Source organism: Dyadobacter sp. SRI_021 (assembly GCF_057586235.1).
This window is the reverse complement of the sequence record NZ_JBYCZM010000003.1, coordinates 115,344-230,686: the sequence shown is the minus strand read 5'-3', so window position 1 is coordinate 230,686 and position 115,343 is coordinate 115,344. Positions and strand designations below refer to the sequence as shown.

Here is a 115,343-nt window from a genome sequence, read left to right as displayed (position 1 = left end):
GTTCGCGAATTTCAAGTAGCGGAGTTTGTTGTAAAGCAATACAAAATCCACCTTTCCGGTAACTCCCCGCTCGCGGCTGTTACGGATAATATCCCCGAACGGCAGCCCCGTCGTATCTTTCAGGTTCAATGCGTTGGCCTGGTAGTTGTAGCCTATGGAATGCTTGTAGTCTGCCGACATCCAGTCCAACACCGGAATTTTGTCGAGCGGCAAGCGGTATGTCAGGTCAATTTTCTGGTCGAAATTTTTGATACGGCCCAGCTTTTTGAAATTACTCCAAAGCGAATCCTTCTTGGCGCCGGTGTTGATATCTCCCTCCGGTTCGTCGATGATCGAATTAGCGGTGGCGGCGTAGGTCAACGTCATGTTTCGCGTCAGATTCCAGCCGAAATCATAATAGCGGTTGAACCAGAAATACTTTTCATATAGCGGCTGGATACCGTCGGTCGTGAGGTCGGCATTGCGCAACTGGGTTTTCAGGAAACGGCGGTCCACATCGGTACGCAGTGAAACCATGTTCGGCAGCAACGTCACATTGAATTCCTTGATGAACTCCGCCCAACGCCCTGTTGCTTTCCATTTCTTGAATGGTTCTATGGCCTTCGGCTGGCTGGCATACATATACGAAATACCGGCCCGGTACGCACGCTGATTGTACTCTTGCGTCAGGATATTCCTCCGCTTGTCGTCACTGAATGCATAGCTGAACGCGAAGTTCTCAAAGTCGAAGAAATGGTTTTTCGCACCCGGCTTGGTCTTGATCTTTCGGACGTTCGAGAAGTTAAACCCTCGCTTGACGCCATTTTCCTCTACCATGCGCCTGTATCCGTCCCGTTCCTCATCCGTTCGGAGGTTATCCAGCGAGGTGCTCAATGGCGTATCCGGATCAAGCGGGTCGAAATGCGGTTTTACATTTCGGCGGTCATAGCTTACAAACAGCGGTATTTGGAAGCCCCAGTTGGCAGGCAACAGTTTATCCAATGCAATATTGGAAGAGAATCCATATTCCGAAGTAAAGTTTCTTGTGCGCTCACCAATACGCTGCTGCACGGTACCGAAACCGAACGTTTCAATCCGGCCGGAGGCTGTCAATGTCGCGAAATCGGCCAGCTTCGCATTCAACTGCGCGATGGCCGCCATACCGCCGGTATCGTCGAAACCTTCGACGTGCATTTCATCCACCCAGATACAAAACGTCTTCGCGCGCTCATCCACCGATTTCGGGTTGCGGACACCGATCATCATCACTTTCACAGCACTCAAATCCGGGTTACCGACTACGGTCAGTTTGTATCTTCTGTCGGAGCTCAGCACGGTGAAAGGCACACTGAGGTTTTTATCGATTTGCCGGTTGCGCTGCGCTTTGGCGTCAATCAGATCCGCCAACGCGATATTGATTTCGTTACTTTCCGGCCAGATCTCTTCCCGCGATTTAGGCCCCGGACCAGTCGATTTCAAAGCTGACAAATCAATCTCATAGTAGTTTTGAGTAAGGTCGGTACCGATACGCATGAACGTACCCACCATATTATCCTCGTTCTGCTCGTTCTGCATGTGTACGTACATGCGGAGGCGCTTGCGGAAAAGCAAATCGAGGTTCACATTTTTGAAAACCGCACGGGAATCTCCGTCACGAAGATCGGTCACACAAAGGCTCATGGATTGCTCGTTAAGCAACAACGGCGGACGCTGGGTATTGTCCTGATCGCGTATCCAGCCCGGAGGAATATCGTATTTATATTTGTCGTTGTTAGCCTGGCTGTTCTCTTCAATACTCACAGTACCAACAGTAAATTTCGCGTCGTAAGGTTCCGGCACTTCTTGTAGGCCGGGCGCGTCGAGGTTATAGGTATATTTCCGGTATTGCTGGCCTACCATTTGCAGTTGGGCGAAACGCAATACAACCGGCTGCTGGAAATCAGTGAGGTACATCCGCATGAAACGTATCGACTTGAAGCCATTCATACTCCCTACCATTCCTGTAAACTCCTTGATGGGAACGCGGAAAAGGTACCAGCTCTGGCCGTCATCGGCATTCACTGTTTTGTCAACAATATAACCATTCCCCACGGCAAGCTGCCCCGGTTTCAGGTCTATCTCATATTCGTAATAGGATTCATTGTCGTTGATGGTGTTATCGACGTTCATATCCTCGCCGTCGGGAATATTCGTCGACGCCGGCGTCACATCCACAGACCTCCCCTGGCTTTCGGGAGAGTTGTTCTCCATCCCGATGTAATTTTTGTAGCGTTCCAGCACTTTCTTGTCCTCCGCATCAAGGTCGGCGCCCAGGAAGAACTGGAAATCGTCGCCCGAGGGGTCGGCCAGGATTTTCGCACGTGCTTCGGCGGTGAGGTTAGCGGGCAGACGATCGATGAAGGTTTTGAAGAAAGCACGTTCTTCCTCGTTGGTCAAACCATCCAGACCGACATCCTGCTTCTGGCGCGCACCATCCTCATTACTGAATGCATTGATCAGGTATTGCGATTTGGTAGCATAGCCCCAGGCCGTTGAGTCAACATTGACTCCTACCTGCTTTGGTACAAGCGGCAGCCCATTTTCAAAGTTATAGCGCTCATCCGGGATTACATCTTCTGAAATATCCCCCAGGTTAAATACCAGCTTTCCACCGGTAGTATTGGATTGTTCAGAAAAACCATCCCTGATATGGCTTTTTTCAGTGCCATCATTGATGAAAGGATCGAGCATCCAGAATTCGATGCTTTCGATATTGGCGTTATCAAAATCGTTATCCGACGTAATCGCACGGCTCAATGCCCCGAAGTTATTCCTCGGGTTTTTCATACGGCCGTCGGGATTGAGATCGGTATTGTAGTTATACATTCCGCGCTCACTTGGATAATAGGCAATATCCAGTACCTGTTGCGGATATGTCACCAGCCCCGCAATAGGGCGGTTCGGGAAAATCTGGTTAGGCAGGTAAAGTCGTTCGTAATAGTTTTTGCGATCCTTGTCATCGAAGTTGGTAGGCGGCTGGTATCCTCCTCCGAGTCCCTGCGCCCCGCCGAAGATGTTATCGACGGTATAAGCCGAAATCTTGGCGCGTTTATAGCCGTAATTCAGGTCTTTACCCGTAAATCCATCCCTGAACTTGGTCGGTACCGCCGCCACGCGCCATTTCTGAGGCTGACGTGACAGATCATACACTGTACGCGCAGCCTCGAAGTCGTCCACCAGCGAACGGTTGTTCACGTCTTTCGAAACACCGGGAAGCAATTTGGCAAATTCCCCCTTGAACTGGATCGACGACATTTCTTTGGTTTGGATCAGCGGCAATGCGTCCAGCCATTTGGTCAGGAATGGTGCGTCCTTGCGGAAGTTTACGTCAAACCCGAGCATGGTGTTATTCACAGGTTCGTTGCCGATGGAAACCCTTGAGAGGAAACCGGCAGTACGCTCCTTGTACTTCATGGCCGTCAAACCGACACTCAGGTTGCGGTTGACCATATAGTCAAGACGTGTTCCTACCAGAGTCCTGATCTGGTTCTGGAACATATCCGGGCGCTCGTACTCGATCACGATCTCGCGCCCCGAAGCCAGCACGCTGGAATTCAAAATCCGCACGCGGCCGATCTGCGCTTCCACGATGTAATCCGAACCCGGAGAAAGCGGGACGCCGCCCGAGGTCACGGTTACAGAAGTTTCCAGCACGCCGAATGGCAGCTGCACCTCAGCTCCCCCACTCGACTGATAAGCACCTTTGATGAAAAACTTGTTACGCTCCGAAACCTGCTGCGCATCGATCATCGTCGTGCGGTACAGTTCGTTGAACACATATTTGTTACGATAGACATCCTCACCGGGACCAAATTTTTTGGACAGGTTGCTACCAAATGGTTCCAGTACCGGGAAAATAATGCGCCCCGTCTTGCTGTCCATCGTGATACCATCCACAAAGTCGAAGTTACCATCGGGTTGCAGGTCATTGACCGGATTCAGGCGATCGAGGCCGGAGAGGCGGATCAGGGGGATATTGGCTATGCTACTTTCCTGCAAGTTCGGGTTATCGATACCGGTCTGGTCGTCTTTGTAAATCACTCTTAACTGGAACCCCTGCTTGTCGATCTGGCTTGTACCGAGCGAATAGATGTTTTTCATCATCAGATCCCACATCGGCAACTTGGTGTTGTTCCGTATAGTCGACGATTTCAACAATTTCAGCGCGATTACTTCATTATCCTTTCTCGCCTGATAATCCTCGGTAAGTTCCCCCACCTTGAAAGCACGGCCATTCAGGGTATATTCATAAGAAACCGCAAGGACTTCGTCGTTGCGGAGTGCGTTGGTCAGGGAGATATAGCCGAGCTGCGGATGGAATGTATAGTCGCGATCGAGGATCAGCCGTTTCGCTCCCCGCAGCAATTCATAGTCAATGGTTTTTTCAAGACCGAGGCCCGCAATGGCGGTATTGGTATTGTCGACCTGGCGAAAAGCCGTGTTATCCGATAGTTTCTTGTAAAGGCCGTTGGCGTCGTTGCTCGCGGGCGAAGTGGAACGCACCGGTTGTAAGTTAGGGTTACCAGCACGGTAAGGAGCAGGCTCACCCAAATCGGCAAAACCTACAATGTTCCTTAGCGACTCGGTAGTGGTTGTCCGGTTGGTCACATATACTTCGAGACGCGTCACGGTCACACCGGAAGTGATTGTCGGCGTGTTTTGCAACGAACTTTCGTAAATGTTCCGGAAATACTGGGAAAGAAAGAAGTTACGGTTCTCGTCGTAAGTATCGGCCCGCAATTCAAAATCACGGCTTTGGGCTCCGCCCCGCAGTGTGATCCGTTCTTTGCTGGATTTCTGTTGTGAAGCTACAAAAGTGGCGTTCAAACGTCCGAACTGAAACTCAGTTTTCAAACCAAACAAATTCTGAACACCGGGGATCAGCTGGCTATTGATGGCCCAGTTGATATTACCCGCCTCGATTTTCCGGATAAAGCTTTCTTCCGGGTTTTTATAGTTCAACTTGATCGCATTCTCGAAGTTGAAGTTGGCTTTGGTGTCAAAGTTCGTCTGAAACCCGAGCTGATCACCAAGTTTGGCGTCAAAGTTGATATTGATCTGCTCATTGAAAATGAACTGCGTATTTTTCCGCTGACGGATCGGAATAGCAGGGTTATCCAGGAACTGGTGCATCAGCCCGAGATCCAGTGATACGAAGCCAGTGGGTTTGAAATTCACGAAGTCATCCCCGAGCAGTTTGGTTAATCCCGGCGGCAGGTCCAGCTTGGGCAGCAAGCCCCGCGCACCCATGGCGCTGTTGCCGTCCTGCCTGCTCGCGTACTCGCGTAGGAGGCTTTTAAATGCACGGTCTTCCTGGATCTTGTTGTAAGTTTCAAGATCCATGCGCTCAGGATATCGGTAATTCAGTGTACCACCCGGCATAGCAACGCCCGGCGTAGGCATGCCGGATGCCGCAGTGCCCGGTGTAGCGACACCCGGTGTGGCGACACCCGGTGCGGCAACACCCGGTGCGGCGGCACCCGGAGTCTGGATTTTCTCGGTCACTGCAACTTTCCCTGCACTGTCGAGCGTAATGTTGGTGGAGATGTTATTAGGTTCCCGCAGGTAGAACGGCGAACGCGGCCGCGGTTCTGTGATGCGATTGGAATAGTAATCCTTCCATCGCATGATGAGCTGAGAGCCCGATCTGTCGATGTTTTTTTTGGTGGTATCTTCTTTAAGCGTGTCTGCAAGTATGGCCCATTCCTGCGCTTGCTCCGAATATGGCTCATCCTTGCCGCCCGAAACGTTTACCAGTAACGCCGCTCCAGCCGAAATGCTTAATACCTTAAAAAGAAATGAGTAAATCGTTGATGACAAGGTAATATACTTATTTAGAGAAGGTTGTATTTACAAACAAATCCATCAACACGATTTTACGGTTGTAAAATTTTTCACCAAATATCATTGCAGTTCCGGTTAACGTAACGCTAGTTTGATCAGATTTTCAACGCTAATGGATTGCCCCTCACGCTTGATGATGGCATCCAGACTTTTCTCCGCCGTCGGTTTGGGAATACCCAAAGTGACGAGCGCAGCCAACGCTTCACTCCGGAGAGTGTTTGACGACGTTTCAGCAGATTTGGTACCTGTTGAAACGAGTTCTTCCTTTCGAATTTTGTCTCTTAGTTCGAGGATTACGCGTTGAGCAGTCTTGGACCCTATGCCTTTGATCGACTGGATCAGGCGCAGGTCTTCATCCATGATTCCCTGGCGGATTTCCGAGGAAGATAAAGAGGAAAGCATTACGAGCGCTGTTGATGGCCCGATTCCTGAAATGCTTGTCAGATCCAGGAAAAGTTTCTTCTCATCATTCCCCCAAAACCCGTAAAGGACGTGGGCATCTTCCCGTATATTGAGAAACGTTACCAGCTTGCACCGGGCACCAATGTCTGGGAGCGAAGTGTAGGTCTGTAATGATATCCTGACCTCATAACCTACTCCGTTGACATCGATGATAGCGTACGCTGGATCTTTATAAGTTACAATCCCGTTAACGTAGGCAATCATAAAAATAGTATGTGTATGTTGAAGCGTTAATTTCTAGGTTGAAATGATCAGTTTTTGACCAGGCTTGATCGAGTTGCCCCTGATCTTGTTCCGTTTTTTCAACTGACCGATTTCCAGACCGTATCGCTGCGAAATAATCCATAATGTATCTCCTTTTTGTACGGTATGATAACGTTTCCGGGTGTGACGCTGCTGCTTTGCCACCTGCTCTTCATCCAGCTGCGGTCTTGCTTTGGCTGCGATACGGGTTGCCGGTACAGTTTCCTTAACCTCTTTGTAGATCACGAGGCGCTGCCCTCGGCGGATATTGTTCCGGCGGATGTGGTTCCATTTGCGGACCGAAGCTACCGATACACCATATTTCCGTGCAATGCCAGCGACATTGTCGCCGCGGCGGACGGTGTACGATACGCGTTTGGTACGGCTGCGTTGGATTGTTTCTTCTTCGCCTTCTTCATCATAATTTTCATCATCCGATACATTCTGCACGTTCGATGCGAGTACATAAGGGAATGAGCCGCTGCCACCCAATGAATCCGTTCTGGTGCTGTCGGCTTTCGCCACCATTACACCGGAAGATAGGTATTTCCGGGTGCAGGAATCCATGATCGCCGCACGGTTGCTCATCAGGTAAGTGAACCGCACGCTGGGTACTTTCAACACGAAGTCGCGCGTCTGGTCCGGGAGGATCGTTTTGGTGATCTGCGGATTCAGCTTTTTAAGCACGTCAAAATCAATGCTGGCATTGCTGCAAAAAGTTGCGAGATCGATGTAACCGTTGATGTGGATGGTATCGTTGGGGATCTGGAACTCGGTGTTTTCAGGAAAAATGCCGTGGTCGTAACCGTAGTTCATCATGTAGTTCATCGCTACATATTGCGGGACATACGAGCGGGTTTCGCGGGGAAGTACGTTGTAGATCGTCCAGAAGGTAGTCCCGCGTGAGCGGCGCATGGCGCGTTTCACATTGCCTGGTCCTGTATTATATGAAGCCAGCGCAAGTTCCCAGTCGCCGAAGATATTGTAAAGCTGTTTGAGATAGAGACAAGCTGCTTCGGTCGCCTTCACGGGCTCGAAGCGTTCGTCAATGTATTTATCCTGATAAAGACCGAATTCCCGTCCGGTAGCCGGCATAAACTGCCAGAGGCCTCCTGCACGTGCGTGGGAAATAACCGTTGGGTTCAGCCCCGACTCGATCATCGAAAGGTACTTCAGTTCGGTCGGCAACCCGTGTTTGGCAAGTGCCTTTTCGAAAAGGGGAAAATAGAGCGGCATACGCTCCATCATCGTCTGCGTGAATTTTGCTTTTTTGTAGATAAAGTATTCTACAAATTCATGCGAAGATTTGTGGTAGGTAAGCGGAATCGATTTTTCAAGCTTCGCAAACCGTTCTTTCAAAAGTTCTTGCGGTACTGCCGGGTTGGGCCCGATTTCCTCGACTTCCGGGAGTGACGGCATCAAATCATCTTCTTCCTGAGCAATAGTCTCAACTGTATCCTGCCCGGACGTCAAACTCACCTGTGGAACCATCGCCATCACAGGCGCATTCCAAAACCCTGCACACATGGCTCCGAGCCACAATACTCTTTTCGAAATCCTCATTAATAAATGTTTTTTGAAGGTTAATCAATTCACGGTTTTCAATGGCTTATACCTGTTGATGATTTACTTACAGATAGAAGAGTCCTTTTGGGTTTGAATTGGCCAGATGAATCAGAATAATCTCTAATACATTTTTAAATATTCACACAATATCTTCATTCAGAATAACGTAACATGGTCGCCGGTTATTCTGGCACGATAATTTCTTTAATACACTGGTTATCAATACAGCGCTCGCATTCAAATGCCAGGCCCTACGCCACGGCCTCTTCCTTATTCAACTCGGTAAGGTAGTGGGCGAATGCCAGCATTTTTTCCTCTCCGAAGTAAGGGGCCATAATCTGAATCCCGATTGGCATCCCCTGGTCGTCCAGCCCGTTTGGAATGGATACCGCAGGGTTACCCACGACATTCGCCTGCACAGTGAAAATGTCGGCCAGATACATTTGTAACGGATCTTCCGTCTTTTCACCAATCGTAAAAGCTGTGGTAGGTGTTACCGGAGAAATCAGGAAATCGAACTGCTCAAAAAACCGGTTCGTTTCCTCCCGCACCAATCTTCTAACGCGTTGCGCCTTGGTATAGTATGCATCATAATAATTTGCACTTAATACGAAAGTACCCAATAGTATTCTTCTCCTTACCTCATCTCCAAAACCTTCTGTACGAGTTTTTTTGTACATGCTTTCCAGATCCACTGATTCGGGGCTGCGGTAACCGTACCGCACGCCATCGAAACGCGACAGGTTCGAACTCGCCTCAGCGGTGGTCAGAATATAATAGGTAGGTAATAGCGAGTCCAGCAAAGGCATATCGATGCCGATCACTTCATGCCCTTCCGCGCGCAGGCGGTTGAGCACTTCGGATGTCTGCCGACGGATCTCAGGAGCAATCGCTTCATTCTCCACCGCGCTCCGGATATACCCAATTTTTGCTTTACCCTTCCATTCCAGGTTCGCCGTGTAAGCAGGAACCGGGCGTTCCGAAACCGTGCTGTCGAAATCATCGGCACCCGACATTACTTCCAGCAGCAATGCAGCATCGGCCACGCTTTTGGTAATGGGGCCAATGCAATCGAATGACGAAGCATAGGCAATGAGCCCGTAGCGTGAAACGCGGCCATAGGAAGGCTTCACGCCGATCACCCCGCAGAATGCTGCTGGCTGGCGCACCGAACCGCCGGTATCGCTTCCCAGCGAAGCATGGCAAAGCCCGGCCTGAACGGCTACTGCCGAACCGCCCGACGACCCGCCCGGAACTTTGGCATTGTTAACGGCATTCAGCACCGGCCCGAACGAAGAGTTTTCATTCGAAGAACCCATCGCAAACTCGTCGCAGTTTTGCCGCCCGATGATGATCGCGTCTTCATCGATAAGCCGCTGCACGGCGGTTGCGGTATAGGGTGCCGTATAATTTTGAAGGATCTGGCTTCCGGCCTGCAAACCGTGGCCAGTGAGTGAAAGCACATCTTTAAGACCGATCACCATACCTGCCAACTTCCCGGCAGTACCATTGGCGATCTTCGCATCTACGGCCAGGGCGGCCTTTTTTGCTTCCTCGGTATATACTTCAACGAAAGCGTTGAGATGCTTGTTAGCCTCTATTTTTTCCAAATAGTGGTCAACCAACTTGACGCACGTCAAACCTTCTTCACGTAAATCTCTCTGAATTTCGGCCAGCGTCAGATACTCTTTCAAGGCAATTTTTTTGTGGGGTTGTAAATAAAGAATCAGAGCCGTTAAGTGGTAGCTTAATGGCTCTGGATCAAACCTTCGATAAGATGGAAGCGTTATTTGGGGTCTTCCATGCTTTTTTCAATATTTTCCTTAACGTCTTTAGTAGCGTTCTTGAACTCATTGATACCCTGCCCCAAACCGCGCATAAGTTCTGGGATTTTCTTTGCTCCGAAGAAAAGCAACACGAACAGAGCAACCAGGAAGATCTCCTGTCCGCCCAACCCCATAATTCCTAAAACGGTTATTGATTCCATATCTGTTTCTTTTATTAATGTTTACAAAAATAACTATTCTTTTTAATAACAACCAGACCTGCCGTGACTTTTATCCGATATTAATTGTCTTCGTCGCCTTCTCCCAATCCGCAAATTTCCGGATATCCTCTCCCAGCGTCTTGATGAGCCACACCACCAGGGCCACGTCGTCGGTGATACCGATAACCGGCAGGAAGTCAGGAATAAGATCTATGGGGGATACGAAATAAATGAGCACAGCGACTATCGATACCAGACTTTTCCATGGAAGCTCCTTATATTCGCCGGAAGCGTAGGCTTTCACCATGCGGAGCAGCAGCTGGACACTCGACTGGAATTCGGCAAGGTTTCCCTTGAAGCCTACCGTCTGGAGTTTTCCCAGCACCTCTTTGGCAAGCTCAAACAAGCGGGTAGAATTTCTGGCGTAACGTCCTGCTTTCCCTTTGGCATTCCTAAAAAATATCGACTGTAAAATCCGCGAAATCATTGACTCGTCCTTCATGGTACAAAGCAGGGAAAAGTGGTTTATAAAGCCATTATAACTATCAATTTACCGAAAAAATTGCGTTCCGGATGGCGGCCCGAGGTTTTGCGGCAAAAAATCAATTTCCGCTTGGTTTAAACAAATTATGTATCATACTTTTAGGAAAAAATATAAAAAGCATCAATTTCTATACAATTAACCATATTTCCCTATGAAGATTACTGTTGTAGGTGCGGGTGCGGTAGGCGCAACCACTGCCGATAATATCATTCGTCGTGAGCTGGCTGAAGAAGTGGTGTTGCTGGATATCAAAGAAGGCGTCAGCGAAGGTAAGTCACTGGATATGTACCAGACAGCCGCTTTGCTGGGATTCAACACCAAGCCCATCGGCTCGACCAATGATTACGAGAAGACCAAGGGCTCTGATGTGGTAGTAATCACTTCCGGACTGCCTCGTAAGCCGGGGATGACCCGCGAAGAGCTGATCGGCATCAATGCAGGAATCGTAAAGGGAGTTACAGAAAACCTTTTGAAATATTCGCCGAAAGCGATCGTGATCGTGGTTTCCAACCCGATGGACACGATGACCTACCTGGCGCTGAAAGATTCCGGTATCCCTAAAAAACGCCTGATCGGTATGGGCGGCGCATTGGATAGCGCACGCTTCAAAACCTACCTCGCAATGGCTATGGACGTTTCGCCGCTCGACATCCACGGAATGGTAATCGGCGGGCACGGTGATACTACGATGATCCCGCTGACGCGTCTGGCTACCTACAATGGTATCCCGGTAAGCCGCTTCCTCTCGGCCGACCAGCTCGAAAAAGTGGCTGCCGACACGATGGTAGGCGGTGCTACCCTCACCAAACTCATCGGCACTTCGGCATGGTACGCGCCGGGCGCAGCCACGATGATGCTCGTGGAAAGCATTGTCCGCAACCAGAAGCGCATTGTGCCTTGCAGCGTTTACCTGAATGGAGAGTACGGCCAGAAGGACATTTGTATGGGTGTGCCGGTAGTTTTGGGTCGCGGAGGCTGGGAAAAGATCATCAATCTGCGCCTGAGCGATGCCGAAAAAGCGGCGTTTGAAAAGTCAGCAGAGGCCGTTCGGTCAATGAATGCCGCTTTGAACTTGTAAGCGAAACTTAAATAACTAAAATACAGGCCGGTCCGGGTTTCCGGGCCGGCTTTTTCTTTGCATTACCATTTGGTTTTGGCATCGACTTATTTTAACTTATGATTAAATAGTATAATAAATTGATAATTTAATACTATTTATCTATCAACAAACATTTCACTCTTTAAACACACAGTCTATGAAAAAAACACTATTACTTCTGCTTTTTATCTCCGCTTCACTTGGCTCCCTGGCGCAGTCCGTAAAAGGGAAGATCACCGACGAAAAGAATGGGGCTCCGCTACCGGGCGTCTCGATCCTCGTACAGGGAACCAACACCGGTACGGTGACGGACCCAGATGGAAATTTTTCCCTAAATGTGGCCGACGGCACTTACAACATCGTTATTTCCTTCATCGGCTATACGCCCAAGATCGTCCCCGCAGTCGTCTCGGCGGGACAATCTTCACCGTTGAATATAGCGTTGGCCGAATCTTCCGAAGTGCTGGGCGAAATTGTGGTAACAGGCTCTCGCAGCGGCGGGCGCTCGCGTATTGACTCCCCTGTTCCGGTGGATATTATTCCGGTATCACAAATCACAAATAGTGTCGGGCAGGTGGATATCAACCAGATCCTGACATACATCGCGCCTTCGTTCCAGTCGTCGCGGCAGACGATTTCCGATGGGACCGACCACATCGATCCCGCGCAGCTACGCGGCCTTGGGCCCGACCAGGTACTCGTGCTTGTGAACGGTAAAAGGAGGCACCAGTCGTCACTCGTGAACGTGAATGGCACGGTTAACCGGGGCACGGTAGGCACCGATTTGAATGCGATACCGGCGACTGCGGTAGAGAAGATCGAAATCCTGCGTGATGGGGCCGCCGCGCAATACGGTTCGGATGCTATTGCAGGGGTGATCAACATCATATTGAAAAGCCGCACCGGGCTGAGCGGAAACGTGTCGTACGGCGAAAACGTAACGAGCTACGACAAGAACTACATTATCAACAACAATAAGGATGCATCCGTAAACATTACGGATGGTGGTACCGCACAAGTAGGCCTCAATTACGGGCTGAAAGTGGGGCAGAAAGGTTTCGTAAATATTACCGGCGAATATGTGAAGCGCGGAGCGACCAACCGCACCGGTACCTACACCGGTCAGCTGTTCCCGGCTGTCGACGGCAAGGTGATCGATGACGAGATTCTCGCGCAAAGAGGGCTCACCCGTAACGACTTCGATATGCGGATCGGTAACTCGGAAGTAAAAGGCGGCGGCGTGGTGATCAATGCAGACATACCACTCAACGAGCGGCTGGATGTATATGCATTCGGCCAGTATAACAACAAGAAAGGAAATGCGGCCGGTTTTTACAGGTATCCCAATGGCGTTCCTGCGGCTGTGCGTACGAATGTCTTCGCGGTGTATCCCAATGGATTTTTGCCCGAAATCAATAGCGATGTGACCGATATTTCGGCAGCTGCGGGTATCCGGGGAAAACTGGGCGAATGGCGGTTCGACCTCAGCAACACTTTCGGCAAGAACGATTTCGATTACCGCATTACCAATTCCGTGAACTACACCCAGGCTGTATCGATCGCTAATTTTCAGCGGGAGTTCAATGCCGGAGGCAATGGATTTTCTCAAAATACCATTAACCTCGATTTCGGCCGGAAATTCGAAGTGCTGCACGGCTTGAACGTCGCCTTGGGCGCCGAACAGCGAAGTGAAAAATATACGATCACGGCCGGAGAGGAGGCTTCCTACAAAAATTATGATGTAGCAGCAGGCGTGGCCGCAGGCGCGCAGGTGTTCTCGGGGTTCTTTCCGCAGAATGCCGGATCGCATTCACGGCACAGCGTGGCCGGCTATCTGGATCTCGAGCAGGATATTACCGAATCGTGGGTCCTCAGCGCAGCACTCCGTTTTGAAAACTATTCTGACTTCGGAAATACCCTCAACTACAAGGTTGCGACCCGCTACAAAATCACCGAAGGCTTTGCATTGCGAGCCTCGGCCAGCAGCGGGTTCCGTGCGCCGTCGTTGCAGCAGCGTTATTATGCCAAAACCAATACCCTCTTCGTGACTCAAAATGGCCAACAGGTTGCGCAGGAAAGCGGCACATTCACCAACGACAGCAAACCGGCTGAAATCCTGGGTATTCCAAAACTCAAACAGGAAACTTCGCAAAGCTTTACGGTAGGATCCACTATCCAGATCAGCAATGCATTTGAGTTGACTGTCGATGCTTACCAGATTGATATCGACGACCGCATTGTGTTGACAAACAATTTCAATGACGGCGGTAATGCCAATCTGAAAGCCCAGCTGGCCGCAGCCAATGCGACGACGGCCAATTTCTTTTCCAATGCAGTTGACACGCGTTCACGCGGGATCGAGGGCGTGCTTTCGTACAACACCAAGTTCGGCCGTACCCAATCATTGCGGGCAGTGCTGGCAGGGACATTTATCCAAAACAAGGTCAAAAAAGGTGCCGACGGCAAACCTATTATCCATGCGTCGGATATCCTGGTGCAGACCAACCAGGTTAATACCTATTTCAACCGGGAGGATTTGAGCCGTTTCGAGATCGCAAGCCCGCGGAACAAGCAAAGCCTGACGATTAACTATAAGTTAGGAAAATTTGGCGCGATGCTCCGTGGCGTGCGCTTTGGAGAGGTAACTTATTGGGACCCGACCATCGACCCCTACAAGCCGGATGCATGGCCTGTAAACGCATTAACCGGGCAAAAAGAAACGCTCGACCAGACCTTCGGCGCCAAAATGGTGACCGATATCGCATTGAGCTATGACGTGGTGAAAGGCATCGGCCTCACCATCGGCGCAAACAATGTGCTGGATGTGTATCAGGACAAGCACACCCATTCGGGCAATGTGAGCTCAGGCCGCTTCGTATACTCCCGCCGTGTGCAGCAAATGGGTTTCAACGGCCGGTACTTATTTGCCAGGGTTAATTTCAATTTTTAAGTCAATTTAAATGCAAACATCCCGGGTCGGTTTCGGCCCGGGATGTTTGCATTTAAATTGAAATCTGATATTGCAGCGTCCAGCTGCCTTTCCGGCCATTCTTTTCCAACTCATTCATAACCGAAGCATTTTTGTAAACCGGCCGGTTCTCATAATTGAGCGACAGTTTGCCGTTATGCCCTTTGATCAGCCAATTCACGCCTACGTTGTAGACATTCGTCGCATCCTGCAACCGGTCATAGTCACCGCGTTGCAGCGAGGCATAGGGCATCAACGTACCCTGGTTCCCCAGCAAGCCCTCCTTTAATTTATAACCAGCCTGCGCGTAGATCACATTGCCCGTTCCGAACATCGGGTAGGCGTTCCCGTGCGTGCCGCCTACACCCGCGATGGGCTGTGTGGTTCCGGTAGCCGGGTTCATAATGCCGTTGTAACGGAGGTAGCCCTTGCCATAATCTGTTCCGAAATAACCGACGTAGGCCGACAATGCAGTTCCTTGCTCTGCATTCAAAGGCATATCCAGGTAGGCGGCTACCGACCAGAGTGTCATGTTGCTGTAAAGCGTATCCACCGCTTCTTTGCGCCAGGTCGCATTTTTCTGGGAAGTAATGCCGGCTTCTACATTCAGCACTTTGCGTTTACCGAGGTAGGTACCCGTCATGTAGCCGGGCGTCGTATTGTCTTCAGTATCGAAAATATTGTAAATGAATAACCCCTGGAATTGTTTACTGTTTTTCCGCTGAGCGAAAACGGCGTTCTGATTCAGCGCAGCCGGTGTGGAGCCGCTGGTTTCAACCGGAAAAGGATCGGCCACACCGACACGGTAGTTGAGCTTCCCAATCTGCCCGCGGCTGTAAACGGTCAGCTTTCTGGAAAACTGGTCGGTTTGATCAACCGTAGCCTGCGCGAAGACGGGGACGTCCATGGTCATAATGGTACCAATGCTGGGCTGCGAAAAGCGGGAGAAGCCGCTTACGATCGTAAGCCCGCCACCGAAACGGATAAAATTGCTGCCTTTCCGCTGCACCTCATATTCGCCGACGGCATCATGGAAAAACGCCGCGATCTTACGCTGGCTAGGGGTGCCGGCAGTATTGTAAGCAGGAAATGCACTCACCTTGTTAAAATTGTTCATTCCGAACTGCGTATAGAAAAATATCCGGTCAGTAAGCTGGCCGAACAACTGCATGCGGGTACGGCGGAGCCCAATGTCGAAAGTGTTGGTCTTCGGGTCGCTTAAAACAGTGGTACCGGGATTGTTATCATTCAGCCTCAGCCATACCTGATTCGTGAATGTGAATTTTACATAATGTGAACCGGATTCATTAAGATTGTAACGAATATCATTTCGCTTGTTGTTGTCCTGCGACATGGCAGGCTGCGCCGCGGCAGCCGTGCCGAGGAGCATGAGGGAAAGGAATTTTTTCATTAAGAGTACTATTGAGTTAGATACACACCGACATCGTTATAAAACCCTTCTGACAGAGCTAAAAACGACATTAGTAGTTAATTGAAAATAATATTGAACACGGTAGCAAAACGACTTGCAAAAAGTCATTTCCCAGGCCGGGCCTTCAAATATAAGGCGGGTTGCGCTACTGCCATACTCTTTTGGGCGACAATCTTCCTCCCCGTTTTCGCGCAGGAAACACCCCCTTTGATCAACTATCCGGCCACACTTTACAAAGCCCACAACCAAAACTGGGACATTTGCCAGAGCGCCGACGGGTTGATTTATTCCGCCAATTCCGACGGTCTGCTGGAACACGACGGAGCATCCTGGAAGCTATATCCATTGCCCGATGGTCAGATCGTTCGGACGGTACTTTACGACGAGCAATCAACCGAACCAGTCGGAGGAAAAGTCCTGAATCGGACGACTCAACCCGAACAGCGCATTTATGTGGGCGGCTTTTCGGAGTTCGGGTATTGGAAAAAAGAAGCAGACGGCCAGCTGAAATATTATTCGCTGAGTAAAAAAGCTGGCTTTGCGAGCCTGCGCACTGAAGAGATTTGGCATATTCTTAAAACGCCCAAATACATCTATTTCCAGTCTTTTTCGAACATTTACCGGTATGACGGCAAAAATCTGAAAGAAATCAAAGGGCCGGGCAATATCATGTTCATGCGATTCGTACAAAACCGCGTGCTGGTACAATCGATCGGCCGTGGTATTTATGAGTTAAAAGGAGAGCGGTTCGAACCATTGCGCGGCACCGAAATCCTTTCGCCTGCCACCGTTTCTTCCATTCTGCCTTCCCCCAATGGCGGCATTCTGATCACGACGACCAAACATGGACTGTACATTTGGCAAAACGGGGTGCTCACTCCCTGGGATATCGCCATTTCCGGGGAATTGAAAAGGAATATTATTAACCGCGCTATCGTAATGACACGTGATAGCAGTGTCGTTTTCGGGACAATACAAAATGGCGTTTACGTCATTTCCAGGAATGGCGCATTGAAATATCAGTTCAACAAGGAAACCGGCTTGCAGAACAACACGGTACTGGCTCTGGAAGAAGATGCGCAGCAGCAGCTCTGGATCGGCCTCGATCAGGGAATCGATATGATGAAAATGTCCTCGCCGATTATAGCCTACCAGACCAATGATAATCCGTTAGGTTCTACCTACGCAGCCGCCATCTGGCATGGGAACCTCTACGTAGGGTCTAATAAGGGCGTATTTGTTAAAAAATGGCTTTCCCCCGAACCGTTCCGGCCCGTGTGGGGTCTTGAAGGGCAAACCTGGACACTCAAAGTAATCGACGATCAGCTGCTTTGCGGCCATAACGACGCGACCTATCGCATTTCGGAAAACGGCGTAACAAAAATCTCCAATATCAACGGCGGCTGGGTATTTGTTCCCGTGCGAAACGGAAACGATACACTTCTGTTGCAAGGCGCCTATGTGGGCCTGCATGTGTACAAAAAAGACGCTCGCGGTGCCTGGGCATACGCCTATCCCGTCAAAAAGCTGCCACCCATTCCGATCCGGCAGATCGCACACGACAATTCGGGCACATTCTGGCTCGGACATGCCTATAAAGGACTGTTTCAGGCTAAGCTGACGCCAGCACTGGATTCTGCCCTGTCATGGAGAGAATTTAAAGCCCCGCAGGAACTACCCAGCGAATTTTCCATCGAAGTGGTTCAGTGGTTGAATGGACAAGTGCGCGTACGCTCGGGCAATGCTTTTTTCCAGCCTGATCCATCCGGCAAGCTCGTTCCAAGTGCGGATTTTCCCAGGGAAGAGGAAAATTACAAAATACGGACAGGTCCTCAGGGTGACTGGTTCAAAGTGTTTATGAACCGTGTAGCATTCTATCAGCGGGGTAAAGAAACCCGAAACCTCCCGCTCACACTTGTGCGCAATAGTGAAACGGTGGTAGCGCTCTCAGAGGACTACTATTTCTTCTGCCTCGATAACGGGTACGCATTATACAATCGTAAATCGCCCGATGAGCAAAATGAGGCCGCCGGCCCGCCGGTGGTCCGCAGAGTAGCCAACCTTCGTAATCTGAACGAAACCTTCCCGATTTCAGGCAGTCCGTCACTTCCCGCCGAAGTACGGTCATTGCGCATTGCATTTGCCTTGCCGGTGTACGGCCAGAACGTGCAATATAAGTACCGGCTCAAAGGCCTGACCGACCAGTGGTCGGAATGGACAGACCAAAGTTTTGTGGAATTTACAAACCTGGAATCGGCAGACTATATTTTCGAAGTAAAGAGCAGCGTCAACGACAGCATCGGGACCTGTCATTTCAGCGTGAAGCCCTATTGGCGCGAGACATTGTTTGCCAAAATACTCTTCGCCGTGCTGGTCGCGTTGGCTTTGGCCGCATTAATCCTCTATCAGGAAAAACGGCTTGCACGCCACCGCCGGAAGCTGATTGAGGAGCAGGAAGAAAAGCTGCGCCAGCAACGCCTTTCCAGTGAAAGGAAAATCATGCAGATCCAGAATGAGAAACTACAAAGTGAAATCCAGAGCAAGAGCCAGCAACTGAGCAATGTGGCGATCAACGTGGTGAGGAAAAACGAGATCCTGGAAGAGATCCGCGATGAACTGAAACAGGTAAAAGCCGAAATGGGGCAACAGCTTCCCAATATCCATTATCAGAAACTCCTGCACAGTATCGAACGGAATGTCGCGGGCAAAGACGACTGGGTTTTATTTGAACAAAACTTCGACGAAGTACACGAGCAGTTCTTCAAAAGGCTGCGCCAGATATACCCTACCATTTCCCCTTCTGAACTCCGGCTGGCGGCATGCCTTCGCATGAATCTTTCCACTAAAGAAATGGCCCCCGTACTGGGGATTTCCGTCCGCGGTGTGGAAATCAAGCGCTACCGGCTCCGTAAAAAGCTTGGATTGGATAACGATGCTAATCTGGCCCAATTTATGATGGACATTTGACGCGATTGTACTAATCCGCTACCCTACGCCTTATTGTACCAGCAAACCTTGCATTATTCTCATTGATGTAGTGGTGATGTAGTACTTTTTTTGATTCCTCCCCCGCTTGGAACTTAATTTTGAAGTCAATAAATTCTTATAATAATTCAATCACCAATTTGAAACTGATGAAAACTATTGTACGATTACTGTACATGCTCGTTTTCCTGGCATTGGGAAGTTTCTCCTACGCGCAGGAAATAAATGTGACTGGTAAAGTCACTTCGAGTGCCGACAATTCGGCGCTGCCGGGCGCCAGCGTGCTCATCAAAGGCACTACCACTGGTGTTCCTACCGATGCCGATGGTAACTACGCTATAAAAGTCCCTTCTTCCCAATCTGTTCTTGTCTTTTCCATGATCGGGATGGCTACCCAGGAAATCACGGTGGGTAACCAGACAACACTTAACGTTGCATTACAAGAAGACGCCAAGGCACTGACCGAAGTGGTGATCATGGGTTATGGTTCACAGAAAAAACTCGACGTTACCGGTGCTGTCGCGCAGATCAAAGGGGCGGAAATATCCAAGCAGCCTTCTATGAATGCCGTCAGCGGTTTGCAGGGGAAAGTCGCCGGGGTGCAGATCAACAACTCTGGTAAACCGGGAGAGGCACCGCAAATCCGTATCCGCGGTGTTGGAACGGCCTATGGTAGTGCTAACCCATTGTATGTAGTCGACGGCGTTTGGTTCGACGATATCAGCTTCCTCAACTCGGGCGACATTGAAAGTATGAACATCCTGAAAGATGCGTCCAGCCAGTCTATTTATGGTGTGCGGGCAGCTAACGGGGTAGTTTTGATTACTACTAAAAAAGGTAAATCGGGAGCCCCTGTTATCGACTACAATGGCTTTGTAGGTTATCAGAAGGTGACTAATCAGATCAAAATGGCGAACGCGAATGAATACGCTACGATGATCAACGAATTGAGCCGCATCAATGGAAAATCAGATATCCTCGATCCTTCGCAATTCGGCGAAGGCACCGACTGGTACCACCAGATCCTGCGTAATGCATTTGTGACCAATCACCAACTTTCGATCAGCGGCGGCGGTGAAAAATCCACCTACAACTTCTCATTAGGCTACCTGGATCAGGATGGTATTGTTGAAAAGAACAATTTCAAACGCTATACAGCCCGTTTGCAAAACGATTTCCAGGTTTTGAAAAACCTGAAAGTGGGTTACTCCGCAACCGGCTCTTTCAGTAAATCAAGAGACGAGGCGGGCGGCATTTTCCGTCAACTTTATGCAGCAGGTCCTGTGGTACCAGTTTATTATGCCGACGGTACCTATGGTGATCCTACCGATTACAATCTGGGTGACGGTAACAACTTCAACCCGCAGGTTACGATTGATTTCTACAACCAGAATACCAAAAAGACACTTCTTACAGGTAATGCGTATGCAGAGCTCAACATCCTGAAAGGCTTGACATTCCGCACCAGCCTCGGTGGACGTTACGGACAAGACGAAACCCGTACCTACGTGCCGCAATATGTTGCCACGTTCAAACAACGCAACACCACCAGTTTCCTCGAATTCGTACGCCCGCAGACACGCTACTGGATCTTTGAAAATACATTGACCTATACCAAAGATTTCGGTGAGCATAGCATTACAGCCCTCCTCGGTCAATCCGCTCAGCGCGACCAATCGTACAAACTCACTGCTAATGCACTGAATGTACCTTATTCCAGCGAAGGTGACCTTTACCTCGCATTGGGCAGCGCAGATGGCCGCAATGTGAAAGACGAAGGCGATCTCGGAACGTATGCTTCCTATTTCGGTCGTGTGAACTACTCTTTCGGCGAGCGCTATATGCTGAATGCTTCTCTGCGTGCGGATGGCTCATCCAAATTCTATCAGGGCGGCAATGCCTGGGGTTATTTCCCATCGGTGGGTGCAGGCTGGGTAATCAGCAACGAAAGCTTCATGAAAGACCAGACGATTTTCGATAATCTGAAAATCCGCGGTAGCTGGGGTAAAATCGGTAATGCGTCCGTTCCTTCCAACTTGTCGACGCTCACAGTGGCGACCGGCGGCGGCCTGGCGGCGATCTTCGGAGGTCAGCTGAATACCGGTGCGAGCATTAACTCCATTATCCCTCCTACCACTTATTGGGAGCGTGGTGTAGGTACCGACGCAGGTATCGAGGCTTCCTTTCTCAAATCGAGACTGACCGTTGAATTGGATTATTATATCAAGAAAACCGAGCGTGCGATCTTTGATATTCCGGTGTTGACTTCCATTGGTACAAGCTCCGGTCGTATTGTAGGTAATCAGGCCGATTTCCAAAACAAAGGTTTCGAATTTGCCTTGAACTGGCGCGATGAAATCGGTAAGGATCTTTCTTACAGCATTGGTTTCAACGGCGCGGTGAACAACAACAAAGTGCTTTCGGTATCATCCGGTGCCAACCCTATTTATGATGGCGGCGTGGGTCTCACCAGCGGTGCACTCGCTACACGCACCCGCGTAGGCGACCCGATCGGTTCTTTCTATGGCTACGTGGTCGACGGTATTTTCCAGAACCAGGAAGAGATTAAAAACTCGGCACAACCTAATGCCAAACCGGGTGATTTCAGATACCGTGACATCAGCGGAACCAATGGAGTGCCAGACGGCACAATTTCCGGTCTCGACCGCCAGGTAATCGGCAACCCTAACCCGAAATTCACCTACGGTATCAACACCAGCTGGAATTACAAGAACATCGACCTTATGCTCGACTTCCAGGGTGTTGCCAAAGTAGATATTTACAATGCCAACATGGGCTGGCGCTATGGTAACGAAAACTTCACGAAAGATTTCTACGATAACAGATGGCATGGCGAAGGGACTTCAAACACCTATCCTTCTGCCAATATCGGTGGAGGCCAGAATTATCTGCCCAATACATTCTTTGTACAGAGCGGCAGCTATTTCCGGGTTAGAAATGCGCAAGTCGGTTACACTTTCCCGCAGGCATTCAACGAAAGGTTGAAAATCCGCAAGCTGCGTCTGTATGCGAATGCGCAGAACCCTCTGAACTTCTTTAAATACAAAGGCTTGTCACCGGAGGTAAGAGCCAACGAAAACAAACCGACCCAAGCCGGTATTGACGCCAACGTGTACCCGCTTTCAGCGACCTACAACTTTGGTATTAACGTCACTTTCTAAGATCACAAGCGATATGAAAAATATAAATTTTAAAACCAATTTGAAGCAGAAAGGGCTATATCTCGGGCTTGCAGCACTCCTGATCGTCCCTTCCTCCTGCAGCGACAGCTTTCTCGATGTTGATCCGCAGGGAAAACAGGCCGGCGCCGTGTTCTGGGTAAATGAAGCGGATGCTACAAAGGCCGTGAATGCGATGTATGCCAATTTGCGGAGCTGGAACAACACCGCTTTCGCGGCTATCGCGGTCGAAAGCATGGGTTCCGACGATGCCGAAAAAGGCAGTACGCCTTCAGATGCGACTTTCTTCAACCAGTATGATACTTTCACGGTAGGTTCCACAGACGGCCAGCTCGGAGGTTTCTGGGAAGGACAATACCAGAACATCAACTACGCCAACCAGGTAATCACCAATATCCCGGCGATCAGCATGGACGAAAACCTGAAAGCGAGATATCTTGCGGAAGCGAAGTTTGTACGTGCTTACTCGTATTTCAGATTGGTGAGAGCATTTGGTGATGTGCCTTTGCGGTTGAGCCTGCCCAAAGACGCTTCGGAATACAACTTGCCCCGCACACCCAAAGCGGATGTGTACGCAGCCATTGAAAAAGACCTGAGCGAAGCAGCGGCGGTATTGCCGCAGAACTACGGCGCCGCTGACCTCGGCCGTGTGACCAAAGGTGCCGCACAGTCATTGCATGCCAAAGTTTCGATGTATCAGGGAAAATGGCAGCAGGTGTTCGATCTGACAACCCAGGTGATCAATTCAGGCCAGTACTCGCTCTTTGCCGACTACGAGGCATTGTTCCGCATTCAGAACGAGAACTCCAAAGAGTCGGTGTTTGAAATCCAGAATGAACTGATACCTTCCAACAAGGATGCATCCAACTCACAGTACTCACAGGTACAGGGTGTACGCGGCGTCACAGGTGGCGGCTGGGGCTTCAATGTCCCTACTGAGGCGCTTTCAAAATCCTTTGAAGCAGGCGACCCACGCCGCGACGCGACCATCATTTACCGCGGTGAGACAACCCCTGCCGGCGACGCGATTCCTGCAACGGGTGACAACCCGATGTACAACCAGAAATCGTATGTACCGTTCAAGTTGTACGTAACCGGGTTCAATGAAGGTTCTCAGCAAAATGTACGCGTGATCCGGTATGCGGAAGTGCTTTTGATGAATGCCGAAGCGGCTAACGAAATCGGGAATACCACTCAGGCGCTGGCGTCACTCGAGTTGGTGCGCGCACGGGCAAGAGGGGCTAGCAAAACCATCCTTCCAAAGGTTACTACCACCGACAAAGCCGCATTGCGTCTGGCGATCTGGAACGAGCGCCGTTATGAACTGGCAATGGAATTCGACCGCTATTTCGACGTGATCCGCCAGGGACGCGCAGCTGAAATCTTCGGACCGAAAGGCTGGAAAGCCGGCAAAAACGAGGTATGGCCGATCCCTCAGAACGAAATCGACCTTAGCGCAGGCGTGCTCACCCAGAACCCAGGTTATTAATCCAAAACCACGATCTATCGATGAAAACTTTTAAGAATAAACTGACCGTGGCATTGTGTGCAATGACGGTGCTCGGCGTGACCTCTTGCTATGAAAAGTTCGATCCAGAAAGTTACGCGCCCAGCGTGACGATCGGCGGCTTTACAAGCTCCGACGAAATCGCGAAGGCCAATCTGGTGGCACATTTCCCTTTTGACGGCAACTATTCCGATGTAGTTTCCAACACGGCCGGTACCAATACCGGTACCACGTTCGCCAATGGCCTGAAAGGCCAGGCGATGAAAGGTGCCAAAAATGGCTACGTACTTTTTGACCCGACGGCTGCAATCCTGGGCTTGAAAAGTTTCACCATGACCTATTGGGTAAACAGCCCGTCGACCAAATCTGCCGGTGGAATCATCGGGCTTGTGGGTTTGTCTCAAACGGACGGTTTCTGGGGAAACATCGAGACTTTCTTCGAAAACGGCGGCACTGATACCGATGGTATTTTCAAAGCTCACATTCAGAATGACAAAAAGGACACATGGATTGCTAAGGAAGGCATTGTTAACCTTTACAACTCCTGGACGCATATCGCATTGTCTTATGACGCCACTTCATCAACTTTCAACATATACGTGAATGGTTCCAAAACGGCAACGAGCACCGTGGCGAACTTTGGCGACCTGAAATGGGCGAAACCGGGCAAAATGGTATTCGGTACAGTACAGTTCCAGACCAAGCCGAGCCTTACCTCGGGTGCTTCGGCACAAGACTGGGCAAGTTACCTGACAGGCCTGCTCGACGAGGTGCGGATTTATAACGTGGCTTTGAAAGATGCCGAAGTAGATGCACTGGTTAAACTGGAATCAAGAGGGAAATAATGCCTTTTAAACACTTCCTCTTTCTTAGTGTAATTATCTGGCTTGGGGCTTCCTGCAAATCGGAAAAGGAAGACCCCGGGCCATCCAGTCCAGGAATACCAACCTCATTCGGGTTCAACAGCCTGAACGTTAACGGGACCTATTCCGGATTCAAATACAATGATGTAAACCTGAAACCCAAAGTCAGGTTTACATTTTCCGCCCCGCTCAGCAATACGACCCTCGCGAGCGGAGTTACTTTCCGATCCGCTGCCGGCGAAGCGGTTCCGTTTACATCCACTCTGGAAGGCGGCGACAGTTCGGTGGTGATTACTCCCTCCGCCGATTTAAAATATCTCACAAGCTACTCGGTTACCGCTACCAAGGCATTGAAATCCAAAGCCGGCGGAATGCTATTGAACGAGGTCAAGGTTGAATTGATCACCGCGCTGGATTCCACCGACAAGTTTCCGGCTATCAGCGACGAAGCACTGCTGACACTGGTGCAGCAGCAAACATTCAAGTATTTCTGGGATTTCGCGCACCCGGTCAGCGGGCTTGCGCGCGAGCGCAACACCTCCGGCGATGTGGTCACCTCCGGCGGAAGCGGCTTCGGCATCATGACCATCCCCATTGCCATCGAGCGTAAGTTCATCACACGGGCGCAGGGCCTGGAAAGAATGCAGAAGATCGTAGGCTTCCTGAAAAAGGCGCAGACATTTCACGGTGCTTTCCCGCATTGGCTGAATGGCGCTACGGGTGTGGTCGTACCGTTCAGCGATAAGGACAATGGCGCTGATTTAGTAGAGACTTCCTTCCTCGTTCAGGGATTGCTTACAGTTCGTCAGTATTTCAGTGAAAGTAATGCCGCTGAAAACGCGTTGCGCGTTGATATCAATGCAATCTGGGAAGCGGTTGAATGGGACTGGTTCCGAAAAGGCAACGAAAATGTGCTCTACTGGCATTGGAGCCCCAATTACGGCTGGGAAATGAACCACCAGATCAAAGGCTGGAACGAATGCCTGATCACTTATGCCCTGGCGGCTTCTTCGCCCACGCATAGCATCAGTAAAACGGTTTATGACAACGGCTGGGCAGGTAACAGCACATTTACCAATGGAAAGGAATATTACGGTATCGCATTGCCGCTCGGCGAACCGTTGGGTGGCCCGTTATTCTTCTCACATTATTCGTTTTTAGGTTTAAACCCGACGGGGCTGACCGACCGTTTTACCAATTATTTTACCCAAAACAAGGCCCATACCCTCATCAACTATAACTATTGTAAAACAAACCCGCAGCAATATTACGGGTACAGCGACCAGTGCTGGGGACTCACGGCCAGCGACATCCCGAACGGGTACAACGCCAACTCGCCGAGCAACGACAAGGGGGTGATCACGCCCACGGCCGCATTATCCGCATTCCCGTACACGCCCGTGGAGTCGATGAAAGCCCTGAAATTCTTTTACTACAAATTGGGCGACAAGCTCTGGGGTGAATATGGTTTCCACGACGCATTCTCGCTGGACCAGCTCTGGTTCGCCGATTCCTACCTGGCCATCGACCAGGGACCTATTGTAGTCATGATCGAAAACTATCGCACGGCACTGCCCTGGAAGCTCTTCATGAGTAGCCCCGAGGTGAAGGCCGGCCTTACAAAGCTCGGATTCAGCAGTCCGGCGCTTTAACAGTACTTATCCCGCCAATCAACATTACTCGACTATGAAACTATACTTCCGACTACTACTATGCCTCACCCTACTTGCCGGTTCGCAGGTGAATGGCTGGGCGCAAAAGAAAAAATCAGCCGCAGCGAAGCCCGCAGCATTCAATCCGGCCGACCGGCCTAAAAATCTTTCCGATACCGCATTGCTGGAACTTGTTCAAAAACAGACATTCCGTTATTTCTGGGATTTTGGACATCCCGTCAGCGGTCTGGCTCGTGAGCGAAGCAATATCGCATTCGACTACGGCGATGAGGTCTGCACCATCGGTGGCACCGGATTTGGTGTAATGGCAATGGTAGTTGCGGCCGAACGGCAATGGCAGCCACGCGATTCCGTAGCGGCCCGACTATTAAAAATGGTCAAATTCCTCTCGAAAGCAGATCACTACCACGGCATTTTCCCTCACTGGCTCAATGGCGCGACCGGCAAAATCGTGCCGTTCGGCCGGAAGGACGACGGCGGTGACCTGGTTGAATCTTCCTTCCTGTTTCAGGGATTACTAGCCGTAAGACAATATTTCGATCGCGATACCGACCTCGAAAGAGAACTCCGCAACCGCATTACCTGGATCTGGAACGAGGCCGAATGGGACTGGTACACCCGCGGAAATCCTAACCAGCTCTACTGGCACTGGAGCCCGAACAACGGCTGGGCGATGAACTTCGAGCTGCGCGGCTACAATGAGACATTGATCACCTACATTATGGGAGCGGCCTCTCCGCGTTACCCGATTACCCGCCAGGTTTACGACAAATGCTGGGCACAAAGCGACCATTTCCGCAATGGAAAGGAGTATTACGGCGTGAAGCTGCCGCTCGGATTTGAATATGGCGGACCATTGTTTTTTACGCATTACTCATTCCTCGGCCTCGACCCGCGCCATTTGAAAGATCAGTATGCCAATTATTGGGAGCAGAATGTGAACCATTCACTGATCAATTACAAGCATTGCGTTGCTAATCCCGGCAAGTTTAGGGGATATGGCGAAAACAGCTGGGGACTGACCGCGAGCGATACCTACAATGGCTACAATGCGCATTCACCGACTAACGATTTTGGTACGATTACACCTACCGCGGCATTGTCTTCATTCCCTTACACACCGGAGCAGTCGATGAAGGCATTGCGCCATTTTTACGATGACCTGGGTGACAAAATCTGGTCGGAATACGGCTTCACCGACGCATTCAATGAAACGCAGAACTGGTATGCCAAATCGCACCTGGCCATCGACCAGGGACCGATTATCGTGATGATCGAAAACTACCGGACCGGCTTGCTCTGGAAGCTTTTTATGAAAGATCCGGAGATTCAGGCAGGCTTGAAAAAACTCGGATTTGAAAGTCCTGCTTTGGCCGCAGCCAGCAGAAATTAACCGCCTTTTAGCCAATATTCACAGGAAGACCGGCCATATGCTGGTCTTTCTGTTTTATAGAATATAATTGTACCTTGATACCGTTTTTGAAAAGCAAAGAAGTGCTAATCTAAACGTAAATCCCTATGAAACCACTCTACCACAAAGCTGCTTTGCTGATCGCGCTGAATGCATTCGCCTTGTACGGATCGGCACAGATATGGACGGTTTCCGAACCGGAAAACCTGCCCGAAAAGCGGCACGAAAACGCGATGGCCACGGCCAACGGAAAGTTGTACCTGCTGGGCGGGCGCGGTATCAAGCCGGTTGATGAATACGATTTCAAAAAAGATTCCTGGAAAAGCCTCGCGCCGTCGCCGCTTGAAATGAGCCATTTCCAGGCGGTCAGTTACAAGAATGAAATTTACGTACTCGGCGCATTCACGGGTGGTTATCCGCACGAAGTACCGATTCCGGATATTTACATTTTCAATCCTGCTAAAAACGAATGGCGCAAGGGAGCAGCCATCCCTGAAAACCGCAGGCGCGGTGCGGCAGGCGCATTTACGTTGAATGACAAGATCTATCTCGTATGCGGCATCCAGGACGGTCACTGGGATGGCCAGGTTACCTGGCTCGACGAGTTCGATCCTGCTACCGGCACCTGGAAAACGCTCGCCGACGCTCCCCGCCCGCGCGACCATGTGCAGGTGGCCGTACTGAACAACAAACTTTACGTCGCAGGCGGGCGCCTCTCGACTGCGCGTATCAATCAGGTCTTGAATACCGTTATAAAGGAAGTGGATGTTTACGATTTCAAGACTGGTAAATGGACCACCCTGGACGCGTCGAACAATCTTCCTACCCTTCGTGCAGGCAATACTACCGTCGTTTATGACAATAAAATACTCGTAATTGGCGGCGAAAGCGACGCACATCAGGAGGCACATAATGAGGTGGAAGCATTCAATCCGCAAACCCAGAAATGGGAACGCTTGCCCTCTCTTCACCAGGGTCGTCACGGCACACAGGCGGTGGCATTAAACAAGAAGATTTACATTGCAGCAGGCTCGGCCAATCGTGGTGGCGGCCCGGAACTGAACGATATGGAAATACTCGATAAATAATACACTTCATTACTAACCCCCATTCAAATGCTCAAAAAACTCGCTGGTGTCTGTTTGCTGTTTGTTTCAATCTCTTCTTTCGCGCAGCAGAAGACATTCACCCACGCCGACACACTACGAGGCTCCATTACCCCTGAACGGGAATGGTGGGACCTGACCTACTACCACCTCAGCGTAAGGCCCAACGATAAAGACAGTACGCTTACCGGCAGCACGGTGATCAGGTACAAGGTCCTGAAACCCTACCAAACCATGCAGGTGGATTTGCAGGAGCCATTGCAGATCACCAAAGTGGTGCAGGACGGCGAGGCGCTTACCTACCGCCGCGATGGCAATGCATTTTTTATTACGCTCAATAAAAAGCAGGAAGCTGGCAAAACTGAATCCATTGAGGTTTTCTACGGCGGAAAACCCCGGCTCGCGAAACGCCCGCCCTGGGACGGAGGCGTGCAATGGGTCCCCGACGGCAAAGGCAATACTATCATTTCCACCTCTTGCCAGGGATTGGGCGCGAGCGTATGGTGGCCCTGCAAGGACCATATGTACGACGAACCCGACAGCATGCTCATCAGTATGACCGTTCCTAAAAATGTCATGGATGTATCAAATGGGAATCTGCTGTCGGTAGTCGAGAATAGCGACAATTCGCACACTTTTAATTGGGTGGTCAAAAACCCGATTAACAACTATGGGGTGAATATGAATGTGGCCAACTATGTAAGCTGGAAGGAGACATTCAAGGGCGAGAAAGGAGATTTGCAGGTTAGCTACTACGTTTTACCCCAAAATTTGGAAAGGGCGAAAGAGCAGTTCAAACAAGCTCCGAAAATGCTGAAAGCCTTCGAGCACTGGTTTGGTCCGTACCCTTTTTACGAAGACGGCTATAAGCTCGTAGAAGTACCCTACCTCGGCATGGAGCATCAGAGCTCGGTTACCTATGGCAATGACTACAAAATGGGCTATCGGGGTAAAGACCTGTCAAATACCGGCTGGGGCCTGAAATGGGACTTCATCATTATCCACGAGAGCGGGCATGAATGGTTTGCCAATAATATCACCTACAAAGACGTAGCCGATATGTGGGTGCACGAGAGCTTCACCAACTATTCCGAAAACCTTTACACCGAATATTACTTCGGAAAAAAGGCCGGGGAAGACTATGTAATCGGGACCCGCCAACTTATTGCGAATGATATTCCTATTGTAGGTATTTATGGAGTTAATCAGGAAGGCTCGAAGGACATGTACTACAAAGGCGGGAACATGCTCCACACTATCCGCCAGATTGTAAATGACGACGAGAAGTGGCGCCAGATCCTTCGCGGATTGAACAAGACCTTCTACCATCAGACGGTTGACGGCTCTCAGATTGAAAACTACATCAGCGAACACGCGGGCAGGAATCTCTCAAAGGTTTTTGATCAATATCTGCGCGACGTACGGATACCTGTTCTGGAATATGCATTTACAGGAAAAGGCCTGCAATACCGGTGGATCAACACAGTTGAAAACTTCGATATGCCCGTCAAAGTGAAACTTGCCAGCGGGAAAGAGGAATTCCTCTTTCCGACCAAAGACTGGAAAACCTTGAAAGTGAAAGGCGACAAGTCATTAACCGTAGACCGGAACTTCTACGTGGAAGCCAAAGAATCAAAACAGGCTTCTTTATAAGTCCCAGCATTCCATAATCAGAAGGTCGCCCTTCTGCGCGGAAACTCTGACCATGCCATCAGCCTCGGCTTCATTACTGCTGCCGGTTCTGTGACCCATCGTCAGGGTTTCGTTATTTAAGTTGTATTTCAAGCCGGAAGTCTCAATGCCTTCCACAGTACCTACCGGAATCAGGGAAATAGGCGTACCGGCGGCATACCACTTTTCAAACGTACCGGTAAGCGGGAAAATCTTGGAATAGTCGTCCAGCAGCACCAGTTTGATCTTATCCTTGTAGCGAACGAGATCAGTAATGTTCGTAATCGCATGATCTGCCCGGCGTCCCGTCGCCCAAACGATATTTGCGGCCGGGAAACCTCTTTCGATCAGATACTCGATGGCTTTGTTCAGATCGGTCTTTTCCTGGTCGGGAGTGTTAATGATTTCAAGCGGGTGCTGGCGTTCGCGTATCATTTCTACATTGTGCGGCGTATCAAAGTCACCCATCCAGGCATCTATTTTGATCCCTAAATCCAAAACCCGGTAAATGGCATGATCAAGTACGACAATATAAGGGCTCCATTCCAGCAACTGACCCAACAATTCCGGAGAGCAGGCTTCCCCATTGGCAATAATTAAAGCAGGCTCCTGCTTCTCCCGAACGATGTGGTGTGATGACATTAGTTATAGTTTAGTCTTTATCAGCTCAGCAAGTGTCTCAATGCCCTTCGTCATCTTACCGAACTGTCCACTCATGACATTCAGGCGATCCTTGATTTCGGCCACATCAGTTTTAAGAACCGCTACATCTGTTTTAAGAACCGATACATCTGTTTTGAGAACCGCTACATCTGTTTTGAGAACCGCTACATCTGTTTTGAGAACCGCCACATCGGCTTCAAGGCTATCCATTCTGCCTTCAAGTCTGTCCATTCTACCTTCGAGTCTGTCCATTCTACCTTCGAGTCTCTCAAACCTCCGGTCTTGCGCGGCGAATTTTTCGTGGACGAGCTTGAACTCGTTTCGCATTTCGTTGAATCCATTGTTGACCGTGGTTGTCAATGTGGCTAATCCAGTTGCTATCATCTCAATTTGCTTTCCATGTTCAACAGTGACGTTTTCAAGTTGCTCAATGCGTTGTTCTAGATACATACTCAATGTGTTTATAGTGTATAAAAATGGTTTTCAAACCGGATGTAATCCGACTCGTTTATTTATACGCTGCATTCAACATTTGGTAACATCATTCGGAACGAAATTTTCACACTTCCATTTTTTTCGCCCGGTTCCAGTAAATATCCATTTCCTCCAGCGTCATATCGGACAGCGATTTGCCGTCGGCCTTCGAGGCTTCTTCCAGATATTGAAACCGGCTGATGAACTTCTTATTGGTCCTTTCAAGGGCCGTTTCGGGGTTGATATCTACAAATCTGGAATAATTTACCAATGAAAATAGCAGGTCTCCAAATTCTCCTTCGGCCTCTTTTTGATCGATGACATCGGCCGATTCGATATTGAAGTTCTGCTTGAATTCGTGCAACTCCTCTTCCACTTTGGCCCATACCTGCTGCTTTTCATCCCAGTCGAATCCAACGCCTCTTGCTTTCTCCTGAATGCGCATTGCCTTCACGAGCGCAGGCAGGGATGCAGGCACGCCCGACAGTACGGACTTATTACCTTCTTTCAATTTCAGCTTTTCCCAATTCTGCTTCACGGCCTCTTCAGTATCAGCCACAAAATCACCGTAAATATGCGGGTGACGGGCCACGAGCTTGTCGCATATGCCGTGCAGCACGTCCTTTATATCGAAGTTGTAGGTCTTGCCTTCCGCCTGCTCCGAACCGATTTTGGCATAAAAAACAATATGCAGCAAAACATCCCCAAGTTCCTTCTGGACTTCGGGCAGGTCGTTGTTCAATATGGCATCGGAAAGTTCGTAGGTTTCTTCGATCGTCAGGTGCCGCAGGCTGTCCATGGTCTGTTTTCTGTCCCACGGGCATTGCTCCCGGAGCTCGTCCATGATCGTCAACAAACGGTCGAAAGCCATGAGCTGTTGCTGGCGGCTTTCGGGAAGGTCACTGAATTGTTTTTCCATATCGCAAAGATACGGTGAAACCTGTTACTGCCCTGGCACCAGTGGTAATTTAAAGGCTGTCTGGATGAGATTACTCGTACATTTGGCAATAATGCGTCCGTGCGCATTTACCAGCCGCCCTTCCACATGAACGACATTTTTCCCCGCCCGTATTACAGCGGATTTCGCCACCAGCACATCGCCTGCTACCGCCGGATTGAGAAAATCGCAGTTCAGATTGACGGACGTGAACCCAAACTCCCGCCCCATGGCATACACCATTGTACCCACAATATCATCCAGGATCGTAGCTGCAATACCACCGTGCAACGTACCCATGGGATTGCACATATCCTCTCGCACGAGATATTCCACTTCCATCGCGCCGTCCTCGATGGTAATGAGTGTTCCGTTCAGCCATTTGGCTACCGGAGAGAAGTGCCGGTCCATCGGCTTGCCGATAAGCGTCCGAAGAAAAGATAGCCGCTTGTTTTCAGTCTGCGAATCAGAGAGTGAGTGTGTGTTCATAGCTTCATCAAAGGTTTGTACAGAATGAAAGTGATCTTCTAAAAATAGTAATTATCGTAGAAAAATTGATGGCTACAAGTCAATGCTATGGATTTTATTGTTACGTATCGAAGGTTATTACTACCTTTGCCGGAGTTTTTTTGCCAGAGATAAATGCTTACTCATATATGAATTTTACGTTATCGCAGGTTCCCGAGCGTTCCCAGAAACCCAGAACAAAAGGACTTACCATGGTGATGGACAAGGGGCTGAGTGTCAGGGAAACAGAAGATATGCTGTCCACCGCATCGCCTTATATTGATATCGTAAAGCTGGGTTGGGCCACTTCGTTCGTAAGTCCGAACCTGAACGAGAAGCTGGCGGTTTATAAAAATGCCAATATTCCCGTGTATTTCGGGGGAACATTATTCGAAGCATTCGTGGTCAGGAACCAGTTTGACGACTACCGTAAGCTACTGGATAAATATCAGCTGACTCACGCAGAGGTTTCCGACGGCTCCATTGAAATGCCGCAGGATATTAAATGCGAATACATCAACAAGCTTTCCCAACAGGTTACCGTTCTTTCAGAGGTAGGTTCCAAAGATGAGAACAAGATTATCCCGCCCTACAAATGGATCCAGCTGATCAAATCTGAATTGCAGGCAGGTGCATGGAAAGTGATCGGGGAAGCCCGTGAGTCGGGGAATGTGGGTTTATTCCGCGCAAGCGGCGAGGTGCGCCAGGGGCTCGTGGAAGAAATCCTTACGGAAATTGCATTTGAAGATATGATCTGGGAAGCCCCCCAGAAATCACAGCAAGTATGGTTTGTGAAACTACTCGGCGCCAATGTCAACCTGGGCAACATCGCTCCAAGCGAACTGATACCACTCGAAACGATCCGCCTCGGCCTTCGCGGGGATACTTTCAACCACTTCCTGAATACGAAGACGAAGCAGAAGTGGAAAATCGATTCCAAATAGGTCAGGACTCATAAAAACAGATTGTCAACTTAACGCATAGCTATGGAATTTTTAACGCAGTTCATTGATTTCTTCCTCCATCTCGACAAGCATTTGTTCAACATCGTGGAAGAATATGGTACACTCACTTATGTCATTCTGTTTTTGATTGTCTTCACCGAAACCGGGCTGGTCATCATGCCACTGCTTCCCGGCGACTCGCTCCTGTTTGCCGCCGGCGCCATCGCCGCCAACGAAACCACCGGCCTGAACGTCTGGCTGATCATTATTATCCTCATTATCGCAGCATTGCTAGGTGACAATGTGAATTACTTCATCGGAAAAACTTTCGGCGGACAAATCAAGAAACGGGAGAAGATATTATTCCTGAAAAGAGAATATCTTGAAAAGACCGAAGCATTCTACGAAAAGCACGGCGGTAGCACCGTAATCATGGCACGCTTCATCCCCATTGTCCGCACGGTAGCGCCATTCGTGGCAGGCGCAGGCAGCATGAACTATTCCAGATACATTATCTTCTGCATCATAGGCGCATTGCTTTGGGTTCCTACCCTCACGCTACTCGGCTATTTCTTCGGAAATATGGAGATTGTTAAAAAGAACTTCGAGCTGGTTATCTTTGGGATCATCGGAATCTCCATTCTGCCAATGATTTTCTCTTATCTAAAAAGCCGGTTCGCAAAGCCGAGTGCGGCGTAGAAGACTTCGGCTGTCGGCTATCGGCAGTCGGCTTTTATTTCTGATGATATTTCAATTAAGTATATAAAGATAAGGCGTTGCAAGTGAATGCAACGCCTTATCTTTTACTATAATAAAAAGGTTCGACTGCCGATAGCCGACAGCCGAAGTACATTTACGATCTCGAATAATTCGGTGCTTCTTTCTGAATCATGATATCGTGAGGGTGGCTTTCTTTCACACCTGCCGACGTGATCTTCACGAATTGCGCGTTCTGCAACGAATCGATATCATCAGCGCCGCAATAGCCCATACCGGCTTTCAGACCTCCCACCATCTGGTAAATGATCTCGGAAACTTTGCCTTTGAATGGTACCCGACCTACGATCCCTTCCGGAACGAGTTTCTTCACATCGTCCTCAGCATCCTGGAAGTAACGGTCTTTTGAACCATCTTCCATGGCTTCCACCGAGCCCATTCCGCGGTAAGCTTTGAATTTACGCCCTTCATAAATCACTACCTCGCCCGGAGCTTCATCGCTACCTGCAAGCATTGAACCGATCATGATTGTACTCGCACCGCCAGCCAGTGCCTTGGTCATATCACCTGAGAAACGGATACCGCCATCGGCGATTACCGGAACACCAGTACCTTTCAGACCTTCCGCTGCCCACATTACAGCGGTCAGCTGGGGAACTCCGATACCGGCAATGATACGGGTTGTACAGATACTACCAGGTCCCACGCCCACTTTCACCGCATCGGCACCGGCATCGGCCAATGCTTTCGCAGCTGCACCTGTCGCTACGTTACCAGCGATTACATCCAGTTTCGGAAATGCAGCTTTGATGGATTTCAAAGCGTCGATTACACCTTTGGAGTGCCCGTGCGCGGTATCGAGACTTACTACGTCGACGCCAGCTTTCACCAATGCCTCTACACGTTTCAGCACGTCGGGTGTAACACCGATGGCCGCACCTACACGAAGGCGGCCATATTCGTCCTTACATGCATTCGGGTGTGATTTGCGTTTTAGAATGTCTTTATAGGTGATTAAACCCGTCAGACGATATTCCGAATCAACAATCGGAAGTTTCTCGATTTTGTATTCTTGCAGGATTTTCTCAGCGTCATCCAGTGAAAGTCCCTCCGAAGCAGTAACGAGGTTGTCCTTCGTCATGACTTCGGTTACCGGCTTGCTCATTTCACGTTCGAAACGCAAGTCACGGTTAGTAAGGATACCCACCAACTTGTGGTCTTTGTCAATTACGGGAATACCTCCGATCTTGAACTCACGCATGATTTGATGCGCGTCGCCCAGGCTCGCAGTGTCAAGCAGTGTGATCGGATCGAGGATCATGCCGCTTTCAGAACGTTTTACCTTTCTCACCTGCTCAGCTTGCGCTTCCAGGGACATATTTTTATGGATTATTCCGATACCACCTTCCTGAGCCATAGCGATGGCCAGTTCAAATTCCGTCACCGTATCCATAGCAGCTGAAACAATAGGAATGTTCAACTCAATGTTGCGGGTAAGCTTGGTTTTTGTTGATGTGTTACGAGGCAGAACTTCTGAATAACCGGGGATTAACAGAACGTCGTCGTAGGTGAGTGCCTCGAAGAGGACTTTGGATGGGTCTGTGCTCATAGCAAATAAACTATTGTTATTTGCCGGGCAAAATTAAGAAGAAGTTCTGAGTAAATAAAATCGAATTGTATTTTTTCTTTAACCAGCTTTCAGCCGCCGGCTTTCGGCGATCGGCAACTTCGTTTATCCGGAGAAAAATTAAAGACCGCAATCCGCCAAGGCCGATTGCTGACAGCCGAAAGCCGACTGCCATCAGGATACCAGCACCCGCACTTTTTTGATGCGCTTCTTATCGGCCGACTGTACCTTAAATGTTACTTCCCGATGCGTAGCAATTTCTCCGGTCCGCGGGAGTCGCGAAAACAGTTCCAGTAATAGTCCCGCCAAAGATTCACTATTGCCCCTAACTTCATCAAAGTAGTCGGTTTCGAGATTCAGAATGCGGCAAAGGTCGTTAATCAGCACTTTGCCTTCGAATACATAGGTATGCTCATCGACCTGCGTATAATTCACCTCTTCGTCTTCGTCATATTCATCATTAATATCCCCGAAAATTTCTTCGATAATATCTTCCAGGGTAATCAATCCGCTGGTTCCACCGTACTCGTCGACCACGATGGCCATATGCACGCGCCGGTTCTGAAAGTCCTTCATCAGGTCGTCAAGGCGCTTGCTTTCGGGGATGAAATAGACCGGACGCAACAGCTTCTGCCAGTTGAAATGCTCATCCAGATGAATATGCGGCAAGAGGTCTTTTACATTTAAAATACCCTCCACATGGTCGAGATCGTCGCGATAAACCGGTACGCGCGAGTAACCCGACTTATTAATGCGGTCCATCAACTCGTGAAAATCGAGTTCTATATCGAATGCGGTAATTTGCACCCTAGCCTGCATAGCTTTCCGTGCATTGGTTTGCCGGAAATTGGCCAGCCCACGCAGCAGATCGGTTTCTTCTTCACTTTCTGCCTTAGCTTCCAGCATTTCAGTGGTAATCTCGGCGCCCTGCGGTGTAAGCACACCGAATGAGTACCCTAGCTTCATGATCGGCTGGGTGAGCGGTTTGCAGATTTTAATAAGAAACTGCGTAAGACCTGCTATTTTGGGAATGAACTCCTGCGCGTTGCGTGCGCTGTTATACCGCACCATCGCATCGAGCCAAATCCAGATAACCAGGAACGCCAATACCGCCCAGCGGACCATTTCCACGCTCCCCGCCTGCATATGCAGCCATGCCAACCGTGCTGCCAAAAGCAATGCAAACAGCGTAATGCCGCGCTGCACCAAAGAAAGCGCCAGTTGCTGGATACGTGTAGGTAATTGACTATCGCCTTCCGCCTTGCGCTCCCAGGGGTTTTCCATGGCGCCGGAAGCCGCATAGGCTGCTCGGATTCCCGACAGGAACAGGGAGATAATGAACAGGAAAATTACTAGAATGAAGTCGTAAGGAGCCAGGAAATCAAAGGGTATGAGCACCCCTGCCAGAGTGGTTTGCGTACTTTTCTGGGGAAAATGAATCCCCGTACGCGTTCGGGCAAGCGGGTCGTCACTGTCTTCTGTTTCTTTCACGAAATGTCAGAGAATGTTCAAAATAGGTATTCAATCAGATAAATGTAGCGAATCCCGCTTAATAACTGTATCTATTTCGGAATAAATACATTTTTAAGCGGGATTCGTCATTAGTTCGTCGAATGCATCAGAACGGCAGATCGTCGTCATCGTTATTGCCGGCCGCCATCGATGGCGGTATCGGATCCGATGGCCGTGGGGCATTGTTGCCGCGCGGCGCATTGCCGGATTGCTGGTATCCGCCTTGCTGGCCACTCTGGCTATAATCGCCGCCCTGTCCACCGCCCGAAGGACCTCCCAATAACGTCATGCTGTTCGCCCGGATCGTCACACCAGTGCGCTGCTGACCTTCCTTATCCGTCCATGTATCGGTGCGGATACGTCCTTCGATATATACCTGGTTTCCTTTTTTGAGGTATTTTTCAGCCACTTTCGCTAATCCCTCCCAAAGTTCAATGCGGTGCCATTCGGTATTATCGACGCGCTCGCCATTTTTGTTTGTATAAGTCTCGGTAGTCGCGATATTGAACTTCGCCACCGCTGACCCGCTTTCCAGGTACCGGACTTCCGGGTCACTGCCCAGGTTACCGATCAGAATTACTTTATTAACACTTCCTGCCATGATTTTTTAACGTGGTTAATGTTTGTTGCAACTTTAAATATAGACATTTCCCGCGAGAAATGTCCGCTAAATATCCTGTTCGGTGATCTTGCCGGTAACCTTGTCTTTCAGGATCAGTTTGTTGCGGCCGTCGTGCGTCACTTCCTGCTTGATCAGGTAGTGCGTTTCATTGTACGAAACATAGTTGGAAGGCTTCTCCACGCCTTCACGCCCACGCCACACTGGAAGTTCCACTTTTTCCCAAAGCTTCGATTTGGCCGATTTATAAGCCGCATCGATCACCGCATTCACAATGTAGCCATCATAAAACGTCTCCGCTGGCGCATTTCCCTTTTCAGCAGAATTGAACATATCCGTGAACATATGATTATACCCGAGGTCGTTCACCTCGTCGCCCACCGGGAACAGCCAACCGGTATTGCTTTCGGCTTTTTCGGCCACATATTCTTCGCCGGTGCCATCCGGGTTTTGCCCGGTCGTGAACATTTCGAAGCCGGTCCGCAAAAAGTTATTAATCCAGATCGTCCCCTCGGTCCCCATTACTTCATCACGCAAATCCATCCCACCCCGGAACGTCCAGCTCACCTCAAACTGCCCGATGGCGCCGTTTTCGTATTTAACCAATGCAATCGCATGATCTTCGGCATCTATCGGCTTCACCTGCGTATCGGCCCAGCACATTACCTCTACGGGTTTGATATCCTTGCCAATAAAATTCCGCGATATTTCAATGCAATGGCATCCCAAATCCAGGATGCAGCCGCCGCCCGCCTGCTCGATATCCCAGAACCACTCACTATGCGGGCCCGGGTGCGCCTCGCGCGACTTCGCCCAGATAATGCGACCAAGCGAACCGTTTTTAACACTTTCAAGCGATTTCAGGAATTTGGGTGTGTAGCACAAATCTTCCAGGTAACCAGCAAAAATCCCAGCTTCCTCTACCGCTTTCAGCATACGTAATGCCTCCGCGCCATTGCGGCCCAGCGGCTTGGTTGATACTACCGCCTTCTTATGCTTCGCGCAAAGCAATACAGCCTGTTCATGAACATTATTGGGCAATGCAATGCACACCATATTCACATCGGGATGCCCGATCACCTCTTCCATGTTCGACGACCAGAAATCGCAGCCGTAATCGTCGGCAAACTTTTTGGCGCTTTCTTCCCGCCGCGCGTAAATGGCCACCACACGATCGCGGCTGCGCTGACCATGGATGGATTCCGCATAAAAACGTCCGATGAAGCCGGAGCCGAGCATTGCGATTTTCTGCATATAGTATTTAGTTTAAAGTTTTAGGAACAGGTTGTGTATTGTCATTAGAGGTCAGGAAGTAGTCAGGTATAGTCATGTATGGTCAAGTGTTGTCACGTACGGTCAGTCATTGTTAGGAAATATTCGTCAAGATTGACCATACATGACGACAAATGACGATACCTGACCGCCCATGACTATAAATTACTGCGCATGACGATTCATGACGTCTTCACTTCATTCTCCCAGCCAGTGGATTTCAACGCCGGGTCGTTCTCCTTTTTGAGGAAATCCGCGTTTTCGAACGACTCGGCATTCCATTCCAGCAATGCGTGATCCGGCACGATGGAAACTGGTACCCGCCACGAGGTTGAAGTTTCAGCATAGGCGATGTTGGATTGCGAGTTATAACACGAAATGAGCGACCAGCGCGGATGATCCGACAGGTTCGCTTCCGAACGGTGCATGAGGTTACTATGGAAAAACAATGCGTCGCCGGGCTCCAATTCGCAGTAGATAAGGTCCATCGTTTTCAATGCATGGTTCACCATTTCCATGTCCGCACCTACCTGCTCGCCTGCGAAGCCGTGGTTCACGCGGCCCATTTTGTGTGAACCCTTAATCACCTGTAAACACCCATTTTCCTTATTAGCGGGTGTTAATGCGATCATCACGCTCATAAGCTGATCGGGAAAAATGAACTGGTTCTTATACCAATACCCATAGTCCTGGTGCCATTCCCACGCACCGCCGACCTTCGGCTCTTTTTGCATGAGTTTGGTATGAAAATGACAAACCTGGCTATCCTGCTGCAACAACTGCCATACCGAATTGACCATTCTTTCGCTGCGGATCAGATACCCGAACACATCGTCGCCCGGCGTGAACCAAAGCGATAGTTTTGTCTTCTTCCCCGACTGGTCGTTCAAGTCCATCGCATTCTTCTGCATTACCGAATTTTCCAGCGCCGTCCGATATAATTTGTCCACTTCCTCGGCAGAAAAGAGACTTTTGACAACAATATAGCCGTCGCGATTATAGTCGGCGATCTGGCTGGCATTCAAACTGAAACTTCCCATGATTGACACTCGGTTAAGCGTTTAGTTCAAAAATATATTACTTAAACCACATTTCTATTTTCATGCAATACTATTACAAGCTCGTTGCCCGCAGCAATGATCAGGCGGTCAGAGGTAATTTTCCTCCCGCAAAACGGTATCGATCAGAATTGGCTTCGGAAGCACTTCGACTTCCTCATGACTGTAAAAAGCCATTCCGTGGGGTAAATCTATCCTTTCGGTTTCAGGAATTTCGAGCCACCAGAACCGTACCTGCAAGCGCTGGTGTGTAAGGATGTGCGAATACACTTTGGGTATTTCTGTCAGGCGGCCTTTTTTCAGGAGGTCTTGGAAATTCGGGTCAAGTAGTGTCAGGGAGTCTGGACATGTGACTGGGGCTTTGGATTCGATAAGTTGGAAATCATAGAGACCTTTCCAGATATCGCGGCCGCGGCGTTCGTGCATGGCGAGCCTGTCGCCTCGCTTCATGATAATGTAGTTCAAATAACGATGTTTGACGGTCAGCTTCTTGATTTTGACAGGCAGCTGCCCCTGCATTTGATGCATATAAGCAAAACAGCGGTCATTGAAAATACAGACCGCGCAATTCGGCGACGCCGGCACGCATTGCAATGCCCCGAACTCGATCATCGCCTGGTTATAGGTAGCAGGGTCCTCCTTGGATACCAGCTGCTTCGCCACCGCAGCAAACTCCTTTTTCCCCTCATTACCCAGCATATCCGACTGAATACCGAAAATACGAGCCATTACGCGGTACACATTCCCATCAATCGCCGGTACTACCTCGTCGAATGCGAAGGAAGCGATGGCTGATGCAGTATATTGCCCGAGGCCTTTTAGTTTTAAAAGCTTTTCAGCGCTTTCGGGAAATCTTCCGTTGTAGTCGTTCACAACCTGCCGGGCCGTGAAATGCATGTTGCGTGCGCGGGAGTAGTAGCCGAGTCCCTGCCATAACCGCAGCACATCGCGCTCATCGGCAGCTGCGAGGTCAAACACCGTGGGATACTGGTCGGTAAAACGCTCATAGTAAGGTAACCCCTGGACTACACGGGTTTGCTGGAGAATCACCTCCGATAACCAAATTTTATATGGGTCTTTGGTTTCCCGCCAAGGCAACGAGCGGTGGTTTTCAAGATACCAGGATTTGAGTCTTCTGTTAAAATCAATCACCTCCAAATCATCCGGTATCATATTATTTTTACTTATGTGCACTGTTTTTTAATGAATTATATAAAAAAGGGGAAGATCATCCTTTTAAGTTTTATTAAAATTACCGTACCTTTGTGTTCCCAAAATTTACAGGAGTAAGTAAATTAATGAAATAATATCCACTTAAAGTAAACAATCAAAGTGACTAAGGCAGACGTAATCGCACAGATTTCCGAGAAAACAGGCGTAGACAAGGGCGACGTTCAGCAAACGCTAGAATCGTTTTTTACCGTGGTAAAGGACTCACTTTCTGATGGTGAGAACCTTTATGTTAGAGGTTTCGGTAGTTTCATCAACAAAAAACGTGCGCGCAAAGTGGCCCGCAATATTTCAAAGGGAACTTCCATGATTATTGACGAGCACTTTGTACCAAGCTTCAAGCCTGCAAAAGTTTTTGTTGAGCAGGTAAAAGAAAGTGACAAACTGAAAGCAGTCGCTGAAAAGTAATTTACCTGAAAAGGTTGGGTTATAAGAGTATGAAAAAGTCCATTTTACTTTCTTGCGTGCTTGCGGTAGCACTGGTAGGAACGCTGTTCAGCCTTCCCAAGGTCGTCGTAAACAACAAGGGCAAAGAGATGGACAAGGAGAAAGGCCAGCCGGCTGCCGCTGCGGCAGCAAATGCTGCTGAGTCCTCTTCCAAATCGCATGATGGAGCCGCTTTAACTCCTGATCAACAGAAAATTGTAGATCAGCTCAGAAGCGGCTTCAATCAAGCGGGTGATAAAGACAAGGTTGCTGCGGGCATCAAGCTTTCAGACGAGTTTGCGAAGCTTCAAAAATTTGACAGCGCTGCATTCTATGCCGAGAAAGTGGCCCTGCTCTCCCCTGCTATCGAAAACCTGATGCGTGCGGGCGACCGCTACTATGAGGCGTACGGATTCGCAGTGGACGAGCAGAAAGCAAAGAACTTGGGTATCAAAACCCGCGAATATTACCAAAAAGCAATTGACCAGAATCCTGGACTGTTGACTGCAAAAGCCAACATGGCGATGACCTATGTGAATACAGAGAACCCGATGCAGGGTATTCTGATGCTCCGCGAGGTGATCGACGCGGATCCTACCAACGAACTGGCATTGTTCAATCTGGGGATCCTGTCCATGAGATCGAACCAATATTCAAAAGCTGCTGACAGGTTCAGACAGATTTTAACCAACAATCCTAAGAATACGAAAGCTAAGTTCTATCTTGGCCTTTCGCTCGTAGAATTGGGTGACAAAGAACAAGCAAGCAAAGTTCTGTCGGAGGTTAAAAAAGAGGAGAAAGACCCGGTAATCCAGCAAGCCATTGGCGAGTTGGAGGGCCGTCTGGGCAACTGATCATCAGATCATAAAGGAAATACATTACTTATTTTATAAAACGACATAATCATGCCTTGCGGAAAAAAGAGAAAAAGACATAAGATCTCCACTCACAAGAGAAAGAAAAGACTCAGAAAAAACAGACATAAGAAGAAATAATTGGCTATGACCGGGTTTTAATATTAAGATCCGGTCATCCTTATTCCCCACGTTTGTATCCCGCTAACAGTCTGATATGCGGGGAGTTAAGTATCAACATTATCGAGCCATTCAGTTGGTTGAACATTGAGTAACGAATTACTAATCAATTCTACTCAAAAGGGAGAGCGTATAGCCCTTTTGCAGGATAAACGTCTTTTAGAATATCACGTAGAAACACCGGATCAGAGCTTTACCGTAGGCGACATTTACCTCGGTACTGTGCGGAAGCTGGTGGCAGGGCTCAATGCTGCCTTTGTTGACGTTGGTTTTGAAAAAGATGCGTTCCTGCATTACCTCGATTTGGGGCCTAATATCAACTCGCTGAACAAGCTCACCAAGGACGTAATCGCCAAGCGGACGCATTCGGGCAACTTGAAAAATTTCAAGATGGAGCCGGAAATCGAGAAGCTTGGAAAAATCGATAAAGTTCTTTCTAAGAACCAGCCAATCCTGGTTCAGATCGTCAAGGAGCCTATTTCTACCAAAGGCCCGAGGCTTTCGTGCGACATTTCGATAGCCGGACGGTATATTGTACTCGTCCCATTCTCCAATTCAGTCAACCTTTCCAAGAAGATCACCGACAAGCAGGAGCGAAACCGCTTGCAAAGGCTGATGTCGTCCATCAAACCTCAGAATTTTGGGGTGATAATCCGCACGGTAGCTACCGGAAAGGACGTGGACGAGCTCAACAAGGATTTGCAGGACTGTCTGGACAAATGGGAAAACGGTATCAAAGCGCTTCGCGATGCCAAACCGCGCGACCGCGTGATCGGTGAAATGAACCGCGCGTCTTCGATCATCCGCGATATGCTCAACGAGTCCTTCGACAGCATTACCGTAGATTCTAAGGATGTTTATGATGACATCAAAGCATACATCCACAACATCGCACCGGAGAAGGAAAACATTCTTCGCCTGCACAATGGCAAGAATAAGCTGTTTGAACAATTCGGTCTGGAAAAACAGATCAAATCGCTGTTCGGTCGCTCGGTCAGCCTTCCTAATGGCGGTTACCTGATCATCGAGCATACGGAAGCCTTGCACGTAATCGATGTCAACAGTGGCAACAAATCCAATTCCGAAGAGGATCAGGAAGCTACTGCATTGAGCGTCAACCTCGAAGCAGCCAAGGAAATTGCCCGCCAGTTGCGCCTGCGCGATATGGGCGGTATTATCGTTGTCGACTTTATCGACATGAAAAAGGCAGAGAACAAGCGCACGCTGTTCGACGTTATGCGTGATGAAATGAAGGGCGACCGGTCGAAATACACCGTTTTGCCACTATCTAAATTCGGCTTGCTGCAAATCACGCGTCAGCGTGTGAGGCCGGAAATGAACATCGTCACCCGCGAAACCTGCCCTACTTGCGGTGGTACGGGCACGATCCAGGCGAGCATTCTCGTATCCGACGTGATCGCCAACAACCTCGATTACATTCTCACCAAACAGAACGAGCGCGGCATTACCATTTCGCTCCATCCGTTCCTGCATTCGTATTTCACCAAAGGGCTGATTTCCGAGCAGGTAAAATGGTTCTTCCATTACAAAACCTGGGTGAAACTGATCAAAGACTCGTCGCTGGGCGTGGTGGATTTCAAGTTCCATAACCGGTATGGGGAGGAAATCGAGATTGTGCCAGTGAATTAACGGCTTTCGGCTTTCGGCTTTCGGCTTTCGGCTTTCGGCGATCAACTACTTTCCTTTCCAGATGGGTTCCCGCTTTTCTCTGAAGGCTAGTGCGCCTTCTCTTGAATCTTCTGTTTGGAGAAGTTTGTCTAATTCCCTTTTCAGAAAAGTATGCTGCTCATTTTGAGGGATATCCTTTAATTGCTGCAAGCTTTGCATTCCTGCTTGTATTGCCAATGGCGCGCTCTCGCAAACTTGGGTAGCCAGCGCAATTACTTCCTCTTCAATATTTTCAGCCAAATGCGTAATCAGGCCCATTTCCAGCGCTTCCTTAGCTGAATAAGCCTTTCCGGTTATCGACATTTCGAGAATCTTCCGTTGCGGCAAAATGGGTGAAAGCGACGCCATTACCTGCATCGGCCAGATTCCCCGCTTTACCTCCGGCAAACTGAATGTAGCCCCCGGCACACTGAAAACGAACGTACAGCCGCAAATCATAAGAAAGCCCCCAGCCAGCACCGGCCCCTCTACCTGTGCAATACAAGGTTTTAGCAAGTCATTGAAAGCATCCCCCATTCGTGCCTCTCCGTGTATTCGTGGCAATAAATCATTCATAGCATTCGCAGAAGGATCATGAAATGCATTCAAATCGGCCCCGGCACAAAACACCGGCCCTTCGGCTTTCAGTACTACACACCGGATATCCGTTCGATAATGCGCGTAGGCCAATGCATAAATGATTTCTTCCGCCATTGTCGGAGTGAATGCATTGCGCTTCTCAGGTCGGGCTAATGTGATGGTAAAAAGATGTCCGGCCTTTGCAGTTTTAATATGCAAAAACCGGACGTTATCGAAAGTCTGGATATCTTCTTCGGTGTAGAATCGCATGCCAAAACACGGTTAGTTCGCTTTGGCAAGTATAGTAAATTATCGGGTCACAACGCCCTCGACCATTTTAATATACTGGGCAATACCTTCTTCAATTTCATGCAGATAAATAAATTCATCCGCGCTATGCGAGCGTGCGGAATGTCCCGGACCCATTTTCAACGACGGGCAATCGAGTAATGCCTGGTCCGAAGTTGTCGGAGAACCGTACGCGTTACGGCCCAGTTTCAAACCTTCCAACACAATCGGATGATCCATTGGAATGCTGGATGGGCGCAAGCGAATCGATCGCGGCGTAACTTCTGATTGAATATTTGCTTTAATTTCAGAAATAACCTCTTCCAAAGTGTACTGATCCGTCACACGCACGTCGATCGTAAATGTGCAGGCGTCCGGCACCACATTATGCTGCGTGCCCGCATTGATGATCGTCACCGACATTTTGATCGGCCCGAGCGTTGGGGATACCTTGGGGAATTTGTATTCTGTAATCCACTGAATATCTTTCAGTGCTTTGTAAATCGCATTCTCCCCCTCCTCACGCGCCGCGTGGCCGGAAACGCCTTTTGCTGTGCAATCCAGTACCAGCAGGCCTTTTTCCGCAACCGCCAAATGCATTTCGGTAGGCTCTCCTACAATGGCAAATGCGATTTCCGGTAACTCCAGAGCTACAATTTCAAGGCCTTCTTTTCCGGAAATCTCCTCCTCAGCTGTGGTGGCAATGGCAATATTATAGGTAAGATCCTCTCTTTCGTAGAAATAACAAAAAGTAGCAATTAACGAAACCAGGCAGCCGCCGGCATCATTACTCCCCAAACCATACAGCTTTCCATCCTGTTCAATCGCTTTGAAAGGATCTAGCGTCCAGGACTTATTCGGCTTCACAGTATCATGGTGCGAGTTGAGCAGCATTGTCGGCTTACTCGCGTCGAAATACTTGTTGAAAGCCCAGAGGTTATTCTTTTTGGTATGAAAAGGAATGTTCTTTTTCGTAAAGAAGTCCGCCAGAATTTTCGCGGTATGCTCTTCCTCTCTACTGAATGAAGGCGTTTCGATCAGATTCTTCAACAATGCGATGGCCTCCCTGGAGAGTATTTGTATATTTTCCAAAGTGTTTACCATCTTACTTGTCCGTCACCTTTAACAATCCACTTCTCCGTCACGAGTTTTTCCAATGCAAATGGGCCTCTGGCATGCAGTTTTTGAGTCGAGATACCGATTTCTGCGCCCAATGCGAACACGCCGCCATCTGTGAAACGGGTCGAAGCATTGGCATACACCGAAGCGGCATCTACTTCTTTCAAAAATGTTTCGATCGCCGCTTCATCAGTTGAGATGATCGCCTCCGAATGTCTCGATGAATAGTTTTCGATCTGTTTCAGAGCATCTTCCAGCCCATCGACCACTTTCACCGAACATTTGAAATCCAGGAATTCCTTTCCAAAATCGTCTTCGCTGGCATGTCGCAGGTAAGGATACTCCGCTTTTTGAAGAATATCATAGGACTCTTCGTCCGCGAAAACCTCCACATTCCATTTAATAAAGTCTTCTCTCAATTTGGGCAAAAACTCGCCTGCCACCGCACGATCAACCAAAACAGTATCCAGCGCATTACAAGCAGCCGGTTTGGAGACCTTTGCATTCACAACTATTTGCGCACCTTTGTCGAGGTCACCTGTTTTTTCTATGTAAGTATGACAGACCCCTGCACCAGTTTCAATGGTAGGGACCACTGAATTCTGACGTACGAATTTGATCAAGCCCTCGGAACCGCGTGGAATGATGATATCCACATATTGAATGGCCGTCAACAGCTCGCCGACAAACTCGCGACCAGTAGGCAACAACGTAACAGCAGCCGCGGGCACACCGAATTCCGTCAAAGACGCATGGATCAGGCTCACCAGATAATTGTTGGAGTTTTGCGCTTCCTTCCCGCCTTTGAGCACGCACGCATTCGCGGAGCGCAGGCACAGGGAAGCCACGTCGATCGTCACATTCGGGCGCGATTCATAAATAACGCCTACCACGCCCAGCGGTACGGCGATCTTTTTCAGGGAAAGTCCCTGCTGAATGGTTTTTTCGACAAATACCTCGCCGGTCGGGTCCGGGAGCTCCGCTACCTCGATCAGGCTTTGCGCCAGTTCGTTGATCCGCTTCTGATTCAGGAGCAGGCGATCTTTTTTCGGGTCGGCATCATCCATCAAATCCAGGTCTTTCCGGTTTTCGGCGATGATGTTTTCGGCATTGGCCAGCACTCTGGCCGAAAGGTTGATCAGCAAATCAGCCCTTTGCCTGTCTGTCAGCCGGCGAACGGCAGCTGAGGCCTCCCGCGCTTCCTTTAATTGAGGTACTATCGATTCCATTATAACAAAACTATATCATTGGCATGCGCCACTTCAAAATTAACTGTTTTCAGGTTGCTGCGGATCGCCGAGGATGTCTCGCGCGCCCGTGCAACCGCGATCATTTCGTCTTCCGACGAGTATATTTCGATGATTTCACCCGCTTCAAAATCGCCGGTTACTTCGGTGACACCCACCGCAAGCAAACTCTTACGCCTTAATAATGCTTTGGAAGCGCCTTCGTCCACACGCAACGTGCCGGATACCAGACCGCCGCTTCCGAGCCAGCGGTTACGGGCAGATAATGTGCTTTTACCCGGTGTGATCAATGTGCCCGCTTCTCCTTTCAATGCATTCAGCAGTTCGTTAGGCTGATTCATTCCAAAAATGACTACGCGAATGGCCATTCTGGAAGCGAGTTTGGCGAATGTGAGCTTGGAAGCCATTCCGCCGAGGCCGAGGAAAGATTTATCGGTCCTGACAAACTTAAAAACCTCGTTCACATTGGATACGTTCCGCAGGATTTTCCCTTCCTCGTCTAACAACCCTCCCACCGAAGTACAGAACATCAGCGATTCGGCCCCAAAACCAACAGCCAGCAAGGTAGCCAGTTCATCATTATCCGAGAATTTCAGCTCGCGGTCGCTGACCACGTCGTTTTCGTTCACAATCGGAATAATGCCGTTCAACCAGAGCTCTTCAAAAGTTTCTTTGAGTTGCAGGAATTTATTGCGGTTCGCGAAATGCTGCCGCTCACAAAGGCTTTGGGCAATGTAAATTTTATTCGGGGCAAAATAGGAAGCATAGAGGCCTACCAGCAGCGGATTACCCACTGATGCTGCCGCCTTTCGCTGGGTCATGGTGCCCCTATAATCATTGATATATGCCTTACCTGCACCTACCGCACCCGAAGAAACGATAATAATGCGGTATTGCGAATGGATTTCCGAAACTTGCCGGGCTATTTCCGAAATGATCCTGACATCAGGTTCACCCGAAGGAAGCGTGATAGAGGCCGTCCCGAATTTTATGACGAGAATAGGTTTTGACACTTGGTATTTAAATAAGCGGCGCCACTTCCGGCGCCCGGTAATCAATCTGGCGCCAAAAATACTTCTTTTCAAACGAAAACGGATGCCCTACCCTCGCCCTCAACGCATTTGGCACATTATAATTCGCTTAAAACCGCCCCGTTGAACTGCCTTCTGAGTTTTAATGCCTTGTGAAGCTGATCGAGATATTCATCGCGCGGGATTTCGATAGCACCGTAGCGAAGCACATTATCATTGATAAACTGGGTGTCCAGCAATGCGAAGCGGTTCAATTTCAACAGCTGGATCAGGTAGTGAAATGCGACTTTCGATGCATTACTCTCGATCGTAAACATCGATTCACCAAAAAACACCCCATTAATAGAAACTCCATACAGCCCGCCGACAAGCCGGTCTTCACGCCAGGCCTCCACGCTGTGCGCGTACCCGAGCTCATGCAATGCCGTGTAGGAAGCGATGATTTCCTCCGAAATCCACGTCCCCGGCTCACTCGCCCGTGGCAGCGCGCATCCCCGCATAACGCCCTCGAAGTCGGTATCGATGCGGATATCGAAATACTTTTTGTTTAAAACTGGCCGGAGCGATTTGGATGGCTTGTAGGTATCGATGGGAATAATGGCCCGAGGATTGGGTGAGTACCAGTAAATAGTACCATCTGCCTCGGCCATGGGAAATATGCCATTGATATAGCCGTTGAGGAGGTCGTCGGTACTGATTGCAGACATGAAAGCCACTGAATTAAAGAAATAATATTGTTGATCGAAGTGAGAATAGTACAAAATAGGGCACACCCACAAATCCGCTCTCTTGAAACTTTACCGTTCAAAACGAACCATAAAAATATATCTTCTGTTTCTTTGCTGTAAGATTTTTTTTTTGAAAATTTGCAGCCTCTTAGACGCACAAGCAAGTCAATGAATCACAACGGCATACATACAGTTCTGCATACTACGCCTTTCCGATTCAGGTCCCCACGGACCGCATAATCTCCTTTTACCTACGTGGTAAATATCTAATCCCCGCAATTTCTTACAATTTCTAGACGTCCCATCGTTTTTCTCTGGGTTAGTTAATTATTGTCTTGAACATTTTGTCAGCATAGTCACATCAATGAAAAATACCGAAGTAGTGGGCAGTAAGTTTATCGTACAGACTGCCAATGAAAATCATCTCCATTACGCCGAACAAATCTGCGCGGAAATGGAGGAGAGCGCCAAAAAGCGTGGTACCGGTATAGCCAAACGTTCCCCAGTGTACATTATGGAGAAAATGGTGGAAGGAAAAGCCATCATTGCCACCACCAACACCGGCGAATGGGTAGGATTTTGTTACATCGAAACCTGGGAGCATGGAAAATTCGTAGCGAACTCGGGCTTGATCGTACATCCTGATTTCCGCAACAGCGGCATGGCGAAGGCTATTAAAATGAAAGCATTCGAATTGTCGCGTCAAAAATATCCTGATGCCAAAATTATCGGTATCACTACGAGCCTTCCGGTGATGAAAATCAACTCGGATTTGGGCTACGAGCCAGTAACGTTCAGCGAATTGCCCGCCGACGATGCATTCTGGAAAGGCTGCGCGAGCTGCGTGAATTACGACGTTCTCACCCGGACCAACAGAAAACACTGTCTTTGCACGGGTATGATGTACGATCCGGAAGATAAGAAACCTGCTGCCACGCCTGACAACGGTACCGCGGCAGCAACTGAAAGCCATACCTGGGATTTCTTGAAAGAATCGAGCCTTTATGAGCGCTGGATGCGCATTAAGCAACGTATTTTGCTGCGAAGGGAAGAACGCGCCAAAAAGAAAAACGCCGGGGCCGTGCTGGTACACTAATGTATCGGACACTTGATAGATTTTAGTATCTCATTTTTAATACCCCGCCCGGCAGCCAAAAAGGCCCGAAGCGGGGTATTTTTTTGTACTTTTGCACCGCAAATCAAGCATTTAATCAGAATTCATATATAATGTCACAGCCCAAAGTAGTATTAGCGTTTTCAGGGGGACTTGATACCTCCTTTTGTGTAAAATATTTAGCCGAAGACAGAGGTTATGAAGTGTACTCGGTTTTGGTTGACACCGGTGGTTTTTCCGACGAAGAGCTGAAAACAATCGAAGCGAATGCCTATGCTTTGGGCGTGAAGCAACATGCTACTATTTCCAAGACCAGGGAATATTACAATGATTGCATCAAATACCTGATCTTCGGCAATATCCTGAAAAACAACACTTACCCGCTTTCAGTAAGCGCCGAGCGTATCTTTCAAGCCGTTGCGGTGGCTGAATATGCCAAAGAAATCGGTGCAAGCGCCATTGCACACGGCAGCACAGGTGCAGGGAACGACCAGGTTCGTTTCGATATGGCCTTCCGCATCATTGTCCCTGAAGCTGAAATCATCACCCCGATCCGTGACCTGAAACTTTCCCGCGAAGCGGAAATTGAATACCTGACGGCCAAAGGCGTTTCCCGCGACTGGACCAAGGCTGCGTATAGCATCAACAAAGGCCTCTGGGGAACATCGGTAGGTGGCAAAGAAACTTTGACTTCCGACCAATATCTGCCCGAATCCGCATGGCCTACGCAAATCACCAAGACCGAGCCGGAGCGCATTACCTTGGAATTTGTAGGTGGTGAGTTAAAAGGCGTTGCAGGTGAGACTTTTGAAAACCCGGTTACGGCCATTCAAAAGCTGGCTGAAATCGCACAGCCATTCGGTATCGGCCGGGACATTCACGTGGGCGACACCATTATCGGTATCAAAGGCCGTGTAGGTTTCGAAGCTGCCGCTCCGCTGATCATCATCAAAGCGCACCATACGCTTGAAAAGCATGTTTTGACGGAACAACAATTGTACTGGAAAGAACAGCTTGCCAACTGGTACGGCAGCTTGCTGCACAAAGGCCAGTTTGTAGAGCCGGTAATGCGCAACATCGAGACATTCCTGAGCGATACGCAGTCGCACGTGACGGGTAAAGTACACGTCTACCTCGCACCGCACCGCTTCCACGTAGAAGGTATCGAGTCGCCATTCGACCTGATGTCATCGAAATTCGGCAGCTACGGCGAAATGAACAATGCATGGACCGGCGACGACGTGCGCGGCTTCTCGAAAGTAGCTTCGAACCAGGTGATGATTTATGGTAAGGTGAGTGATTCGGTGGAAAAGTAAATGAGTTTAAAGTTTATGAGTTTAGGGTCATATGCAAAACTATCATGAGCTTAAAGTCTGGCAAAAATCTCACGCTTTGGTATTGGAGATTTACAAAATGACTGACCTCCTCCCAAAAAGCGAAACGTTTGGCCTTATTTCTCAAATGCGACGCTCGTCGGTTTCCATTGCCGCCAATCTTGCGGAAGGTTGTGGTAAAAAAAGGAACGCTTGACGTCGCAAACTTTTTTCAAATATCCCTAGGATCTCTTCATGAAACAGAATATTATCTTTTGCTTTCAACAGACCTACATTACATTACTAATGAAGTGTTTGAGCATCGTGATCTGGAAATAAAGGAAATCAAAGCAATACTAATTTCCCTTATCAAAACGGTACGCTCTTCGTAAGACTAAAAATATGGACTCATTAACTCATAAACTCATAAACTTTCTGAAAATAGGCATCATAGGCGCTGCCGGATATACTGGTGGCGAGCTGATCAGAATCCTTGTCAACCACCCGAATGTGAACATCGCATTCGCGCACAGCAAAAGCCAGGCGGGCAAACCGGTTTATGCGACGCATACGGATTTGCTGGGCGATACTGAACTGGTATTTTCCGGAGATGATATCCAGCCGTTGCTCGATCAGCCGGGCTTAAATGCGATTTTCCTATGCTCCGGCCACGGCGAATCGAAGAAGTTTCTGGATGAATATCAATTGCCGGAAAGTGTAAAAGTGATCGACCTCAGCACGGATTTCCGAAATGAGTCGAATGGCTTTGTGTATGGCTTGCCGGAATTGCAGCGCGAGGCGATCAAGAGCGCCACTAAAATTGCCAACCCGGGCTGTTTTGCAACGAGCATCGAATTGGCCGTTTTACCACTGGCGAATGCAGGTTTGATCAAAGACGATGTTCACGTAAGCGCCGTTACAGGCAGCACGGGTGCGGGACAGGCATTGAGCGCGACCACGCATTTCACGTGGCGTAACAACAACATGTCGATTTACAAGGCATTCACACATCAGCACTTGACGGAAATCAAAATGACTTTCGGCAAATTGCAGGCAGGTTTCGATAAGCCGGTGAACTTCGTGCCGTACCGCGGCGATTACACACGCGGCATTATCGCCAACGTGTACACGCGCTACAAAGGCACTTTGGAAGAGGCCAAAGCCATTTATAAAGACTTTTACGCCTCGCACCTATTCACGCACGTAAGCGACACGCCGATTGACCTGAAGCAGATTGTGAATACCAACAAATGCTTCGTCCACCTGGAAGTGCACGACGGCCAGCTGCTGATCACGAGCATTATCGATAACCTGACCAAAGGTGCGTCGGGGCAAGCGGTACAGAATATGAACCTGCTGTTCGGTTTACCGGAAGATGCAGGGCTTCGGTTGAAAGCACCGGCGTTTTGATGATCCTATTTGAGTTGTTTTAGTTTGGAGCGTAAACGGAAGGATTGCTATGAACGATTTAATTCAAACATATAACCAGTTAAGCGATACGCAGCAAAAGCAACTTGTCGCATTTGCCAATTTGCTTCTGCTCAGACAGAAAGCCAAACAACCGACGGGAAATTTGACTGACTGGAAAGATAGAATCACCAAAGTTTCCACTTGGAGCGAAGAAGATATCAAAGTATTCGAACAGAATGCAAAACATTTGAATGAATGGAGAGTACAGGATTGGTAATTGATACCGGGATATTCGGCGAGTATTTGCGGAAACCTGAAAAGTCAAAAACAATCCTGGCGTCACTACCGAACGACACTTTACTGTTTGTTTCGGCTGTAACAGTCTATGAATTGATAACGGCGCTCATTTTTCAATTACCAATCAAAACATTAAACAAGGATCATTTTCAAAGAATCGAAACTTTGGAACTGGCCTGATAAACCACAAAAAAATGTCACACCTTTTTGACGTCTACCCCATTTACGATATAGAACCCGTAAAAGCCGAAGGCAGCTACCTATGGGACCAACACGGTACCAAGTACCTTGACCTTTACGGCGGTCACGCGGTGATTTCGGTCGGCCATTGCCACCCTTATTATGTGGATAAGCTGACGAAGCAGTTGAATGCGATCAGTTTTTATTCCAATTCTGTCAAAATCTCTATCCAGGAGGAACTGGCGGAGAAGTTGGGTGAGCTATCGGGCTATCCTGATTATAAACTGTTCCTCTGCAACTCCGGCGCGGAGGCGAATGAGAATGCATTGAAACTCGCTTCTTTTCACAATGGCAGAACGAAGGTAATTTCCTTCACGAAATCGTTCCATGGCCGTACGGCCGGAGCCGTGGCGGCTACGGATAACCCGTCGATAGTTGCACCTGTGAATTACAAGGAGCACGTAACCTTCCTGCCATTTAACGACGCTGCCGCCGCAGAGAAAGGCATTACCGACGAAGTTTGCGCGGTGATCGTGGAAGGTATCCAGGGTGTGGGGGGCATTAATGTTTGCACAGATGAGTTTTTACAAACATTGAGACGCAAATGCGACGAAACCGGCGCCATCCTGATCCTCGACAGCGTGCAATGTGGCTACGGACGGACCGGCAAGTTCTTCTCACACCAGTTCAGCGGCATCGAGCCGGATATTATGTCAATGGCGAAAGGCATGGGTAACGGCTTCCCGATCGGCGGGATTTTGATCTCTCCGAAATTCAAAGCGAGCTATGGTTTGCTGGGAACGACTTTCGGTGGCAACCACCTGGCCTGCGCGGCGGGCGTGGCCGTTTTGGACATTATGAAAAAAGAAAACCTGATCGCGAATGCGGCTGAAATCGGGGATTACCTGTTCGAAGGCATTAAGGCGATTGGCGGCTATAAAGAGTTGAGAGGTCGTGGGCTGATGATCGGGATTGAGTATGATTTCCCGGTGAAGGATCTGCGCAACAAACTTTTGTTTGAACACAAAATGTTCACAGGCGTAGCGGGCGCGAACACGATCCGGCTGCTGCCGTCGCTCGCATTAGGCAAAACCGAGGCTGATCAGTTCCTGGAAGCGTTGAAAAAAGAAGTATCTGTTGCAGCCGTTTGATTTTTTTGAACTAATACCATCCTTGTCCTAGTTGAGAGTAGGAACACCTATCTCCGAAATTTTAACCTGAATGAAACACTTTCTTTCCATTAAAGACGTCACCGACCTCCCACAGCTCATCAGCAGCGGTATCGCAGCCAAAAAAGACCCGTTTGCAGATCAGACGCTTGGAAAAAACAAAACCATAGGCCTGTTGTTTTTCAATTCGAGTTTAAGGACGAGGATCAGCACGCAGAAAGCTGCCCAGAACCTTGGCTTGAATGTGATTACGATGAATGTCGGACAGGATGGTTGGGGACTGGAAATGGAAGAAGGTGTGATCATGAATGGCGACAAGGCGGAGCACGTGAAGGAAGCGGCAGCGGTAATAGGCAGCTATTGCGATATCATCGGTATACGCTCGTTCGCAGGTTTGCAGGATCGCGACAAGGATTATTCCGAACTCGTTTTCCAGCAATTCAAAAAATATGCAAATGCCCCGATCGTGAACCTCGAATCCGCAACACGGCACCCGCTGCAATCGCTGGCCGACTGCATTACCATCGAAGAATTCAAGCTCAAAAAACGCCCGAAAGTGGTGCTTACCTGGCTGCCGCATTTCAAAGCATTGCCACAAGCTGTTGCCAACTCGTTCTGCGAATGGATGAACCCGATGGATGTGGACCTCGTGATCACACACCCGGAAGGTTATGACCTTTCTCCCGATTTCGTAGGCCGCGGCCAGGTGATCTACGACCAGGACAAGGCATTGGAAGGCGCGGATTTTGTATATGGCAAAAACTGGTCGTCATTCAACAGCTACGGACAGGTGCTGAACACCGATCCGTCGTGGATGATCACCGAGGCTAAAATGGCTTTGACCGACAATGGCAAATTCATGCACTGCCTTCCTGTGCGCCGGAATATGAAGGTGGCCGACGAAGTGCTCGACGGCCCGCGTTCGCTGGTAATCGAGCAGGCTGCCAACCGCGAGTGGTCGGCGCAGGCGGCATTGAAAGAGGTCTTGTTAGGTCTGTAATTGTTATTTTTGCAGGACTGAATATAAAAAGAGGATGTATCAAGAAGAGTAAAATCATATTTCATTGTCACCTTAATCACACTTTGATACATCCGCATCATGAAACTGTTAATGAAATGAGTACAACCGCATTGGCTCAACCCTTCGATACTACAACACTGGATGAAGTCCGCAAAACCGGCGTACTGATCGTAAACCTCGGTACACCGGACAGCCCGTCGGTGCCCGATGTACGTAAATACCTCCGCCAGTTTCTCATGGACGAGCGCGTGATCGATATTCCGTACCTGAACCGCTGGTTCCTGATCAACCTCATCATCGCGCCATTCCGTGCTCCTAAGTCTGCAAAGGTTTACAAGCAACTTTGGAAACCTGACGGTTCTCCCTTAAAAACGTACGGCTATTCGGTGAAGGATAAATTGCAAAAAGTGTTGGGTAAAGATTACGTAGTCGAACTGGCTATGCGTTACCAGAACCCCAGCATTGAAAAAGCACTGACTGCATTGCGCAAGGAATGCCTGACCGAAATCATCGTCGTGCCGTTCTTCCCGCAATATGCTTCGGCCTCTACCGGCTCGGTATATAAAGAAGTAATGCGCGTCGTGAAAGACTGGGAAGTATTGCCGGAAATCCGCTTTGTAAACCGCTTCCTCGAACACCCGAAATTCATTCAGGGTTTTGTGGATTTGGGTAAAAAATACATGGCGCAGCACGATTACGACCATTTCGTGTTCAGCTACCACGGCTTGCCTGAACGGCAGATCACCAAAGGCGATGTTACCGGCCATTTTTGCCAGTTCGGCAGCTGCTGCGACAAGCTCGATCATCGCAACCAGCATTGCTACCGTGCCCAATGTTTCGAGACGACGCGTTTGCTCGTGAAAGGATTAGGCATTCCCGAAGGTAAATACACTACCTGTTTCCAGTCACGTTTGGGCAAAAACCCGTGGATCAAGCCTTATACCGACGAGGTAATTCCTGAATTGACCAAAAAAGGCGTGAAAAGCGCGTTAGCATTCTCGCCGGCATTTGTAGCCGACTGCCTGGAAACGACGATTGAAGTAGGAGAAGAATACAAAGAAATGTTTGAGAAAGAAGGCGGCCAGCATTGGCAGCTTGTCGAAAGCCTCAACGACAGCGATATTTGGGTAGAATGCCTTGAAGATATCATTAAAAACCCGGCCTCCTGATTCAGGGGCCGGGTTTCGGCTTTTATAGGAGATTGTTTTTTATTACAAGCTAACGCTCTCCTTCTTGTAAAGGCCGATGAGCGTTTCCGCCGCGTAATCGATTTCAGCTTCGGTATTGTACTTCCCGAACGAGAAACGCACATTAGCACGGTTTTCATCGATTTTAAGCTCATTCAAAACGTGTGAACCGATATCGGTACCGCTCGAACACGCGCTCCCGCCAGAAACAGCGATTCCTGCAATGTCGAGATTGAATAGCAGCATATCGCTGATATCCGAGGGCGGCAGGCTTACATTCAGAACGGTGTAAAGGCTTTTGCTCAAATCTCCGGAATTACCATTGAATGCAACGCCTTCAATACCTTCGCTTAACTTGCCGATCATGCGGCTTTTAAGACCTTCAATGTGCGTGCGGTGCGCGTCCATATCGCGGTAAGCGATTTCCAATGCTTTCGCTAATCCTACAATACCGTAAATGTTTTCGGTTCCCCCGCGCATGTTGCGCTCCTGCGCGCCCCCGTGTACGAAAGGATTTATTTTAATACCCGGACGCACATACAGAAACCCAATGCCTTTAGGGCCATTGAATTTGTGAGCCGCACCGACGATGAAGTTCGTTTTCAATTTTTGCAGGTCGTGGCGGTAGTGGCCCATCGTCTGCACGGTGTCGCAATGGAAGATGGCATCATACTTTTCACAAATATCGCCAGCCGCTTCCAGGTCGAGCAGGTTACCGATTTCGTTGTTACCATGCATTAAGGACACCAATGAACGCGGTTTGGAAGCCAGCAGCGATTCCAGATGTTTCAGATCGACCTCCCCTTTTGCATTCAAATTCACAAAACTCAGCTCGATGGCACCCAGCTTTTTGAGGTGCTCCAACGTGTGTAATACCGCGTGGTGCTCGATGCGTGAGGTAATGGCGTGTTTCAGGCCAAATGTCTCAATGCTCGAACGGATTGCCGTGTTGTCGGCCTCGGTACCACCTGAGGTAAAAAATATCTCGGCTGGCGCCGCATTCAGGATCGCTGCGATATTCTTTCTGGCCCGCTCGATAGACGAACGCACGGCACGGCCGTATGAATGAATGGAAGAGGGGTTACCGAATTGCTCGGTCATCAGCGGCAGCATAGCTTCCAGGACCTCGGGGTCCAGCTGCGTCGTAGCCGCATTGTCCAGATAGACTTTCATGTGGATATAAATTAGAAAGATCACTCATTGTCAGTTCAGACAACAAGTGACCCAAATTAGCTAAGCAACAGCTTTATTATTTCTTCGGTTCCGAAATAATTTCCTTGATATCGGAAATGATTTTATTGGCAAGGCTGGTCGCGGTAGTCAGCGTCTCCGATTCCGAATAAATACGAATGATCGGCTCCGTGTTCGATCGCCGCAAATGCACCCATTCGCGGTCAAATTCTATGCGGACACCGTCGATCGTGTTCACGGGCTGCTTCGAATAGCGCGTCTGGATACGGTCGAGAATGTTATCGACGTTAATCTCCGGCGTGAGCTCTATCTTGTTCTTCGAAATATAATAGTTCGGATAAGATCTTCTCAAAACCGACGCCTTTTTGCCTGACTTCGCCAAATGCGTCAGGAACAATGCAATCCCCACCAATGCATCGCGGCCGTAATGGCTTTCAGGATAAATCACTCCTCCATTACCTTCCCCGCCGATCACGGCATTGTTGGCTTTCATCGCGTTCACCACATTCACCTCTCCTACCGCCGATGCGAAATACTGGCCGCCGGCTTTCACCGTGACGTCGCGCAACGCGGCAGTCGATGAAAGATTCGAAACCGTATTGCCTGGTGTGTTTTTCAAAACATAGTCTGCCACAGCTACAAGCGTATATTCCTCTCCAAATGGTGTTCCGTCCTCACACATGAGTGCAAGCCTGTCCACATCCGGATCGACCACGATACCCAGGTGGTAGGAACCATTGTTAAGCTCCTTACTGATATCATGCAAATGCTCCGGCAGTGGCTCGGGATTGTGCGCGAAATTGCCCGTCGGTTCGCAGTTCAATTTTTTGATATTCTTGGAATCAACGCCCAATGCTTCAAGCAAAAGCGGTACGGCAATGCCTCCCGTCGAGTTGACCGCATCGACTACGATCTTGAAATTCGCATTTTTGATCGCCTCCACATCCACGAGTGCCAGCGACAAAACGTGTTCGATATGCTTTTGGAGATAAGTATTGTCCGATGCATAGCTTCCCAATTTTTTTACATCCGGGAAAAGGAAATCTTCTTCATCGGCAATGCGCAGCACCTCGGCGCCTTCGGCTTCCGAAATGAATTCGCCTTCATGATTGAGCAGTTTAAGGGCGTTCCACTGGATCGGGTTGTGGCTTGCTGTAAGGATGATACCTCCCGCCGCGCCTTCCGCTTTCACGGCTATCTCGACAGTCGGAGTAGTGGAAAGGCCAAGGTCGAGCACATTCAGCCCCACACTTTGTAAAGTACCGGCTACCAGGCGGCTTACCATTTCACCGGAAAGCCTGGCGTCTCTGCCGATCACCACCTTAAGATTCTGTGGATTTGTACGCCTCACCCATGTCCCGTATGCAGCAGCAAACTTAACAACATCAATCGGAGTCAGCGCCTCACCCGATTTTCCTCCCACTATTCCCCTGATTCCTGAGATAGATTTAATTAACGTCACGATCTAGAATTCCTCTTTATGTTTGGTTGCAAAAATACTAAATTCCCTCTCCGCAATTAGATTTTTCTACAAACAAAAAACTACAATTGAGTTTCTGGACTCTTATGTTCCGTCTGTTCACGAGGTTGACCGATTGCCGGAAAACCAATCGTAATATACGTTTTCAGGTCAAAACGAGCGGTTATGCCTTTGTAGTTTCTCCCATTTTGCCAAATACCGGGTCCATCCACTCCAACGACAATTTTTGTACGGAATTGCTCAGCAGCGCGCTCCACTGCTTGCCCACGTAATCCAGATCGTCCTTTTCGAAACGGTGCTCCACCAGCTGGAAAGAATCCTTTTCATACATGACGACATCTATGGGGTAATCCACGTCGTTGGAACTAACCCTTGTAGAATCGAACGACAGAAATCCGATCTTCAGGGCGTCCTGCATCGAAGAATCGAATTTAAGACTCCGGTACAGCAACGGCTTCCCGTAGCCTGAGTTGCCGATGATGATAAACGGCGAGCCGTCGCCCACTTCCACCCAGTTGCCTTCGGGGTATAACAGAAAAAGCTTGTGTTCGGAGTCGTGTTCCAACTGCCCGCCAACAATGGCAAAGAGGTTGAACACCAGCCCCGCATTGTTCAGCGCATAGCGGTCCTCGTCGGCCACCCGCCGCACCTGCTGCCCCAATGCATTGACAGCCTTGTAAAGCTTGTCGAATGAAGTGTCCCGCTCTTCCAGGACTTCTTTGAAATAGGTAATGGCCTTGTCGCGCACCGACCTCAGGCCCGAGGTCATCACGAAAATAGAATGCTTATCAGACTGGTAAACAGAAACTTTCTTATTGGTCGAAACCTCGGTTCCGGATGTAAGGCGCGTGTCGGCAATGGCCACCAGGCCGGATGCGACTTTGATACCCAGGCAATACGTCATGTCTTAGCGGCTCAAAATGATAGAGTCGCTAAGATATAAAAGTTTTGATCAGTTCATCCACTGGCTTTTGAAATGCCCCTGGCTCTGGCTTTGCGACTGCCCGGTCTCCAATCCGAAGTACATATCGAAGATTTTGTTATCCACTTCATTGTTCTTAATCTGGAATTTATCGAGGTAATCATGCAGCCCCATTTTGAAAACATCCTCTACATCGGTGAATTCCAGTTCGCTGCGGATCTTGCTTAATGCGCGCTCGGCGGGGTTGGTATAACCACGCTCGGGAATAGAACCCGCAATCGCGTACAGCGACAATTCGGCCTGGCGCACGCAATACGCGATCGAGCGCGGGAAAAGCTTATCCAGGATCAGGAACGCCACGATGTTCATCGGCGTCAATGCACGGTGCGTTTGCCGATACATATTGTAAGCACTCACCGATTTCAGTACCGCGGTCCAGAGCATCAAATCGAGCGTAGAACCCGAAGTCCCCGAGTCCTGCAACAATGTAAAATACTTCACATCCAGGAAACGCGAGCATTTGTCGGCGCGCTCGATATGCCGGCCCAGCCGTCCGAAATGCCAGGCCTCGTTGCGCGTGATCGACGAGTCGACTACCCCGTGGAAAAGCTGGCAGTTTTTACGGATGTCTGTGAAATAGGACTGCATGTGATCCATATTCCGGAAATCGTCGGGTGAGGTCCCTTTAATGGCCAGGTAAAATGTGTTGATACTCTCCCACATCTCCTTTGAGATCGTCTCCCGTATGGTCCGCGCATTCTCGCGGGCTTCGTAGAGGCAGCTGATGATCGAGTTCGGGTTGCGTTTATCAAACGTCATAAAATGTATAACGTCCTCCTTTGTAGGCTTATCGTAATACTTATAGAAGAGAAAGTGATCGGCCGTTGCGATCAGTAACGGCTCCCATTGTTCGTCCACGTCAGGCGGAAGATCCAGGGCCAGGTTAAAATTAACTCCCACGAAACGGGCGTAATTCTCGACCCGTTCCATGTAACGATTCATCCAGTAAATAGAATTCGCAACGCGGCTCAACATAAGTGGAAAGTAATGTCTCTAAAAATACAACTCAGAATAATTCTAATGCGATCAAACCAAAATACCTAATAATATTTTGCAAATACAAGCATATGCAAAAAGTTATATTATTTCCTCACAAATTATTATTCTACAATAATTCGCTTCCTTGCCTTGGAATCTTCCTGAAACCTTTAAAATTTGTAACTTAACCTTTCATCAAACCATAACCCGTATTTTCTGTGTCAAAGAAAGAACAATTTATTGCAGCCATTCAGAAATCTTATCAAACTGACAAACCTGTAATTCATTTGGGATCGGCCATTCTCGACGGCGAGATCATCGGCGAGGCCCGCGTAAACCTTCCCTTGCGCATGATGAACCGCCACGGGCTCGTGGCCGGAGCTACGGGATCGGGTAAGACGCGTACGTTGCAGGTATTTGCGGAGCAGCTCTCCGCAGCCGGCGTACCTGTTTTCATGTCCGACATTAAAGGCGACCTTTCCGGGATCGCACAGCCGGGCAAGACCAATGCGGCCCTGGAAGAACGCGCCCATATACTCGGCACCGTTTTTGAACCGAAAGGATTTCCGGTCGAGCTCTATTCCCTCAGCGGCAACAAGGGGGCACAAATGCGTGCCACGGTATTGGAATTCGGGCCGATATTGCTTTCCAAAATCTTTGAACTGAACGAAACCCAGGCCGGCGTACTCGCTATCCTGTTCAAATATGCCGACGACAAGGACCTGCCGATGGTAGATCTGAACGACTTGAAAAAAGTCCTCAATTACCTCGCGGAAGGTCCCGGCGCTGCCGAAATCAAGGCCGATTACGGTACGATTTCCGCGTCCACAGCCGGAACTATCCTCCGCAAGATCGTCGCATTGGAGCAACAGGGCGTCGGCAGCATTTTCGGGGAAAAATCATTCGATATCGACGACCTGATCAACAAGGTCGACGGGCAAGGCGTGATCAGCTTGCTGAACGTTTCCGACGTGCAGGATAAGCCCGCATTGTTCTCGACATTCATGCTGAGTCTTTTGGCTGAGTTATACCACAAACTGCCCGAAGCTGGCGATCTGGACAAACCTAAACTGGTGTTCTTCCTCGACGAAGCGCATTTGCTGTTCAAAGACGCGCCCAAGGCATTCCTGGAACAAATCGAGCAGGTTGTCCGCCTGATCCGTTCCAAAGGCGTGGGTATTTTCTTTTGTACCCAAATGGCGCAGGACGTGCCGGTATCGGTGCTCGGGCAGTTGGGGAACCGTGTGCAGCACGTACTCCGCGCATTTACACCGCAGGATGCCGAGGCTTTGAAGCAAACCGTCAAAACTTACCCGAAATCGGATTACTATTCGATCGACCAGGTCCTGACGACACTCGGTATAGGGCAGGCATTAATCACCGTTTTGAACGAAAAAGGTATCCCTACCGAAGTAGCGGCCACGCATTTAATGCCACCGGCATCCATTATGGGACCTATGGTGCAGGCCGACTACGATAAACACGTCCAGCAATCGGATGTGTATGCCAAATATAAAGACCCCGTAGACCCGGAAAGCGCCTACGAAATCCTGACCAAACGCATGGAAGAACAGGCCCGCAAGGAAACTGAAGCGAAAGAAGCAGAGGTACAAGCAAAAGTAGAGGCAAAAAAAGAGAAAGAACAATCGAGCATGATCTCCGACGCGCTCAACTCACCGCTGGCGAAACAAATCGGCCGTGAGGTAGTGCGCGGCGTTTTTGGAATGCTGTTTGGCAAGAAAACAACCACGCGGAAAAGCGGCGGGGGATTGTTCGGATTCTAAAGACTGTCAGGAGCGTAGTCGAAGCTGCGGCACTGTCTCGCGGCTTCGACCGCCCGGCGGCCCGCTCCGCTCAGCCTGGAATTTTATCAAACATCGGTATCATAAGCGATCACGCAACGTTGATCGGCTAACTTATCCAGGTTATCCTGCACATCGAGGCGCGTTTTGGCATTGTCAAACGCGTCACGATATTTTTCTTTCAGTTCCCGGCGCTTGATCGCTTCCAGAAAACGACGGGCGTCGTCCTCATTTTCCAACACCAGCTCGGGCACAACGGTCGGTTTATTGTTGTCGTCTTTGGCGACCATAGTGACGTACGAAGTGTTGGTATGCCTTACCGAACGGTTCCGTACATTCTCGGCCACCACGCGAATGCCCACCACCAGCGAAGTCCTGCCCACATAGTTTACCGACGCGTGCAGCGATACCAGGTCGCCTACCTCCACCGGTTCCAGAAAATCCACAGCATCCACCGAAACCGTTACACAATACGTGCCTGCGTGCCGCGACGCGCACGCATATGCGACCTTGTCGATCAGAGAGAGCAATATGCCTCCGTGGATTTTCCCGCCGAAATTGGCATAGGAAGGAATCATTAACTCGGTGAGGGTGGTCTGGGAAAAACTGACCGGCCTGGGCTCCATAGGTATTGTTTATTTTTTCAAAAAGATAGTCTTACCGGTTTTCGCAGCCTCCTTCGCCGTTTCCAGTATCTCGACGACGGTCACATTCACCTGCAACCCGTACAAGTCGTTCTGATCGAGCTTGATCCGACCTTGAACCACATCGGCCAATACCGAGAATGGGTCGGTATAAGGTGCCGGGCGCGGGTCGAGTTTCAGTGTTTCTTCCGGCGCTTTTTCCTGCAAACGCTGGCGCACGGTGGTCGCATTCACCGCCACAGCGTAGCCTTTGTTACCATATACTTCCATGTCCTTTCTCGCAAAAGACCAATTCCACGAGCCCTGGATAATGCACTGCGCCTTCGGATATTGCAGGATGATGGATGCCTCGTCGTCTACATTCTTGTAAATATCGGGCTTATTCTGATGCGTAACCGCGGTTACGGAAATCGGCCGCTCGCCTTTCATGAGCCAGGTCATGAGGTTGGCGCCATAGCAGCCGAAATCGACCAATGCACCTGCGCCATTCTTCACCGGATCCGTCAAAATAGCGAAAAACTCTTTGCTAACCCCGATTTCTTTGGGTCCCTGGTGGCCATCATTGACCATTACCTTACGTATTTCACCCAGTTTTCCATCCTGAATAAGTTGGTTCACATGCTGATTACTCGCATACCAGGAAGTTTCATAGTTCGTCAGAACGTGGATGCTATGCTGTGTCGCAAGTTTCTGAATTTCCTTCGCGTCGGCAAATGTGGTAGCCAGCGGCTTTTCCACCATGACATTGACTTTCCGCGGCGCACAAGCCCGCACCACTACCACGTGCTCATTAATCGCCCCGAATGCAGAAACGGCTTCCGGTTTTGTTTCGTCGAGCATTTTGTTGAGGTCTGAATAAAAAAGCTTCGGATCGAGCTTGTAGCGTTCAGTAAACTGTCTGACCAAATCGGGATTCGTTTCCCAGATGCCCACCAGCTGAATATCCGTTTTGTCTTTCCGGTTGAAAATCCAGCCGACGTGCCCGTGGCTAAGCCCCGCTACTACCACACGAACGGGTTTCTGGGCCATCGAAGAAAGGCTCAGGAACGCCAGAAAGAGGATTACAAGTGTTCTCATCGTTAGTTACGGTTTTAGGATAATTTATCAATAATATCTTTAATCACTTCCTGCAAATAGGCACCATTATACGGCCCGTACCAGCTCATGGTCTTGGTCTCGTACAAATCGCGATCGAAGTACTTGTCGTGGGTAATATAGCCGATATAGCCTCCGTTAAAGCTCGTAACCATCAGGTTCAACCCTTTGGATTTGGCATAGGCATCCAGCGGGGCGGTTAGTTCGCCGGAAAAATCGCATGGCATGCCTACCATCAGAATGTTGCCGACCCGCAATGCTTTTACATACACCGGATATTCGCCGAATGCTTTTTTGAATGCCCAGGGGCGTAGCACAATGCTCATAGTTAGGCGTGGAGTGGGCTCTCGGAGGGGCAACGGCAATGTAAGCGTTTCCACCAATGCGCTTTTGGAATCCTCTTTGGTCGTATTAGGGGATAATAATGCTTTCTGAACGCCGAATGCCTGGTTTTTCACTTCATCGAAGTCATCGGTCCCTTGCTCGATCGGCCCCATACTGCCTACGGCGCCGGCCATGTACATCGCAAAATTGTAGCGGCCCTTTTCCAGCGAATCCACGAGCGCACCCGGGTAGTCGCGCGAGAGAACGATGGTTTTGGAATTCAAAACCGTGGAATGCGCAGCAAAAGAGCTTAGAATGGCTTTTTGCCCACTTTTGGTAACGAACGCCGCCGAACGGATCTCCGGATCGACGCTTCCCTCCTCGCCTACCAGCCGGTTGCGGATATCAACCGAATCGAGCGACTCCATGTAGGTCAGCTGCACAGGCTCAACTTTCTTTTGAGCATCAGTAATGGCTTTGTGAAATGCATTGGCAAGGTTCTCCACAATAGCGGGATCGAATTTACCCGAAAAGAAAAGTGAAGAAATGCCTGTTCCCCAACCGCCTACACTGTTATGGCTGTGCGTAGCGCCAAAATAGATCTGATCGAAAGGAATATCGCCGGGTTTCAGTTTTGCTTTCAGGGATTCGATCACCGTCGGAGGGATGATCAGCAAGTCGGCTGCGATGATTGCGGCTTTGGTATGCCCATTATCAATCACAATCGCACGTACATATACGGAGTCATGCACGGCCGTGTACGGGCGGCCGCGTCGGTTACCATAACCCGCGGTGGGCGTAGGCGACGCCGGTGTGATGTTGACCTTCGCCCACCCTGCCTGTAATGCGCCGGAATTGCCCACAGTATCGGCGGGGCTGCCCACGGCCTTTGCGCCACCGATAAGGTCCTTCCATTCCTTATAGTAGGCCATTTCCCGGTACGGCGTCTTGTCCATGGTTGTGATCATGGTGGCAATAGCGAGGACGAGCAGCAGGAGAAATATCCCGATGACTTTAAATATAATGCGCAGCACTCTCATGGATTGCGAGTTTAGGTTTGATAAAAAGACGGCTACCCGTATTTTCTATTGAAATCAAAAATACCCGGCAAACCAGTTTTAAGGTCCATGCCGGGTATTAAAAGTTTATGAAAATAGTTAAACCACTGATTATCCCTGCTTTACAAGCTGGATATTAGCGATCAACTTCACGTCCTCACCAATTACTAAGCCGCCTGAGTCGGTCAGCTGCATGTAATTCAGGCCGAATTCCTGACGGCTCAAACGGCCCTCTACTTCGAAACCAATGCGCACATTGCCTTCACTATCCTTTTCCGCGCCGCCATATTCGGCATCGAGCTCGATAGGTTTGGTAATGCCTTTCAGCGTCAGAAGTCCGGAGAGCTTATAGTTGTCGCCCTTTACTTTATGAAAATAGTTGGATTGAAAGGTAATATGCGGGAATTGCTCGGCATCGAAGAAATCCGCCGACCGCAAATGGGCATCGCGCATTTCCACATTGGTATCGATACTGTTCACATCCAGTGAAAAGTGAATTTCCGCGTTTTCAAAATTATTGAGGTCCGAAGTCGCCCCGCCTTCAAAGTTGTTGAAGGAACCTGTAATCGTCGAAATGACCAGGTGTTTGATTTTGAACTGCACTTCAGAATGCGCCGGGTCTACGATCCATTTTGTAACTGCCATAGGTGTATTATTTAAATTTCACTAAATACTACTCGCTCTAAAATTAACATTCCTGCTGTACAAACGTCGATTAAAACGATTTAATTCTGGTGGAAGCGGGTGTTCACAATAAAATAAATGGCACGTAATTTTTAAGTAACTAAGCATCATTACATTTAGTACAAATACTAACTCGACCCATAAATGAAAATGAAGGGCAGAAGCATATTCACGTACGACGTGTATGCCCCCACCACCGTAACGACCATGTTACGCCCCCGTCGCCAGGAAGGCCAATCGATCATTCAGGAAGGTTTCAACATTGAGCCGCCGGTGCCGTTTTCAGAATATACCGACATTTACGGTAACCCGTGCCAACGTACAATCTTGCCGGTAGGCCGGGTGACGATCACTACCGAAGTGCAAGCCCAGGTAAACGAAACGAAGCCCATCCCCAATCCGCCGCCTGCGTATATGCTGGTAGGGGATTTGCCCGATGAAGTCATGCATTACATCCTGCCAAGCCGCTATTGCCAGTCGGATTTACACGAAATCAATGTGCTGGCACTGGAAATAGCAGGTAACCTCACGCCCGGATATGAGCAGGTGGAAGCGATCCGTTCGTGGATTCACCACAATGTGCGCTATCAATACGGGTTTTCCAATGCCGCCACCACCGCGCTCGATACCGCCCGCGCTCGCGTAGGCGTTTGCCGCGACTTCACGCACCTGGCCATTGCGCTATGCCGGAACCTCTGCATCCCGACGCGCATGACCGTCGGATACCTGGATAAACTGAAAGACATGGATCTGCACGCCTGGTTCGAAGTGTTCATAGGCGGCGAATGGTACACATTTGATGCCGTGCAGGAAAAAACCGAAGGTTACCGCATCGAAATCGCCCACGGCCGCGACGCCGCAGATGTGGCAATGGTTACCCAATACGGCAACGCGACGCTGCAATCGCTGCATGTCGAGGTAGAATTGCTCGATTCGGAACAGTAGGGGTGGTCAGAAGTTGTCAGGGATGGTCAGGTTTGATCAAGAGTCAGGTGTAGTCAAGTATTGTCAGGTTTGGTCAGGTATGGTCAGGCATTGTCGAAAGCGACAGAACATTGCTGTGCTTTGGGTAAAGCACATTGCCGGAATCGCGTAGCGACGTAATATGGGTAGCAATCCAAGCAAGTGATGGATTCCCGAAAATGCCTCGTTGCGTTTCCTACCAATATTATATGCCTAGCGGCATTTCTTTCAGGACCACACTTGACAACCCCGACTACACCTGACAATTCCAGACCACACTTGACAACTCCTGACAACACATGACTTTAATGACTACACTTGACTAAATAACGCCCAGTTCTTTCCCTACCTTCGTAAACGCCGCTACCGCCTTTTCGAGGTCCGCCTGCTCGTGCCCGGCCGAGATCTGCACACGAATGCGTGCCTTGCCTTGGGGAACCACGGGATAGAAGAAGCCGATCACGTAAATGCCTTCGTTGAGCAGTTTGGCAGCAAATTCCTGCGCGAGTTTTGCTTCGTAGAGCATAATAGGTACAATCGGGTGCTCGCCTAGGAGAATATCGAAACCAGCGTCGGTCATAGCCTTGCGGAAATATTGCGTGTTCCGTTCCAGCTTGTCGCGCAATGCAGTGGATGAGGTGAGTAGATCGAGTACTTTAATGGAAGCTCCTACAATGGAAGGCGCTAATGTATTGGAAAACAAATAAGGCCGCGAGCGCTGGCGAAGGATCTCTACAATCTCTTTTTTAGCTGCCGTGAAGCCTCCCGACGCACCGCCTAATGCCTTTCCGTAAGTACCTGTAATGATATCGATACGCCCCATTACATTGCGATACTCATGCGTACCGCGGCCGGTTTTACCCATGAAGCCCGTAGCGTGGCATTCGTCGATCATCACCATGGCCTGGTATTGCTCGGCCAGATCACATATTTGGTCCAGGCGGGCGATGGTACCGTCCATGGAGAACACACCGTCGGTTACGACCAGAATGCGGCGGCTACCTTGCGCGTCTTGGAGCTGCTTTTCGAGGTCAGCCATATCGTTATGCTTGTAGCGAAAACGCTTGGCCTTGCATAATCTCACGCCGTCTATGATCGAAGCGTGGTTCAGCTCGTCGGAAATAATGGCGTCCTGCTCGTTCAGCAAAGGCTCGAAAACCCCGCCATTCGCATCGAATGCCGCAGCGTAGAGAATGCAGTCTTCCGTACCGAGGAATTCGGCCGTTTTGCGTTCGAGTTCTTTATGGATATCCTGCGTGCCGCAAATAAACCGCACCGACGACATCCCGAAGCCATGCGAATGAATGGCGTCGATACCGGCCTGGATCACATCAGGATGCGAAGAAAGGCCCAGGTAATTATTAGCACAAAAATTAAGCACATCCGCGCCATCGGTAGTAGCGATGTGAGCAGACTGCGGCGTGGTGATCACGCGCTCTTTTTTATATAAACCAGCCGACCGGATCGCTTCCAGTTCGCCCTGAAGTTCTTGCTTTATGGTACCGTACATGATGATGAATTTTGAATGACCGAATGATTGAATGACTGAATAATGCGATGACTGAATGACCGAACACTACTTTATTCAATCATTCAGTCATTCAATCATTCGAAATTAACTAACCAAATGATACTTCTTCCGTAACTCGCTGATCATCTCTTCCGTCATCTTATCGAGCGAATAGCTTGGCCGCCAGCCCCAGTCTTTCCGGGCCTGGGCATCGTCGATTTCCTGGGGCCAGGAATCGGCGATGGCCTGGCGGAAGTCTGGCTTGTAAGTTATGTTGAAGTTTGGAATTATCTTTTGAATGCTTTGGGCGATTTCCTCCGGGGAAAAGCTCATTCCCGCGAGGTTGTACGAGGTACGTACTGAAATCTTCTCGGCAGGCGCTTCCATCAGGCGCACTGTAGCGTCCATGGCGTCGCTGATGTAGATCATCGGCAAAGTCGTTTCTGGCTTCAGAAAGCATTCAAATGCTTCTCCTTTCACGGCCTTGTGATAAATGTCCACCGCGTAATCCGTGGTACCGCCGCCCGGCATCGACTGGTAGCCGATAATGCCTGGGTAGCGCAGCGAGCGGATGTCTACGCCATAACGTTTGAAATAATAGTTAGACCAGTTCTCGCCCGCCGCCTTGCTGATGCCGTAAACCGTTGCAGGGTCAAGGTACGACCATTGCTCTGCCAGCGTATCCACACGATCACCAAAAACGGCAATGGAGCTTGGGTAGAAAACTTTGCTTACCCCGTTTTCACGCGCTACTTCCAGCACGTTGAAATACGTTTGCATATTGATATGCCACGTTCGGAGCGGGTCCTGCTCGCCTTTTGCGGAAAGAATCGCCGCCAGGTGATAGATTTGCGTAACGCCATATTTACGTACGAGTGCAGCCATTTCGGCGGCATTCGTCGCGTCGAGTTGTTCAAAGATGCCGGTCGGGAATTCGGGCATGCGGATGTCCGTTGCCACCACTTTTCCCAATCCGTAAATTTCCCTCAGATATTCCACCAGGACAGATCCGATCTGCCCGTTTGCTCCTATTACTAAAACGCAGTCCGTTTTCATAAAAAACAACTTTTGGGTAAAGCATAAATCACTTGCAATTTCCCATTTGTGAAAATTATTTTCAACAAACAGCCAGTTTCCCAGGAAACATTACCACACTATTTGATTTTTAAAGTAAAATTTACTTTTTGAGATTCAATTCGAAACCCGTACCAGTAAATATTATTGCCCCATGGAACAGTTGGACAAAATCGATACCAAAATCCTCCGCATTCTTCAAAAAGATGCTAAAAAAACAACCAAGGAAATCGCAACGATGCTCAATCTCACGGTATCGCCTGTATACGAGCGGATCAGGCGTCTGGAGAGCCTGGGGTACATTAAGCAATATGTAGCAATTTTAGATAAAAAACTCATTAACAGACAGGTTACGACGATCTGCCAGGTGTCAATGCGCTATCATAATGAGGCATTTATCGAGAAGTTCGAACAGGAGATACAAAATCTCCACGAGGTGCAGGAATGTTACCACATGGCCGGACAGGTTGATTTTCTCTTAAAAATCAACGTCGCCAGCCTCGACGAGTACCACGATTTTGTGAAATATAAGCTGTCGAAGATCGACAACATTGGTGTGCTTAACAGCACCTTCGTTTTGAAGGAGATCAAGCACACCTCGGAGTTTTACATTTAAAGGCTTCTTTTCTTGACGTCGAAGGAGACGGTTTTACTACCGGCCGTGCCATCCGGGGTAATGCCCTGGATCACGACCTTGTAGCGACCGGTCTGGTCGGAAGTGTAAAACTCGACCGTCGCCTTGCCGTCTTTGCCCGTCGTAACATTCGGCGCCCAATGCAGGAGGTTCCGGAAATCGGCGATACGGCTGTTGGCATTATTGCTGTCGTATTTCGGCGCATAGAACTCCCTTTGCGCCTGCACACCCTCGTACGGCATTACCAGCACCTTCGGATCGAGTTCAAACCCACTCAGGTCGCCCCGATAAGTCGAGAAACTTACGATACCCGTAAAAGTCATCGGCCCCAGGAAGTAGCGCGAACTGATCAATTCGATTTTCTTCACTTTCAGCGGGTCCATTTCGATGATCTTGTCGGCATCAAAAACCGGGATACCATCCAGGAGCATCAGCGGATCGGTCGTGTAATAGGTATTGGGTACCAGCTTATCGATCATTCGCAAATGGAATTCTTTTTGCCGTCTGCGAACGAGAATGCCTTTCACATATTCCCTCAGAACTTCTTCCATGGTGGGAAAACGGGTAAAATCATCGAGGAAATACTTCTCGTCGGGCACCCCGAAGAATGGCAGTGAATCGGTCAGTACGGCCTTTTTCTCGGTATAGATTCGTGGAAGAAACGCATTGCCGGTTTGCATATTGATGGATCGCGTCAGCAATTGGTTTTCCTGGTTTTTATCGAAGAAAAAAGAGGGAACGGCGGTCGTCGAGAACTGTCGGGAAAACGGCGAAGCCACTTCGAAGCGATAGGTAGAATCCTGAGCTAAGTCGGTTTGCAGGGTAATTTCCTTCGGGCCTGTGAACTGGCGTACTTCAAATTTTACCCGGCCTTCGTTATCGCTCCTATCCACATACAGGCGTGCGGGCACATCCAGCGACGCCAGGTATGCATCCTTGTTGGCCGCCGGTTTTCCATCGGCGCGGTTGAGCACGCGGGCGTGAATGAAATGTCCGTCGTATTCAGGCAAATGTTCGAAACTAACCAGCTGACCGCCGAAAACCTTATCCCATTTCAATCGACGCCAGCCATGCGTAAGCATCAGGTTGTCGAGCTGCCGGTCGGTATCCGGATTTGCATTTTGAAAATAATAGCCCGGGTTTTCAATATCGCCCTTCAAATCGGCGGTGAGCCATAAATAGCTGTGCATATCGTGCTGCGGCTGGTATTGGATCGAATCCTCGAGGTATACCGCCACCGACAAATTACTCCAAGCCGGAAGTGCCTGCCCTGCGGCAGCCGAGATATTCATGGCTACCTTTTCTCGTCCGATGAAGCTTTTGCCCATTTGTGCATCGATGGTCAGTTGTTTTTCGGGGCGTTTGAAATACAACCGTTCACAAACCGGCTTCAGCTTTTCGTTGAAGATCGTGATCTGCGAAATGCCCTCCCCGAGCCTGGCCTTTTCAAGCACAAAAACGGCCGGGCTTTTACCCAATCCTTTCTTGCCGAACACCGCATTTGCCTGACGCGTGTGTGCGAGCAGATATACGGTCGCGGGATCTTCGCTTTCAAACTTTCCGGTTACAGTCACTTTCACCAGCGCCGAAGTAGAGTCTTTCACCTCCATGACGTATCCCTGCGGTTCCACTTTCGGAAACTGATATTCGAAACGTTTTCCCTTGCTATCGGTAATCGTTGCTTTATAAACTGCATTCTCTTCCGGTTTCAGCTTAAAGTAGCCGATCCCATTCAGTTCCGGTTCAAATTCGCGGACAGTTTCATTCTGCCCGTTGAGGATCGCCCCTTTGAATTTAATACCCTTACCATCTAGGCCCACGGCACGAAATGCGACTTTGCTTTCGATACCGCTTACCAAATGTCCTCCTTCCGGGAAAAACTGCACATCATAGCGGGTTTCTTCCTTCGAGGCCCTGTCGGGATCGAAGCGAACAAACGGGTTCAGGATAGCGACCGAGGTTTCAAAATAGCTTTCGGCCGAAAAATTCTTCATCCAGTTGGTATAGCACCGCAGCTTGTACTTGCCGCTTACGAGTGTGGACGGTACCAGCGCCGAGCCATTTCCCCGCCCGTCGACCATGGCGAACTTGGTTTGCAGCACCGGATTGTTCTCACTGTCCAGCACTTCCAGATAGGCTACTTTGCTCAGGTCGAGAAACCGGTGCGTGGCACCGTTGAGGTTATAGGCTTTGAACCAGATCGTTTCCCCGACGAGGTAAAACGGCCTGTCGATATGCACAAACAGCTTTTCCTGCACAGCCCGCTCGGTATAAAGCCCGAACCGCTGCCGAATGGAAGCGAGCATGGCGTCGTCCTGCGCGTACGACGAGCTGTAAAATGCCAGCGCCAGCAAACCGCAAATAAATGTCCTGAGTTTCATTGTATATTTTCAGACAATAGAATAATCATTGATACCAAAATGAAGGCTTAGTGGTCGTACCGCCCTGCGACCGGCAATCCGCACACGATTCCGAAGTTCCGAGATAACCACCCTTGCCATCTCCCATATAATAGTAGAGCAGCACCGCGGAGCCGTTAAATGCATCGTTAAAATTGAGCGTATCCGGCGGTGCACAGCGCGGGTATGAGCCCAACGCTTCGCGGATAAATATCCGTTGCTTTTGCTCCTGCGCAGCACTGAAATAGCCAAATACCAGTTCCCTGGCGTCGGCCTTGGCATGGATATTACCTGTTACCTGCGACGGTTGCGGGTCGAAAAGGCTACCGGTCCCCTGCGTCGTTTTGGCCAGGTCGGTCCAATACTCGAATGCCTCCCGCGTGAGCCCATACTGTTTCACCAGGATCGAATACCCGAAATACAATTTGTTGGTACCGATATCCACGATATTGACGGGCAAATCACGGATAATATCCTGACTGAGTTTGATCGTCGACCCTAGTTTGATATCCCTTGACGATAATGTCCGCCAGCACACGTTAATATTATCCTTCCGCGGAACGATCTGATTAGCCGTATAGTCACGCGTCAGACTTGAATAGTAAGCCATCCGGTATTCGTAGGTTTCTTCAAAATTCCAGCGGTAAAAACGCGTCTGATTACTCGGGTCATGCGTATTCACATAGATCATCATCGCATTCCGCCCAGGATCCAGGCGATAGGTAACGCTGTCGATTGGCGGGGTTTTGCTCACAACCACGTAATCGGATTCGTATTCCCGTCCGTTGGACCGTTTGATCCTCAGCCGGTATTTAACATCACGGTTAAAATTCGTCGGCGGCAATTTGTACGAACCGTTACCCATATCCTGAAATGCGTAGCTCTCGCCATTTTCCGCATCGGCCATAATCGTGGCACCGGATTCCTTTTCAAATACCTTGTCATCGTTCACGGCCTGTGTGTGGCTCAAAACGATCCGGCTGGTATCGCCGCTCACATTCAGGAAACCGTCCACCACCAGGTAAGTACCGGGATTGGTCACTTCCGGCGGGGAAAATGGTTCAATACAGCTGTTGACCACCATCCCGGCAGCCGCCATCATTCCCCTCAACGCCCAACTTCCCGAACGTCGCTTACCGACCCCGCAGGCCTCTTTCAGATTTTTGATGAAGTCTATTCCTTTCACAGTCATTCCTTGTAAAATCACTACCAATAAGAGGGTCTTTCTGTCGTACCACCTTGCACGCGGCAATCGGCGCACGAATGGCCCGCCACCAAAACAGAGTCGGAGCGTGGTCCCCAATAGCTAAGCAGTAGCTTGGCGGTGTTGAAAGCACATTCATCGGCATCCCGCGACGAGCAGCGGATGGGGATCGTATCTGGCTCGATACAGCGCGGGAACATACCTAGCCGCGGCGTGACGGTGAGCCTGCGGGTTTCTTCCGTAGCCGCACTGAAATAACCGAATGCAAGCAAACGTGAATTGGAAGTATGCCGAATGTTACCCGTCACTTGCGACGGCAATACATCGAAAAGACTACCGGTTCCCTGGGTTGTTTTGGATAAAGCCGTCCAATATTCAAATGCATCTCGTGAGAGGCCGTATTGTTTTACCAGGATACTGTATTTGATGTACAGCTTGTTGGTAGGGATAGGTACCCGGTTCAGCGGCAGGTCTTTGATCACATCGCTACTCAGCTTTACGGTACTGCCCAGCAAAATGCTCGCGGATTTCAATTTGCCCCAGCATTTATTGATATTATCCGGCCGTGTTACGACCGAATCGTTCCTCACTATCAATGCGGAATAATAAGCAGCCTCGTATTCCCAGGTCTCTTCGAATTTCCAACGGTAAAACTGCGTCTTACCCTGGGCATCATGCGTATTCACATAAAATATCGCGGCGTTCAGCACCGGGTCTACTTTATAGGTTACGCTATCGATTACCGGGGTAATGTTTACACCTACGAATTCGGAAAGATATTCCTGATTGTCTTTCGTTTTGATCCGCAATCTGTACTTCCCGGACCGGTTATATTGTCGCGGCGGCAGGGTGTAGACCCCCGGACCGGTTTCCTTCATCGACAACGTTTCACCATTTTCTTCCTCCACAGCCAGCTGCGCGCCTCTTTCGATCGTCGGGGATGCTGTTGCATTGACATTCTGCGTCCGCCGCAGTTCGATCCGCGTCGAATCGTTGCCGCTCACATTCAGAAAGCCGTCGATCACCAGGTAGTTTTCATCCGAATTAACTTCAGGCGGCGAAAACGGCTCAACACAGCTGTCGACGATCAGCAGCAACACGAAAAAACCTATTTTTAAAAACCAATATCTCATAGCCCGCTCCCTTTTTAGAATCTGAAATTGTAAGTAACGGTCGGGATCGGCTGTCCGAAAATCGAGAGCTGGTAACCATTCACTCTTCCGGCGACGGTCTGGAAATAAACCGAGGTAGGGTTTTTCCTTCCCAGCACGTTATACACCGCGAGCGTCCAGGAACTGTGCGCCAGCTTTTTGATCCGGTGATTACCCTCGATATTCATCGCTAAATCCATCCGGTAGTAATCCGGAATGCGGAACTGGTTGCGGTCGGCATAATATACACGTTGCGAACCGTCAATAATGTACTTGCCGATCGGCGGCGTGTAAGGCCGGCCTGTGCTGTAAGTAAAGTTGAACGACAGGCTGAAACGGTGTGAGAAGCGATAATTCGAGATCAATGTGAAATCGTGCGGTTTGTCATAGTTGCTCGGGTAGAAATTACCGTTGTTCGGTGCATCGGGTGAGTCACGGTCCACCGCACGCAGAAGCGTCCGCGCGTAAGTGTAGCCGACCCAGCCATTCAGTTTACCCGTCATTTTCTTGATCATGAATTCAACACCATATGCTTTTGCTTTGGTATTGATCACCGCAGCTTCGATGTTGTGGTTCATGAAAAGCGAATCGCCGCCTTTGTAATCGAGGAAATTGCGGATGTTTTTATAATAACCTTCCAATGAAACCTCGATCTTATTCCCCCGGAAGTTCCGGTACAAACCGATCGAAAGCTGGTCGCCGATCTGCGGTTTGATATAGGGATCGCTCAGTTTCCAGATATCGGTGGGCGATACCGTCATGGTGTTCGTCAGCAAATGGATATACTGGCGCAGGGTGTTATAACTGGCTTTAAGCGAAAGGTTATCCAGGATGCTATACCGTACCGAAGCGCGATATTCGGGGCCGCCGTACGACTTGATCTTCTTGCCCGATTTGTATTCCTGAACGCCTTCCTGATAAATGTAGTCGATCGGGAAGCCGGGCAAGTAGGTATTAACCGATTTCGGGCCCAGGTATTGGAAGAATGACCACCGCAAACCACCCGAGATAGACAGACGCGGACTGACCTCCCATTTGTCTTCCAAATATAATGCGCTTTCCGTCGCTTGCTCGGCTTCCAGCTCGTCGGGTACAATGAGCGACTCGCTGCCGCGCGGTTTGAACGAGCCCGGATGCAGTTTGTAATAAATAGTGCTTCCCCCAAATTCCAGTGTATGCTTTGGGTTGAGAGCATAGCTGAAATCCGCTTTGAAATTAGATTGGTTAATATCGAATTTCAGGTCGAAAGAGTTGAGCGGAAGCCCTTCTGCTTCCATCGCATACTGGTACTTGCTGTGCGAGGCCGTGAGCACACCATACAGGCGCGAATTGAAAGTGTGTTTCCATTTAATGGAACCCAACTGGTTGCGATAGGAATACAAAGTGTCTCCATAGAGCCGGAACTTGTCGTTACTTGTGTAACCCGTCAGCGAAACGCTGTTCTTTTCATTGATTTCATAATTGAAATGCAGGTTCACGTCATAGAAATTGGCCGAGCTCCTGTTATAAGTTTCATTATCCAATGCTCTGATCACCCAGTTGGAATAAGTCGAACGACCGCCGAGAATGAACGACGCCTTATCTTTCACCAAGGGCCCTTCCAATGTAACCCGGCCGGTAACGAGTCCGATCCCGCCCGACGCTACGAATTTCTTCTTGTTACCATCACGGCTGGCGATATCGAGCACCGACGCCAGCCTGCCCCCGAATCGGGATGGAATGGTGCTTTTATAAAGCTCCACTTCCTTCAAAACATCCGGATTAAATGCCGAGAAGAACCCGAAAAGGTGAGATGGATTGTAAATCACCGCATCGTCGTACTGGATCAGGTTCTGATCAACCGAGCCGCCACGGACGTTCAGACCAGTGCTGTTCTCCCCTACCGACTTGATCCCCGGCAATGTGAGTACCGTCCGCAGCAAATCCGTTTCACCGAATACCGTCGGCACTTGTTTCAGGTTTTTGATGGTCAGTTTCACGGTACCCATTTGCGTACCTACCACATTTTTGTCCATGCCGGCCTTCACCGACACTTCTTTCAATGCGATCACACTTTCACGCATTTCAATGTCGAGCTTGCCATCGGAATACAGTATTACCTGGCGCTGTGTTTCGCGCATACCAGTGCTTTTAATGCGGACAATCTGCTTTCCGCGCGGGATCGTGAGCGCGTACTGCCCGAGCGCATCCGTGGTGACACCAATTGAAGGCGAAGTGATAAACACCGCTGCCCCAATCACAGGCTCGCCCGTCACCGCATTCCTGACATACCCGGTGATCGTCGAATTACCGGGTGTAATCCTGTGCTTTCGTATCCCTATTTCATGAACTTTGCTTTCGGCGGTCGATAGTAGTTTCTCTTTAATATCACTCTCGGGACCCGCATAGGCAATGGAGTCGTTCTCACCGGCACGCTCCGGATTGAACAATCCCGGGGTGAGCTGCGTGATGATCTTCTGCCCGTGCGTAATGTAAATGCGCTTTTGCCCGTCGATAGCGTATTCAAACTCGGAACCTTTAAAAACCTGGTCGAGCACCTCCCGGAGCGAGAGGTTGTTCACATTCAAATCCAGGGTGAGGCTATCGAAGCGGGTCGCGTCGTAGTAGAAATAATAGCCCGTCTGCGCCTCCACCTGTTTCACAAACTGATCGAACCGCGCCGAATCGAGTTTCATCGTAATCTTTTTCTCGGGCACATTCTGGCCATAAGAAAAGTGGGTGGTAAAAATGCAGCAGAAGATAAAGGTGAGTGGTAAAAGTATTTTCATTTGGCTAAGTTGTCGTAGGTTTCTACCATCTTCACAATGGCCATTTCGCGGTTCTTACGGAATTTGATCTTATTCTCCCGCAGCACCTTGCGCAACTCCCGCTTGCGGTCCGGGAACAGTTCGAGCATCGATTTCTTCGTGTGTACCGAATGGTAACGGTCGTCTTTGAACACATAGAAAAAATTCTTTTCGGGATAGTAGGCTATCACTTTTTTCTCTACGATTTTCTCCTGCCGCGACTTGGTCCTGCGCACAAGCGTGCGCGACTTGCCGCTGTAAACGACATCGTAAAAGCCGGTCCGCATTTGCGGGTTAATGTCCTTCCCGGCTTCAAGTCGTGCAAAATGGTGGTTATCGACGATAAATGAATCCACCTTCACGGTTTGTAACAATATATGGTCACCATTGAAATGCCGGATCACCAGCTCGTCATGGAAAATGTCGTAGAGCATTGGGATGCTATCAAACTGCTGCCCGTCGTAAAGCACCATACCATTGAGCCAGCGGCGCTGCTGGTAAAACTGGTGCTCTTCCATACGTGCGTCGTACACGTAGTACTGGCGCCCATTGTAAAGGTTCTGGGAAATGGAAGTGGCATTCTTGTATAGGGATACCGGATAGGCAGCAACCTCCCGGGCAGAAGAAACTTCGGCCAGTGTTCCCTGGGCATACGTTTTCCCCGAAACCAGGGCACACAGAAATAATGCAGTGGTAAAAATACGCATCTACGCAAGTTGATTTTAAAGCAGTACGTTCAAAGGTTATCGAAATGTTGCAGTACCGGGGCGTGTACTCGTCGAAGTGAACATAAGTTACATACTTCAAATGTAAATTAAATATTTTATTCGATTATTTAAATCATATCACAAAAGAATCAAATGCTATTTATCTAATGCATCCCCTTAATCCCCTAACTTTGGCCTTTCATAAGTACCACACATTCCACTTACCTTCTATGAAAATTCTGATCACCGGTGGGGCCGGTTTTGTTGGCTCTTCGCTGGCCATAGCCTTGAAAACAAATTATCCTGATTACCAGGTTTACGCGCTGGACAATCTCAAAAGAAGGGGTTCCGAATTGAATATACCCCGTCTCAAAAAGGCAGGCGTAGAATTCGTTCACGGCGACATTCGCAACAAAGAAGATTTCGACGCTATTCCGGCGGTCGATACCGTGATCGAAGCATCCGCCGAGCCATCGGTACTGGCCGGACTGGACGGCACGCCCGATTACCTCATCAATACCAACCTGGTGGGAACCGTCAACTGTCTCAACTATGCATTGAAACACAAAGCCGGGTTCATTTTCCTCTCCACCAGTCGCGTGTATCCGATCAAGACGATCGAGACATTGAATTTCGTCGAGGAGGAAACCCGTTTCGCATTGTCGGACGAGCAGCCTGTACCGGGTGTCTCTTCCAAAGGTATCGGTGAAGATTTCCCGCTTAACGGTGCACGCTCGCTATACGGTACGACCAAGCTGGCTTCCGAGTTGATCATTCAGGAATACAATGAATTTTATAATCTGAAAACGGTGATCAACCGCTGCGGCGTAATTACTGGTCCGTGGCAAATGGGCAAGGTAGATCAGGGCGTGATGGTACTCTGGATCGCGAAGCATTATTTCGAACAGCAGCTCGGTTACTTTGGCTATGGCGGCACCGGCAAGCAAATCCGTGATATGCTGCACGTCGCCGACCTATATAACCTGATCGACTGGCAGCTGCACAACCTCGATAAGGTGAATGGCGAGATCCTGAACGCCGGCGGCGGCCTGCAAAGCAGCGCCTCATTGCAGGAACTAACGAAAATCTGCCAGGAAGTGACTGGCAAAACGATCCCTATCAAAGTCGTTCCTGAAAACCGCACCGCTGATATTCGCCTTTACGTGACAGACAACACGAAAGTCACTGCGCTCACGGGCTGGGAACCTAAGATTGGTATTCGTCAAATTGTCGAAGAAATCACTGCCTGGCTAGGCGAAAATGAGGCCGACCTCGCTCCGATTTTGAAATAGCGGAAAGCACGAAGGATGACCTTCGCGCCATTTTAAAATACTGACTGCAATCATGTAGCTTCCAAGAACTACCTGATTGCAGTCTTTGTTTTTTAATTCCGTTCGGTCACCTTATCACATTCAGTCATTCACTTATCGCGCCGGCGACCCGGTCACTGATTCAAAAATGAAGTTCATCGAATGCCCCCGTGATGCCTGGCAAGGCTTTCATCCCTTCATCCCCTCGGAGATCAAGCTGGAATATCTGAACCAGCTAATTCGGGTCGGTTTTGATACGATTGATTTCGGCAGTTTTGTATCGTCCAAAGCAGTTCCGCAGATGCAGGACACAGCCTGGATTGCCGAACGGCTCGATCTTTCGGGCAGTAATACCAGTCTGCTGGCCATCGTCGCCAACGAACGCGGCGCAGCCGATGCCTGTGCATTCGAACAGATCGGTTACCTGGGTTACCCGTTCTCCATTTCAGAGACATTTCAGATGCGGAACACGCAGGCGACCATTGCGGAGTCGTACGACCGGGTGAAACGCATTGCCGATCTGTGTGCGAAACACAAAAAAGAACTGGTGATTTACATTTCAATGGGTTTTGGAAATCCGTATGGCGACGCGTGGGCTCCCGAGATTGTGATGGAATGGGTAGAAAAACTCGCTAAACTGGGTGTCAATACCTTTTCATTGGCTGATACCGTAGGAGTAGCACAGGTGAATGATATCGGCTGGCTCTTCACCGCATTGATCCCCTACTACCCCGAGCTGGAATTCGGCGCGCATTTCCACACCCGCCCCGACGACTGGCGCGTTAAAATACAGGCTGCTTACGACGCCGGTTGCCGCCGTTTCGATGGTGCATTGCTTGGTTATGGAGGCTGCCCGATGGCCCAGGACGATCTCGTAGGCAACATGCCTACCGAGCGGTTGGTGGATTTCGCCAAAGAACAAAAAGAGCTGCTTTGCCTCGACGCGAATGAATTGCAAAAGGCGCGGGCGATGTTTCAGCAGATCGTTGGATAAAAGAAATGCGCCGAAGGAGCTTCCCCCCGGCGCACTATGTTGATATTAAAATGCTTTATTAGGCAAACTTACGCTTGACAATCGCAAGCAATGCGGTAACCGCCTCCCCATTTACATCCCAGGCATATTTGGATGCATACCGGTGCCAGATCAGGTTTTCGGCTTCCTCGAAACTCTTCACGCGGTCGAGTTCGTAAATAGCCTTGTCGAAATGCTCGCTGTTACGATCGAAAAGCTGGTTTACAAACATAAAACGCTGGCCCAGCGGAATGCTGCCTGCGATGTTTTCAACCTTTAACGGCACGGTACCGTACGATTTATCCTCCGATGGCTTAGGCATCTCCACTTTAAAGCGGTTGTTCAACGAATCCCTTTCCGGGCTCGATCCTGCATTCGATTTAGCAACAATCTCTCCAATCACCGCGGAAGCAGGCTCCACGCGCGGCGCTACCGGGCGGGCGGTACTGGGCTCCAACTGACTGAATGCAGAATCGAAAAATGATTCGTGCTTATGAGGCTGCGCCTGCGGGGAGGTAGTCGACTTGCCGTTCTCCCGGATTAGCAGCTCGCTGATATTAATCGGGAAGATCTCCGCGAACTGGACCAGGTGCTGCTCCGTATCGTCGATCAGATCGGCATTATCCTTGAATTCGTACAGCCAGCTCACGGCCTGCGTCTGGTATACCGAATCCGAACCACTGTCGGTAAGGCGGCCGAGCAATGCTTCGGCGATGCCGCGGTGGATATGCGTATATTTTACAAGCTGTTCGGCCTTCGCATGGGTAAATTCTGCGTCGGGAACGGCCCTGATCTTGTCTTCGAAGTAATTAGCGGGTGTCAAGAGGAGTTTCAGCGATTCTTTGACCGATTCGGACAATAGCGGTTCGAGGTCGGCGCGTTTCACGGCGATGTGCTGCGAGGCCGTGTTCATGAATTCTTCCAGGGCACTTTTTACTTCTTCATTGGAAAAGTCAAAATAAGGGCTGCGGAAGGCTTCTGCGTTGTTTTTCCATTCTTCGAACAGGCGGTTGAGAATACCCAGGTTGACTTGTCTTACGGGTGTCAGTTTTAATAATCCGGCACCGGTAACGACGTCCTGCGACCTGTACACTTCGTTCAAAACTGTTGTTGTGAACCGTGCGGAGTACTGGTTGAGTGCGATTGAATTCAGATTATCCGGCATAACGAATAAGCAATTTTGGTAACGTAGTGTTGGGAAAAATATGTTTGATTTGTAAATATAAAATAAAAATCGACCTTTCAATGGGTCGGTCGGGCACCAAAATATGTTTGTAGAACCATCTCACAGAAGAGAATTTCAAAATCCCCGTACCGGCTGGATCGAAGTGATTTGCGGATCCATGTTTTCCGGAAAAACCGAAGAACTCATCCGCTTGCTCAACCGCGCCAAAATTGCCCGGCAAAAGATCCAGATTTTCAAACCTGCGCTTGATAAACGATACCATGAAGAGAACATTGTTTCTCACAATGACAATTCGATCCCCTCGATACCCGTACAATCGGCCCAGCAAATATCAGACCTGGCGCAAAATTGTGAGGTAGTGGGCATCGACGAGGCCCAATTCTTCGACGAAAGCATTGTGGATGTATGCGACGAGCTGGCCAATAACGGCAAGCGCGTGATCATCGCCGGCCTCGATATGGATTACAAAGGCAAGCCCTTTGGCTGCATGCCCCAGCTCATGGCCATTGCGGAATATGTTACCAAAGTTCACGCAGTATGCATGGTTTGTGGGGAAGTAGCTTCGCATTCTTACCGCCTGTCGCCCTCCAACGAGCGTGTATTGCTTGGCGAAACGGATTTGTACGAAGCCCGCTGCCGCAGATGTTTCAACCTCGGTGAAAGGGCGCACGAATTATTTTCCCGATGAAAAAACAAGGGCTGCTGATCCTGTCGCTTACGTTGAATGCGGTCCTGATCGCAACCCTTTTAATATTAGGGTATATTTATCGCGACAAGATTGCGCAGCGTTTCGTGCGAATGAAAGGTAACCCGACGATCGTCATGTACGGAAATTCCATTACCGCCCAGGGCAAGTGGGTGGAGCTGTTAGGCAGGACCGATGTCATGAACAACGGACTACCCGGGCAGGCTACTTATCATTTCCTGAAACAGATCGATTCGTACGTGATCGACCTTCATCCCAAAGTTTGCTTCATCAAAGGCGGCATCAACGACATTACCCTAGGGGTGGCACAAGAACAAATTCAGGCCCATTATAAAGCCATGCTTGAAATGCTGATGGAAAACAATATCACGCCCGTCGTGACGCTGACGGTCTTTGAGCAGAATGATCCTTACAGCAAAAGGGAGGTCGACGCGCTGAACCGCTTCCTCGCCTCCTATTGCTCCCAAAAGCACATCACATACATTGACCTGAACCAATACATTTCCGACTCGACCGGCCTCCGCGCTGAATATGCCGCGGACAAAACCCATTTGAATACCAAAGCCTATAAGATCTGGGCCAGGGAAATCAGCCGGGTTTTGAAAGAAAAGGGTATTTAAAAACACATTAACCTTTAAACAACGAAAGCCGCCCATTGCTGAGCGGCTTTCGTATTTATGATCGATCTGATCTTAGGCATTCACCTGGTTCATCACCTCGGTTTGCTTGCGGATCGACTCCATGTGAACGAGTTTGAAGAGTTCGTCCACCAGGTTGGGATACAGATTCAGGCTGCGGCCCCAACCAGCGCGGGTTTCCAGTACTTCACGGAAACGGTCTACCTGGTAAGCTGCTACGTTGTTATCGCGTTTGTATTCGGCCAGTTTCTCTACCAGGGCCATGCGGTTTGCCAGTGTTTCAAGCAATTCGCGGTCGAGGTTATCGATTTTGCCACGGATAATTTCCAGCTGTGATGCATAGTCGCTGCCGTAAGATTCCTTACGAACGTGCAGGTCGTGCAGCATTTGTCCCAATGCAGCAGGAGTTAACTGTTGTGCAGCGTCAGACCATGCTTTGTCCGGATCGCGGTGTGACTCGATGATCAGACCGTCGTAATGCAAGTCAAGCGCACGCTGAGCGATTTCGTACAGATAAGCGCGCTTTCCCGCCATGTGGCTAGGATCACCGATTACCGGTAGCTGAGGGAAAATCGTTTTCAATTCGATCGCGATGTTCCACATAGGGGAGTTGCGGTATTTGTGCTCCTGTGCGTTCGAGAAACCGCGGTGGATCGCACCGAGTTTTTTCACGCCAGCCTGGTTCAGACGTTCCAGGGCTCCTACCCACAGTTGCAAGTCGGGGTTTACCGGGTTTTTAACCAACACAGGTACATCAATTCCTTTCAGGGCATCAGCAAGTTCCTGTACGTTGAACGGGTTCACGGTTGTACGTGCACCAACCCAAAGGATGTCAACGCCGTATTTCAATGCCAGTTCGATATGCTGAGGCGTAGCCACTTCCACAGCCACAGGCAGGCCTGTTTGCTGTTTCACCGCTTGCAACCATGGCAGAGCTGCCTCTCCCATGCCTTCAAAGCTGCCTGGACGAGTTCTCGGTTTCCACACCCCTGCACGGATCACGTGCGCAAATCCTTCCTCTTTGATCTGGGTTGCGGTTTCTAACATTTGTTCCTCGGTCTCTGCGCTGCAAGGCCCGGCGATTACCAAAGGCTTTCCTTCGGTATTGATCCAACTGCTAAGCGGTAGGATATCTAAAGAAGCATTCATACTCAAAAACTTGTCCTTAATAAAAAATTGATAATTGTAATATTTTGATCCGGTATTATGCGTATTTCTTCGATTGCCCGTACATTTGACCCCATAAAAGTCAATCAACTTCTTAATGCGTATTACTTTCTTCCTGTGGTCAGATAATGAATTGTTAAACAGTTACTCAGGAAAAACGTACATCAAAAATGGCATATCCGTCACCAAACGACCAAATACCTGTATTTTTTGAAGATACTTCCGTTGCCTTTGCATCCAAATCAGACGCCAAACTCAGGAAGACATACTGGTTATTCAGCCTTATGAATCAGGCTCGAGTCGTAAATTTAGGCACTTTTTTTATAAAGCTCGCGCTAAAACTTAACTTACCTATAAAAAATCTCATTCGGGTCACGATTTTTGAACAATTCTGTGGCGGTGAGACGATTAACGACTGCGACGCTACGATCGCTTCCCTGCGTAGCTCCGGCATCGGTACCATACTGGATTATTCCGTTGAAGGCGAAGATAAAGAAGCCAGTTTCGACGCTACTGCGGCAGAAATCCTCAAAACAATCGACAAAGCCACGGGCTCTGATACCATTCCTTTTTCGGTATTTAAAGTCACCGGAGTAGCCTCATCCGACCTGCTCGAAAAGGTGCAAAAGAAAGATTCACTCTCGGAAGAAGAAAAAGCGGCCTTCGAGCGGGCGCGTCAGCGGGTGCAGCGCCTGTGCGCTCATGCATATGAGCATAATGTGAGAATCTTCATCGACGCCGAAGAAAGCTGGATCCAGGGCGTAATCGACGACCTGGCCTATGAAATGATGCAGCAGTTCAACCACGAGCGACCGATCGTATACAATACCTACCAGCTGTATCGTCACGAAACCCTCGAAGCACTCAAAACCGCTTTCCTCGATGCACGCCAGAAAGGATATTACCTCGGCGGCAAGCTCGTGCGCGGCGCTTATATGGAAAAGGAAAGACTGCGTGCCCGCGAGCAGGAATATTTCAACCCTATTCACACTTCGAAAGAGGCTACCGATAATGATTACAATCACGCTATCGACTTCTGCCTTGACCGTCTCGAACACATTTCGATATGCCTAGGCACGCATAACGAATACAGCTCCCAGTACTGCGCCCTCAAAATGCAAAAGCTCGGCATCGAACGCAACGACGATCGTATCTGGTTCGCGCAGCTGCTTGGTATGAGCGACAATATTTCCTTCAATCTGGCCAAGGCAGGCTACAATGTAGCCAAATACGTGCCATACGGTCCTATCGAGGCGGTGTTGCCTTACCTGATCCGCCGTGCCGAAGAAAACACCTCCATTGCCGGTCAGAGCAGCCGTGAGTTTTTGTTAGTTAAAAGTGAATTGAAGAGAAGAGGAATCGGTTCTTTATAAGTAAGTTATTACTTTCGCATTCCCAAATTTGTCAATTGTATTAAAAACCGAATGAACCAATCCAGAAATCCAGCCCCATACCTACTCTTCAGCGTACTCCTAATCGGGATTGATCAGGCTTCCAAATTGCTGGTTCATCAATATATGCAACCCGGCTTTTCAGGACAGATCGCGCTAATCGGGGACTGGTTGAAACTACATTATGTACTGAATCCCGGCATGGCTTTCGGCATGCAACTCGGGCATGAATATGGTAAACTGTTCCTGACGTTGTTCCGCCTCGTAGCCATGGTCGCCATAGGCGGCTATATGATCCACCTTGCGCGCGTAGGCGCTTCCAAGGGCTTGCTTTGGGCGTTGGCGATGATCCTCGCCGGAGCGGTCGGTAACGTGATCGACAGTACGTTTTACGGTGTACTGCTCGGCAATGCGCCTTATGGCTCTCCTACCCCGTGGTTTCACGGACAGGTGATCGACATGATCTTCGTCGATTTCTGGGAGGGTTTTATCCCCGACTGGGTACCGGTGTGGGGCGGGCAATATTATTCAACACCGATCTTCAACATCGCCGATTCCTGCATTTTCCTGGGCGTTTGCAGCATTCTGATATTCCAGGGAAGTTTTCACTCACACGGACCGGAGAATGAGGGAGTAAAGGAAGAAAGGGAGGAAGGAGAAAAGGAGGAAGCAATCAATGGTCAGCCGGATGCTTCTTCACCTGAAACTTCAACATCCGAAACAGCGTTACGGGACGATATTCCGACACCTACTTCCACAGAGGAAGAGGATGAAAATAAAAAAGAGAGCATTTAGCTCTCTTTTTTTGTGGTACACTTTCGGATTAGTTCTCGTCTTTGGTGTAGGGAACAAAATCCTTGAAGGTCTTTTTGATCGCTGCATCCGTCGCCTCTTTCTTGTTCTCCCAGTTGGCGTCGAGTTCCAGTGCCACGAGACCGCTGAGGTTCATCAGCGCTTTAAATTCATCGAGTTTTCTGATAAAGTCCGGCTGGCGTCGGGCTGATTTCTGGCCCCATTCCCGTGCAAAAACGTCGCCCTTGTTCTGCAACTCGTTTTTCTTCTGCATGACATAGTTGAACCTGTCAAGCAACCCATTCACCGACTTTCCGATTACTTCCGTCGCTTCCAGTGTTCCCACTGTGGCCACCGTCGTCCCCCCGATCGTTGTAATATAGCCGCGGGTTTTCTGATTGTCCGTGGCGATCACCGGCGCGAGACCCGTCGTGGCCCCAAGAGAGGCATTCAGCAACGATCTGCTGCGTTTGCCCTTTTTAGCACGGGTATAAGCCTTTTTGAGTTCCTGCTCTTTCTCTGTCATTTGTTCGATAAGTCCCCATGCATTCACCAGCGCCCCCCTGTACAGGTTATACACGTATGTATCGCGCAGGCTTTCGTCGATCGTATTCTTGATAACAAATTTCACCGTACGCTCCTTTTTGTTCTGCGCCTTATCGAGCACATAGAATATGATGTTGAACGCCAGCGTATCGAATGGGTCCTTCACGAAGTCATAACCCGGCTCCCAGATGAACTCGTAGCTGGTGGCCGTATTCTTTACCAATGCGCTTTGCGGAACCTTCTTGTTTTCAGAAATAAAATTAAATGTAGTGATATCTTCCTCCCCATTCGGGTCTGACAGCGTGAAGCGCAGGTTAATCCGGTTGTTCTCCGCACTGCGGATAACCGACTGCTGCGGAATAATGGTAAAGTCGGGCGCCAGGTCCATTTGGGTCACATCCAGTTTCAGACGACCTTTGGTACGCGCTTTCGACGGCTGATCTTCCACCCAGAACTCCATATACCGCGGCCCCTTTTTCAAAATGCCGAATTGAACACTCGATGGCTCCCAGGTAATTTCGCCCGCGGCAGACAGCTTCATCGCTTCCGGCATTTCTTCCAGAATGGGTACGAACACGATCGGGTCGCCATCGGGGTCACGAACAGCGCCCATGTCGATCTTATAAACATTCTGCGTCTTGTACTGTACGTAGAATGGCTGCAGTTCATCGACTTGTGGTGGGCGATTTACGTGGTTTACTTTGAATACGATCTCACGCGACACACTTTCACCGGCGGAATTCTGTGCTTCGAATACGACCGGGAACGATTTGGTGGTATTGATACGGTCGGCGATATCAAACCCGGGTGTCCATACGAAATGTCCGGTAGAATCAAATTTCATATCCTTCACCAGGCCGCTGGCCACCGCATACCTCACCGAATCACTCTTCCCTCCCTTGACCTGCAAATGAAAATTGATCTCCTTCCCCTCATAAAGTACGTTCCACTCCGCTTCCGCCGGGAACACGAGCTGCAACGGGCCCGTCGAGGTATTGTTCTTCATATTATCCTGCCCCTGCGCCCTCAGTACTACAAAAACGGGTATCAGAAGGATCAGTATTTTATGAATTTTTCTTGTTAGCATGACATCAAAAATATAATTAATTCCATGGGTGAGAGAGCACTTCAATTTTAACGCAAAACTACTAAATCCTGTATAGAATGCCCTGTGATTAGTTGTAAAATTGAAACTCGCGAAAGCACAGGCCTACGCGAGAAATCTGTTTGTACTTTTCAAATACTGCCTTCTGAGGAGGATTATAATTAAAGCAAGTCCGGTACGCTCAAATACCCAAAACAAAAACCGGAGCGCAATCCTTTTTAAGACTGCGCTCCGGTTTTTAAAGTTCAATATTTGCCCTATTATTTTTTCTTTGGGGTTGTTGCCGGAGTAGTAGCTGGCGTTGTTGCCGGTTTGGTTGCCGGCGTCGTTGCCGACTTGGCCGCAGGTGTTGTTGCTGCTGGTGCCGCTGCCTCTACCTTGTCAGGATCAACACCCAGTTTGCGAAGAATCAAGTTGGTCGCATTGTTTTCTTCTGATGCCGCGAACAGGATGATCGGCGTTGTTCCCGCACCTGCATCCATGTTCAGGATGTACAGGAAGCCGCTTTCTTTACCTACTTCCTGGATAGCATTATTTACTTTCGTCAGGATCGGTTCGAGCAACTGCTGCTGTTTAGTTTGCAGGGAAGTTTGCGCGTTGTTACGCATTTCCTCGATACGTGTCGAAAGGTTTTGAAGCTCTTTCTCTTTATCAGCGCGAATGACGTCAGTCATATTCGCACCATTTTTCTGATATGCTTCATATTTCTCCTGAGCCTCTTTGTAAGTCTCCCCGATCGCTTTGTCCAACTGCGCTTTGGTTACTTCCAGCTGGTTCTGCATCACTTTTGCTTCCGGCAGTTTGCTGATTATATAGTCGACATTCGTATAACCTATTTTAGTAGGCCCGCCTGCCGGGGTAGTCTGGGCTAAGAGAGGGGTGGTGATTATGGTCATCACGACCATAATAGCCATCAGTTTTTGTTTCATTGCTTTGTTACTTATTTAAGTTTACTGTTTGTACTTTTTTGTTTTGGTGAGTTCTTCGCAGGCGCGGTAGGCTGCTGTTGGGACGGCTCCTCCGGTTTAGCATTTTTATCACTACCACCGGTCTTATCACTACTTCCTGCTTTGTTAGCCTTCGGATCGATCCCCAATTCCTCCATTACGTAATCCGAATAATCGTGTTTCGGATTGGTGTAAAGCATGCCTATGTCGCTGGATTTATCGAACATAAAATCGAGCCTGCGCTGACTGCAAACTTTGGTCACTGCGCGCTGTACCTTTTCAAGTACTGGCTTCATCAGCTCTTTTTTCTTTTGGAACAGAAGCCCTTCCACACCGAATATTTTACTGTTATATTCACCTGCTTCCAGCTCCTTCTCCTTTATTTCACTCTGCCTCTTCCGTTTCAGTTCGTCGGTCAGCAGGATCTCTTCTGCCATGTAAGCACGCTGCATGCGATCGATCTCGGCAAATTTGTCCTGGATTTCCTTCGCCCACTTGTCAGAGAATTTCTTCATCTCTGCCTGCGCAGCCTGGTATTCGGGCATTTTACTGGTGATGAATTCCATGTCCGTATACCCGATCTTCTGAGCATATAGTGCTGAACTGCATAGAATTGACAAAACTAGTAAAATAAAGATGTTCTTCATGCCAAGCTGCTAATATAATTTGCAAACCTCTTAACGAATGCCCCTGTCTGATTATTATCTGATCTGCTGGCCGATTGTAAAGTGGAACTGGGGCCCGCTCCGGGTATTTTGCCCCTGGATTTTGTCAAACCCATAACCCCAGTCGATACCGAGCAAACCGAACGCCGGCATGAAAATTCTCGCACCAATACCCGCGGAACGTTTCAGGTCGAACGGATTGAAATCGCTGTAACTCCCCCAGTTGTTACCACCTTCGGCAAAACCGAGGACGAAAATCGTGGCCTGTGGGTTAAGCGAAACCGGGTAGCGAAGTTCCATCACATATTTGTTATAAACAATACCTCCGCCTGACGCTGGATAACCATTCTGCGCCAGTGGTCCAACTTTCTGATCCTGGTAGCCGCGAAGACCGATAATATCCTGGTCCGCGAGCGAGAATGTACCCTGACCAGCCAGACCCGAACCACCCAGAATGAAGCGGCCGAACGGGCTGTAACCAACCTTGTTTCCGTACGCGCCCAGGAAACCCATGTGTGCACGGGTACTCATCACGAGCTTACCTACGATGGTCGCATAGTAGCTCGCATCGAACATCCATTTGTGGTATTCAACCCACCGGTAAGTATCCGTTTTATCGGAAAATGCTTTCTTCCTGAATACCGAGTAAGGTGGCGTGAAAGTAGCGCTCAAAGAGATGTTACTACCACTTCTCGGGAATTGGAAGTCACTCAATGTGTTCCGCGAGATCGTGGTATTGAATGAAATGTTGTTCGAAGTACCTTTGCTGTAACCGATCCGGAAGATGTCAAGGCTATCGAGGCGGTAGCGCTGGTATGATAGCGAGTGCGTCATCACGAGGTTCCGGTCCGGCTCTTTCAAACGACGGCCGAGCGACAGGGTAATACCATTGTTATAGTAACCTCCGCGGTAGCTTACTCTTCCGCCTCCTCCGCTTGTGTTGTAGCCATAGTAGGAGCTCAGATCGGTCATACGATAAACCGTACGCTGGAATGAAACACCGAAGTTGATTGGTTTTTTACCACCTAACCATGGCTCGCTGAACGAGAGCGAGTAGGTTTGATATTGCTTACCATTGGCCTGGAAGCGCAATGATAGCTTTTGTCCGTCACCGGAAGGCAATGGGCGCCATGTCTCGCGATTCGGGATATTCTTAATGGAGAAGTTATTGAAAACCAAACCAAGCGTTCCCACAAAACCAATGTAACCTCCCCAACCACCAGAAAGCTCGATCTGGTCAGATGGCTTTTCCTCCACGGTGTATTCGATATCCACAGTACCGTCTGCCTGGTTAGGGATCGGGTTAATCTGGATTTTCTCAGGATCGAAATAACCCATTTGCGACAGCTGGCGCTGGGTATTGATAATCTCCGTCTTGCTGAATTTCTGACCTGGCAGCGTAAATAGCTCGCGCAACACGACGCGGTCGCTGGTTTTGGTGTTACCGTTCAGGAGAATGCGATTGATGGTCGCCTGTTTACCTTCGAACATGCGGAGCTCTACGTCGATCGAGTCGCCCTCAACGGCCCTTTCGGTAGGTTCGATGTGGAAATAGAGGTAACCGTCGTCCATGTAAATCGAGCTGACGTCGGAGCCTGGAATACCGTTGATTTTCTTATCCAGCTCCTCCGGATTGTACACATCGCCTTTCTTCACCCCCAGGCGTTCACTCAGGTACGATGAGGGGTACAGATAGTTCCCCGACCAGGTGATGTTACGGTAATAGTATTTCTGACCTTCATCGATCTTCATGTCGATGCTGATCGTCTCGTCTCCGTTTTTAATAGTATCGAACTCGATCACCGCGTCACGGTAACCGTTTTTGCGGTAGTAAGCGATGAGCTTTTCCTTATCCTCATCGTATTTTTTAGGAATGTATTTGGATGGGTTGAAAAGACGACCAATACGGCGCTGCTTGGTGCCTTTCATTTTGCGCTTCAGCGTTTTGTCGCTGATCGCCGTGTTGCCTTCGATGTTGATTTTCTGAATCTTAACCTTTTTGCCTTTGGTAATGGCGAAGTTCAAAGTAGCCTGCCCACGCGTCGAATCAGGGATTTGGAGGACTTTTACTTTGGTGTTATAAAAACCTTTGTCCTGATAATATTTCTTGATAACCAGCTGCGTATTCTTGATAATTGTCGGCGTGATCACGCGGCCTTTGATCAGCTTCACTTTGTCGTTCAACGTTTCACGCTCGCCTTTACGGACACCTGAGAAGGATACTTTGTAAAGCCTCGGACGTTCTTTAATGTGAATATTCAACCAAACCTTCTCGCCTTCAATCTTCGTTGCCATGATTTCGACGTCATCCAGCGTACCGAAATCCATCATCTTCTTGATAGATGAAGTTACAGCCGGTCCTGGAATGCGGATTTTGTCACCTGGCTTCAAACCAGAAATGGAGATCATCGAATTCGGATCGAGGAACTGGGTACCCGAAACAGTCACTTCTGCAATCGTGTACTCTTTGGGATTAGCAGGATCGATACCCAGATTGGTCGGAGCGGCAGCAGGTTTTGCACCTCCGATGCCTACACGCTGCGCCTGTACCGAAACACAGCAGCACAGCAGGATTATTGCAGAAAGGCCTTTGAGATGTGCTAATGATTTATTCAAATTTTTCACTGGGTTCATATAATTCTACTTAGCACCATTCGCTTTAATTTGTTCACCCGTTTTGCCGAAGCGTCTTTCGCGGTTCTGATACGAAAGTATCGCCTCGTACAAATGCTCCCGGCGGAAATCGGGCCAGAAAAGATCCTCATAAAAATACAGTTCAGAATATGCCAGCTGCCAAAGCAGGAAGTTGCTGATCCTGTGGTCACCGCCTGTCCGGAGCATCAGGTCCACCTCGGGGCGGTTGCCCGTCGATAAATTCCCTGCTACTACTTCTTCATTGATTTCTTCGGAGAGCAAAACGCCGTTACGAACATCTTCGGCGATTTTGCGTGCTGCCTGGGTAATGTCCCATTTGCCACTGTAACCCAATGCCAAGATGAGATTCAGACCGGTATTGTTGCGTGTTTCCCAAATAGCTTTTTCAAGTTGGTTCTGGCAGCTCTTCGGCAGGCTCGCCGTATCTCCGATCGTATCGAGCTTCACGTTGTTTTTCATCATCGTAGGCAGCTCGTTACCGATCGATTGCACGAGCAGCTCCATCAGCGCCCTTACTTCAAACTCCGGGCGTGCCCAGTTTTCGGTGGAAAAAGCATACAACGTCAGACAAGAAACCCCGAGCTCCGCACATCCTTCCGTCACTTCCCTCACCGCCTTGATCGCATTGCGATGACCAAACACACGCGCTGCTCCCTGGTTTTGGGCCCATCTTCCGTTACCGTCCATGATAACGGCTATGTGTTTTGGCAGATTGCCCGTATCAATGAGCTCCTTCATTACTCCTGACTCCTTTTAACCTTTTTTAACAAAACAAAAACAACATTTTCGAAGGGCCTGCCATCGGGAATGATTTTCAGCCGCTCCGGGTTATTTCAGGAATCGCTTTGCCAGTAAACAAATACGCAGCAACCTGTCAATGTGTGCCGAAAATCTGCACATTTCATTCCTGCTCCCGTCACTAGCCTACCAGAAAGTCCTGATGGACAACGCATTAACCTCCAAAATAACAATGGAAATTTAAACGAGGGCGCAATTTAGGAATAAGAATCAGGTCTACAAAATGAATATTCCGGTACAATCAGGGTGTAATTCGATTAATTATCAAGAAGATGGCGGATCGCGTCGCCATAGGTACTTCCGCTGGTAACTTGCGAACCCTTGCGGTCGCGCATCACGATCACGTACTTGCCGTTGAAGTGTTTCTGGATTTCCTTGATATGGTGAGAGTTGACGATACCGGCCCGGCTCACGCGCAGGTAATGCTTGGGAAGCTTCTCTTCGAGCGAAGTAAGCGTGTAGTTGAGCAGGTACTTCTGCCCGTCGAGGGTATTCAGGAAAACGTATTTTTCCTCCGCTTCAAAATGCGTGATTTCCGTCATGGGAATTAGCAGAATGCGGTCGCCGGATTTCACCGACAATGAAAATATCTCCTTTTTCGGCTTCATTTCTTCCAGAAGCCTCAACAGGTTTTCGGAATAGGGATTGAAACTGCCTGAATGGCCGTTTGCGGCCTGAGTAATGTTCTTAATCTTATCGATCGTCTTCAGGAGCCGGTCGTTTTCCACCGGTTTGAGCAGGTAATCCACCGAGTTCTCTTCAAATGCACGGATCGCGTACTGGTCGTAAGCGGTTGAAAATACTACCAAAGGCATTTTGGTCACTTTGGAAAGCATTTCGAAGCCGTTCAGCAGCGGCATTTCAATGTCGAGGAAAATAACATCGGGTTGATGTTTGTCGATTTCGACCAGTCCCTCCGCGCCATTCCTGGCTTCCGAAACAATATCGAAAGTGTCGGGATGCTTTTCGAGGAGCCTTCTGAGGCGGCTCAATGCAAGCTGTTCATCGTCGATCAGGATCGTTTTAAGCGGAAAAAGCATGATTGGATTGTTGATGTTGTTCAATAGCGGATTTCTGAATGGCAATATTAACCGATTTGTGCGGTTGATTGTGCAGTTCCAAACGCGCATTCTCACCGTAAAGCAGTTTCAGTTTATCTTGAATACTACGCATACCATAGCCTGCACCGAGAGTGTCCGAAAATGCCGGACCGCTGTCATGCACGCACAAATGCAGCCATTGGTCTTTTTCATAGATCTTCACCACAATGTTCCCCTGATCGGCCATGCGTGAAATGCCGTGTTTGATCGCATTCTCTACGATCGGCTGCAAAATGAATTTCGGCACTTGCAGGCTTTTCAAAGAGTCTTCCTCCACTTCCACTGTAAACCGTAGCCGGTCTCCAAACCGCACCTTCTCGACCTGCAGATAGGTTTCCACCATTTCCAACTCGTTTTCGATGGTGTCAAAATAATCGCTCGTCTTACGGCCGGTGGTGTAGCGGAACAGTTTGGAGAGCAGCAGCGTCATTTCCTCCGCTTTATCGGGATTCTCATGCACGAGGCTGGCAATGCTGTTTAATGAATTATATAAAAAATGCGGGTTAATGCGGGCCTGCAATGCGTCCAGCTCGGCGCGGGTTTTCAGTTTTTCAAGATTTAGTAACTGATACTCCTGATCGGAAATCTTGCGGGAAATCTGCCGGCCTTCGCGGCTCAGGAAGTAAAACACGTTGGCGATCGCCACAGGCGCCCATGCATACCAGTACCAGGGTGCATTCTGCGAGGGCTCGGACGGGTAGTGCGCGACGTATTCGTTCACGAGATCGGCAGCAAAGAAGTAATGTACGGATATTGCCAGCAGGCTGTCGAACAAAAAGATGATGATCGACAGGATAATATGCTTGGCGAGCAGGCTTTTGACGATCATATCCAGCCAGGTGGTAAGCCCTTGTGTCACGAGTATCGTGCATACGCCCGTAGCAATGTTGAGTATCACCAGATATTTGTAGAAAGCCAGCCGGATAGGCTCCTCGGTAAACGACAACTCGGCCGTGAAATAGGCGATCGCATTAAAACCGTACAATATCACCGCCCCGAGAATAGCGGCCACCAGTGTACCTACCCAGCCCTGGTTCTGAATAATGGCTATCAGGCTGAAATCCTGCCAGTTGAATGATCTTTCCTGTGAAGTAAAACTGAAATTAGCCCCCTCTACCTTTGCCCCGCTCAAATCCACATCGGACAGGCTACTGAAACTCAGATCCGCATTGCGCAGATCGGCATTCCGGAAAGTCGTCCGGTCGAGGGCTGAGAAACGAAGTTTTGCATTGCGCAGATTAGCCCCGTCGAAGTTAATATCCTTCAAACTCGAAAAGCTGAAATCTGCATTTTCCAGATCCATGTTACTGAAATCCCTTCCGTCCAGCGATGAGGCTGTCATGCGCAACGGCTTCGTCTTGTTGTCGTCCATGCTACTTAAACCCTAAACGTTAATATCAGTTTGTCTGAGAAAGCATCCATTCGGTTTCCATTTTGCCCCAATCCGGGTGAATCGTCGTTTCCGGTTTAAAAGCACTGAATTTCTGTTGGGCTTTTTCGAGCATCGGCTTGGCCACCTTTTTCCCGCCGCCATATTCTTCGGGCGTGAAGAAGAGGCTCGAACCTTCCAGGTAATAAATCCGCGGATTCTCTGCATTGATCGACTTCGCCGATTGCAGGAATCCCTGGAACTTCTCTCCATCCTCCTGCCAGCGGTTCATCGGGTCAGCAGCGAGGTGGATTTGGGATTGATATGCTTTTAAAACCTCGATTTCGTCGTTCGGCTTGCCGGCAATGCCCTCTGCGTCTTTCAATAAGGCGTTTGCTTTATCGAGATACTGATCTTTTTCTGTCAGGGTTGGTGCTACAAAGCCCAGCAGTACATTGGAATAGGCCGCATAATACTTCGGCAGCCATTCTTTCGGCTCCGCGGCGGCAATGCGTTCGAAGCGGTTGGCAATGTCCACCAGGCTTTTGGGGTCAGGCTTGGAGCGGTCGATGCCGTTCAATGCTTTGATACCGTCGCCCATGGCCTGGGTATATTTCTCGTTCTGCGCCTGGCTGATGCGGGTGACAAACACAAATAGCAATACGAATGCAAATAGCTTTTTCATTTTTTCTTTATTTAAAATATTGATTATGAATGTTTAAAAATCGTCTTTCTCCACTTTCGCTTTCTTCGAGAGCATGATCTGCATGCCTACAAAAAAGCTGCGGTAGCTCTGCGGGCCCACTGCGTAGCGCGTTTTGCCGTCGGGCGTGTAGCGGTAGGTGAACACATTACGGGTATTGAGGATATTATCGACTGTGGCATAGAAAATCACCAGGTTGCCTTTAATGCTCTGCAACTTGCTGGCCTGAATGCTCACATTGTGCACGGCAGGCGTACGGTCTTTCAGGAATTCGTCATTGTTGGGATTGTAGTAAGGCCGGCCGCTGGTGAATGCGTAAGTGGCGCTAAGGTTGGTTTTGGCTTTTTCAAACCACTTTTTGATAATGAGGCTGATATTATGGTTTGAGATGAATGTCGGAGTAGCCGACTGTTTATACTGCTGGAAAAGCCTTTTCGAATCTACAAAACTGTAAGTAACCCAGTAATCGAGGTTTTTGATCGATTTCTGATCGCGCCAGAAGAAGTCGAAACCGCGGGCATAACCGTCGCCGCCATTGTTGGTCGTGCCCCACGGGAAACGGTAGGGATCGGCATCGTACTTTTCCCCGGTGAATTCGCGGACGAGCTGCGCGTAGTTTTTGTAGAATGTCTCGACGCGGAATGTGCGCTGGTTTTTGATGATCTGGTAATTGAGGATCAAATGGTCGGCGCGCTCATACTTCAGGGATTTATTTAAATACAAATACCGGTAATCAGGGTTTTGGTAAAACTGCCCCGCGGCCAGGGAAATCTGACTATAACGACCGGTTTTTAATGCAAATGACAGTCTCGGAGCTACATTAGCGCGACTAATCACCGACGAATACTCGCTACGAACCCCAATGCGCCCCGCCAATGCACGGGTAATGTAAATCTCCGACTCCACGAATGCGGCTGCGTAACGATCTTTCAGCTTATATAATGTACCGTCCACGCCATTCCCGATATTGATCGCATGGGCCTCGGCGCCGAACAGAATGGTGTTGTTCCCCGTGAGCAGGCGCGTGAGCACAATGCGTGCTTGCGTGCGCTCGTCGAACCGGTCGAAGTTGGCGCCGTCCCAGGTCATATTATCCTTGTTACGGCTGTACGAAAGGCCCGAGTTCAAAGTCCAGCGGCCGTCGGCCCAGGAATCGGTGTAGGTGCTGGTGGTGAATGCATTGTTGTTTTTCAAAACCAGCCGCATTTTGCCGGTATCCGACGACGGGTCTTTGCTATTCATGCTCAAATGGCTGTCCGAGTACATGCCGTACACTTTCAGGACGCCGTTTTTGGTCGGCTTCCAGCGGTAGGTCAGTGAAGAACCTTTGAATTCCGGTGCATGGATCCACTCCACATTCTGCTTCACCAGCTTGAATAGCGGCCGCAAATTGCCATAATACACCACCGCCGACACTGATTGCTTTTTGTTGGCATAATCATAATTCAAACCCGCATTCGCCAGGTTCAAGCTAATGCCTAACCCATTATTACTGATCTTATCCGTCGTATTCAGCAGCAATACCGACGACAATGCCTGCCCGTATTGCGCCGAATAACCGCCGGTGCTGAATGAAGTGCCTTTAAACATAAATGGATTGAACCGCCCCCGTGACTGCACATCGGGTAACGAACTGAAAAACGGGTTCTGAACGATCATCCCGTCGATCACGATCTTGGTTTCCTGGCCGGAGCCGCCTCTTACAAATAGCCCCTCCTGCTCCCCTACCCGCTGTGCGCCCGGGAGGAACTGCATTGCCCCGGTAATATCCGCCGCCGCGCCTGCCGTAGTGACAATATCCAGCGGTTTCAGCATAGCCATCCGTTTTTCGTCCGAAGCCTCGAATGCGCCTGCGGTGATTACGACGGTATTCAGTTCGTTAGCGAGTTCTTCAAGCTTGATGGTCATTGCCGGAGTGCCTTCTTTCAGATTAATCTTCTTTTCAAAAACCTCATATCCTACATAACTCGCCGCCAGCGTCGCCGTATCCGACTCCGATGTCTGGAACGCGAAAACGCCGTTCGCGTCGGTTGTACCGCCGTCGTAGGTACCTTTCAGGAACACGTTCGCGCCGGGCAATGCATTTCCTTTGTGATCAGTCACCTTGCCCTGAATGCTCTTTTGAGCAAAAACGGCGGGGGTAACGAATAGCAACAGATAATAAAAAAGCTTCATGGCTAATAGATGATGTGTAACTGCTGACACAAATCTATTGGCCATGAAGCCGTTTGGTAAGTGATTTCCGACGAAGTGCCGGTTTCAGGCGGATGAATTCGCCCGGTGACGGAATGAAAAACCGTTGCTTTTAGAGCTCTTCGAGCAGGATGTCTTTCCAGCGCACCTTGATACCGCCGCCGTCGTGGATCTGCAATGCGATCGAACCTTCGCCCGCACCGATTTTAGCATCGGTAAGGTCTACCATTTCGTGACCATTAAGCCAGGTTTGCGTGCGGTCGCCTTCCGCGCGGATGCGCAGGGTGTTCCATTCGCCCATTTTCAGGAAGCCTTCTTTCTCCTCGGGAATCTGCACGAGCCAATTCCGCCCGTACGATTCATAAATGCCCCCGGTGTCGTGGTTTGGCGGCGCCACTTCCACCTGCCAGCCCGAAACTTTGGTCCCCGTTACGGTTGAACGAAAGAATACCCCGCTGTTGCCATTCGCCTCCTGTTTGAATTTCAGGGACAAATCGAAATTTTTGTAAAATTTGTCGGTGGTGAGGTAGCCGTACTTCTTGTCGGGGCCGCTCTCGCAGATAAGCTCACCGCCTTCAACGTACCATTTTTCGGTACCATGGACGGTCCAGCCTTTCAGGTCTTTTCCGTTGAATAATTTGACAGGCTTTTTCAATGGATCGGCGGAAGGCTCTTTCAGCGCGAAAAACGCCGAATTGAGCGTTAGAACAGCTGCTCCGGCGACGATCAATCGTCTCAATTTTAACATGGTGGTTATAGGATTAGGATTAAAAATTTATGGTTACAAATTCTATCAAACTACATTTTGCATTAGTTTTACGAAAATTAACCACTTGGAAAGCTATGAAAAAAAACCGTTTTGGGGGGCGTTGGGCTACATTTTTTTTGGCGGCAGGGCTATTTTCAACGATTTTGATTTCTTGTAAGGAGAACAGTGACGACATGGTCGGTCAGAAAACTGTCTCCGATGTTATTCGCGAAAATCCTGAGTTCAGCATTCTGAAAGAGCTCGTCATTTATACAGAAGGGACTGATGCTTTGAAAGCGCAGAATGCGACTTTTTTTCTCCCATCGGACGCGGCTTTCAACAAAGCTAAAATTACCAGTGCGTCGCAAATCACATACATGCCGCAGGATTCAGTAAGAAATTTCCTCAACAGCCACGTTTTGAAAGGACTGGTTTCATATGCCGAACTCAAACCAGGAAAATATGATGCCGTATACAAAAAATTCAAACTTGAAATTGCAAAAAAAGATACCTCATTTACCATCAACGGATCTGAAATCGCGAGAAGGAATGTAAATGCGTCAAACGCGATCATTCAGGTAGTAGACAGTCTGTTCGTAAAGGTTAAATAGTCATACGAAGCATAAAAAGGAAAACCCCGAAGCATCACGCCTCGGGGTTTTCCTTTTTAATATACGAACCTTCTCAAAACTGCTCTACATGCGAGAAGAAGAAATTCCCCTCGATTTCCGCGTTTTCGTCTGAATCCGAACCGTGGATCGCATTCTTTTCGATCGATATCGCGAACAATTTGCGGATGGTGCCTTCCTCGGCATTCGCCGGGTTGGTAGCACCAATGAGCGTACGGAAATCCGCCACCGCATTCTCCTTTTCAAGGATCATCGGGATGATCGCTCCGGACGACATATACTGGCAAAGATCATTGTAGAAAGGACGCTCCTTGTGCACGGCGTAAAATTCCCCGGCACGCTCGGAGGTAAGCTGCGTTTTTTTCAGGGCCACAATCCGGAATCCTGCTGCTTCGATCATCTTGATGATTGAACCCGAATGACCATCCTTCACAGCGTCAGGCTTGATCATGGTAAATGTCTTATTCGTTGGCATACGTACTTGGCTATTAATGATACTGCCTGCAAGCTACTATATTTCAATCTAAATCCCCGAACCTTTCACTCGTAAACGGCAGCCTTATGTTAAATCATCGCCTGATTGCCAGCCTTTACCGCGTATCATGAAGCAAATCCCAACAGTTTTGTTAATTTTGTGGGCTCTAAGCAAACAGGAAATACCTCTTTTGAACTAAGTTACTGTGAATCAAATCATTGAAGAGCTTCGCTCTTTTTTATCCCAACCCCAAAAAATTGTTATCACAACGCACCGCGATCCGGATGCGGATGCATTGGGTTCATCCCTGGGCTGGGCCAGTTATTTGCTCAAAAAAGGACATGAAGTGACGGTTATCAGCCCAACCGACTATGCTGCGAACCTTCGCTGGCTTTCGGGCATGGAGCATGTGCTCGTGTATGAGAAAGCTTCGGAGCAAGGTAAATGCAAGAAGAAAATCGAGCAGGCGACGCTGATTTGCTGTCTCGACTTTTCGGCATTGTCGCGGTTGAAGGACCTGGGCAAGGTAGTACAGGATGCTGCGGCGCCAAAAATGATGATCGACCACCACCTCGAACCGGAGCATTTCGCGAGATGGATGGTTTGGGATACCACGGCGGCGGCTACCGCACAGCTGGTTTATGAGTTGGTTAAAGAAATGGAAGGCGGCCTCCCTGCCGAACAAATTTTTGACGTTCCCATGGCCGAATGCCTTTATGCCGGCATTATGACCGACACCGGCTCGTTCCGGCATGGTAATGTGACGCCCGCCGTGCATCTGGCAGTAGCCGATCTGATGCGTACCGGCTTCGATTCGAGCCGTGTACACAGGCTGATCTACGATAATGCGCCGCTTTCGCGCCTGCAATTCCTGGGTTATGTGCTTTGCAACAAACTCACAGTGCTTCCGGAGTACCGCACGGCTTATATGGTCCTGACCGAAGCGGAATTGCAAAAATTCAACTCGGCATCGGGCGAAACGGAGGGGATCGTGAACTACGGCTTGCAGGTCGAAAATGTCGTGATGTCGGCTATGTTCATCGAACGTAAAGGCGAGGTGAAGATCTCGTTCCGCTCGGTAGGCTCGTTCTCGGTACGCGACCTTGCCAGCACGCATTTCAGCGGCGGCGGGCATAAGAATGCTTCGGGAGGTCGATCCGAACAATCAGTAAATGAAACAGTTGCAAGATTTTTAAGCATACTTCCTTCATACCAGGAAGAACTTTTAAGCGTTGACTAAACTTAAATTCCACATTCACCAAAATATCTTCTAATTAACACGTCCCAATGAATTTAAAAACAATCGGTTATGCGATGGGCATAACTATTCTCGCAGCCGCTTGCAATCAACATCGTCAGCAGGTTACCGAAAGCGGCCTCAAATACACACTTTTCGATCACGAAGACGATGCAAGAAAGGCTAAACTGGGGGATATCATGACATTCCACCTGGTGTTGAAGAATGGTACCGACTCCACGCTCCGCGATACATATAAAGAGAAAAATCCGGTGAAAATGGTATTGCAGGCACCTCCTTACAAAGGCAGCTTTGAGGAAGGCCTTACCATGCTTGCTACGGGCGATAGCGCGAAGTTTCTGGTTAATGCGGATACCTTGTTCGCGAAAATTGGTCAGCCAATGCCTCCGATGATTAAAAAAGGTTCGGAACTGAGCTTTACCGTGAAAGTAGTAAGCGTTCTCACTTCGGAAGAATTCCAGAAGCAACAAGCTGAGGCAGGTAAAAAACAAAAGGATATCGACGCGAAAATCATCGACGAATACCTGGTTAAAAACAACCTGAAAGCAAAAGCAAGAAAAACGGCTTCGGGCCTTGTTTACGTGGTACAAACGGAAGGAACAGGCGCAAGCCCTGCTGCCGGCGACAATGTGAAAGTACATTACACGGGCAAATTCCTGGACGGCAAGGAGTTCGACAGCTCTAAAAACCAGGGTAAACCACTCGACCTGCAAGTAGGCGCGGGAATGGTGATCCAGGGCTGGGACGAAGGCCTTACGCTGATGAAAAAAGGGGAAAAAGGCTTATTGCTGATCCCTTCGGGCCTTGCTTACGGACCTGAAACTTACGGACCCATCCCTGGTAACTCGGTATTGCAGTTCGAAATGGAACTGATCGACTTTACAAAAGGCGCTAAACCAGCTGCCGGTCCTGCATTACCTACACCTGCTCCGGCTAAGTAAAGCTTCGACTTTTTATAAATGCCACGAAGGCACGAATTGACACGAATGGTTTCGTGAATATTCGTGCCTTCGTGGCATACAACCCTTCCCATTTTTGCGTAAAATGCACCTCCTTTCACCATCATTTTACGCATGAAACTTTGCTTTGCCACCAACAACCGGCATAAACTCGAAGAAATACAGGCATTGCTCGGCGACCAGTTCGAGCTGGTCACACTAAGCGACATCGGCTGCGACACCGATATTCCCGAGCCGTTCGACACCATCGCCGAAAATTCTCATGAAAAAGCCCGGTTCGTCCGGGATAATTTCAGCATCGATTGCTTCGCCGACGACACCGGCCTCATTGTCGACGCATTGAATGGCGAGCCAGGTGTCAAATCCGCGCGTTATGCTGGCGAACAGCGCGATTCTAACGACAATATCGACCTGCTTCTCAAAAACCTCGTAAACAAGCCAAACAAGGCGGCGCGCTTTCAAACTGTCATCACCTTATCGTGGCAAGGCCAGTATTACCAATTTGAAGGAACTGTGGAAGGCACCATCATCGATGAGAAACGCGGCATCAACGGCTTTGGATATGATCCGGTATTTGTTCCGGAGGGACACTCGCGCACATTCGCTGAAATGGCCATGCAGGAAAAATCAGAACTGAGCCACCGCGCGCGCGCATTCGCGAAGCTGGTCGCTTTTCTGAAAGGCCAATGATATTTTATCCATCATTTAAATCGTACGGACATGTCGGACTTCAATTCGGATGATTATCGCTACGACGGTAGCAAAAAATTTGATATCAGTAAGGCTAAAACACGTTTTAAGGATATCTACGCCGATAAGGCGGAGTATGAAGCGATGCAGGAAGAATCGGCGAAGGAGCTCGATGAACTGCAAAGTATGATGTATGCACACAACCGCTACGGCCTCCTGGTGATCTTTCAGGCCATGGATGCAGCCGGGAAAGACGGAACCATCAAGCACGTCCTTTCGGGCGTGAACCCGATCGGTGTCAAAATCCACTCTTTCAAACGGCCTACCGAGACCGAACTGGGCCACGATTTTCTCTGGCGGACCAACCTCGTACTGCCTCAACGCGGCACGATCACGATCTTCAACCGCAGTTACTATGAAGAAGTGCTGGTCGTGAAAGTACAGCCCGAAATCCTGACGCAATCGCAACGCCTGCCTGTGGAGCTGACCGAGGATATGGATAAGCTTTGGAAACACCGCTATTCCGATATCCGCAACCTGGAAAAATACCTTTACCGCAACGGTATCCGGGTGATCAAGTTCTTTCTGAATGTCTCGAAAGAAGAACAGGCCGAAAGGCTGATCGAGCGCATTGAAGACCCTTCTAAAAACTGGAAGTTCGAAGAGCAAGATGTGAAAGTGCGCGACAAATGGGCCGAATACATGCAGGCCTATGAGGATTGTATCAACGAAACCGCCTCCAAAAAGGCTCCCTGGTACGTAATACCGGCTGATGATAAAAAAAATCTGCGTCTTACTGTCGCCAAAATTGTTGCCGAGGAATTGAAGAAGATGAAAATGTCCTATCCCGATTCCGGGCCGGCGCGCACCGAAGAGCTGCGTCATTTCATCGACATTATCAACGCCCAAACGAAACAGCCCTAAAAAAGGAAGGCCGTTGATCGATGATCAACGGCCTTATAGCTATGCATGGTGTGAAGTTATATCTTATTTCTTGATGGTGAAATTACCTCCACCAATTTTGTATCCTTCCGCATACAGCTCCACATTATACTTTCCAGGGCGGAACTTGCTGGCGTTATCGTACAACATCTCCACTTTCTGGTTGTTGTTCTGATAAGCGATCGACTCACGGGTAGTGAATTTAGATGGCGCTCCATCGATTTCAAATTCACCTGAGCCAGTGGCATCGTCAGCTACAACCGCTCCATCAGGATCCAACACACGCACATAAATATCTTTTGGCTCCTGAGCAGTCAGCTCGTTTTCCGGAAGGTTGAAAACCAGTTTCAACTTGTCGACGCGGCTGGCTTTGTATTCGTCTTTGTCTTTGGTTTTACCGCGTGAATTCACGGCCAATACTTTGAGGTTTTGTGCTTTCAGTGCAGCGGCTTTGCTCACTTTCGCGCTCAGCTCTTTGTTTTGCGCGGTGAAAGTCACCACAGAGTCGGTCAGTTCAGCCTGGCGTTGTACCAGTCTTTCACGTTCGCTGGTGAGCGTTCCCACATGTGTGTGAAGGGAATCGTTGCTCGCTACCAGTTTCTCGTTTTCAGCTTTCAGCTGTGCGATCATCTCGTCTTTCTCAGCCAGGAATTTTTCGTATTCCTTAATTTTGCCGAGGTATTTGTTGGTTTCAACTCTTCTGCTGCGGCTGAATGCTACCTTGTCAGCTTCGAGCTTCTCCTTCATTTTGGTTAGTTCTGTAACATCACCTCCCAATTTTTCAACTTCCGCAATTTTTGCATCCAGTACGGTGGAAATAGAATCCAGTTTAGTTTTGGTTACAGCCAACTCTCTTGCCTTTTCGACTACCATTGACTCTTGCTGGGTCAACTCTTGTTTCTGAGTTGTGAACAAGTAGCCGAACATGGCTGTTGCAAGCCCAAGGACAACTACCATTGCCCAGGCGATGCTCTGCTTATTTTTCTGTTCTTGTTGCATTGATATTAAGTTTACTTGTGTGATTTAGTTTCTCATGAGACAGGTTAAAAATCAAATCCGGGTCTACATGTTGTTCTGCGTTCACATCAAACAATTCTGTGCCGCTCAATGCCGACTGCTCAAACAGGCCATATATTCAAAACCCGCAAATCCACTTGAAATGCAAAAAAGAGCCTCATTATCATGAATTTGGCTCTTTTAAAATGATATTTTTGAATTCAGAAAATTGCTACAAACCGCTGGCTATCTCAAATTTACAGTTGGAAAGTTGGGTAATGTTACCACAAAATATGGTGTAGAGATACATAGAAAATAATGCAATTACCCTGTTAAAGTCCTATTTCACCACGAATGCTGAACACCTTCTTCTCCACGAAAATGAGCTTTTGGTAGCCGGTTACATCATAAGTGTTTATTTCCAGAAGGTTATTCCGTTTTACCGCATTTAGAATTAGTTTCTTTTCGGAGTTATAGACCTTATTTGACGCGCGGATCAGAGCCTCGACACGCAATGGCTGCTTTAAAACAGAATCCGTATCAATTTTCAGATAGGCTACGGGCAGGTCGTTACCCGGCTTAATGCGGTATTCATATTGCAGTGGACCATTTTGGACCACTTCGTAACTCTGACGATAGGAAGGTTTGTTAATATCGGCTTGTACAAACAGTTCGAGCTCCTTCTTCCAATCTACTTCGTGCGTTTTCGAAACTTCACGTTTGCTGCCCAAAATCGCCGTCTTGCTGACTTCCGGCTTCTTTTCATTCAAATATACGATCTGATTTTCGACGAAACCTTTTAAATCGTAATAGGCTTTTGGGGCCTCGTCGCGGGTTTCTTCTTGTTGACAGGAAACCAATGAAAAGAACAGAACTGCTGCAACGATGGTAAGGATGCGGTAATGCATGGATTTCAAATGTGGCTAAAAAAACAGAGAGCCCGTTGGACTCTCTGCTGGTTAACATCAATCGATGTCTGAAAGTTTTAGAGAATGCTGGTTCCCGTCATTTCGGCCGGTTTCGCGATTCCCATCAGTTCTAGAATGGTCGGCGCGATATCCGCAAGCTTTCCATTGTTAATAGGCTTTTGATACTCATTATCCACCAGAATGCACGGCACGAGGTTCAACGAATGCGCGGTGTTCGGAGAACCGTCGTCATTCGACATGTAATCCGAGTTACCGTGGTCGGCGATGATAATCGACGAATAGCCGTGCTCCAAACCAGTAGTTACCACGGCCTGTACGCATTGATCAACCGTCTCACAAGCTTTCACAGCTGCTTCAAAAACGCCGGTATGACCAACCATATCAGGGTTAGCGAAGTTGAGACACACGAAATCCACTTCCTCCTTTTCCAGTTCAGGAACGATCGCGTCACGAATATCGAATGCCGACATTTCGGGTTGCAAATCGTAGGTCGCTACTTTCGGAGAAGGGCAAAGCAAGCGGCTTTCCCCTTCGAAAGGCTTTTCACGGCCTCCTGAGAAGAAGAACGTAACGTGCGGGTATTTCTCGGTTTCAGCAATGCGGATCTGCTTTTTGCCAGCCGATTCGAGCACTTCGCCGAGGGTGTTATTAAGATTATCTTTGTCAAAAATCACATCCACACCTTTGAAAGTATCATCATAATTGGTCATGGTGATGTATTTCAAATTGAGCTTGTGCATATTCTGCTCGTGGAAATCCTGCTGTGTGAGCGCCTGCGTGATTTCGCGGCCGCGGTCCGTGCGGAAGTTGAAGCAAAGCACCACGTCGCCGTCCTGGATCAGCGCGAGCGGAGAGCCATCGGCATTGGTAGCGATGATTGGCGTAATGAATTCGTCGGTAACGCCTTCTTCATAGGAAGCTTGTACAGCTTTCAAAACGTCGGCCGCAGGCACGTGTTTGCCTTCCCCGTGAACCATGGCGTCGTAAGCCAGTTTCACGCGCTCCCAGCGCTTATCACGGTCCATTGCATAGTAACGGCCGGTAATGCTGGCAATACGCCCTGTGCTTTGCGCCATTGATTCGGTCAGCTCCGTGAGGAAGCCCAACCCGCTTTTGGGATCGGTATCGCGGCCGTCGGTGAATGCGTGCACGAATACATCGCTCAAACCACGGTCCGCGGCGATTTGGCAAAGACCTTTCAAATGATCGATATGCGAATGCACACCGCCATCCGAAACCAGGCCGATGAAATGAACTTTCTTACCTTCGGCTTTCGCGTAGTCGAGCGCCTGTGCGAGCGCCGGCTCGTGTGCGAGCGTGCCTTCGGATACGGCGAGGTTAATTTTCACCAGATCCTGGTACACCACGCGGCCAGCCCCCAGATTGGTATGGCCTACTTCGGAGTTACCCATTTGTCCATCGGGCAAGCCGACGGCCAGACCACTCGCTTCGAGTTTGCTATGCGGGTATTTTTGAAGAATGGAATCGTAGAATGGGGTGTTGGCGGCCAGAATGGCGGAACGGTTTTCCTCGCCGACTTTGGCGATCCCCCAGCCGTCCATGATGATGAGGATGACTTTCTTGCTCAATGTATTCTGAAATTAAGATGATATTTAAAAGAGTACAACCTACTCTTCCTTTTTGCTTTCGACAGGCTGATTGTTTTCGTCCACAATCACATATACTTCTTCGTTGGACCGGCGCATCATAAATTTCTCACGGGCCCACTTTTCGAGCATTTTGGGGTTTCCGAAAACCTCATTCCGCTCCTTCTTGACCTCTTTGATCTTCGTTTCAAGAATCGCCTTTTCTTTTTCGAGATCTTTCATTTTCATCCGGTTCGACATCACGACCCGGATGTTGTTATTGTCGAGGAACAGTATCCATATCAGCCACACGACGAACGTGGCGACATAGAAGTTCTTTAATGTGTGCAAAGACCAGAATGAATGGTTTTTCATATTGAAATACCCTTAAACAAGAACCGGAGCGCTGGGCTCCGGCTCTATATGGTTTGAATTAGAACTTCAATCCCGGGAAGTATGCGCTTTCGCCCAGTTCTTCTTCGATACGGAGAAGCTGGTTGTATTTCGCCATACGGTCAGAACGTGAAGCCGAACCGGTTTTGATCTGACCTGTGTTCAATGCTACCGCGAGGTCAGCGATGGTCGCATCTTCTGTTTCACCTGAACGATGCGACATAATGCTCTTATAGCTGTTGCGTTTTGCAAGGTTTACAGTATCGATAGTCTCAGTCAAAGAACCGATCTGGTTTACTTTCACCAATACCGCGTTAGCGATTTGTGATTCGATACCTTGTTGCAGACGGTTTACGTTCGTTACGAACAAGTCATCACCTACCAGCTGGGTTTTCTTGCCGATAGAGTCTGTAAGTGTTTTCCAACCAGCCCAGTCGTCTTCGTCCATGCCATCTTCGATTGAGATGATAGGGTATTTAGCCACCCACTGAGTCCAGTAGTCAGCCATTTCATCAGAAGTCAGCTTGCGGCCATCTGATTTTTTGAAGTGGTACAGGCCATTTTCGTAGAATTCGGAAACAGCAGCGTCCATAGCGATGAAGATTTCTTCTCCTGGCTTGTAACCTGCTTTTTCGATAGCCTGAAGTACAACTTCGATAGCCTCTTCGTTCGATTTGATGTTTGGAGCAAAACCACCTTCGTCCCCTACGTTGGTTGAGTAGCCTTTGCTTTTCAAAACGGTTTTCAAAGTATGGAAAACTTCAACACCCATGCGCAATGCCTGAGAGAATGTATCTGCTTTCGCAGGCATGATCATGAACTCCTGGAAGTCGATGGAGTTATCCGCGTGGCTACCTCCGTTCAGGATGTTCATCATCGGTACCGGCAATGTGTTGGCGTTGGTACCACCTACGTAACGGTACAATGGAAGGTTTGCTTCCTGTGCAGCAGCTTTCGCAGCGGCGAGGGAAACACCCAGGATCGCGTTTGCACCCAACTTCGCCTTGTTAGGTGTGCCATCCAGTTCCAGCATAATTTTATCAATAAGGTTCTGCTCGAATACGGAGCAGCCGATCAGTTCAGGGAAAATGATGTCGTTTACATTCTCAACCGCTTTCAAAACTCCTTTTCCAACGTAAACGCTCTTGTCGTCATCGCGAAGCTCAACTGCCTCGTGCTTACCGGTAGAAGCTCCGGAAGGAACAGCAGCGCGTCCCAGATAACCATTCTCGGTACGAATATCAACTTCTATTGTAGGGTTTCCTCTTGAATCCAGAATTTGTCTTGCATGTACTGACTGAATCGTACTCATTTGCAGCTTGTGGTTTGATTAAAAATTGGAATATGGTTAACGGTACAAAATAACACAAAAAAATCGTCATCCATAAACCCGAAATCATTTTACACTAAATTTACAGGCTAGTCAACTACACCATTTACTATGAAATTAACCCGCATTCTGACCACCGCATTACTTAGCTTACCCCTTGCCTTACAAGCTCAGAAACAGCTCACTACCGATGAATTCGAAAAACAGCTGACGAAATCCGCCGACGCCCAGCTCCTGGATGTCCGGACACCCGAGGAGTATGGTGAAGGCCATTTGGCAAAAGCCGCGAACATAGATTATAAAAGTCCTGATTTCAAGGAAAAAATTGCAAAACTCGACAAGAACAAGCCTGTGTATGTATACTGCCTCTCCGGAGGAAGGAGTGCTGCGGCGGCTAACACATTGCACGAAAGCGGTTTTAAGGAAGTTTACGACATGAAAGGCGGCTATCTGAAATGGAATACCTCCGGCAAAGCCGTAGAAGGTGCCAACAAAGCCGGCGTGAAGGGCATGAGCTCAGCGGAATTTAACAAAATCATAAACTCCGAAAAGATTGTCCTGATTGACATTCACGCCAAATGGTGCCCGCCTTGTGTGAAAATGTTGCCTACTGTAACGAAGCTACAAAAGGAATATGCGGGTAAGGCCAAAATCGAAACCATCGCTTACGACCCGAATAAGGCATTGGTAAAGCAACTGGGCGTTGAAGAAATCCCTGCTTTTCTGCTTTACAAAAACGGGAAGCTCGTCACGCGCAAGAACGGTTTTATGGAAGAAAAGGAATTCCGTGCGTTGCTGGATGCGCAACTTTAAGTTTATATTAAAGTAAAATTAAAAAGTCCCTCTGCATTGCGCCGAGGGACTTTTTGCTATTATGCTTTGCTCGCTTCGAGCAATTTGATGAACTCGTCGAACAAATAACGTGAATCGTGCGGACCTGGCGATGCTTCCGGGTGGTACTGCACCGAGAATGCCGGGTAATCCTTTCTGCGGATACCTTCGATGGTCTTATCGTTCAGGTTAATGTGCGTAACCTCGATGTCCGGGTGGCTTTCAATCTCGTCGGGCTTCACAGCGAAACCGTGGTTTTGCGAAGTGATCTCGCAAAGACCGGTGATCAGGTTTTTCACCGGGTGGTTCAAGCCGCGGTGGCCGTGGTGCATTTTGTAGGTATTGATCCCACTCGAAAGTGCGAGCAACTGGTGACCAAGGCAGATACCAAATAGCGGCTTCGCTGTTTCCACCATTTGACCTACGTTTTCAACCGCGTAAGGCATTGCAGAAGGGTCGCCTGGGCCGTTCGAGATGAAGAAGCCGTCGGGGTTCCATTGCAATACCTCTTCGTAGGATGTCTTCGCCGGGAAAACCTTGCAATAGCAGCCTCTTGAAGTCAGGTTAAGTAGAATGCTTTTCTTGATACCATAATCCATCACGGCAACGCGGAATTTGGCAGTCGCCTCATCGCCCATAAAGTAGGGTTCCTCGGTTGTTACTTCGGAAGAAAGCTCCAATCCGTCCATGGAAGGGATTTTCTTCAATTCTTTCATAAGCTCTGCTTCGTCGAGAATTTCGGAAGAGATAATAGCGTTCATTACACCCTTTTCACGCACGTGACGCACGAGGTGACGTGTGTCGACATTGCTGATACCAACGATGTTTGCTCTTTCGAAATACTCTTGCAGAGAGAAATCAGCGGTGTCGCGTGAGTAGATCTGTGAGAATGTGTTACAAACCATCCCGCGGATCTTAACCGAGCCAGATTCCTCCTCGTCTTCCAGCTGCACCCCGTAATTACCGATGTGCGAATTGGTGTTGACGATGATCTGACCGTAATAGGAAGGGTCTGTGTAGATTTCCTGGTAGCCCGTCATGCCCGTGTTAAAGCAAATTTCGCCACCGGTGGTTCCACTTTTACCCAAAGCGAGTCCTTTGTATGCTGTTCCGTCTTCTAGCAACAACAGAGCTTCCTTTTTCTGATTCATATTATGGTTTAATCTGTTTTCCGAGCTGTTTTACGCCATTTCGAGGCAGCCGGTTCAATTTTGGTGCAAAAATACGATTTTTCACTCATAAAAAAGGGTTAAACGAGAACCGTTCAACCCTTTCATATATTTCAATTTCCGATTTCCAAACTATTCTTTTTCAGTTTCGCCTGGTGTTTCTTCTGTTTTCGGAGCTTCTTCCTCAGCAGGAGCCTCAGTTTCCGCTACGATCGGATGATCTTCTTTCTTAACCGGAGCGGCTTCAACAGCGCCCTCCGCTTTCTTACCACCTCTTCTGCTGCGACGAGTCTTAGCAGGTTTGTCGGCATTGGCAAGCAACAGTGCATCGTTGAAATCAACCAGCTCGATCAGCGCAGTTTCAGCCGCGTCACCCAAACGGTTACCCAGTTTGATGATACGAGTGTAACCACCCGGACGAGATGCGATTTTGTCTGAAACGACACCGAAAAGTTCCTTGGTAGATTCTTTGTCGTTCAGGTAAGAGAATGCTATCCTTCTGTTGTGGGTAGTATCTTCTTTCGCACGAGTCAGCAGAGGCTCAACGAACTTGCGAAGTTCTTTTGCCTTAGCCAGGGTTGTTTCAATTCTTTTGTGAAGGATCAAAGAGGAAGCCATGTTTGAGAGCATCGCCTTGCGGTGTGATGCGGTTCTTCCTAAGTGATTGTCCTTTTTACCGTGTCTCATTGTTTTGTTGTTTAGTTGCTTCGAGCGGCGCGGTTAGCGCGCTACAGAATACATACTTATGATGGAATTTAATTAATCCTCGTCCAGACGGTACTTCGACACATCCATTCCAAATGTGAGCTGTTTGTCGGCTACGAGTTGTTCCAACTCAGTGAGTGACTTCTTACCGAAGTTCCGGAATTTCATCATATCAGAAATTTCGAGTCTTACCAGGTCACCCAAAGTTTTCACATCTGCAGATTTCAAACAGTTGTAAGCGCGTACTGAAAGATCCAGTTCAGACAATGAAGTCTTCAACAGCTTTCTCATACGCAGCATTTCCTCATCAACCTGATTGTCTTCTTCTGCTTTCTGCTTCTCAAACGTCATTGTTTGATCAGAGAACAGCATGAAGTGTTGGATCAGAATATTGGCAGCGCCTTTCAATGCATCTTCCGGGTGGATTGAACCATCGGTTTGGATGTCGATCAAAAGACGTTCGTAGTCGGTACGCTGTTCAACACGCGTGTTTTCAACGCTGTATTTCACATTTTTGATAGGCGTATAAATCGAGTCTACTGCGATGTAGCCGAACGGAAGCTCATTAGCCCGTGGTTCGTCTGCCGGCACGTAGCCTCTGCCTTTATCCAGGAGAAGTTCCATTTCGAACTCCTTCTGGTCATCTATATGGCAAATGACCTGATCCGGATTCAATACCTCGAATGCGCTTGTAAACTTGCCAATGTCGCCGGCAGTGATGACGGAAACATTTTTTAGGTTAACTACGATCCTACTCTCACTCAGGTCAGAAACTTTTTTAAAACGAACCATTTTCAGGTTCAG

97 protein-coding genes (2 of these 97 cut by a window edge) are annotated in these 115,343 nt (G+C 49.1%); 39 read left to right on the top strand and 58 right to left on the bottom strand.

What is annotated here, in order from left to right:
- The 6 genes from sov to AC2YIT_RS10285 all read right to left on the bottom strand — a co-directional run.
- Positions 1–5,838 carry the 5' portion of a T9SS outer membrane translocon Sov/SprA gene (sov, locus tag AC2YIT_RS10310; RefSeq protein ID WP_487279114.1) on the bottom strand. It extends 1,431 nt beyond the left edge of the window, so only the first 5,838 of its 7,269 coding nucleotides appear in the window; the start codon lies at positions 5,836–5,838; its stop codon lies beyond the left edge, outside the window.
- Between the two features lie 99 nt (positions 5,839–5,937).
- Entirely contained in the window at positions 5,938–6,528 is a 591-nt protein-coding gene (ruvA, locus tag AC2YIT_RS10305; RefSeq protein WP_430844441.1) for a Holliday junction branch migration protein RuvA, read from the bottom strand.
- Between the two features lie 33 nt (positions 6,529–6,561).
- Positions 6,562–8,130 (bottom strand): lytic transglycosylase domain-containing protein, encoded by a 1,569-nt coding sequence (locus AC2YIT_RS10300; RefSeq protein ID WP_430844440.1) that lies wholly within the window; start codon positions 8,128–8,130, stop codon positions 6,562–6,564.
- Between the two features lie 254 nt (positions 8,131–8,384).
- Positions 8,385–9,827 carry an Asp-tRNA(Asn)/Glu-tRNA(Gln) amidotransferase subunit GatA gene (gatA, locus tag AC2YIT_RS10295; protein ID WP_430844438.1) on the bottom strand — a complete coding sequence of 481 codons (1,443 nt, stop codon included), beginning with the start codon at positions 9,825–9,827 and terminating at the stop codon, positions 8,385–8,387.
- Positions 9,828–9,919: 92 nt separating this feature from the next.
- On the bottom strand, positions 9,920–10,120 hold the full coding sequence (locus AC2YIT_RS10290) for a Sec-independent protein translocase subunit TatA/TatB (RefSeq protein ID WP_015813903.1): 201 nt from the start codon (positions 10,118–10,120) through the stop codon (positions 9,920–9,922).
- A 70-nt stretch (positions 10,121–10,190) separates the two neighbouring features.
- A complete protein-coding gene (locus AC2YIT_RS10285) occupies positions 10,191–10,607 on the bottom strand; it encodes a YkvA family protein (RefSeq protein ID WP_430845349.1) in 417 nt (138 codons plus the stop codon).
- A 208-nt stretch (positions 10,608–10,815) separates the two neighbouring features.
- On the opposite strand from AC2YIT_RS10285, the gene mdh reads away from it, so the two are divergent.
- Positions 10,816–11,742 (top strand): malate dehydrogenase, encoded by a 927-nt coding sequence (mdh, locus tag AC2YIT_RS10280; protein ID WP_223402136.1) that lies wholly within the window; start codon positions 10,816–10,818, stop codon positions 11,740–11,742.
- A 178-nt stretch (positions 11,743–11,920) separates the two neighbouring features.
- Positions 11,921–14,713 (top strand): TonB-dependent receptor, encoded by a 2,793-nt coding sequence (locus tag AC2YIT_RS10275; RefSeq protein ID WP_487279113.1) that lies wholly within the window; start codon positions 11,921–11,923, stop codon positions 14,711–14,713.
- 52 nt (positions 14,714–14,765) lie between these two features.
- Here the strand turns inward: AC2YIT_RS10275 and AC2YIT_RS10270 are convergent, their stop codons facing one another.
- Positions 14,766–16,142: a hypothetical protein gene (locus tag AC2YIT_RS10270; protein ID WP_430844436.1), complete on the bottom strand. Its 1,377-nt coding sequence runs from the start codon at positions 16,140–16,142 to the stop codon at positions 14,766–14,768.
- A 93-nt stretch (positions 16,143–16,235) separates the two neighbouring features.
- Here AC2YIT_RS10270 and AC2YIT_RS10265 point away from each other — a divergent pair, with 93 nt between their 5' ends.
- The 8 genes from AC2YIT_RS10265 (at position 16,236) to AC2YIT_RS10230 (ending at position 30,561) form a co-directional block, all read left to right on the top strand.
- On the top strand, positions 16,236–19,130 hold the full coding sequence (locus AC2YIT_RS10265) for a triple tyrosine motif-containing protein (RefSeq protein WP_487279112.1): 2,895 nt from the start codon (positions 16,236–16,238) through the stop codon (positions 19,128–19,130).
- A 167-nt stretch (positions 19,131–19,297) separates the two neighbouring features.
- Positions 19,298–22,330, top strand: a complete 3,033-nt coding sequence (locus AC2YIT_RS10260) for a SusC/RagA family TonB-linked outer membrane protein (RefSeq protein ID WP_487279111.1) — start codon at positions 19,298–19,300, stop codon at positions 22,328–22,330.
- A gap of 13 nt (positions 22,331–22,343) precedes the next feature.
- Positions 22,344–23,837, top strand: coding sequence for a RagB/SusD family nutrient uptake outer membrane protein (locus AC2YIT_RS10255; RefSeq protein ID WP_430844430.1), 1,494 nt, complete (start codon positions 22,344–22,346; stop codon positions 23,835–23,837).
- 20 nt (positions 23,838–23,857) lie between these two features.
- On the top strand, positions 23,858–24,700 hold the full coding sequence (locus AC2YIT_RS10250) for a LamG domain-containing protein (RefSeq protein WP_430844429.1): 843 nt from the start codon (positions 23,858–23,860) through the stop codon (positions 24,698–24,700).
- Positions 24,700–26,370, top strand: coding sequence for a glucoamylase family protein (locus AC2YIT_RS10245; protein ID WP_487279110.1), 1,671 nt, complete (start codon positions 24,700–24,702; stop codon positions 26,368–26,370). Before AC2YIT_RS10250 ends, AC2YIT_RS10245 begins: the two co-directional genes overlap by 1 nt.
- Positions 26,371–26,404: 34 nt before the next feature.
- Positions 26,405–27,784, top strand: coding sequence for a glucoamylase family protein (locus AC2YIT_RS10240; protein WP_487279109.1), 1,380 nt, complete (start codon positions 26,405–26,407; stop codon positions 27,782–27,784).
- A 125-nt stretch (positions 27,785–27,909) separates the two neighbouring features.
- Complete coding sequence (locus AC2YIT_RS10235; protein WP_487279108.1) at positions 27,910–28,890, top strand: Kelch repeat-containing protein; 981 nt, start codon at positions 27,910–27,912, stop codon at positions 28,888–28,890.
- A 27-nt stretch (positions 28,891–28,917) separates the two neighbouring features.
- Positions 28,918–30,561 carry a M1 family metallopeptidase gene (locus AC2YIT_RS10230; RefSeq protein WP_487279107.1) on the top strand — a complete coding sequence of 548 codons (1,644 nt, stop codon included), beginning with the start codon at positions 28,918–28,920 and terminating at the stop codon, positions 30,559–30,561.
- On the opposite strand, the gene AC2YIT_RS10225 is transcribed toward AC2YIT_RS10230, so the two are convergent.
- The 4 genes from AC2YIT_RS10225 to AC2YIT_RS10210 all read right to left on the bottom strand — a co-directional run bounded on the left by AC2YIT_RS10225 (position 30,556) and on the right by AC2YIT_RS10210 (position 33,142).
- A complete protein-coding gene (locus tag AC2YIT_RS10225; protein ID WP_430844422.1) occupies positions 30,556–31,221 on the bottom strand; it encodes a thiamine diphosphokinase in 666 nt (221 codons plus the stop codon). The two genes, AC2YIT_RS10230 and AC2YIT_RS10225, sit on opposite strands and share 6 nt — an antisense overlap.
- A 3-nt stretch (positions 31,222–31,224) precedes the next feature.
- The gene (locus AC2YIT_RS10220; RefSeq protein ID WP_487279106.1) at positions 31,225–31,692 is read right to left on the bottom strand and encodes a zinc ribbon domain-containing protein; all 468 of its coding nucleotides are present in this window, start codon (positions 31,690–31,692) and stop codon (positions 31,225–31,227) included.
- Positions 31,693–31,801: 109 nt separating this feature from the next.
- On the bottom strand, positions 31,802–32,635 hold the full coding sequence (mazG, locus tag AC2YIT_RS10215) for a nucleoside triphosphate pyrophosphohydrolase (protein ID WP_487279105.1): 834 nt from the start codon (positions 32,633–32,635) through the stop codon (positions 31,802–31,804).
- Positions 32,636–32,659: 24 nt separating this feature from the next.
- Positions 32,660–33,142, bottom strand: coding sequence for a PaaI family thioesterase (locus AC2YIT_RS10210; RefSeq protein ID WP_430844417.1), 483 nt, complete (start codon positions 33,140–33,142; stop codon positions 32,660–32,662).
- A 167-nt stretch (positions 33,143–33,309) separates the two neighbouring features.
- Between AC2YIT_RS10210 and AC2YIT_RS10205 the strand changes: the two genes are divergently transcribed.
- Together AC2YIT_RS10205 and AC2YIT_RS10200 are read left to right on the top strand one after the other, a co-directional pair.
- Positions 33,310–34,104: a phosphosulfolactate synthase gene (locus AC2YIT_RS10205; protein ID WP_430844415.1), complete on the top strand. Its 795-nt coding sequence runs from the start codon at positions 33,310–33,312 to the stop codon at positions 34,102–34,104.
- Positions 34,105–34,146: 42 nt separating this feature from the next.
- Complete coding sequence (locus AC2YIT_RS10200) at positions 34,147–34,803, top strand: DedA family protein (RefSeq protein ID WP_430844414.1); 657 nt, start codon at positions 34,147–34,149, stop codon at positions 34,801–34,803.
- Between the two features lie 154 nt (positions 34,804–34,957).
- On the opposite strand, the gene guaB is transcribed toward AC2YIT_RS10200, so the two are convergent.
- The 6 genes from guaB to mutY all read right to left on the bottom strand — a co-directional run bounded on the left by guaB (position 34,958) and on the right by mutY (position 42,082).
- Positions 34,958–36,430, bottom strand: coding sequence for an IMP dehydrogenase (gene guaB, locus AC2YIT_RS10195; RefSeq protein WP_487279104.1), 1,473 nt, complete (start codon positions 36,428–36,430; stop codon positions 34,958–34,960).
- 192 nt (positions 36,431–36,622) lie between these two features.
- Complete coding sequence (locus AC2YIT_RS10190) at positions 36,623–37,939, bottom strand: transporter associated domain-containing protein (RefSeq protein ID WP_430844411.1); 1,317 nt, start codon at positions 37,937–37,939, stop codon at positions 36,623–36,625.
- Between the two features lie 127 nt (positions 37,940–38,066).
- A complete protein-coding gene (locus AC2YIT_RS10185) occupies positions 38,067–38,561 on the bottom strand; it encodes a single-stranded DNA-binding protein (protein ID WP_430844410.1) in 495 nt (164 codons plus the stop codon).
- A gap of 66 nt (positions 38,562–38,627) precedes the next feature.
- Positions 38,628–39,833, bottom strand: a complete 1,206-nt coding sequence (locus tag AC2YIT_RS10180) for a Gfo/Idh/MocA family protein (protein WP_487279103.1) — start codon at positions 39,831–39,833, stop codon at positions 38,628–38,630.
- Between the two features lie 200 nt (positions 39,834–40,033).
- Positions 40,034–40,891, bottom strand: coding sequence for a phytanoyl-CoA dioxygenase family protein (locus AC2YIT_RS10175; RefSeq protein WP_487279102.1), 858 nt, complete (start codon positions 40,889–40,891; stop codon positions 40,034–40,036).
- A gap of 108 nt (positions 40,892–40,999) precedes the next feature.
- Positions 41,000–42,082: an A/G-specific adenine glycosylase gene (gene mutY / locus AC2YIT_RS10170; protein WP_487279101.1), complete on the bottom strand. Its 1,083-nt coding sequence runs from the start codon at positions 42,080–42,082 to the stop codon at positions 41,000–41,002.
- 159 nt (positions 42,083–42,241) lie between these two features.
- Here mutY and AC2YIT_RS10165 point away from each other — a divergent pair, with 159 nt between their 5' ends.
- From AC2YIT_RS10165 to AC2YIT_RS10155, 3 genes are all read left to right on the top strand, one after another.
- Positions 42,242–42,547, top strand: coding sequence for an HU family DNA-binding protein (locus AC2YIT_RS10165; RefSeq protein ID WP_015813879.1), 306 nt, complete (start codon positions 42,242–42,244; stop codon positions 42,545–42,547).
- A 29-nt stretch (positions 42,548–42,576) separates the two neighbouring features.
- Positions 42,577–43,419, top strand: coding sequence for a tetratricopeptide repeat protein (locus AC2YIT_RS10160; RefSeq protein ID WP_487279100.1), 843 nt, complete (start codon positions 42,577–42,579; stop codon positions 43,417–43,419).
- Positions 43,420–43,686: 267 nt separating this feature from the next.
- On the top strand, positions 43,687–45,249 hold the full coding sequence (locus AC2YIT_RS10155; protein ID WP_430844402.1) for an Rne/Rng family ribonuclease: 1,563 nt from the start codon (positions 43,687–43,689) through the stop codon (positions 45,247–45,249).
- Positions 45,250–45,294: 45 nt separating this feature from the next.
- Here AC2YIT_RS10155 and AC2YIT_RS10150 read toward each other — a convergent pair whose 3' ends face one another.
- The 5 genes from AC2YIT_RS10150 to aat form a co-directional block, all read right to left on the bottom strand.
- A complete protein-coding gene (locus tag AC2YIT_RS10150; RefSeq protein WP_487279099.1) occupies positions 45,295–46,116 on the bottom strand; it encodes an enoyl-CoA hydratase/isomerase family protein in 822 nt (273 codons plus the stop codon).
- 39 nt (positions 46,117–46,155) lie between these two features.
- On the bottom strand, positions 46,156–47,238 hold the full coding sequence (locus AC2YIT_RS10145) for a M20 family metallo-hydrolase (RefSeq protein WP_487279098.1): 1,083 nt from the start codon (positions 47,236–47,238) through the stop codon (positions 46,156–46,158).
- On the bottom strand, positions 47,232–48,482 hold the full coding sequence (locus AC2YIT_RS10140) for a glutamate-5-semialdehyde dehydrogenase (RefSeq protein ID WP_487279097.1): 1,251 nt from the start codon (positions 48,480–48,482) through the stop codon (positions 47,232–47,234). The genes AC2YIT_RS10145 and AC2YIT_RS10140 overlap by 7 nt, the downstream gene beginning before the upstream one ends.
- Positions 48,482–49,513 (bottom strand): glutamate 5-kinase, encoded by a 1,032-nt coding sequence (gene proB / locus AC2YIT_RS10135; protein WP_430844398.1) that lies wholly within the window; start codon positions 49,511–49,513, stop codon positions 48,482–48,484. Before proB ends, AC2YIT_RS10140 begins: the two co-directional genes overlap by 1 nt.
- 116 nt (positions 49,514–49,629) lie before the next feature.
- Positions 49,630–50,238 carry a leucyl/phenylalanyl-tRNA--protein transferase gene (aat, locus tag AC2YIT_RS10130; protein ID WP_430844396.1) on the bottom strand — a complete coding sequence of 203 codons (609 nt, stop codon included), beginning with the start codon at positions 50,236–50,238 and terminating at the stop codon, positions 49,630–49,632.
- A 385-nt stretch (positions 50,239–50,623) separates the two neighbouring features.
- Here aat and AC2YIT_RS10125 point away from each other — a divergent pair, with 385 nt between their 5' ends.
- The 9 genes from AC2YIT_RS10125 (at position 50,624) to hemH (ending at position 57,932) form a co-directional block, all read left to right on the top strand.
- Positions 50,624–51,355: a GNAT family N-acetyltransferase gene (locus tag AC2YIT_RS10125; RefSeq protein WP_430844395.1), complete on the top strand. Its 732-nt coding sequence runs from the start codon at positions 50,624–50,626 to the stop codon at positions 51,353–51,355.
- 131 nt (positions 51,356–51,486) lie between these two features.
- The gene (gene argG / locus AC2YIT_RS10120) at positions 51,487–52,689 is read left to right on the top strand and encodes an argininosuccinate synthase (protein ID WP_487279096.1); all 1,203 of its coding nucleotides are present in this window, start codon (positions 51,487–51,489) and stop codon (positions 52,687–52,689) included.
- 31 nt (positions 52,690–52,720) lie between these two features.
- The gene (locus AC2YIT_RS10115; protein WP_430844392.1) at positions 52,721–52,903 is read left to right on the top strand and encodes a four helix bundle protein; all 183 of its coding nucleotides are present in this window, start codon (positions 52,721–52,723) and stop codon (positions 52,901–52,903) included.
- Positions 52,881–53,078 carry a four helix bundle protein gene (locus AC2YIT_RS10110; protein ID WP_430844390.1) on the top strand — a complete coding sequence of 66 codons (198 nt, stop codon included), beginning with the start codon at positions 52,881–52,883 and terminating at the stop codon, positions 53,076–53,078. Before AC2YIT_RS10115 ends, AC2YIT_RS10110 begins: the two co-directional genes overlap by 23 nt.
- 10 nt (positions 53,079–53,088) lie before the next feature.
- Positions 53,089–54,096, top strand: a complete 1,008-nt coding sequence (argC, locus tag AC2YIT_RS10105) for an N-acetyl-gamma-glutamyl-phosphate reductase (RefSeq protein ID WP_487279095.1) — start codon at positions 53,089–53,091, stop codon at positions 54,094–54,096.
- A gap of 49 nt (positions 54,097–54,145) precedes the next feature.
- Positions 54,146–54,373, top strand: a complete 228-nt coding sequence (locus AC2YIT_RS10100; RefSeq protein WP_487279094.1) for a hypothetical protein — start codon at positions 54,146–54,148, stop codon at positions 54,371–54,373.
- 214 nt (positions 54,374–54,587) lie between these two features.
- Positions 54,588–55,724 (top strand): aspartate aminotransferase family protein, encoded by a 1,137-nt coding sequence (locus tag AC2YIT_RS10095; RefSeq protein WP_487279093.1) that lies wholly within the window; start codon positions 54,588–54,590, stop codon positions 55,722–55,724.
- A 70-nt stretch (positions 55,725–55,794) separates the two neighbouring features.
- Complete coding sequence (locus AC2YIT_RS10090) at positions 55,795–56,742, top strand: N-acetylornithine carbamoyltransferase (protein WP_487279092.1); 948 nt, start codon at positions 55,795–55,797, stop codon at positions 56,740–56,742.
- Positions 56,743–56,858: 116 nt separating this feature from the next.
- Positions 56,859–57,932, top strand: a complete 1,074-nt coding sequence (gene hemH / locus AC2YIT_RS10085; RefSeq protein WP_487279091.1) for a ferrochelatase — start codon at positions 56,859–56,861, stop codon at positions 57,930–57,932.
- 42 nt (positions 57,933–57,974) lie between these two features.
- Here the strand turns inward: hemH and AC2YIT_RS10080 are convergent, their stop codons facing one another.
- The 4 genes from AC2YIT_RS10080 to AC2YIT_RS10065 all read right to left on the bottom strand — a co-directional run bounded on the left by AC2YIT_RS10080 (position 57,975) and on the right by AC2YIT_RS10065 (position 62,578).
- A complete protein-coding gene (locus AC2YIT_RS10080; RefSeq protein WP_430844378.1) occupies positions 57,975–59,123 on the bottom strand; it encodes a cysteine desulfurase family protein in 1,149 nt (382 codons plus the stop codon).
- A gap of 76 nt (positions 59,124–59,199) precedes the next feature.
- Positions 59,200–60,603: a phosphoglucosamine mutase gene (glmM, locus tag AC2YIT_RS10075; RefSeq protein WP_430844376.1), complete on the bottom strand. Its 1,404-nt coding sequence runs from the start codon at positions 60,601–60,603 to the stop codon at positions 59,200–59,202.
- A 181-nt stretch (positions 60,604–60,784) separates the two neighbouring features.
- Entirely contained in the window at positions 60,785–61,525 is a 741-nt protein-coding gene (locus tag AC2YIT_RS10070) for a proteasome-type protease (protein WP_106594339.1), read from the bottom strand.
- Positions 61,526–61,573: 48 nt separating this feature from the next.
- Complete coding sequence (locus tag AC2YIT_RS10065; protein WP_106594338.1) at positions 61,574–62,578, bottom strand: alpha-E domain-containing protein; 1,005 nt, start codon at positions 62,576–62,578, stop codon at positions 61,574–61,576.
- A gap of 221 nt (positions 62,579–62,799) precedes the next feature.
- Here AC2YIT_RS10065 and AC2YIT_RS10060 point away from each other — a divergent pair, with 221 nt between their 5' ends.
- On the top strand, positions 62,800–64,365 hold the full coding sequence (locus tag AC2YIT_RS10060) for a helicase HerA-like domain-containing protein (RefSeq protein ID WP_430844374.1): 1,566 nt from the start codon (positions 62,800–62,802) through the stop codon (positions 64,363–64,365).
- Positions 64,366–64,451: 86 nt separating this feature from the next.
- On the opposite strand, the gene AC2YIT_RS10055 is transcribed toward AC2YIT_RS10060, so the two are convergent.
- From AC2YIT_RS10055 to AC2YIT_RS10040, 4 genes are all read right to left on the bottom strand, one after another.
- Complete coding sequence (locus AC2YIT_RS10055) at positions 64,452–65,009, bottom strand: acyl-CoA thioesterase (RefSeq protein WP_223402051.1); 558 nt, start codon at positions 65,007–65,009, stop codon at positions 64,452–64,454.
- Between the two features lie 9 nt (positions 65,010–65,018).
- Positions 65,019–66,104 carry a Gfo/Idh/MocA family protein gene (locus AC2YIT_RS10050; RefSeq protein ID WP_487279090.1) on the bottom strand — a complete coding sequence of 362 codons (1,086 nt, stop codon included), beginning with the start codon at positions 66,102–66,104 and terminating at the stop codon, positions 65,019–65,021.
- A 14-nt stretch (positions 66,105–66,118) separates the two neighbouring features.
- Positions 66,119–67,486 carry a hypothetical protein gene (locus tag AC2YIT_RS10045; protein WP_487279089.1) on the bottom strand — a complete coding sequence of 456 codons (1,368 nt, stop codon included), beginning with the start codon at positions 67,484–67,486 and terminating at the stop codon, positions 66,119–66,121.
- Between the two features lie 129 nt (positions 67,487–67,615).
- Positions 67,616–68,149, bottom strand: a complete 534-nt coding sequence (locus AC2YIT_RS10040) for a YceI family protein (protein WP_430844369.1) — start codon at positions 68,147–68,149, stop codon at positions 67,616–67,618.
- Positions 68,150–68,332: 183 nt separating this feature from the next.
- On the opposite strand from AC2YIT_RS10040, the gene AC2YIT_RS10035 reads away from it, so the two are divergent.
- Positions 68,333–69,133 carry a transglutaminase domain-containing protein gene (locus AC2YIT_RS10035; RefSeq protein ID WP_487279088.1) on the top strand — a complete coding sequence of 267 codons (801 nt, stop codon included), beginning with the start codon at positions 68,333–68,335 and terminating at the stop codon, positions 69,131–69,133.
- A gap of 340 nt (positions 69,134–69,473) precedes the next feature.
- Here AC2YIT_RS10035 and kbl read toward each other — a convergent pair whose 3' ends face one another.
- On the bottom strand, positions 69,474–70,661 hold the full coding sequence (gene kbl / locus AC2YIT_RS10030; RefSeq protein WP_487279087.1) for a glycine C-acetyltransferase: 1,188 nt from the start codon (positions 70,659–70,661) through the stop codon (positions 69,474–69,476).
- Positions 70,662–70,766: 105 nt separating this feature from the next.
- Positions 70,767–71,717, bottom strand: coding sequence for an NAD-dependent epimerase/dehydratase family protein (locus tag AC2YIT_RS10025; RefSeq protein ID WP_487279086.1), 951 nt, complete (start codon positions 71,715–71,717; stop codon positions 70,767–70,769).
- A 172-nt stretch (positions 71,718–71,889) separates the two neighbouring features.
- Here AC2YIT_RS10025 and AC2YIT_RS10020 point away from each other — a divergent pair, with 172 nt between their 5' ends.
- The gene (locus AC2YIT_RS10020) at positions 71,890–72,351 is read left to right on the top strand and encodes an Lrp/AsnC family transcriptional regulator (protein WP_106594330.1); all 462 of its coding nucleotides are present in this window, start codon (positions 71,890–71,892) and stop codon (positions 72,349–72,351) included.
- Here AC2YIT_RS10020 and AC2YIT_RS10015 read toward each other — a convergent pair.
- From AC2YIT_RS10015 to AC2YIT_RS09995, 5 genes are read right to left on the bottom strand one after another with little or no spacing between them, the layout of a single operon-like run.
- A complete protein-coding gene (locus AC2YIT_RS10015; RefSeq protein WP_487279085.1) occupies positions 72,348–74,750 on the bottom strand; it encodes a hypothetical protein in 2,403 nt (800 codons plus the stop codon). The two genes, AC2YIT_RS10020 and AC2YIT_RS10015, sit on opposite strands and share 4 nt — an antisense overlap.
- Before the next feature lie 25 nt (positions 74,751–74,775).
- Entirely contained in the window at positions 74,776–75,954 is a 1,179-nt protein-coding gene (locus AC2YIT_RS10010; RefSeq protein WP_487279084.1) for a DUF4249 domain-containing protein, read from the bottom strand.
- Positions 75,955–75,974: 20 nt separating this feature from the next.
- Complete coding sequence (locus tag AC2YIT_RS10005; RefSeq protein ID WP_487279083.1) at positions 75,975–77,105, bottom strand: DUF4249 domain-containing protein; 1,131 nt, start codon at positions 77,103–77,105, stop codon at positions 75,975–75,977.
- Between the two features lie 14 nt (positions 77,106–77,119).
- Complete coding sequence (locus AC2YIT_RS10000; RefSeq protein WP_430844360.1) at positions 77,120–79,891, bottom strand: TonB-dependent receptor domain-containing protein; 2,772 nt, start codon at positions 79,889–79,891, stop codon at positions 77,120–77,122.
- Positions 79,888–80,616, bottom strand: coding sequence for a hypothetical protein (locus AC2YIT_RS09995; protein WP_430844358.1), 729 nt, complete (start codon positions 80,614–80,616; stop codon positions 79,888–79,890). The genes AC2YIT_RS10000 and AC2YIT_RS09995 overlap by 4 nt, the downstream gene beginning before the upstream one ends.
- A 230-nt stretch (positions 80,617–80,846) precedes the next feature.
- On the opposite strand from AC2YIT_RS09995, the gene AC2YIT_RS09990 reads away from it, so the two are divergent.
- Positions 80,847–81,908 carry an NAD-dependent epimerase/dehydratase family protein gene (locus tag AC2YIT_RS09990; protein ID WP_430844357.1) on the top strand — a complete coding sequence of 354 codons (1,062 nt, stop codon included), beginning with the start codon at positions 80,847–80,849 and terminating at the stop codon, positions 81,906–81,908.
- A 166-nt stretch (positions 81,909–82,074) separates the two neighbouring features.
- On the top strand, positions 82,075–82,920 hold the full coding sequence (locus AC2YIT_RS09985) for a hydroxymethylglutaryl-CoA lyase (RefSeq protein WP_487279082.1): 846 nt from the start codon (positions 82,075–82,077) through the stop codon (positions 82,918–82,920).
- A 58-nt stretch (positions 82,921–82,978) separates the two neighbouring features.
- Here the strand turns inward: AC2YIT_RS09985 and AC2YIT_RS09980 are convergent, their stop codons facing one another.
- Complete coding sequence (locus AC2YIT_RS09980; protein ID WP_487279081.1) at positions 82,979–84,103, bottom strand: hypothetical protein; 1,125 nt, start codon at positions 84,101–84,103, stop codon at positions 82,979–82,981.
- Positions 84,104–84,206: 103 nt separating this feature from the next.
- On the opposite strand from AC2YIT_RS09980, the gene AC2YIT_RS09975 reads away from it, so the two are divergent.
- Entirely contained in the window at positions 84,207–84,812 is a 606-nt protein-coding gene (locus AC2YIT_RS09975; protein ID WP_430844352.1) for a thymidine kinase, read from the top strand.
- Positions 84,809–85,450 (top strand): GDSL-type esterase/lipase family protein, encoded by a 642-nt coding sequence (locus tag AC2YIT_RS09970; RefSeq protein WP_430844351.1) that lies wholly within the window; start codon positions 84,809–84,811, stop codon positions 85,448–85,450. The genes AC2YIT_RS09975 and AC2YIT_RS09970 overlap by 4 nt, the downstream gene beginning before the upstream one ends.
- A gap of 72 nt (positions 85,451–85,522) precedes the next feature.
- Here AC2YIT_RS09970 and AC2YIT_RS09965 read toward each other — a convergent pair whose 3' ends face one another.
- Positions 85,523–86,617, bottom strand: coding sequence for a chorismate mutase (locus AC2YIT_RS09965; protein ID WP_291203573.1), 1,095 nt, complete (start codon positions 86,615–86,617; stop codon positions 85,523–85,525).
- A 188-nt stretch (positions 86,618–86,805) separates the two neighbouring features.
- Between AC2YIT_RS09965 and AC2YIT_RS09960 the strand changes: the two genes are divergently transcribed.
- Positions 86,806–88,008, top strand: a complete 1,203-nt coding sequence (locus tag AC2YIT_RS09960) for a proline dehydrogenase family protein (RefSeq protein WP_487279080.1) — start codon at positions 86,806–86,808, stop codon at positions 88,006–88,008.
- Between the two features lie 51 nt (positions 88,009–88,059).
- Entirely contained in the window at positions 88,060–88,821 is a 762-nt protein-coding gene (locus AC2YIT_RS09955; protein ID WP_487279079.1) for a lipoprotein signal peptidase, read from the top strand.
- A gap of 28 nt (positions 88,822–88,849) precedes the next feature.
- Here AC2YIT_RS09955 and AC2YIT_RS09950 read toward each other — a convergent pair whose 3' ends face one another.
- The 10 genes from AC2YIT_RS09950 to AC2YIT_RS09905 all read right to left on the bottom strand — a co-directional run bounded on the left by AC2YIT_RS09950 (position 88,850) and on the right by AC2YIT_RS09905 (position 101,647).
- Positions 88,850–90,451 (bottom strand): hypothetical protein, encoded by a 1,602-nt coding sequence (locus AC2YIT_RS09950; protein WP_430844348.1) that lies wholly within the window; start codon positions 90,449–90,451, stop codon positions 88,850–88,852.
- Between the two features lie 278 nt (positions 90,452–90,729).
- On the bottom strand, positions 90,730–91,398 hold the full coding sequence (locus AC2YIT_RS09945; RefSeq protein WP_430844347.1) for an OmpH/Skp family outer membrane protein: 669 nt from the start codon (positions 91,396–91,398) through the stop codon (positions 90,730–90,732).
- A gap of 11 nt (positions 91,399–91,409) precedes the next feature.
- Positions 91,410–92,063, bottom strand: a complete 654-nt coding sequence (locus tag AC2YIT_RS09940; protein ID WP_487279078.1) for an OmpH/Skp family outer membrane protein — start codon at positions 92,061–92,063, stop codon at positions 91,410–91,412.
- 54 nt (positions 92,064–92,117) lie between these two features.
- Positions 92,118–94,715 carry an outer membrane protein assembly factor BamA gene (gene bamA, locus AC2YIT_RS09935; protein ID WP_430844345.1) on the bottom strand — a complete coding sequence of 866 codons (2,598 nt, stop codon included), beginning with the start codon at positions 94,713–94,715 and terminating at the stop codon, positions 92,118–92,120.
- Between the two features lie 6 nt (positions 94,716–94,721).
- Entirely contained in the window at positions 94,722–95,474 is a 753-nt protein-coding gene (gene uppS, locus AC2YIT_RS09930) for an undecaprenyl pyrophosphate synthase (protein ID WP_430844344.1), read from the bottom strand.
- A 317-nt stretch (positions 95,475–95,791) separates the two neighbouring features.
- Positions 95,792–96,574, bottom strand: coding sequence for a LytR/AlgR family response regulator transcription factor (locus tag AC2YIT_RS09925; RefSeq protein ID WP_487279077.1), 783 nt, complete (start codon positions 96,572–96,574; stop codon positions 95,792–95,794).
- Entirely contained in the window at positions 96,558–98,006 is a 1,449-nt protein-coding gene (locus AC2YIT_RS09920; RefSeq protein WP_430844341.1) for a histidine kinase, read from the bottom strand. Before AC2YIT_RS09920 ends, AC2YIT_RS09925 begins: the two co-directional genes overlap by 17 nt.
- Before the next feature lie 25 nt (positions 98,007–98,031).
- A complete protein-coding gene (locus AC2YIT_RS09915) occupies positions 98,032–98,688 on the bottom strand; it encodes a hypothetical protein (protein ID WP_430844339.1) in 657 nt (218 codons plus the stop codon).
- Positions 98,689–98,721: 33 nt separating this feature from the next.
- Positions 98,722–100,881 carry a TonB-dependent receptor gene (locus AC2YIT_RS09910; RefSeq protein ID WP_487279076.1) on the bottom strand — a complete coding sequence of 720 codons (2,160 nt, stop codon included), beginning with the start codon at positions 100,879–100,881 and terminating at the stop codon, positions 98,722–98,724.
- Positions 100,882–101,011: 130 nt separating this feature from the next.
- Positions 101,012–101,647, bottom strand: a complete 636-nt coding sequence (locus tag AC2YIT_RS09905; protein ID WP_487279075.1) for a 3-keto-disaccharide hydrolase — start codon at positions 101,645–101,647, stop codon at positions 101,012–101,014.
- Positions 101,648–101,676: 29 nt separating this feature from the next.
- Here AC2YIT_RS09905 and AC2YIT_RS09900 point away from each other — a divergent pair, with 29 nt between their 5' ends.
- Positions 101,677–102,258 carry a fasciclin domain-containing protein gene (locus tag AC2YIT_RS09900; protein WP_487279074.1) on the top strand — a complete coding sequence of 194 codons (582 nt, stop codon included), beginning with the start codon at positions 101,677–101,679 and terminating at the stop codon, positions 102,256–102,258.
- 73 nt (positions 102,259–102,331) lie between these two features.
- On the opposite strand, the gene AC2YIT_RS09895 is transcribed toward AC2YIT_RS09900, so the two are convergent.
- Positions 102,332–102,751 carry a nucleoside-diphosphate kinase gene (locus tag AC2YIT_RS09895; protein WP_430844333.1) on the bottom strand — a complete coding sequence of 140 codons (420 nt, stop codon included), beginning with the start codon at positions 102,749–102,751 and terminating at the stop codon, positions 102,332–102,334.
- 205 nt (positions 102,752–102,956) lie between these two features.
- Between AC2YIT_RS09895 and AC2YIT_RS09890 the strand changes: the two genes are divergently transcribed.
- The 4 genes from AC2YIT_RS09890 (at position 102,957) to AC2YIT_RS09875 (ending at position 106,582) form a co-directional block, all read left to right on the top strand.
- Positions 102,957–103,991, top strand: a complete 1,035-nt coding sequence (locus AC2YIT_RS09890) for a DHH family phosphoesterase (RefSeq protein ID WP_430844331.1) — start codon at positions 102,957–102,959, stop codon at positions 103,989–103,991.
- A 47-nt stretch (positions 103,992–104,038) separates the two neighbouring features.
- Positions 104,039–104,950 (top strand): FKBP-type peptidyl-prolyl cis-trans isomerase, encoded by a 912-nt coding sequence (locus AC2YIT_RS09885; protein ID WP_430844330.1) that lies wholly within the window; start codon positions 104,039–104,041, stop codon positions 104,948–104,950.
- A gap of 132 nt (positions 104,951–105,082) precedes the next feature.
- Positions 105,083–105,658 (top strand): RdgB/HAM1 family non-canonical purine NTP pyrophosphatase, encoded by a 576-nt coding sequence (gene rdgB / locus AC2YIT_RS09880; RefSeq protein WP_487279073.1) that lies wholly within the window; start codon positions 105,083–105,085, stop codon positions 105,656–105,658.
- Between the two features lie 30 nt (positions 105,659–105,688).
- Positions 105,689–106,582 carry a polyphosphate kinase 2 family protein gene (locus tag AC2YIT_RS09875; RefSeq protein ID WP_430844327.1) on the top strand — a complete coding sequence of 298 codons (894 nt, stop codon included), beginning with the start codon at positions 105,689–105,691 and terminating at the stop codon, positions 106,580–106,582.
- Positions 106,583–106,645: 63 nt separating this feature from the next.
- On the opposite strand, the gene AC2YIT_RS09870 is transcribed toward AC2YIT_RS09875, so the two are convergent.
- From AC2YIT_RS09870 to eno, 5 genes are all read right to left on the bottom strand, one after another.
- Positions 106,646–107,599, bottom strand: coding sequence for a hypothetical protein (locus tag AC2YIT_RS09870; RefSeq protein WP_430844326.1), 954 nt, complete (start codon positions 107,597–107,599; stop codon positions 106,646–106,648).
- A 329-nt stretch (positions 107,600–107,928) separates the two neighbouring features.
- Positions 107,929–108,504 (bottom strand): hypothetical protein, encoded by a 576-nt coding sequence (locus AC2YIT_RS09865; protein WP_487279072.1) that lies wholly within the window; start codon positions 108,502–108,504, stop codon positions 107,929–107,931.
- Between the two features lie 77 nt (positions 108,505–108,581).
- Positions 108,582–110,114 carry a 2,3-bisphosphoglycerate-independent phosphoglycerate mutase gene (gene gpmI, locus AC2YIT_RS09860; RefSeq protein ID WP_487279071.1) on the bottom strand — a complete coding sequence of 511 codons (1,533 nt, stop codon included), beginning with the start codon at positions 110,112–110,114 and terminating at the stop codon, positions 108,582–108,584.
- Positions 110,115–110,153: 39 nt separating this feature from the next.
- Positions 110,154–110,486: an FtsB family cell division protein gene (locus tag AC2YIT_RS09855; RefSeq protein WP_487279070.1), complete on the bottom strand. Its 333-nt coding sequence runs from the start codon at positions 110,484–110,486 to the stop codon at positions 110,154–110,156.
- Positions 110,487–110,544: 58 nt separating this feature from the next.
- Complete coding sequence (gene eno, locus AC2YIT_RS09850) at positions 110,545–111,816, bottom strand: phosphopyruvate hydratase (RefSeq protein WP_430844319.1); 1,272 nt, start codon at positions 111,814–111,816, stop codon at positions 110,545–110,547.
- A gap of 129 nt (positions 111,817–111,945) precedes the next feature.
- On the opposite strand from eno, the gene AC2YIT_RS09845 reads away from it, so the two are divergent.
- A complete protein-coding gene (locus AC2YIT_RS09845) occupies positions 111,946–112,647 on the top strand; it encodes a rhodanese-like domain-containing protein (RefSeq protein WP_430844317.1) in 702 nt (233 codons plus the stop codon).
- Between the two features lie 59 nt (positions 112,648–112,706).
- Here the strand turns inward: AC2YIT_RS09845 and carA are convergent, their stop codons facing one another.
- The 3 genes from carA to AC2YIT_RS09830 all read right to left on the bottom strand — a co-directional run.
- On the bottom strand, positions 112,707–113,816 hold the full coding sequence (gene carA, locus AC2YIT_RS09840) for a glutamine-hydrolyzing carbamoyl-phosphate synthase small subunit (protein WP_430844315.1): 1,110 nt from the start codon (positions 113,814–113,816) through the stop codon (positions 112,707–112,709).
- 150 nt (positions 113,817–113,966) lie between these two features.
- Entirely contained in the window at positions 113,967–114,521 is a 555-nt protein-coding gene (rplQ, locus tag AC2YIT_RS09835; protein ID WP_430844314.1) for a 50S ribosomal protein L17, read from the bottom strand.
- Between the two features lie 72 nt (positions 114,522–114,593).
- Positions 114,594–115,343, bottom strand: partial view of a DNA-directed RNA polymerase subunit alpha gene (locus tag AC2YIT_RS09830; RefSeq protein ID WP_041735400.1) — the 3' portion only. Its footprint extends 240 nt past the window's final position; 750 of the gene's 990 nt are visible here — the last part of the coding sequence; its start codon lies off the right edge, out of view; it ends in the stop codon at positions 114,594–114,596.

What these genes read in the sequence shown, in the direction of transcription:
- AC2YIT_RS09875 (WP_430844327.1), top strand. Translation starts at nt 105,689, where the DNA reads ATGTCGGACTTCAATTCGGATGATTATCGCTACGACGGTAGCAAAAAA.
- AC2YIT_RS10285 (WP_430845349.1), bottom strand. Translation starts at nt 10,607, where the DNA reads ATGATTTCGCGGATTTTACAGTCGATATTTTTTAGGAATGCCAAAGGG.
- AC2YIT_RS10065 (WP_106594338.1), bottom strand. Translation starts at nt 62,578, where the DNA reads ATGTTGAGCCGCGTTGCGAATTCTATTTACTGGATGAATCGTTACATG.
- AC2YIT_RS09910 (WP_487279076.1), bottom strand. Translation starts at nt 100,881, where the DNA reads ATGAAGCTTTTTTATTATCTGTTGCTATTCGTTACCCCCGCCGTTTTT.
- AC2YIT_RS09895 (WP_430844333.1), bottom strand. Translation starts at nt 102,751, where the DNA reads ATGCCAACGAATAAGACATTTACCATGATCAAGCCTGACGCTGTGAAG.
- AC2YIT_RS09995 (WP_430844358.1), bottom strand. Translation starts at nt 80,616, where the DNA reads ATGCGTATTTTTACCACTGCATTATTTCTGTGTGCCCTGGTTTCGGGG.
- AC2YIT_RS09965 (WP_291203573.1), bottom strand. Translation starts at nt 86,617, where the DNA reads ATGAATGCTTCTTTAGATATCCTACCGCTTAGCAGTTGGATCAATACC.
- AC2YIT_RS10240 (WP_487279109.1), top strand. Translation starts at nt 26,405, where the DNA reads ATGAAACTATACTTCCGACTACTACTATGCCTCACCCTACTTGCCGGT.
- mazG (WP_487279105.1), bottom strand. Translation starts at nt 32,635, where the DNA reads ATGGAAAAACAATTCAGTGACCTTCCCGAAAGCCGCCAGCAACAGCTC.
- AC2YIT_RS10015 (WP_487279085.1), bottom strand. Translation starts at nt 74,750, where the DNA reads ATGAAACTCAGGACATTTATTTGCGGTTTGCTGGCGCTGGCATTTTAC.
- AC2YIT_RS10040 (WP_430844369.1), bottom strand. Translation starts at nt 68,149, where the DNA reads ATGGCAGTTACAAAATGGATCGTAGACCCGGCGCATTCTGAAGTGCAG.
- argC (WP_487279095.1), top strand. Translation starts at nt 53,089, where the DNA reads ATGGACTCATTAACTCATAAACTCATAAACTTTCTGAAAATAGGCATC.
- AC2YIT_RS09920 (WP_430844341.1), bottom strand. Translation starts at nt 98,006, where the DNA reads ATGGACGACAACAAGACGAAGCCGTTGCGCATGACAGCCTCATCGCTG.
- guaB (WP_487279104.1), bottom strand. Translation starts at nt 36,430, where the DNA reads ATGAGCACAGACCCATCCAAAGTCCTCTTCGAGGCACTCACCTACGAC.
- AC2YIT_RS09990 (WP_430844357.1), top strand. Translation starts at nt 80,847, where the DNA reads ATGAAAATTCTGATCACCGGTGGGGCCGGTTTTGTTGGCTCTTCGCTG.
- AC2YIT_RS10095 (WP_487279093.1), top strand. Translation starts at nt 54,588, where the DNA reads ATGTCACACCTTTTTGACGTCTACCCCATTTACGATATAGAACCCGTA.
- AC2YIT_RS10255 (WP_430844430.1), top strand. Translation starts at nt 22,344, where the DNA reads ATGAAAAATATAAATTTTAAAACCAATTTGAAGCAGAAAGGGCTATAT.
- AC2YIT_RS09905 (WP_487279075.1), bottom strand. Translation starts at nt 101,647, where the DNA reads ATGTTAAAATTGAGACGATTGATCGTCGCCGGAGCAGCTGTTCTAACG.
- argG (WP_487279096.1), top strand. Translation starts at nt 51,487, where the DNA reads ATGTCACAGCCCAAAGTAGTATTAGCGTTTTCAGGGGGACTTGATACC.
- AC2YIT_RS09975 (WP_430844352.1), top strand. Translation starts at nt 84,207, where the DNA reads ATGTTTGTAGAACCATCTCACAGAAGAGAATTTCAAAATCCCCGTACC.
- AC2YIT_RS10140 (WP_487279097.1), bottom strand. Translation starts at nt 48,482, where the DNA reads ATGGAATCGATAGTACCTCAATTAAAGGAAGCGCGGGAGGCCTCAGCT.
- AC2YIT_RS10180 (WP_487279103.1), bottom strand. Translation starts at nt 39,833, where the DNA reads ATGCAGAAAATCGCAATGCTCGGCTCCGGCTTCATCGGACGTTTTTAT.
- AC2YIT_RS10100 (WP_487279094.1), top strand. Translation starts at nt 54,146, where the DNA reads ATGAACGATTTAATTCAAACATATAACCAGTTAAGCGATACGCAGCAA.
- ruvA (WP_430844441.1), bottom strand. Translation starts at nt 6,528, where the DNA reads ATGATTGCCTACGTTAACGGGATTGTAACTTATAAAGATCCAGCGTAC.
- AC2YIT_RS09845 (WP_430844317.1), top strand. Translation starts at nt 111,946, where the DNA reads ATGAAATTAACCCGCATTCTGACCACCGCATTACTTAGCTTACCCCTT.
- AC2YIT_RS09915 (WP_430844339.1), bottom strand. Translation starts at nt 98,688, where the DNA reads ATGAAAAAGCTATTTGCATTCGTATTGCTATTTGTGTTTGTCACCCGC.
- AC2YIT_RS10080 (WP_430844378.1), bottom strand. Translation starts at nt 59,123, where the DNA reads ATGAAAGTCTATCTGGACAATGCGGCTACGACGCAGCTGGACCCCGAG.
- AC2YIT_RS10210 (WP_430844417.1), bottom strand. Translation starts at nt 33,142, where the DNA reads ATGAACACACACTCACTCTCTGATTCGCAGACTGAAAACAAGCGGCTA.
- AC2YIT_RS09980 (WP_487279081.1), bottom strand. Translation starts at nt 84,103, where the DNA reads ATGCCGGATAATCTGAATTCAATCGCACTCAACCAGTACTCCGCACGG.
- AC2YIT_RS09900 (WP_487279074.1), top strand. Translation starts at nt 101,677, where the DNA reads ATGGTTACAAATTCTATCAAACTACATTTTGCATTAGTTTTACGAAAA.
- AC2YIT_RS10070 (WP_106594339.1), bottom strand. Translation starts at nt 61,525, where the DNA reads ATGACGTATTGCCTGGGTATCAAAGTCGCATCCGGCCTGGTGGCCATT.
- rplQ (WP_430844314.1), bottom strand. Translation starts at nt 114,521, where the DNA reads ATGAGACACGGTAAAAAGGACAATCACTTAGGAAGAACCGCATCACAC.
- AC2YIT_RS09855 (WP_487279070.1), bottom strand. Translation starts at nt 110,486, where the DNA reads ATGAAAAACCATTCATTCTGGTCTTTGCACACATTAAAGAACTTCTAT.
- AC2YIT_RS10150 (WP_487279099.1), bottom strand. Translation starts at nt 46,116, where the DNA reads ATGCGATTCTACACCGAAGAAGATATCCAGACTTTCGATAACGTCCGG.
- AC2YIT_RS09865 (WP_487279072.1), bottom strand. Translation starts at nt 108,504, where the DNA reads ATGCATTACCGCATCCTTACCATCGTTGCAGCAGTTCTGTTCTTTTCA.
- AC2YIT_RS10225 (WP_430844422.1), bottom strand. Translation starts at nt 31,221, where the DNA reads ATGTCATCACACCACATCGTTCGGGAGAAGCAGGAGCCTGCTTTAATT.
- AC2YIT_RS10145 (WP_487279098.1), bottom strand. Translation starts at nt 47,238, where the DNA reads ATGGTAAACACTTTGGAAAATATACAAATACTCTCCAGGGAGGCCATC.
- kbl (WP_487279087.1), bottom strand. Translation starts at nt 70,661, where the DNA reads ATGTACGGTACCATAAAGCAAGAACTTCAGGGCGAACTGGAAGCGATC.
- AC2YIT_RS10220 (WP_487279106.1), bottom strand. Translation starts at nt 31,692, where the DNA reads ATGTATCTAGAACAACGCATTGAGCAACTTGAAAACGTCACTGTTGAA.
- mutY (WP_487279101.1), bottom strand. Translation starts at nt 42,082, where the DNA reads ATGATACCGGATGATTTGGAGGTGATTGATTTTAACAGAAGACTCAAA.
- eno (WP_430844319.1), bottom strand. Translation starts at nt 111,816, where the DNA reads ATGAGTACGATTCAGTCAGTACATGCAAGACAAATTCTGGATTCAAGA.
- AC2YIT_RS09885 (WP_430844330.1), top strand. Translation starts at nt 104,039, where the DNA reads ATGAATTTAAAAACAATCGGTTATGCGATGGGCATAACTATTCTCGCA.
- AC2YIT_RS10230 (WP_487279107.1), top strand. Translation starts at nt 28,918, where the DNA reads ATGCTCAAAAAACTCGCTGGTGTCTGTTTGCTGTTTGTTTCAATCTCT.
- mdh (WP_223402136.1), top strand. Translation starts at nt 10,816, where the DNA reads ATGAAGATTACTGTTGTAGGTGCGGGTGCGGTAGGCGCAACCACTGCC.
- AC2YIT_RS10005 (WP_487279083.1), bottom strand. Translation starts at nt 77,105, where the DNA reads ATGAGATATTGGTTTTTAAAAATAGGTTTTTTCGTGTTGCTGCTGATC.
- AC2YIT_RS09970 (WP_430844351.1), top strand. Translation starts at nt 84,809, where the DNA reads ATGAAAAAACAAGGGCTGCTGATCCTGTCGCTTACGTTGAATGCGGTC.
- AC2YIT_RS09985 (WP_487279082.1), top strand. Translation starts at nt 82,075, where the DNA reads ATGAAGTTCATCGAATGCCCCCGTGATGCCTGGCAAGGCTTTCATCCC.
- rdgB (WP_487279073.1), top strand. Translation starts at nt 105,083, where the DNA reads ATGAAACTTTGCTTTGCCACCAACAACCGGCATAAACTCGAAGAAATA.
- AC2YIT_RS09870 (WP_430844326.1), bottom strand. Translation starts at nt 107,599, where the DNA reads ATGCAACAAGAACAGAAAAATAAGCAGAGCATCGCCTGGGCAATGGTA.
- AC2YIT_RS10025 (WP_487279086.1), bottom strand. Translation starts at nt 71,717, where the DNA reads ATGAAAACGGACTGCGTTTTAGTAATAGGAGCAAACGGGCAGATCGGA.
- AC2YIT_RS10270 (WP_430844436.1), bottom strand. Translation starts at nt 16,142, where the DNA reads ATGAAAAAATTCCTTTCCCTCATGCTCCTCGGCACGGCTGCCGCGGCG.
- AC2YIT_RS09940 (WP_487279078.1), bottom strand. Translation starts at nt 92,063, where the DNA reads ATGAAGAACATCTTTATTTTACTAGTTTTGTCAATTCTATGCAGTTCA.
- AC2YIT_RS10245 (WP_487279110.1), top strand. Translation starts at nt 24,700, where the DNA reads ATGCCTTTTAAACACTTCCTCTTTCTTAGTGTAATTATCTGGCTTGGG.
- AC2YIT_RS10090 (WP_487279092.1), top strand. Translation starts at nt 55,795, where the DNA reads ATGAAACACTTTCTTTCCATTAAAGACGTCACCGACCTCCCACAGCTC.
- AC2YIT_RS10045 (WP_487279089.1), bottom strand. Translation starts at nt 67,486, where the DNA reads ATGAGAGTGCTGCGCATTATATTTAAAGTCATCGGGATATTTCTCCTG.
- AC2YIT_RS09950 (WP_430844348.1), bottom strand. Translation starts at nt 90,451, where the DNA reads ATGCTAACAAGAAAAATTCATAAAATACTGATCCTTCTGATACCCGTT.
- AC2YIT_RS09955 (WP_487279079.1), top strand. Translation starts at nt 88,060, where the DNA reads ATGAACCAATCCAGAAATCCAGCCCCATACCTACTCTTCAGCGTACTC.
- hemH (WP_487279091.1), top strand. Translation starts at nt 56,859, where the DNA reads ATGAGTACAACCGCATTGGCTCAACCCTTCGATACTACAACACTGGAT.
- AC2YIT_RS10235 (WP_487279108.1), top strand. Translation starts at nt 27,910, where the DNA reads ATGAAACCACTCTACCACAAAGCTGCTTTGCTGATCGCGCTGAATGCA.
- carA (WP_430844315.1), bottom strand. Translation starts at nt 113,816, where the DNA reads ATGAATCAGAAAAAGGAAGCTCTGTTGTTGCTAGAAGACGGAACAGCA.
- AC2YIT_RS10200 (WP_430844414.1), top strand. Translation starts at nt 34,147, where the DNA reads ATGGAATTTTTAACGCAGTTCATTGATTTCTTCCTCCATCTCGACAAG.
- AC2YIT_RS10300 (WP_430844440.1), bottom strand. Translation starts at nt 8,130, where the DNA reads ATGAGGATTTCGAAAAGAGTATTGTGGCTCGGAGCCATGTGTGCAGGG.
- AC2YIT_RS10020 (WP_106594330.1), top strand. Translation starts at nt 71,890, where the DNA reads ATGGAACAGTTGGACAAAATCGATACCAAAATCCTCCGCATTCTTCAA.
- AC2YIT_RS10125 (WP_430844395.1), top strand. Translation starts at nt 50,624, where the DNA reads ATGAAAAATACCGAAGTAGTGGGCAGTAAGTTTATCGTACAGACTGCC.
- AC2YIT_RS10035 (WP_487279088.1), top strand. Translation starts at nt 68,333, where the DNA reads ATGAAAATGAAGGGCAGAAGCATATTCACGTACGACGTGTATGCCCCC.
- aat (WP_430844396.1), bottom strand. Translation starts at nt 50,238, where the DNA reads ATGTCTGCAATCAGTACCGACGACCTCCTCAACGGCTATATCAATGGC.
- AC2YIT_RS09960 (WP_487279080.1), top strand. Translation starts at nt 86,806, where the DNA reads ATGGCATATCCGTCACCAAACGACCAAATACCTGTATTTTTTGAAGAT.
- AC2YIT_RS10000 (WP_430844360.1), bottom strand. Translation starts at nt 79,891, where the DNA reads ATGAAAATACTTTTACCACTCACCTTTATCTTCTGCTGCATTTTTACC.
- uppS (WP_430844344.1), bottom strand. Translation starts at nt 95,474, where the DNA reads ATGAAGGAGCTCATTGATACGGGCAATCTGCCAAAACACATAGCCGTT.
- AC2YIT_RS10250 (WP_430844429.1), top strand. Translation starts at nt 23,858, where the DNA reads ATGAAAACTTTTAAGAATAAACTGACCGTGGCATTGTGTGCAATGACG.
- AC2YIT_RS10115 (WP_430844392.1), top strand. Translation starts at nt 52,721, where the DNA reads ATGCAAAACTATCATGAGCTTAAAGTCTGGCAAAAATCTCACGCTTTG.
- AC2YIT_RS10160 (WP_487279100.1), top strand. Translation starts at nt 42,577, where the DNA reads ATGAAAAAGTCCATTTTACTTTCTTGCGTGCTTGCGGTAGCACTGGTA.
- AC2YIT_RS10205 (WP_430844415.1), top strand. Translation starts at nt 33,310, where the DNA reads ATGAATTTTACGTTATCGCAGGTTCCCGAGCGTTCCCAGAAACCCAGA.
- bamA (WP_430844345.1), bottom strand. Translation starts at nt 94,715, where the DNA reads ATGAACCCAGTGAAAAATTTGAATAAATCATTAGCACATCTCAAAGGC.
- AC2YIT_RS09925 (WP_487279077.1), bottom strand. Translation starts at nt 96,574, where the DNA reads ATGCTTTTTCCGCTTAAAACGATCCTGATCGACGATGAACAGCTTGCA.
- AC2YIT_RS10175 (WP_487279102.1), bottom strand. Translation starts at nt 40,891, where the DNA reads ATGGGAAGTTTCAGTTTGAATGCCAGCCAGATCGCCGACTATAATCGC.
- AC2YIT_RS10185 (WP_430844410.1), bottom strand. Translation starts at nt 38,561, where the DNA reads ATGGCAGGAAGTGTTAATAAAGTAATTCTGATCGGTAACCTGGGCAGT.
- AC2YIT_RS10275 (WP_487279113.1), top strand. Translation starts at nt 11,921, where the DNA reads ATGAAAAAAACACTATTACTTCTGCTTTTTATCTCCGCTTCACTTGGC.
- AC2YIT_RS10055 (WP_223402051.1), bottom strand. Translation starts at nt 65,009, where the DNA reads ATGGAGCCCAGGCCGGTCAGTTTTTCCCAGACCACCCTCACCGAGTTA.
- AC2YIT_RS10050 (WP_487279090.1), bottom strand. Translation starts at nt 66,104, where the DNA reads ATGAGAACACTTGTAATCCTCTTTCTGGCGTTCCTGAGCCTTTCTTCG.
- AC2YIT_RS10290 (WP_015813903.1), bottom strand. Translation starts at nt 10,120, where the DNA reads ATGGAATCAATAACCGTTTTAGGAATTATGGGGTTGGGCGGACAGGAG.
- AC2YIT_RS10260 (WP_487279111.1), top strand. Translation starts at nt 19,298, where the DNA reads ATGAAAACTATTGTACGATTACTGTACATGCTCGTTTTCCTGGCATTG.
- AC2YIT_RS09945 (WP_430844347.1), bottom strand. Translation starts at nt 91,398, where the DNA reads ATGAAACAAAAACTGATGGCTATTATGGTCGTGATGACCATAATCACC.